Here is a 113,873-nt window from a genome sequence, read left to right as displayed (position 1 = left end):
TTTCCATTGCTGTCCGCGCGCGCGTGGTCTCCCGCGAGGGCGGGAGCTCAGTCTGGGTCCCCGCCTTCGCGGGGAAACAGGTAGTTCGGGGCCTAAGCGCCGAACTCTTCGGGCTCAGCCCTCGTCGGCGTCGCTTGCCGCGGGGCGCTCGAACCAGGCCTCGACTGGGCCGACCAGCTTGAGCGTGAGCGGGTTGCCGTTGCGATCGACCTTCTTGCCGAGCGCGACTCGGATCCAGCCTTCCGAGATGCAATATTCCTCGACGTCGTGGCGGATGCCGTCCTTGAAGCGGATGCCGATGCCGCGCTCGAGCAGCTCCTGCTTGAAGAACGGGCTGCGGTGATTGATCGACAGGCGGTCCGGGGGCGTGTCGCCCGCTGCGGTGGTCGGCGTGTCGGTCTCGGGCGTGTTGGGCGTGTCGGTCATGGTCGCGCGTCTAGCGGCAACCGGCGGGGACGCGCCACAAAAAAGCGGCGCCGGGATTGCTCCCGACGCCGGTCTTTCGCTCTGCAAGGGGTCAGCTGCAGACCTGTACCGCGACGCGATCGCCATAATAGGGATCGACCCGCCACTCGTTCCAGCACCGCGGACGATAATCCTCGCGGTAATAGGTCTGCACGGGTGGCGCGTAATAGTTCACCGCAGGCGGGGCGTAATAGCCGCCATTGTAATAGCCGCGATCATAATAGCGGTTGCGGTTGTTGCTGCTGGCGATCGCTGCGCCGACGCCGAGGCCAAGGATACCGCCCAGCACCGCGGCTCCGGCGGCGTTGCCGCCGCCACGATGGCCGTGCCAGCCGCCGCCATAGCCGCGCCCGTAACCGCCGCGACCCCAGCGCTGTGCGTCGGCGGGTGCTGCCGCCGTCAGCGCCGTTGCTGCGAGTGCAACGCCCAAGCCTGCCTTCTTCAAAAACCCGTTCATCTTTTCGAACTCCGTTACTAGTTACGCCCGGTCCGCTTGGGACAAACGCATAAGTGTCCGACCGTGTTTCAGGATTTAGGCGATTCGGCCTGAACCGGGTCGGAACGGCCTGTTAACCCACGGTATAGCTGCGACGCTGGGCTTCGTTTACGAATAAGGGATAGAAGGCGGGATGCGCAGGACCATGACGATGCGAGCGATCGCCTTTGCCGTGCTGGCGAGCAGTGCCGTGCTGATCGGCGGACTGGCCCTGTCGGGGTCGCCGGTGACGGTGCGTGCTGCGGAGGCGCCGGTACGCGCTGCCAGGGCGCAGGTCGCGGCGCCGGTGCGCGCGCTGCCGCCGAAGCCTGCGCCCGACGTCGTCGCGGCCGCCCCTGCTGACGGCTATGTCGTCAAGCGCGTGCTGGATGTGCCCGAGCCGCTACGCCACGGGGCCTATTACTGGGATACCGAAGGCGTCCCCGAGGGGCCGATCGTGATCACTGTCGACCTCGTCGCGCAGACGCTGTCGATCTTTCGCGCGGGCTATGAGATCGGGACGGCGGCGGTGATCTACGGCGCGGACGAGAAGCCGACGCCGCTCGGCGTGTTCACGATCACGCAGAAGGACGCGCATCACGTGTCGAACCTGTACGGCGCGCCGATGCCGTACATGCTGCGGCTGACCAACGACGGTGTCTCGATTCATGGCAGCGCGCTGATGGACGGCAAATATGCGACGCATGGCTGCGTCGGCGTGCCGACCGCGTTTGCCAAGCTGATCTTCGGGCAGGTGAAGCTTGGCGACCGGGTGATCGTGACGAGTGGTGAGATGCTGGAACGCGGCGGGCGGATTACTGCTGCTTGAAGGGATGGGGTATACGCGCTCGCCGTACCCTGCCCTCACCTTTTACCGCCTCTCTCCCGGTGGGAGACGATCTTGCCAGCGCAATCATATCCTTGAGGCAGCCCTTCCCCGGCGCAGGCCGGGGTCCAGTTGGGCGACGTCGCTGACGAAGGGCGGCGCGCCGTTACTGCGACCTTTCCACCTGGACCCCGGCCTTCGCCGGGGAGGGGCAGAGGGAGGTCATTATAACGGATCGGGTACTGACGCCTCGGAGGCTTCGGGCGTAGTGACGCGACCTTCGGGCTTTCGAGCCCAAACAAAAAGGCCGGAGGTTTCCCCCCCGGCCTTTCTGCATTTCTGACCCGGCGCGCCGCGGCGAAGCCGCGTCGTCGGACCTCGCTTTAGCGAGGCCGGCCGAGCTTGTAAGCCTGGCCGGCTTCGCCGTGCCAGGCTTACGCGCTCTGCTTAGCCCGGCTGGCCCGCTTGCGCTCGTTCGCGTCGAGGAAGCGCTTGCGCAGACGGATCGACTTCGGCGTGACTTCGACCATCTCGTCGTCGTCGATGTAGGCGATCGCCTGCTCCAGCGTCGCACGCTTCGGCGGCGACAGGCGGACCTGGTCGTCCTTGCCGCCCGAGGCGCGGAAGTTGGTCAGCGCCTTGGTCTTCATCGGGTTGACCTCGAGGTCATCCGGCTTGGCGTTCTCGCCGACGATCATGCCCTCATAGAGTGCCTCGCCATGGCCCACGAACAGGATGCCGCGCTCTTCGAGCGGACCCAGTGCGTAGTTGTTCGCTTCGCCCGACCCGTTCGAGATCAGCACGCCGTTCTTGCGGCCTTCGATCTGGCCCTTGTGCGGACCATACTTCTCGAACAGCCGGTTCATGATGCCCGTGCCGCGCGTGTCGGACAGGAATTCGCCATGATAGCCGATCATCCCGCGCGACGGCGCCGAGAAGGTGATGCGCGTCTTGCCGCCGGTCGACGGACGCATGTCGGTCATCTCGGCCTTACGGATGTTCATCTTCTCGACGACGGTGCCCGAATGCTCCTCGTCGACGTCGATGATGACGGTCTCGTACGGCTCGGTCTTCTTGCCGTCCTCGTCCTCGCCGAACAGCACGCGCGGACGCGAGATGCCGAGCTCGAAGCCCTCGCGGCGCATCGTCTCGATCAGCACGCCCAGCTGAAGCTCGCCACGACCGGCGACTTCGAAGCTGTCCTTGTCGGCTGCCTCGGTCACCTTCACGGCGACGTTCGACTCGGCTTCGCGGAACAGGCGCTCGCGGATCATGCGCGACGTCACCTTGGTGCCCTCGCGGCCCGCCATCGGCGAGTCGTTCACGGCAAAACGCATCGACAGCGTGGGGGGATCGATCGGCTGCGCGTGCAGCGGCTCGGTCACCGTGATGTCGGCGATCGTGTCGGCCACCGTGGCAACCGAAAGCCCTGCGAGCGAGATGATGTCGCCGGCCTTGGCTTCGTCGACCGGCACGCGGTCGAGGCCACGGAACGACATGATCTTCGACGCACGACCCGTCTCGATGATCTTGCCGTCGTTATCGAGCGCGTGAATGGCCTGGTTGGTCTTCACGGTACCCGAGTTGACGCGACCGGTGAGGACGCGGCCGAGGAACGGATCGCGGTCGAGCAGCGTGACGAGGAAGGTGAAGGGCACGCCAGCGACTTCGACCTTGGGCGGCGGCACATGCTTCACGATCGTCTCGAACATCGGGATCAGCGTGCCTTCGCGCGCGTCCATGTCGGTCGAGGCGTAGCCGTTGCGGCCAGATGCGTAGAGCACGGGGAAATCGAGTTGGTCGTCGTTCGCGTCGAGCGACACGAACAGATCGAACACTTCGTCGAGCACTTCCTGAATGCGCGCGTCGTTACGGTCGACCTTGTTGACGACGACGATCGGCTTGAGGCCGAGGGCCAGCGCCTTGCCGGTGACGAACTTGGTCTGCGGCATCGCGCCTTCCGACGAATCGACCAGCAGGACGACGCCGTCGACCATCGACAGGATGCGCTCGACTTCGCCGCCGAAATCGGCGTGGCCGGGCGTGTCGACGATGTTGATGCGGATGCTCTCGCTCTCGCCCGGGGGCGTCCAGTCGACCGAGGTCGGCTTGGCGAGAATGGTGATCCCACGCTCCTTTTCGAGGTCGTTCGAATCCATTGCGCGCTCTTCGACGCGCTGGTTGTCGCGGAAGGTGCCGGACTGGCGGAAGAGCTGGTCGACCAGCGTCGTCTTGCCGTGATCGACGTGCGCAATGATCGCCACGTTGCGGAGGCTCATGAATGTATTCTCTTGAAACGAGGAACGGGGTTGGCGCGCGCCATAGCGTAATTGTTGCGCCGCGGGAAGACCGGGCGGGTTCGGGGACTCACCACCCCTGCCGTCATCCTGACGAAAGTCAGGACCCAGAGGCATGGACGGCAGCGCTTGTTACCCTGGGTCCTGACTTTCGTCAGGATGACGGGGCTCGACGCTTATAGGCTCCGGCGGCGAGAATGACACGCGGATCGCGGACCGCCAGCATCGCCCTTAGCGCGGCGTGCTTGTCGGGCGCGGCGGCGTAGTAACGCTGCCAAATGCGCAGCCCCATCCAATAGCCGAGCTCGGGCGGCCAGCCGGCGGGGGGCGTGGAGTAATTGCCGATCCAGCGGGCATAGGCCTTGGCCTGGGGCGAGCCCTCGTCCGGGTTGTCCTTGTCGGTGAGGCTGCGGGTGAGCGCGATGTCGGCCTGCATCTGGCGCCAGAGTTCGGCTTCGCGCGGGGTCGCCCAGGCGGCGCGGGCGGTGTCGGGCTCCTCGCCGGTGACGAGTTGGGCGATGAAGTCGGCGGCGCCCTCGACGAGGATCGCGGTGAGCAGGGGGTCGCGGGCGAGCGTCATGCCGGCATCCTCCTGGATCGCGTGCACCGTCTCATGCGCGAAGAAATGGCGGAGCGTCTGGCGGAGTTTCTCGGGCGTCGGGGAGATGCGGCAGAGGACTTCGAGGCCGAGCACCTGTGCGCCGGGCTTGGCGGTGCCGCCCGAGGTGTTTGCGCCGAAGACGACATAGACTTGCGGGAGTTTCGCTTCGGGGAGCGCGCCGCGGAGGCCGAGATAGATCGATCGGAGATCGCCGGTGGCCGCCTTGGCGGCGGGGAGGCAGGTCTTGATCGCCTGCGCATAGCGGGTGGGGTTCGCGGCGATCGCGCGGGCGAGCGTGTCGGCGTCGCCGATCCGGCCGGGGGTGAAGACGCCGATCGCGACGCTGCCCTTGTCGAGATAGTCGCGCTTGAGTTGTGTGGCGGTCGGCTTGCCCTTGGTCCTGGCGAAGAGCGCGGCGAAGCGGTCGGCGTCTTCGGTGTGGATTGTCGCGGTGAGCGGGTCGGCGGGCGGCGGGCGATTCGTGGCGGCCGCGGGGAGGAGCGCGAGCGCGAGGATCAGCGGGCGGATCATGACGGGCAGCGTATAGCGTGCTGGCGAGAGCGCCAGAGCGGATATCACGGTCCTCCCCCGCAAGGGGGAGGTGTCGCCGAAGGTGACGGAGGGGGAGGACACGCAACAGGCGTAGTCGCTTACCGCCCCCTCCGTCAGGCTGCGCCTGCCACCTCCCCCTTGCGGGGGAGGATCGTGAGGTAGTGGCGATCGGCAAGCCCACTTACGCCCCACCCCGGCGGAGGCCGGGGCCCAGGTGGAAAGGTGGCAATGATGACGGGCTGCCATCCGTTGGCAGCGTCCCCCAACTGGACCCCGGCCTCCGCCGGGGTGGTGCGTGACAAGGGGGGCGTGCTCCGCGAGACCTCAGAACCCCTCGAGTACGATCTTCCCCTTGGCGGTATGGCTCTCGATCCGCGCATGCGCCTTGCGCAGGTTCGCCGCGTCGATCCGCCCGAAATTCTCGGCCAGCGTCGTCCGGATCGTCCCCGCATCCACCAGCCGCGCGACCTCGTCGAGGATGCGGCCCTGCTCGGCCATGTCCGCGGTCTGGAACAGCGAGCGCGTGTACATCAGCTCCCAATGGACCGAGATCGACTTCTGCTTGAGCGGGCTGATATCAAGCGTTGCGGGATCGTCGATCAGCGCGAGCCGGCCCTGCGGTGCGATCAGCGTCGCGATCTCGGCGACATGCTCGTCGGTATGCGTCGTCGAGAAGACGAAGCCCGGCGCGCCGAGCCCGAGCGCCTCGATCTGGTCGGCGAGCGGCTTGCGGTGATCGATCACGTGATGCGCGCCGAGATCCTCGACCCAGCCCCGCGTCTCGTCGCGCGACGCGGTGGCGATCACGGTCAGGTCGGTGAGTTGCCGCGCGAGCTGGATCGCGATCGAGCCGACTCCGCCCGCGCCGCCGATGATCAGGATCGCGTTCGCCGCACCGGGCACCGGCTTGCGTACATCGAGCCGATCTAACAGCGTTTCCCACGCGGTGATCGACGTCAGCGGCATAGCCGCCGCCTGCGCCCAGTCGAGCGACTGCGGCTTGTGGCCGACGATGCGGTCGTCGACGACGTGATATTCGGCGTTCGTGCCCGGCCGGTCGATCGCGCCTGCATAGAAGACGGCATCGCCGACCGCGAACCCCGTCACCGTATCGCCGACCGCGACGACGGTCCCGGCCGCGTCCCAGCCGAGCACTTGCGGCGTGCCGTCGGGATCGGCACGGCGCTGGCGGATCTTGGTGTCGACCGGGTTTACCGACACGGCCTTCACTTCGACGAGCAGGTCGCGGCCGGTCGCCTCGGGCTTGGGCAGGTCGAGATCGACGAGCGACTGCGGATCGTCGATCGGAAGCGATGTGGTGTAGCCGATGGCGCGCATGCTGTGTCTCCTGGAATATGGGGACAAAGCCGCCGACGCCCCTCCCTGGTTCCACGCCGCGGTTGGCAAGCGGAGTGTATTATCTATATACGCCACTTGAACGCGGCGCGGGTTGCAGCCACCATGCGCTACCGAACGGAGACACTTCATGGCCACGACCCCGGAAACGCTGACTGAGCCGAGCCTGGTACTGACGCCGCCCGATCCGGTGCCGACCGTCGCCGCGGCCAAGGCCGCCGGGCTGGTGCCCGTCGATGCCGGCGTGAAGTCGCAGCTCGACGAGCGCGTCGCGGGGTTCGTCACCGATCTGGTCGCGCAGGACGTGAACAGCCCCGAGTTCGGCAAGCGAGTCGATGCGATCACCGCGATGGGCGCGAAGGAAATCCGCGAGGCGGCGGGCCAGTCGAACCGGTTCCTCGATCGCCCGGTCAAGGCGATGGATCAGGAAACCGGCGTCGGCAAGGATCTGGCCGAGCTGCGCCGCGTCGTCGAGGATCTCGATCCGGGCAAGAAGGGCAATCTCACCGCGCCGCAGAAGCTGTTCGGGATCATCCCGTTCGGTGGCAAGATGCGCAATTATTTCGACGGCTATAAATCGTCGCAGACTCACATCGCGCAGATCCTGAAGAGCCTGGGCTCGGGCAAGGACGAGCTGCTGATGGACAATGCCGCGATCGACACCGAGCGCGCGAACCTGTGGGCCGCGATGGGGCGGCTCGAGCAGATGATCCATCTGTCGAAGACGATGGACACGAAGCTCGAGGACGTCGCGAACGAGCTCGATCACACCGATCCGGCCAAGGCGAAGGCGATCCGCGAAACCGCGCTGTTCTATACGCGCCAGCGCACGCAGGACCTGCTGACACAGATGGCGGTCACCGTGCAGGGCTATCTCGCGCTCGATCTGGTCAAGAAGAACAATGTCGAGCTGGTGAAGGGCGTCGATCGCGCCTCGACCACGACCGTGTCCGCGCTGCGCACCGCGGTGACGGTCGCGCAGGCGCTGACCAACCAGAAGCTGGTGTTGGAGCAGATCACCGCGCTCAACACGACGACCGCGAACATCATCGATTCGACCGGCAAGCTGCTCAAGTCGCAGACCGCGCAGATCCACGAACAGGCGGCGTCGGCGACGATCCCGCTCGAGACGCTGCAACGCGCGTTCCAGAACATCTACGATACAATGGATGCGATTGACGTGTTCAAGCTGAAGGCGCTGGACAGCATGAAGACGACGGTCGGCGCGCTGTCGAACGAGGTCGATAAGTCGCGTGGGTATATCGCGCGCGCTGAGGGCGCGACGCAGGGGCAGTTGGGCGGCCCGTCACCGAGCGCGTTCAAGCTGGAGGCAATGTAACTGCCGTGAGCGAAGTCGACGACGCCATCGCGAGCGCCCGCGCCTCCTGGTCGCGGATTTCGGACGACCGCACCGGCGCCGTCATTCCGCGCACGCCGTCCCGCGCCCGGTCGCGCCAGACTCAGGCGATCGGCAAGCGGCTGACGCGGATCGCGGTCGCGGACGTCGCGATCCTGATCGCGGCGATGGTGATCGGCTGGATCGTGCCGCTCGGGATCGGCGGCGCGATGCTGGTAATGGCGTTGCTGGTCGCCGCTACCGTGCTGTTCGCGGTGTGGCCGGCGGAGCGCGCGCCGACGCCCGAGCGGCTGGCCGCGGTCGACATCCGCGCGCTCCCGGCGCAGACCGAACGCTGGCTCGAGGCGCAGCGCCCTGCCCTCCCCGCGCCGGCGATGACGCTGGTCGACCGGATCGGCCTGCGCCTCGAAACGCTGACGCCGCAACTCGCGACGCTCGACGCGAACACGCAAGAGGCGGTCGACGTCCGGAAGCTGATCGGCGAGCAACTCCCCGCCTTCGTCAAGGATTACGAGAAAGTGCCGGCGTCGCTGCGCACCACCCCACGCAACGGCCGCACGCCCGATGCGGAACTGGTCGACGGGTTGAAGCTGATCGAACAGGAAATCGGCGAAATGACCGCGCGCCTGGCACAAAGCGACCTCGACAATTTGTCGACCCGCGGGCGGTTCCTGGAGATGAAGTACAAGGACTGACCGGTGACTCGCACCCGGCTCAGCGTCTGTCGCCGCAAGGCGCGCTTCGTGTCCGAAACCGATGCTCTGGTGGTGGCGGAAGCCGGTCGCGTCCCGTTGCGGGCGTATCGCTGCGACCGGTGCCTGCACTTTCACCTTACTAGCCGGACAAAAGGTAAGCGCGTCCAGCAACCCCGGTCATCGACCGCACCCGAAAAAGGCTAGCAAAACACGCTGGGCGGCCGCTCTGGTCCCGTTCCTACCCGCTGCCGCCCAGTTGTGGACTGCAATGCTCGCTGGCGCTATACTTGGACCGGACATTTGCAATACCTCGCGAGGTGATCTCATGCTTCGGCCGTTCATACCCGCCAAAAATCATGATCAGTCAAAGCGCTTCTACGAGGCACTCGGCTTTGCATCGGAATATGCAGACAGCAACATCGCGATAATGTCGCATGGCATCGATAGTTTCATCCTTCAAAATTTTTACGTGAAGGAACTCGCGGATAATTTCATGGTGCAACTCACGGTCGACGATGCGGGTGCGTGGTGGAAGGAACATGATCCGGTCGGCGTGGCCGACAAGCTTGGAATACCGGCACCGATCCCGCCAAGCATGCAGCCCTGGGGACTCGTAGTTGGATTCATCTATGATCCGTCTGGTGTACTCTGGCATGTTACACAGACGGCGAGATGAAGTTCGGTGGCCGCTATTCAACAAGCGCGCCCAAAAGCGGACCAGCCGTTTTCTACGAAGACCAGACCTTCACATCAGCAAGGTTCGCGCTCGGTCGGCCAGGCGCTCGACCGCCGCGGCGTGTATGCCGGGTGCTGAGGTCAGCACGCCGAATGCCTGTGGCCGGGGCTTGTTGAACACCAGCGGCGCGCCGAGTGCATCGCTGACCGCCGCGCCCGCTTCGCTCGCGACCAGAACCGCGGCGGCGATGTCCCATTCGTTGCCCCAGCGCAGCGTGGCGACGAGGTCGGCTTCGTCGGCGGCGACCATCGCAATGCGGAGCGCGATCGAGTTGGGTTTGTGGACCATGACGAGGTCTCGGTCGGCCTTGGGGAGCGCGTCGGTGGGTGTGCGGCTGCCGGGGAAGTCGGTGCGGGTGCCGGTCTGGAGGCGCACGCCGTTGCGGGTGGCGCCCTGCCCTGCCACCGCGTGCCAGCGTTCGTCGCGCGATGGCGCTTCGAGGATGCCGATCACCGGGCGGCCGCGGTCGACCAACGCGACGGAAACACACCAGCCGGGCCGTGCGCGGATATAGTCGCGCGTGCCGTCGATCGGGTCGACGACCCAGAGCAGGTCGTGCGCGAGGCGGTCGGCGTTGTCGGCGGTTTCCTCGGAGAGCCAGCCGGCTTCGGGGAGCAAGGTCGAGAGTCGCGCCTTGAGCATGCGGTCGATCGCGATGTCGAGTTCGCAGACCGGGCTGCCGGGCGTCTTCTCCCAGCGCTGGAAATCGGTGTCGAAGCGGTCGAGCGCCATCGCGCCCGCCTCCTGCGCGATCCCCGCGACCGCGTCGGCCATCGCGCGGAGCCATGCCGGAGACCGCGGCGGGCCGCGGTAGCGCTCAGCCACTCGCCACCGTCATGCCCTCCACGCGCAAGGTCGGTACGTTGACGCCGTAGCGGAATTCGAGGTCGTTGGCGGGCGTCATCGCTAGGAACATGTCCTTCACGTTGCCGGCGATCGTGAACTCAGCGACCGGCGTGGTGATCTCGCCGTTCTCGATCCGGAAGCCGGCCGCGCCGCGGCTATAGTCGCCGGTCACGCCGTTCGCGCCGCCGCCCATCAGTTCGGTGACGTAGACGCCCGATTCGATGTCGGCGATCAGCGTCTCGAGCGGAACGTGACCCGGTTCCATGAACACGTTGCTGGTCGACACGCCGGGGCCGCCGCCGATACCGCGCGCGGCATGGCCGGTCGGCTCGAGGCCGAGCTGGCGCGCCGAGGCCGAGTCGAGCAGCCAGCGTTCGAGCATGCCGTCCTCGATGATCTCGCTCGGCGAGACGGGCAGTCCCTCGCCATCGAACGGGCGCGAGCGCAGGCCGTGCGGGCGGTGCGGATCGTCGCGGATCGTGATGCCGTGCGCGAACACCTGGCTGCCAAGCGAATCGAGCAGGAAGCTGGTCTTGCGCGTGATCGCCTGGCCCGAGATCGCGCCGAGCATGTGACCGACCAGCGACCCGCCGACGCGGCGGTCGTAGACGATCGTGGCGGGACCGCTGACGAGGCGACCGGGGTTGAGGCGGGCGACGGCTTGCTCGCCCGCGCGGCGGCCGATCGCCGCGGGCGATTCGAGATGCGCGCGCAGCCGGGCGCTGCTGTGCGCGTAATCGCGTTGCATGGCGCTGCCTTCGCCGGCGAGCACGCTGGCCGACACGCCATAGCCGGTCGCGGCATAGGCGCCGGCGAACCCGTGGCTGGTGGCGAGCGCCCAGACGCTGCGCGATGCGCTCGCGCCGCCGCCTTCGCTGTTTGAGACGCCGGGGACGGCGCGGGCGGCGTCTTCGGCTTCGAGCGCCGCATCGCGGAGCTGCTCGGGGCTGACCTCGCCGCCGTCGTCGAGGCCGAGCATCGGGGTGATGCCGTGGAGCAGGCGGTCGGCGGGGGCGAGGCCGGCCCAGGGATCTTCGGGGGCCTCGCGCGCCATCGCGACCGCGCGCTCGACGAGCGCGTCCATCGCAGCGGTCGACAGGTCGGAGGTGGAGACGCTGGCGGAACGCTGGCCGACGAACACGCGCAGGCCGAGATCCTCGCTCTCGGACCGGCCGATATCCTCGAGCTTGCCGAGGCGGATCGAGACGTCGAGCGCGGCGTCGGCGGCGAAGACCGCATCCGCGGCGTCGGCGCCGGCGGCCTTGGCGCGCTGGACGATATCGTGGGCGCGGTCGCGGGCTTGGTCTGGAGTCAGCATATCAGCGACTTAAGGATGCAGCGTCGTGCCGACAACCACGCAGGCCAGGAACATGAGCAGTCCGGCGAACCGGTTCGCGCGGAAACGCGCGAGTGCGGCGGTGCCTGCCCCCTCCTGCGTATCGGGTTTGAGCGTGACGACCTGCCAGCCGAGGTGGAGCGCGACGGGGACGAGCGCGGCGATCGCGAGCGGATCGGGGCGGACGGTCCAGAACGCTGCGGCCCAGAACGCGACGGCGGCGATGTAGAAGATCCCGACGCCGGCCTTCACATGCGTCCCCATGCGGAGCGCCGACGAGCGGATGCCGATCATCGCATCGTCCTCGCGGTCCTGTAGCGCGTAGATCGTGTCATAGCCGATCACCCAGGCGATCGAGCCCGCGTAGAGCAGCCACATCGGTGTATCGAGCGACCCTGCGATATCGCTCCAGCCGACGAGCAATGCCCAGGAGAAGACAATCCCGAGCCACGCCTGCGGCCACCAGGTGATGCGCTTCATGAACGGATAGGCGGCGACGGGGGCGAGGCTGGCGAGCGCGACGATCGCGGCGAAGAAGGTGAGTTGCAGCAGGACGGCGAACCCGATCAGGCAGAGCAGGACGAGCCAGATCCAGGCGAGCTTGATCGAGACGAGCCCGCTGGGGATCGGCCGGGCCCGCGTGCGCGCGACCTGCGCGTCGAGGTCGCGATCGACGATGTCGTTGAACACGCAGCCCGCGCCGCGCATCGCGATGCTGCCGAGGAGGAGCCAGAGGATGAGGTCCCAACGCTGCACCGCGCCGCCGGCGAGCGCGACGCCCCAGGCGCCGGGCCAGAACAGCAGCCACCAGCCGATCGGCCGATCGAAGCGCGCGAGCAGTGCGAGGCCGCGGAGCGTCGGCGGGAGGCGGCCGACCAGCCCTCGGTGTTCGCTGTCGGGGACGATTTCCATGGGCGCGGGCTGGGTCTGCATGGCGGAGGCGTAGGAAGACGGCGTTTGGCGCGCAAGCCTTTGCCGGGTAGGGTCGAGGAAGTGGCGCGTTCGGACCCTCTCACATGATCGGCCTTTCGGTCGCGGTCGGCCGCTTCGTCGAGGCGTTGTTCTGGGGGATCTTCCGTGTCGCCGGGGCGGTTGCGGGGGTGCTGATCCTTGGCGTCGTCGCGGCGGTGCTGACGTGGGTGGTGGCGCGGAAGATGTGGATGCGCCGCAAAGGCTGAGGTGTCAGTCTCGGTGGATAAGGCCGTTGAGGGCCGATAATTACGCCCCGTTCGCCAAGTGGCTGATCTGAAGAACCATCGGCCTGAACCTCACTCGCCCGTCATCCTGACGAAAGTCAGGATCCAGAGTAACGGACGGCGCGCTCATGGCTCTGGATCCTGACTTTCGTCAGGATGACGGAGCTTGGGGGTGGACCGCGCTTGCCGGGAACCATGGGTTCGCGCGTTGGACGGTGACGACCAGCCATCGTCCCCTCCTCCATCTGCGCTGCCCACGCCTCGCGCCCGGCAAGTCCAGATAGCCGCCGTTCGTGATCCTCCCCCACCAGGGGGTAGGATTGAGACGCGAACTATTGCGGCACGAGCGTCACCATTGCGGCCCCTCCCCGTGCCAGTGCGGATTTGCTAGGGCACTCGCATGCCCGCAACCCCCGCCTGGCCGCCGCAGTCCACGCCGCGCCTCTTCGTCGATACGCCGCTCGCGATCGGTCCGCTTCCCGTCGATGGCCCCGCCGCGCATTATCTCGTCGGGGTGATGCGGATGAAGATCGGCGATCCGGTGAAGCTATTCGACGATCGGACGGGCGAGTGGCTTGGCGTCGCGTCGAGCGTCGGCAAGCGCGATCTGGTGCTCGACGTCACCGAACTGCTGCGACCGCGCGAGGACGTGCCCGATCTTTGGCTGTGCGCCGCGCCGCTGAAGAAGGGCCGCGTCGACTGGATGGCGGAGAAGGCGTGCGAGCTGGGCGTGGCGCGGCTGCAACCCGTCGTCACGCGGCGGACGATCGTTGACAAGCCCAATACCGAGCGGCTGCGCACGCAGATGATCGAGGCGGCCGAGCAATGCGGGCGCACCGCGCTGCCCGAGGTGACCGAGCCGGTGAAGCTTGCCGCGCTGCTCCGCGACTGGCCCGAGAATCGCGCGCTGTTCTTCGCCGACGAGACCGGCGGCGTGCCCGCGCTGGAGGCGATGCGCGCGCGACCGGGGCCGGCGGCGATCCTGATCGGGCCGGAGGGCGGCTTCGATACCGACGAACGCGAGGCGATCCGCGCGCACCCGCAGGCGGTCGGGATCGGGCTGGGCCCTCGCATCCTGCGGGCGGAAACCGCAGCGGGCGCGGCCATCGCGCTGTGGATGGCGGCGGCGGGCGATTGGCGCGGATAACTAGGCCGGGGCGCAATACCCTACCGATTGGTCCGAATCCCCCCTAGCGGGCTCGTTCATCGCCGCGTAAGGCGCGGCAATGACGACGATACCCGCTCCGAAAAAGACCAGCCCGATGATCGAGTCGCGCGACCAGTTGATCGCCAGCTTCGCAGCCGGCGAAAAGCCCAAGGACGCATGGCGGATCGGCACCGAGCACGAGAAGTTCGTCTATGCGAATAGCGACCATCACGCGCCGTCCTATGACGAGGCGGGCGGCATCCGCGCACTGCTCGGCGAGCTGGAGCAATATGGCTGGAAGCCGGTCATGGAGGGCGGCCCCGATGGTACGCAGAACGCGATCGCGATGTCGGGCGCGGACGGCAGCATCAGCCTGGAGCCCGCGGGTCAGTTCGAGCTGTCGGGCGCGCCGCTCGATAGCCTGCACGAGACCTGCGCCGAAACCGGGCGGCACCTCGAACAGGTGAAGGCGGCTGGCGAGAAGCTCGGCATCGGCTTCCTCGGGCTCGGCATGTGGCCGGACAAGACGCGCGCCGAACTGCCGACGATGCCCAAGGGGCGCTATGCGATCATGCTGCGGCACATGCCGCGTGTCGGCAGCATGGGCCTCGACATGATGCTGCGGACCTGCACGATCCAGGTGAACCTGGATTATGCGTCCGAGGCGGACATGGTGAAGAAATTCCGCGTCGGCTTGGCGCTGCAGCCGCTCGCGACCGCGCTGTTCGCGAACTCGCCGTTCACCGAGGGCAAGCCCAACGGCATGCTGTCGTATCGCAGCCATATCTGGTCCGACACCGATCCGCATCGCACCGGCATGCTGCCGTTCGTGTTCGAGGATGGCTTTGGCTATGAGCGCTATGCCGAGTACGCGCTCGATGTGCCGATGTACTTCGTCTACCGCGAGGGCAAGTATATAGACGCCGCCGGGCTGTCCTTCCGCGATTTCCTCAAGGGCGAATTGTCGGTGCTGCCGGGCGAGAAGCCGACGCTCGACGACTGGACCGATCACCTGTCGACCGCCTTCCCCGAGGTGCGGCTGAAGACCTTCCTCGAGATGCGTGGCGCCGATGGGGGTCCTTGGAACCGGATCTGTGCGCTGCCGGCCTTGTGGGTCGGGTTGCTGTACGATCAGGGTGCGCTCGATGCGGCATGGGATCTGGTCAAGGACTGGTCGATCGACGAGCGCCAGAGCCTGCGCGACGGCGTGCCGAAGCTCGGCCTGAACGCGCCGATCGCGGGCGGGGGCACGCTGCGCGATATCGCGGGGCAGGTGCTCGACATCGCCGGCGCAGGGCTGTCGGCGCGCGCGCGGTTCAACCGGGCGGGCGACAACGAGACCGGCTTCCTCGATCCGCTTCGCGAGATCGTCCGCAGCGGCAAGGTGCCGGCGGAAGTGCTGCTCGACAAGTATCGCGGCGTCTGGGGCGGCGACGTCTCGAAGGTGTACGACGAGTCCAGCTTCTAACGTCTCCCCTTCCGCTCGCGGGAGGGGTCGGGGGAGGGCTTGGCCGCAGGCGCTTCGGGCACGGCGTGGGTCAGCCCCTTCTCTAACCCCTCCCGCAAGCGTGAGGGGAATTAGCCGCGCAGTTTTGCGAACAGCCGCGGGACGAGGCCGTGGTGCGCCATCCACGCGTCATAGGCGCGATAGGCGGGGTCGAGCTTCAGATGGCGCTCCTCCGTCTTGGCGCGCCAGTAATAGACGCCGCTCACCGCACCCATCAGCAGTGTCGCGCGGGTCGCGTCGACCATGCTGCCGAGCGTCAGTACGGGGATGGTCGACAGCCACCAGAACAGGTTCTTCGACAGATACGCGGGATGGCGCGACACCGCATAGGGGCCGTGCGTGAGAATGCCGCGGTTGGTGAGGTTGGAGAACCGGAAGCCGAACGCCATCGTCGCCCAGGCATAGATCGCGGTCAGCCCGACGAGGATCGCGCCGATCAGCGCGAGCGCGATCGGATGCCCCTGGAACCAATAGGCCCAGTCCGACGTGCCGGGATGATAATCGAGCGGACCGCCGGGGGTCATCAGGATGAACGGCGGATAGCACATCAACGCAGGCAGCCACGCCGCCGCGAACGGGTTGGCGCTGCGGATGTGCGAATCGAGCGGGCGGAACGTCAGCAGATAGCCGACCGTCGCGAACGCCACGTCGATCAGGAACATCAACGTCACCAGCCAGCTCGACAACGCGACCGGGTCGTGGAGCACGGTCGCGACATCGCCGCGGACGAACTCGCCGAACCCCGGCGGCACGATCGCCAGCATGAACGCGAGGAAGAACGTCTTCACCCCCCAGGCGCGCAGATGGCCATAGATCGCCTCGGGCTCCACCCCCGCCTGCCCGGTCATCCAGGCCCCGAGATGCCAGGCGCCGTCGCGCGGATCGACGAGATAGCGGTCGATCCAGAGGACATAGGGGATTGATACGACGAACAGGATCGGCGCGGCGTTGGTGAAGCACCACATCGCAAATGCGAAATTGCCCTGCCAGTAGAACCGCCCGGCGCCATAGATCACCGCGATCGCCGCCCATGTCGCCCATAACCCGGCAAGCTTGGTGAGGCTCAGGTCGAGCGTCTCGCGCCATGGCTTGCCCGCCGACCAGTCGATCCCGGTGGTCGGGCTCCGATGGACCTTGTCGACGATCAGCGACCAGAGGATCATCGGCAGGCCGCACGCGGCGACGTTGGTCAGCGCCGAATAGGGCCCGTCCATCCCGTAATGCCGCGCAAGCCCGATCCAGGCCAGCACGCCGACCAGCCCCGACAGCCCCGCCCCATGGCTGACCGCGGATTTCGGCCGGGGATCGGGGGCGGTGGAAACGGCAATCGCGGGGTCGTGATCCATGCCCGGGGACTAGCGCATAATGGTAATGAAGCCATGAAGCATGTGCGCAAGCCGCCACACGGACGCTTGCGCCGGGCGCGCCGCGACGCTAGTTCCTGCGCTCGCTTCGACGCGTCGGGCGGGTATAGTACAATGGTAGTACAGCAGCCTTCCAAGCTGAATACACGGGTTCGATTCCCGTTACCCGCTCCAAGTCGCGCTTAGCGCGCCCCCGACCGCATCGCGCTTCGGGCCCCGGCCTTCATTCCGCGATCAACGGCCCCAACAGGCTTGCCATCCGCCGTCGGCCCAGCGTCGTCAGGCGGACGTGCGAGCGGCGTCCATCGCGTTCGTCGCGGGTCCGTTCGACCAGGTCGGCGTCCTGTAACATCGTCAGATAGCGTAGCGCGGTGGCCGAGGGCGCACGCGCGCCGATACAGACCGCCGACACGCTGAGCTGGCGATTCTCGTGCTCCGAAATGAACAGATCGAGCAGGATGTCCCAGGCGGGCTCGGAGAAGAGCGAGATACCGAGCAGGTCGTCGCGCATCTTGCGGACGGCATAGAGTCGCTTGGCAATCTCCACCAACGCCGTCGACGAGGCCGTACCGGACGCCGGATCGACGGCAGGCAGGCTCAGGACGGGAAGGTACGTCAGATGCTTGGTGGCAGGCACGGGCACAACGGCAATGGTGTAAGTCATAGACGTCTTCCGATTATGCGTCATCGCAGGGTCGGATCCTGGCGACTCCAGTCGAGATCCCAGCCACGGGCCCGGATCCTGCGCGAGTGCCTGACGGTCCCGATCACGAGAAGCAGGACGATGGGATAGCTCCAGGCGGCGGAGAGGACGGCATGGACGAGCCGGATCACGTCGGGGCTGATCGCACGGGTCAGGTGCGCGCCCGTCCCCAGCGCGTGGAGCGCGGTGGCCCAGGCCGGCCAGAACCGATCGGCCTTGAGCGTAATCGTGATCATCACCGCCAGCAAAATGAGGTCGACGATCATCACGCCGCCTTCCAGACCCACGAACAGGACCGGGATATTGCGCTGGACCAGTCCGGTCGACACCGCTGCAAGCAGCAGTGCCAGTCCCGTCAGGCGCTCCGGTGCGCCGCCTCGCAGCAGGGCATAGGCCGACGCTGCCGCCTGTATCGTGTAGAACAGCCAGACCCGATCCAACTCCACCCCCCAAAGCTGGACCGAAACCGGCCGTTCAGGCCACCGCTGCCAGGCGAACCGGACCGTCGGCACGCAGCGCGCCTTCGTTCGGCGGGCATTCGGCGGTATCGCCATAGCCGTAGAACTGGCCGAGACCGATCTCGGCGCGGACGTCGACCAGTGCGCGATGCGCCTCGACGAAGCGTTGGCGCGCGTTGATGATGTCGAGCGAGGCCTGAGACAGCATCTGCAGCGCCAGCACGCCGGTGCCGACGGGCAGGTTGGCGGCGACCCGCTGCTGCAACAGCGTCGAGACACAGGATGCGGCGAGCATCGCGGCATGATCGACCGCAGCCTCGGCTTTCAGGAAATCGGTCGTGACCTTGTCGGTCGCATCGCGTCGCTGCTTCAACATCGTCGTTCTCCCCGAAGGCACCATCGTCGCGGTACCGTGTACGGGAGCGCTGCGGTCTCGGTTCGATCGCAACAGGTTGGTCAACGTCATCGCCATGTTGATGAGCGCCATCGACGTGACGGCGATCAGGCCCATGAGCGCGATCAGTCGGACTATCCTGTCGCCAACCGAAAACCGATTGCGCGCCACCCCTGTCGATCCGCTAGCTCCGGACAGGCCAAAGAAGCGGCGAACAAGCCCCCACGGCTCGATCTGCCTCACGTCTGGCGTGTCGGCGGGGGGGCTGGGAACGTCGATTGGTTCGGATGGTAGCCGTTCGTACGTCGGCGCCTGACCGACCGTCGCGACGAAATCGCGGGGCGGCACGACGCCGTCGACCTCGCCGCGCTCGTGCTGCTGCAGCTGGCGGGCCGCCTCGAACCGGGTGGCGACACCCAGGATCTGGATCGCGCGCTCGATCCGCTTGTCGATCGCGGACGGCGACACGCCGACCAACGCCGCGATTTCCTTGGAATTATGGTGCGTCAGTACCAGCCGCAGGCAGGTGCGCTGGGCTTCGGTCAACTGATCGATGCGTCCTGCGGTCATGCCGTGATGGTAGCGTGATCACCGTCCGCTTGCACCTATTGTGTCACCGGCGGGAAATGGCGCCCGGTGGCTGGCGGCGCCGCGTGGCGGGGACAATCAAATCAATATGGTAGGAAGATTTCCGCGAACGCGGGGGTCGGGTCGGTGGTGATCGGCCGCGTGGGAGGCTTGCGGGGCATCTGCAAATTGTAAAAATCTGCGAAAAGAGGCTTTATTGCAGCGACTCGGTATCGGAGCGTCGCGATGCTTGGTGGGATACGCGCCGCTGACGCACGAAAGGCCGGGGGTTGCGCCCCGGCCCTTTGCTTTGGTCGTCTTGGTCGGAACGGAGGACCGGCAAAGCCGGCCCTTTTCGTCGGACGGGACTGGCGGCGAAGCCACCAGCCCGCCGGCCGTTCTGATTTCGTGGCGGGGCCAGCATGCTGGCCCCGTCCGAAATCAGAAGTCCATGCCGCCCATGCCGCCCATGCCGCCGCCGCCCATGGGCATGGCGGGCTTGTCTTCTGGCATCTCGCTCACGGCCGCTTCGGTCGTGATCAGGAGGCCTGCGACCGATGCTGCGTTCTGCAGCGCGGTGCGGACGACCTTGGTCGGATCGATCACGCCGGCTTCCACCAGGTTCTCGTAGGTGTCGGTCGCGGCGTTGAAGCCGATGTTCGAGTCGTTGCCGTCGAGCAGCTTGCCCGAAACCACCGCACCGTCATGACCCGCATTCTGCGCGATCTGGCGAACCAGAGCCGTCAGCGATTTCCGCACGATGTCGATACCGCGCGTCTGGTCTTCGTTCGCACCGGTCAGGCCGTCGAGGACCTTGGTCGCGTACAGCAGCGCCGTACCACCACCGGGGACGATGCCCTCTTCGACGGCTGCGCGGGTTGCGTGCAGTGCGTCGTCGACGCGATCCTTGCGCTCCTTGACTTCGACTTCCGACGAACCGCCGACCTTGATCACCGCAACGCCACCGGCGAGCTTGGCGAGACGCTCCTGGAGCTTCTCCTTGTCATAGTCGCTGGTCGTGTTCTCGATCTGCTGACGGATCGCTTCGGTGCGGCCCTTGATCGAGTCATGATCGCCGGCACCGTCGACGATGACGGTGTTGTCCTTGTCGATCGTGACGCGCTTGGCGGTGCCGAGCATGCCGAGCGTGACGGTCTCGAGCTTGATGCCGAGGTCTTCCGAGATCATCTCGCCCTTGGTCAGGATCGCGATGTCCTCGAGCATCGCCTTGCGACGATCGCCGAAGCCCGGTGCCTTGACCGCTGCGACCTTCAGGCCGCCGCGCAGCTTGTTGACGACGAGCGTGGCGAGTGCCTCACCCTCGATGTCCTCGGCGATGATCAGGAGCGGACGACCCGACTGAACGACGGCTTCCAGGATCGGGAGCATCGCCTGCAGGTTCGACAGCTTCTTCTCGTGGATCAGGATGTAGGGATCCTGAAGCTCGACGGTCATCTTCTCGGGGTTGGTGATGAAGTAGGGCGAGAGATAGCCGCGGTCGAACTGCATGCCTTCGACGACGTCGAGCTCGAATTCGAGACCCTTGGCCTCCTCGACGGTGATCACGCCTTCCTTGCCGACCTTCTCCATGGCTTCGGCGATCTTCTCGCCGACTTCACGGTCGCCATTGGCCGAGATGATGCCGACCTGCGCCACTTCCTTCGAACCCGAAACCGGCTTCGAACGCGCCTTGACGTCCTCGACGACCTTGACGACGGCGAGATCGATGCCTCGCTTCAGATCCATCGGGTTCATGCCCGCTGCGACCGACTTCATGCCCTCGCGGACGATGGCCTGCGCCAGGACCGTCGCGGTGGTCGTGCCGTCACCGGCGATGTCGTTGGTCTTCGAGGCCACTTCGCGCAGCATCTGCGCGCCCATGTTCTCGAACTTGTCCTTGAGCTCGATTTCCTTGGCGACGGTGACGCCGTCCTTGGTGATGCGCGGTGCGCCGAAGCTCTTGTCGATGACGACGTTGCGGCCCTTGGGGCCCAAGGTCACCTTGACCGCGTCGGCGAGGATGTCGACGCCGCGGAGGATGCGCTCACGCGCGTCACGACCGAATTTTACGTCCTTGGAAGCCATGTCAGCTGCCCTTTCGATGGAGTGAAGTATAGGAAGTGCAGACGCTGGCGCGGATCTCGCGGCCAGCCTTTCTCGGCCCGTTCACGTCAGCAAAAGCCGACGTTTCCGAGCCCGTCGGGGTCAGCCGACGATGCCGAGAATGTCCGATTCCTTCATGATGAGGAGATCCTCACCGTCGACCTTGACCTCGGTGCCCGACCACTTGCCGAACAGAACCTTGTCGCCGGCCTTGACGTCGAGCGGGGTGATCGTGCCGTTCTCGGCGCGGGTCCCGGTGCCGACGGCGACGACTTCGCCTTCCTGCGGCTTTTCCTTGGCGGTGTCGGGGATGATGATGCCGCCAGCCGTCTTCTCTTCGGCTTCGAGGCGCTTCACCAGCACGCGATCATGCAACGGACGAAAGTTCATGGGGTCCATGTCCTTTTGGGATTGTGACAGATTTCTGGCACTCAGGGAGCCCGAGTGCCAACACCCGGCATATGTGGACGCTCGCGACCCATGTCAAAGGTTCCCGTAGAGAAAATTTTTCCTACCGGCGTGGGTTTCGGGCATCGTGCCGAGGGGGCTGCCGCGCGGACGCGGCAGCTGGCCGAGGGCTGCCGGTCTCCTGCGTTCGTAGGCGAACAGTGGCGGATACGCCTTCCCCTTCCCCCCCTTCTCCTCTGCTCCCCTTCCGCTTGCGGGAGGGGTCGGGGGAGGGGCGTGTCCAGGCGGCGCGCTGGTGGAACGCCCCTCCCCTAACCCCTCCCGCAGGCGGGAGGGGGACTGGGTGGCGCTCGGGGGGAGCCAGGGACTTGAACCAGCCCTGTGTTGGCCTCGTAATACAGGCCATTTACGAAGGCCTGCGGTTGCTCTAGCTCTCGTGCCATGACCGATACCGCTGCGCCGTCCTACACCCCTGCCCCGTCCTACACCGATCCGGCCCGCCCCCCGCGGCGGAAATGGCGGCTGGTGCGCGGGGTGTGGAAGCTGCTCGTCGCGATCAAGGACGGCCTCGTCCTGCTCGCGATGCTGCTGTTCTTCGGGCTGATCTTCGCGGCGCTCAACGCGCGGCCGGGGACCAAGGCGATCAAGGACGGTGCGCTGGTGCTCGACCTGAACGGGTCGATCGTCGAGCAGCCCGAGGAGCAGGCCGCGTTCGCCGCGCTGTCGGGGCAGAGCACGACTCGCCAGTTCCGGTTGCGCGACGTGGTGCGCGCGATCGACACCGCGCGCACCGATGGCCGCGTGAAGGTCCTCGTGCTCGATCTCGACAGCTTTGGCGGGGCCTATCCCGCGGCACTGGGCGAGGTCGGCGACGCGCTCGCGCGGGTGCGGGCGAGCGGCAAGCCGGTGCTGGCCTATGCGACCGCGTACACCGATGGCGGCTATCGCCTCGCCGCGAATGCGAGCGAGGTCTGGGTCAACCCGATGGGCGGCACGATCTTCATGGGGCCGGGCGGCAACCAGCTTTACTACAAGGGCCTGATCGACAAGCTGGGCGTCAACGCGCACGTCTACCGCGTCGGCCGCTACAAGTCGTTCGTCGAGCCGTACACGCGCGCCGACCAGAGCGAGGACGCGAAGGCGGCGAGCACTGCGCTGTACGGGACCCTGTTCTCGCAGTGGCGCGAGGCCGTCGCGAAGGCACGTCCCAAGGCGCAGATCGCGCAGTTCATGACCGCGCCCGACAAGGTGATCATCGCCGCGAACGGCAACATCGCCGAGGCCAATCTGCGCGCCGGAATCGTCGACAAGCTCGGCGACCGGATCGCGTTCGGCCGGCGCGTGGCCGAGATCGCCGGGTCCGACGACAAGAAGCCCGCGGGCAACTATGCCAGCATCACCTACGACACCTGGGTGAAGGCGAACCCGCTGCCGACCGGCGGCGACTCGATCGGCGTGCTGACGATCGCCGGCGAGATCGTCGACGGCGAGAGCGGCCCCGGCAAGGCGGCGGGCAAGACGATCGAGAAGGCGGTGCTCGACGGGCTGGCCAAGAAAACGCTGAAGGCACTGGTCGTGCGCGTCGATTCGCCGGGTGGATCGGTGCTGGCGTCCGAGCAGATCCGGCTCGCGATCCTCGAGGCCAAGCGACAGAAGCTGCCCGTGGTCGTGTCGATGGGCGGTCTGGCAGCGAGCGGCGGTTACTGGGTGTCGACGCCGGCCGACGTGATCTTTGCCGAACCCGGCACGATCACCGGCTCGATCGGCATCTTCGGCGTGGTGCCGACGTTCGAGAACGCGCTCGCCAAGATCGGCGTGACCAGCGACGGCGTGAAGACCACGCCGCTATCGGGCCAGCCCGACATCACCGGCGGGACCACGCCGATGTTCGACGCGATCGCGCAGGCCGGCATCGAGAACGGGTATCGCGCGTTCGTGAGCCGGGTCGCCGCGTCGCGGAAAATGACCCCCGCACGGGTCGACGAGATCGGCCAGGGCCGCGTCTGGGATGGCGGCACCGCGCGGCAGATCGGGCTGGTCGACCGGTTCGGCACGCTCAAGGACGCGATCGACGAGGCCGCCAAGCGCGCCAAGCTCGATCCGGCCAAGGTGCATGCGGAATATCTCGAAAAGAAGCCGGGCTTCCTCGCGACGATCGCGCAGGATTTCGGCAATGACGGCAGCGATGACGACGCGGGCGGCGGCGATGCGTTCGCGCATGTCGCGGCGGACCGTCGCCAGATGCTCGCGCGTGCGGTCGGCGACATGAAGCGGCTCGCGACCTCGGGCTCGGTCCAGGCGCGCTGCCTCGAGTGCGGCGGGATGGGGCCGACGACCGCCGGCTTTAGCGACGCCAAGCTGCTCGACCTGCTGCTGGCACGGATCGGGTTCTGATGGTCGCCGCCTCTGCAAACGGGGGCGGCATCGTCATCCGCGCCGCGGTTCCCGAGGACGCGGCGTCGATTGCGGCGATCTACGCGCCGCACGTGCTGGTCGGGACGGTCTCGTTCGAGACCGACGCGCCCGATGCACGGCAGATGCGCGCGCGGATGGCGGCATCGGACGGGCTGTATCCGTGGCTGGTCGCGACGATCGGCGCCGAGGGCGGCGTGCTGGCGTTCGCCTATGCCGCGCCGTTCCACAAGCGCGAGGCGTACCGGTTCGCGTGCGAGACCACGGTCTATGTCGCGGACGCGGCGCAGCGCCAGGGCGCGGGGCGGCTGTTATACGAGGCGCTGATCGATACGCTGCGCGCGCAAGGCTTCACCCAGGCGATCGGCGCGATCGCGCTGCCCAATGATTCGTCGATCAAGCTGCACGAGGCGGTCGGGTTCCGGCGCGCGGGCGTGTACCGCGAGGTCGGGTACAAGAATGGCCGGTGGATCGATGTGGGGCATTGGCAGTGCCAGCTGAACGACCCCGCGGTGCCGCCGGTCGAGCCGCGGCGGTTTGCGGATGTCGGCGTGGTGCGGGGGTGATTCCTTCGCCCGTGCTTCAGGCGGTCGCAAACGCCTGCCCCACCCCGGCGAAGGCCGGGGCCCAACTGGAAAAGTTGGAGTAACGGATCGCTACGCACATCAGCTAGGTCTCCCATTTGGGCCCCGGCCTTCGCCGGGGTGGGGTGCAGGTCGGTAGCTTTACCACCGCTTAGAGATCAGGCTGATGAGCGGGGTCAGACACCTCTGCTCTCCTTGTTCTACACAACGGGTGCGGTTAGCGCCGCCCCCCGTATGCCGGGAGCGCGAGGTGGAAGCGGATTGCGGCGGCGCGGAGCGTGAAGCCCGCGCTGGCGGCGATCACCGCGGCCCAGGACAGGGGCGTGCCGAGCAGCACCAGACACACGTAACTCGCCGACGCGAGCGCCGCCGCGGTCACGTACAGTTCGGGCCGCATCAGGATCGAGGGTTCGCCCGCGAGCACGTCGCGGATGATGCCGCCGACGCACGCGGTCATCACGCCCATCAACGCCGCGGGCACGGGGGGTACGCCGTAACCGAGCGCCTTTGCCGCGCCATAGACCGCATAGGCGGCCAACCCGACCGCGTCGAACCAGCCCAGCGCCTCGCCCTTCCACCAGCGTTCGGGCGTCACCCAGATCAGCAGCGCCATGCTGAGGCACACGCTCGCCGCGCGCGCGTCGTGCACCCAGAAGACCGGCGCGCCGATCAGCAGGTCGCGCACGGTGCCGCCGCCGACGCCGGTGATGAGGCCGAAGAAGACGAGCGTCACGAAGGTCTGCCCGCGCTTGGCCGCCGCCAGCGCGCCCGACGCGGCGAACACCGCGAGGCCGGCAAGGTCGAACCAGGGCGCCGCGACCGGCAGGAGCTGGGCGGGCAGGATCTCGACGGGCAGCGGGACGGGCAACATCGGGCCGGCGTAACCGCCCGGACCTACAGCGTAAAGCACAAGGCCACGCGACGGCAGCCCGATGCTGTACGAAGATGAACGGGGTGTTGTTTTTGGTTCATGCAACCGCGGCTATGGTGTCCTCGTTACAGCATCAGATCAATTCACTAGGGAGTTCCAACATGCGTAAACTCATTCTCGCTCTCGGCTGCAGCGCCATGGTCCTGCCGACCGTCCTGATCCCGGTTTCGGCTGCGGATGCGCGCGATCGTCGCGAATGGCGTGGCCGCGACGGCCGCGTCTATTGCAAGAAGAGCAACGGCACGACCGGCACGATCATCGGCGGCGTCGGCGGCGCGCTCCTCGGCCGCACGGTCGACACGCGCGGCGACCGTACGGTCGGCACGCTGGGCGGCGCGGTCCTCGGTGGCCTTGCCGGTCGCGCGATCGACAAGGGCACGAGCAACAACAATCGTCGTTGCCGCTAACACGCATCACTGACTGTCAGCGGCAAATTCGATGCCGCTAATTCGGTCGTCATGCGTTGGGAAAGGGCGTCGCGGGAAACCGCGGCGCCTTTTTTCTTGTCCAGACGAAGGATCCCATGATGACCACACGCAGCGGTTCGGCAAAGTATGAAGGCCTTGGCAAGAGCGGCAAGGGTCATGTCTCGACGCAGTCGGGCGTGCTCTCGGACAGCCCCTACGGCTTCAACACGCGGTTCGAGAACGAGCCGGGCACCAACCCCGAGGAACTGATCGCGGCGGCGCATGCGAGCTGCTTCACGATGGCGCTGAGCTTCGCGCTCGCGGGCAAGGGCTATGAGGCGGGCACGCTCGAGACCTCGGCAAAGGTCACGCTCGACAAGGACGGCGACGGCTTCAAGATCACCAAGTCCGCCCTCACGCTGAACGCCAAGGTCGAGGGTATCTCGAAGGACGAGTTCGAGGCGATCGCCGCCGACGCCAAGGCGAACTGCCCGGTGTCGAAGGTGCTCAACGCCGAGATCACGCTCGAGCATAATCTCGCCTGATACCAACGTCGTAAGGCTTTCGGCCGGCTGAACGCGGTGTAGTTTGCGGTTCACGCAACTCCCGCTTTGGCCGGCCGTTCTTTGCGCATCGAGTCAGGAGACGAACAATGCGTATTGCCCTTCTTTCGGCAGCCCTTGCCGCCACGGCGTTCGGCGCGATCCCCGCGACCGCGCAATCGACGGTCCGGGGCGCCAACCGCGAATATAACGACCAGGTCCGCGACGCGCAGCGCGACTATCGCCGCGACGTGCGCAACGCCGATTCGCGCGGCGACGTGCGCGATGCGCGCCGCGAGTATCGCGAGGAGGTGCGCGACGCGCGCCAGGATCGCCGCGGCGACATTCGCGACATCCGCCGCGACAATGGGCGAAACGGCAATTGGCAGCAATATCGCGGCTATGACTATAACCGCTACGAGCGGGGCCAGCGCGGCTATTTCGCCGACCGCTATTATCGTGACGGGCGTTATTACCAGGAGCGCCGCCTGGGTCGCAACGACCGCATCTATCGCGGCGGCAACGGGCGCTATTATTGCCGTCGCAACGACGGCACGACGGGGCTGATCATCGGTGGCCTGGCGGGTGGTGCGCTGGGCAACGTGATCGCGGGCGGTGGCTCGCAGTTGCTCGGCACGCTGATCGGTGCGGGCGGCGGCGCGGTGCTCGGCCAGTCGATCGATCGCGGCAACGTGCGCTGCCGCTGATCCGGTATCGCTAGTCCGACGGAAGGGCCCGGTGGAAACGCCGGGCCCTTTTTACGTCAGATGATGCCGCCGCCAAGGCTGAGGCGGAGCGCGAAGATGATGATCAGGACGATGTTGAGGTTGCGTCCGCTGCTGCTCGACGAGAGCGCACCGACCGCCGCGCCGACGATCCCGATCGGGATGACGAGCCAGTTCATCCAGCCGAGCAGCGGAATGAAGGCGACGAGGCCGAGCACCAGGGTGACGAGGCCGATGAGGATGGAGACGAGGTTCAGCATGAGCGGAACATGGCGGTGGGCAGGCGCCGGAGCAAGATCATCCGCGCGCAAGCCGGGGCGGCGCGTAAAACGCTTTCTTCACCGTCGTTCGCGCATAGGATGGCGGTGATGAGACTTTCCTGCCGCCCCGCCCTGATCCTTTTGCCGCTCGCGCTGGCGTCGTGTGGACGGTCCTCGACCGACCAGCAGGATCTCAACAGCCTCGATGCCGAGCTGACCAACGGATCGGCGCGCGATCCGGCGCTGACATCGGCGCTTGGCGGGCAGATCATGGTCGATCCCCGGCTGGCGCAATCGTCCAACACCGATGCGGTGCGGCCGCCGACGCAGCCGGAAGGCGCCGCCGTGCCACCCGAGGGGCCGCTCAAGCCCGATCCGGTCGACCCGAAGACGTTGCAGCGCGCGCCGGCGGCGTCGAACGACTGCCCCGAATGCAGGACGGCGAACGGTGCGCTGACGCTAGGCGCGCTGGCCGAGCGGCAGAAGACCCCGGATGCGGGCGTGTGCGCGCAGAAGATCGGCTATTCGGCGGGATGGGCGAACCGCTTGCCCGCGGACCTGCCGCTCTATCCGAGCGCGCGGTTGACCGAGGCGGCGGGCGCGGATCGTGACGGCTGTCGCCTGCGCGTCGTGAGTTTCGCGAGCAGCGCGCCGATGCAGAAGATGCTCGATTATTATTACACGCGCGCGCGGGCGGCGGGGTATTCGGCCGGGCATAGCACTGACGGGCGGCAGCATGTGCTGGGCGGGGTTCGGGGGAACGACGCTTACGTGGTGTACGTGACCGCTCGGGCTGGCGGCGGGAGCGATGTGGATATGGTGTCCAACGCTGGTCGGTGAACCGCTGCTCTTGAAACGCACCGCCCCGGCGGAGGCCGGGGTCCAGTTGGGGGGACGACGCTAACGAAGCGCGGTCCTTCGTTACGGCGACTTTTCCACCTGGGCCCCGGCCTTCGCCGGGGTGGTCGCGTGGTGGTGCAGCGTCGCCCTCTCCTCTCCTTGTTCTCCCGCGAAGGCGGGAGCCCAGGCTGGGTCCCCGCCTTCGCGGGGAAACAGTTAGAGCGGACCGAAGCGTCACGCGCACCACCAAGCGCCCTCCCCTAACCCCCACCTTTCCGTTCGGCGCGATTCGCGCTAGGGCGCGGCGATGTTTCCCCTTCTTTATGTCATGGTCGGTGGCGCGGTCGGTTCCGGCGCGCGCTATCTGACCGGTCGCGCGATGACGGCGCTGCTCGGGCCCGACTATCCGTTCGGTACGCTGGCGGTGAACCTGATCGGCGGGCTGTTGATGGGCGTGCTGGTCGGCGTGCTCGCGCGGAACACCGCGTCGGAGGCCTGGCGCCTGCTACTCGCGGTCGGCGTCCTGGGCGGCTTCACGACGTTTTCGAGCTTCTCGCTCGACGTCGTCACGTTGATCGAGCGGGGCGCGATCGGCGTCGCGTTCGGCTATATTCTCCTTTCGGTGATCGGCTCGATCGTCGCAGTATTCGCGGGTCTCACCGCAGTAAGGGCCATCGCATGACCGCGGGCAAGAACGATAGCGACTCCGGCTTTCGGGAGTTCAACGTCGGGTTCGACGATGACGGCATCCGGCTCGACCGGTGGTTCAAGCGGCATTTGCCCGACACGAGCTTCACGACGGTGGCGATGTGGGCGCGCACCGGCCAGCTGCGCGTCGACGGCGCGCGTGCGACTCCGGGCGACCGGATCGCGGCGGGCCAGATGCTCCGCGTGCCGCCGCCCGAGGCCGACAAGGCTGCGGCCGACGTCGACAAGCCCAGGCGGGTGCGCGAGCGCGTGATCCTGTCGGACGAAGAGACCGAGCTTGCGCAGTCCATGGTCATCCACAAGGATTTCCAGGCGTTCGTGCTGAACAAGCCGCCGGGGCTCGCGACTCAGGGCGGCACCAAGACGACGCAGCATGTCGACGGGCTGCTCGACGGGCTCCAATATGACAATGAGGGCCGGCCCAAGCTGGTCCACCGGCTCGACAAGGATACGTCGGGCGCGCTGCTCGTCGCGCGCACGTCGCGTGCGGCGGCGTTCTTCGCAAAAGCGTTTTCGGGCCGCACCGCGCGGAAAGTGTATTGGGCGCTGGTGGTCGACGTGCCGTCGATCGAGGACGGCATGATCGAGCTGCCAATCGGCAAGCAGCCGGGTACCGGCGGCGAGAAGATGCATGTCGACGAGGCCGAGGGCGCGCCCGCGCGGACGCGCTACCGCGTGATCGAGCGCGCGGGCAACCGCGCGGCGTGGGTCGAGCTGCAGCCGTTTACCGGGCGCACGCACCAGCTGCGCGTGCACATGGCGGCGATCGGGCATCCGATCGTCGGCGACGGGAAATATGGCGGCGCGGCGGCGTTCCTGACCGGCGGGATCTCGCGGAAGATGCATCTGCATGCGCGGCGCATCAAGGTTGATCATCCCGATGGCGGATCGATCGACGTGACCGCCGGGCTGCCGACGCATTTCGAGGAAAGCCTGAAGCAGCTGGGCTTCGACGAGAAGCTCGGCGATGCGCTGCAGCTCGACGAGAAGACCGCGCCGACGCGCGAGCAGATGAAGTCGCGGGCGAAGGCGCATGCGAAGTCGGTTCGGAAAGAGCGTAAAGGTGAGCGGCGTGGGCGCGGGGTTGTCGAGGACAAGAAGCCGGCTGGCGGTAAGCCGGGGGCGCCCAAGACGGGCGGGCCTCGGACGGGGGCCGGGTCGACGTTCGGGGCGCCGCGGAGTGGGCCTCGGGTCGAGGGTGCCAAGCCCGGCGGCCGGGGGCGTTCGGGGGGGAAGCCGAGTGGGCCGCGTACCGGGCCGGGTTCGCGCTGATTCAGCGGAGCGATCGGGCCACCCTACTGACACCACCCCGGCGCAGGCCGGGGCCCAGTTGGAGAGGTTGCGGTAACGGAGCGATGCCCGCCGTTAGCACCGTCCCCCAATTGGGCCCCGGCCTTCGCCGGGGTGGGGTGGTTGTTGGGGCAGCGCCCCACTTGTTCCCCCGCGAAGGCGGGGGTCCAGGGCCGCGATCGTCGGCTCTGCTTGATTCCTGGGCCCCCGCCTTCGCGGGGGAACCAGATGGGCCGAGTACCGGCTTACCGCATCCACCCCCGCAGCAACCGCCGCACGCCTTCGGTCACCGTGCCGAACACGATATGCGACGCGACGCTGTACAGATGCGTCGACGGCGCGGTCTTCCAGGGGGCGTCGCCCAAGCCCACCGCGGGCACTGCCGCCTCGTCGAGCAGCGCGGTGTTCGCCAGCGCGAACGCGGTGCCGTAGCCTGCCGTCACCGCCGGGCGATATTCCGCCGCGACCGCGTAGACGACCCCCAGCCCTGCCCCGAGCGCGTAATGCACCGCCTGCCCGGCGAGCGGCTTGCGATCGTCGGGGACCTCGTGCCCGACCACCGCCTGAGATACCTTGTCCGCCGCCTTCTCGGTCGCGGGTTCCGCGTCGCTGTCCGACGACGACAGCGCGGCGACGCCCGCCTGGAAGCGATCCATCACGAACGAGGCGGCAAGCCCCGCGACCAAGCCTGCCGCAGCGGCGGCCCAGATGTTCGGGGCGGTGTCGGTCGGTGTTTGCGCCATCGTGTATCTCCAAAAGCCTGTGAGACGAACCGTCGAGGACGAGGCGCGTTCCGGTTTGGCGTTCCCTCGTTCGCCCGGCTGATCTACGAGGCGGGGATGCGTTGGAAAATCTCATGATCCGCCTTGCCGTGTTCGATTGCGACGGCACGCTCGTGGACAGCCAGGCGAATATCTGCGTCGCGTGCGAGCGGGCGTTCGAAAAGGCCGGGCTCGTCCCGCCGCCGCGTGGCGACATCCGCCGGATCGTCGGGCTCAGCCTCGTCGAGGCGATGCAGGTGCTGCTGCCACAGGCCGACGATGGCCTGCACCGCTCGCTCGCCGCCGACTACAAGGCCGCGTTCCATGCGATGCGGGCGAGCGGCGAACTGGCCGACGAGCCGTTGTTCGAGGGGATCGCCGACGTGCTGACGACGCTGGCCGACGACGGCTGGGTGCTCGGCGTCGCGACGGGCAAGTCCGACCGTGGGCTCGCGCATATCCTTGCCGCGCATGGGATCACCGATCGGTTCGTGACACTGCAGACCGCCGACCGCCATCCGTCGAAACCCGATCCGGCGATGCTGTTCGCGGCGATCGCCGAAGCGGGCGCGACTGCGGCGACCACCGCGATGATCGGCGATACGAGCTTCGACATGGCGATGGCGCGCGCGGCGCGGGTGCGCGCGGTCGGCGTCGCCTGGGGCTATCACGCGGTCCACGAATTGTCGGATGCGGGGGCGGACGTCGTCGCGACCGCGGTACCCGAGTTGCTGCACATGGTCGCGGATTCGAGGACGCGGCCATGACCGACGTCGAAAAACTGGCGCAGCGGCGCTGGTTCGTGCTGGTCGTCGTGCGGATGGCGGGGGTCGCAGGCGCGTTGCTCGGGCTGATCCTGATCGCGCGCGCGCATGATATGGGACCGAAGATCCTCGGGACGGCGATCGTGCTGTCGGCGATGGCGATGATCGCGACGGTGCCGCGCAGCCTGGCGCATCGCTGGCGGAGTCCACCCCAATGAAGCGGTTCTGGAAAGACGTTGCGATCGATGCGGATCGCGTGGTGACGCTCGACGGCAAGCCGGTGCGGACGCCCGGGCGGCGGCCGCTGGCGTTGCCGACCGCGGCGCTGGCCGAGGCGGTCGCCGACGAATGGCGCAGCGTCGGCGAGACGATCGATCCGCGGACGATGCCGCTGACGGGGCTCGCCAATGCGGCGACCGATCCGATCGCGAACGATCCGACGCAGTTTGCCGCGCGGCTTGCGGCCTATGGTGAGAGCGACCTGCTCTGCTACCGCGCCGACGGGCCGCCGTTGCTCGTCGAGCGGCAGGCGGCGGCATGGGATCCGCTGCTCGACTGGGCGCGCCGCCGGTACGACGTCACGTTCGCGGTGACCGCGGGGGTGATGCACGTCGCGCAACCCGACGCGACGATCGCGCGGCTGCACGAGGCGGTCGCGGCGTATGACGATTTCCGGCTGGCGGGACTGTCGCCGGTGGTGACGCTGACGGGATCGCTGGTGATCGGGCTGGCGCTGATCGAGGGCCGACTCGACGCGGATGCGGCCTGGGCGGCGGCGGGTCTCGACGAGGACTGGTCGATCGAGATGTGGGGCGAGGACTGGCAGGCGGCCGAATTGCGTGAACTCAAGCGCCAGGAGTTCGCGCGCGGCGTGGCGTTTCTGGGGATGCTCTGACGGCTACTCGCCCAAATCGCCGTTACCCCAGCGAACGCTGGGGTATCCTGCTTGGCGAGCGCTGCGGCCCGAACAGGGAGATCCCAGCTTTCGCTGGGATGACGGATGGGGCTGCTATTCGCCTCAGCGGGTCAGGCGGCGGATGAAGCCGATCAGGCCGGTCTGGCGCGAACGCTTCAAGCGCTCCGCGGCGAGGATCGTCTTCACACCGCGGATGCAGCTGTCGACGTCGTCGTTGACCAGGACGTAATCATAGCCGTCCCAGTGGCTGACCTCGTTCGCGGCGCGCGACATGCGCGCGTCGATCACCTCGGTCGAGTCGGTGCCGCGGCTGGTGAGGCGGCGGTGGAGTTCTTCCATCGATGGCGGGAAGATGAAGACGCGGACGACGTCGCCGCCGGCGATCTGGAACAGCTGCTGCGCGCCCTGCCAGTCGATGTCGAACAGCACGTCCTTGCCCGCGGCCAGCATCTCCTCGACCTGCGCGCGCGGGGTACCGTAGCGGTGGTTGAAGACGTGCGCCCATTCGAGGAACTCGTCCTTCGCGACCATGTCGCGAAAGCCCTCGAGATCGGTGAAATGGTAATCCTTGCCGTCGACTTCGCCCGGGCGCATCGCGCGGGTCGTTACCGAGACCGACATCTCCAGCTCATGCTCGTCTGCGAGCAATCTGCGTGCGATGGTCGACTTGCCGGCGCCGGAAGGCGAGGACAGCACGAACAGGACTCCGCGGCGACGGAAACCATGCGGGTCGGACGGAAGTGTGTGGGGCATGCGCGCCCTTGCCGCGGACAGCGCATGGGCGTCAACCCATGCGCGGCCCGCGCGTGTCATTCTGACGGCGGATCAGTAGCCCGCCTTGCGCGCCTTGTTGCGGTCATACGCCTTCTTGGCCGCATAGCCGCCGCCGAGGATCATGCCGAGCGGGCCCATGCGGCGCATCAGCCCCATCGCGACCACGCCCTTGACCGCGCCCGATGCGCCGCCCGAACCGTCGCGACGGCCCATTTCGCGGCCAACCAGTGCACTGATGATACGTCCGATCATGACTTAACCTCTCCGAAAACCTGGTCCTTGAGCTCCGCTGCACCGCGCAGCACCGCCCAGCCGATCGCGTAGGTCACGGCCAGCGGCACGACGATCTTGAGTACGTTGGCGGTGATCGCACCGATGATCGCGCCGTCCGCATTGCCGTCGTCGCCGCTCAGCGAATCGATGCCTGCGCCGATCAGCGCGCCTATGGTCGTTGCGCCCACGTAATTTCTCCTTCGCGTGTGGCGGGTTAGCGCGCGAAGGGCGTTTGGGTTCCCCGCCTCACCATCATCCGTCATCCTGACGAACGCCAGGACCCAGAGCCACGATCGTCTCGCTGAGTAATCCTGGATCCTGACTGTCGTCAGGATGACGGTGGGGAGGTTGTGCACAGCACCCGTCATCCTGGACTTGATCCAGGATCCAGAGTTACGACGCGCGACGCTTATGGCTGTGGGTCCTGACTTTCGTCAGGATGACGGGGTGGGGAGGTTAGCGGCCGAGCATCGACTCGGGTCGCACCACCCGGTCGAACGTTTCGGCGTCGACCAGCCCGAGCGCGAGGCCCGCCTCCTTCAGCGTCAGTCCTTCGGCATGCGCGTGCTTGGCGATCTTTGCCGCCGCGTCGTAGCCGATCTCGGGGGCGAGCGCGGTCACCAGCATCAGCGAGCGGTCGAGCAGATCGGCGATGCGGTCGCGATTGGGCTCGATGCCGTCGACGCAGCGTGTCGCGAATCCTTCCATCGCGGTCGCGAGCAGGTCGATCGAGCGCAGCACGTTAGCGCCGATCAGCGGCTTGAAGACGTTCAACTCGAGATGGCCCTGCATCCCGCCGACCGTTACTGCGACATGATTGCCCATCACCTGGCCTGCGACCATCGTCAGCATCTCGCACTGGGTGGGGTTGACCTTGCCGGGCATGATCGAGCTGCCGGGCTCGTTCGCGGGCAGGTCGATCTCGCCGAAGCCGCAACGCGGGCCGGAGCCGAGCAGGCGGATATCGTTGGCGATCTTGGTGAGTGCGACCGCCAGCGTGTTGAGCGTGCCCGAGAGGTGGACGAGCGGGTCGTTCGAAGCGAGCGCCTCGAACTTGTTGCGCGCGCTGACGAACGGCAGGCCGGTGATCGTCGCCATTTCGGCCGCGAACGCGTCGCCGAAACCGGCGGGCGCGTTCAGCCCGGTGCCGACCGCGGTGCCGCCCTGCGCGAGGATGACCATGCCGTGGCCGACCGCGGGCTCGATCCGGTGCCGGCAGCGATAGAGCTGGTTGGCATAACCGGAGAATTCCTGCCCCAGCGTCAGCGGCGTCGCGTCCTGAAGGTGCGTGCGGCCGATCTTGACGATGTCGTCCCAGGCCTTGGCCTTCGCGTCGAGCGCGGCGTGGAGCCGGTCGAGTGCAGGGATCAGCCGCTGCGTCGTGGCGATCGCGGCGGCGATGTGGAGCGCGGTCGGGAAGCTGTCGTTCGACGACTGGCTCATGTTGACGTGATCGTTGGGATGGACGGGCGACTTGCCGCCGCGCGTGCCGGTGAGGACCTCGTTGGCGCGGCCGGCGATGACCTCGTTGACGTTCATGTTCGACTGCGTGCCGCTGCCGGTCTGCCAGATGACCAGCGGGAACTGGTCGTCGAGCGTGCCGTCGATGACTTCCTGCGCGGCCGACTCGATCGCGTCGGCGATGGTGGCGTCGAGGCCGTGGGTGCGGTTCACGCGCGCCGCGGCCTGTTTGACGAGCGCGAGCGCATGGACGATCTCGATCGGCATGCGTTCGCGGGTGCCGAAGGGGAAATTCTCGACCGATCGCTCGGTCTGCGCGCCCCAATAGGCGTCGGCGGGGACTTCGATCGGGCCGATCGAGTCGGTTTCTGTGCGGGTGGTGGTCATACAAAGTCAACCTTCCGGGGCTTGCGCTGGATCCCTCGCCCCTACGGGGAGAGGGAGGGAGGAGCCGCAGGCGACGGAAGGGAGAGGGGCGTGAGGCTCGGGACGCGTGTCCCAACGCCCCTCTCCCTTCCCACGGCAAGGGCCGCGGGCCCCTTCCCTCTCCCCGGAGGGGCGAGGGAGTTTAGCGGGTTACTTCTTCCGCTTGAAATCCACGGCGACGACGTTCGAGCCGTCTTCGATCGGCACCGCGGTCGGGCCGTCATTCTCGGGTTCGTCATGCTCGCCGAGCGCCTCGTCGGCGCCCTCCTGCGCCTGGAAGCGCAGTTCGAAGCTGACCGCCGGATCCTGGAACGCGGTGATCGCCGAATAGGGGATCACCAGTTTCGACGGGACCTGGTTGAAGCTGAGCCCGATCGAGAAGCGCGTATCGTCGACGACGAGGTCCCAATAGCGGTTCTGCATGACGATCGTCATCTCGTCCGGAAAACGCTCGATCAGCCGCTTGGGAATGTCGACTCCCGGCGCCTGCGTCTTGAAGGTGATATAGAAATGATGCTCGCCGGGAAGCCCACCGGCCTCCGACACGGAGCCGAGCACACGGCCGACCACGGCACGCAGGGCTTCTTGCACGATCTCGTCGTACGGAATCAGGCTATCGGGCAGTCCATCGCTCATTCCCTCTGGGTAGCGGTATTCGGATGCCGGTCAAGATTGCATGCGTCGTGGCGCACGTTATGGGAGGTGGCATGCGCACCGCCACGATTTCCCGCTCCACCGCCGAGACGGCGATCGACGTCACCATAAACCTCGACGGGACCGGCGTTTACGACGTCGAGACCGGGGTCGGTTTCTTCGATCACATGCTCGAACAATTGTCGCGCCATTCGCTGATCGATCTCACCGTCCGCACCAAGGGCGACCTGCATATCGACGAGCATCACACGGTCGAGGATACCGGCATCGCGATCGGCCAGGCATTTGCGCAGGCGCTCGGCGACAAGCGCGGCATCACGCGGTACGGCGATGCGCTGTCGCCGATGGACGAGACTCTCACGCGGGTGGCGCTCGATATCTCCGGGCGGCCGTGGCTGGTGTGGAAGGACCTGTTCTCGCAGACGCGGCTCGGCACGATGGATACCGAGATGTTCGAGCATTTCTTCCACAGCTTTGCGCAGGCCGCTGGCATCACGCTGCATGTCGAGACGCTGTACGGCACCAACAATCATCACATCGCCGAGGCCGCGTTCAAGGGCGTCGCGCGCGCGCTGCGCACCGCGATCGAGATCGACCCGCGCAAGGCCGACGCGATCCCGTCGACCAAGGGGATACTGTGACGCTCGCGCTGATCGATTACGGCGCGGGCAATCTCCATTCTGTCGAGAACGCACTGCGCACCGCGGGCTGTAGCGACCTGATCGTCACCGCCGACGCGGACGTCGTCGCGAAGGCCGACCGGATCGTGCTGCCGGGCGTCGGGGCGTATGGCGCGTGCGCCGCGGCGTTGCGCGCAGTGCCTGGCATGGTCGAGGCGCTGAACCGGCGCGTGCGCGACGAGGGTACGCCGTTCCTCGGCATCTGCGTCGGGATGCAATTGATGGCCGAGGCGGGCGAGGAAATGGGGACGCATGCCGGGCTTGGCTGGGTCTCCGGGCGCGTGCGACGGCTCGAGCCGGGCAGCAGCGACGCGAAGGTGCCGCATATGGGCTGGAACGATGTCGTGCCGACCACCGCGCATCCGCTGATCGCGCCGGGCGAGGCGTATTTCCTGCACAGCTTTGCCTTTGAGGGCGCGGACGTGCTCGCAACCACCGAGCATGCTGGCGCGGTCACCGCGGCGATCGGCCGCGACACGATGATCGGCGTGCAATTTCATCCTGAGAAGAGCCAACGCTACGGCCTGGCCTTGCTCGAACGTTTTCTGGAGTGGCGGCCATGAGCCTCATCATCTTCCCCGCGATCGACCTCAAGGCCGGGCAGGTCGTCCGCCTCGCCGAGGGCGATATGGACCGCGCGACCGTCTATGGCGACGATCCCGCCGCGCAGGCGATGCTGTTCGCCGAGGCGGGGGCCGAGCATCTGCACGTCGTCGATCTCGATGGCGCGTTTGCGGGCGCGTCGGTCAATGGCGACGCGGTGCGCGCGATCGTTTCGCAGTTTCCGGGGCATGTGCAGCTTGGCGGCGGCATCCGCACGCGCGCCAATGTCGAGGGCTGGTTCGACCTGGGCGTGTCGCGAGTCGTGATCGGCACCGCAGCGCTCGAGGATCCCGACTTCGTGCGCGGCGTGGCGAAGGATTTCCCCGGCGGCATCGTCGTCGCGGTCGATGCGAAGGACGGCATGGTCGCGACCAAGGGCTGGGCCGACGTCTCGACCACGAGCGCGGTCGATCTCGCGCGGCGGTTCGAGGATGCAGGGGTGGCGTCGTTGCTGTTCACGGACGTGGGGCGCGACGGGATGCTCAAGGGTTGCAACGTCGAGGCGACGGTCGACCTGGCGCGGTCGGTCGACATTCCGGTGATCGCGAGCGGCGGGGTGAAGGGGATTGCCGAGATCCACGTGCTGGCGCTGCATGTCCGCGATGGGGTCGAGGGCGTGATTACGGGGCGGGCGTTGTACGATGGCCGGCTCGATCTCGCGGCGGCCTTGAGCGTGGCGAAGGCCGCATGAGGGGTCGCGCGGAGACGCGGAGACGCGGAGATAGTGAAAGTTTTTCGCGCAGAGGCGCAGAGAGCGCGGAGGTAGTGCGCGGCAGCATTCATCTTTTTGCTACCGGCGTCGGTATCCTGCGGGCTTCGCTGCTCCCCCTCTTCTCTGCGCCCTCTGCGCCTCTGCGCGAAATCCTCTTCTTAGCGGCTCCGCCGCGTCTTCGCGTCTCCGCGTCTCCGCGTGAACCATTTCTTCGGGCAGGCGCATGACCGTCCGCGCCAGAGTCATCCCGTGTCTCGACGTCGCCGATGGCCGCGTCGTGAAGGGCGTGAACTTCGTCGAACTGCGTGACGCCGGTGATCCGGTCGAGCAGGCGCGCGCCTATGACGCGGCCGGGGCGGACGAATTGTGCTTCCTGGATATCGGCGCAAGCCATGAAGGGCGCGGTACGATTCTCGACGTCGTGCGGCGGACCGCGGCGGTGTGCTTCATGCCGCTGACGGTCGGCGGCGGCGTGCGCACTGCGGACGATGCGCGCGCGCTGTTGCTGGCGGGTGCGGACAAGGTCGCGGTCAATTCCGCGGCGGTCGAACGGCCGGAGCTCGTCGCCGACATCGCCGAGCGCTTCGGCAGCCAGTGCTGCGTCGCGAGCGTCGACGCGCGACGCTCGGGCGAAGGCTGGGAGGTGTTCACGCATGGCGGCAGGCGGGCGACCGGGATCGACGCGATTGCGCATGCCTTGAAGCTCGCGGACCTAGGGGCTGGCGAGCTGCTCGTCACCTCGATGGACCGCGACGGGACTCGGAGCGGTTACGACCTCGACCTGATCCGGGCGATTTCGGACCGGGTCGGCGTGCCCGTGGTCGCGAGCGGCGGCGTGGGCGGGCTCGACGATCTGGTCGCGGGCATCCGTGACGGGCATGCGAGCGCGGTCCTCGCCGCGTCGATCTTTCATTTCGGGCAGGCGTCGATCGGCGATGCGCATGCGGCGCTGGCGGCGGCGGGTATCCCGGTTCGCACGCCGGTCCGTACGGCCTGACGCGCGTGCCGGTGCTCACCGTCCTTGCGGTCGAGTCCGGGCATAGCGGCACCGCGCATCCCCCCACCGGGCTCGCGCTGTCGGACGTCGCGTTGTTCGTGTTCGCGGCGACCGGGGTCTGGCTGGTCCGGCGCGCGTTGCGCAAGCGGTTCGCGAAGACCAGGCCGCCCGGGGGCACGCTCAAGAAGGATTGACCTGCCTGCCGCGCTGCGTCAGCACGCCGCGCATGGCAGACCCCGTATTCGACCGCCTCGAAGCGACCATCCGCGAACGCCGCGATGCGCCCGCCGACACCTCGTACACCGCGAGCCTGTTCGCCAAGGGCCGCCCCAAGATCGCGCAGAAGCTCGGCGAGGAAGCCGTCGAGACGGTGATCGCCGCGTGTTCGGGCGACGAGGCGAGCATCGTGCCCGAGGCGGCGGATCTGATGTTTCATCTGGCGGTGCTGCTCGCGGATGCGGGGCTCAGCCTCGACGATGTGCGCGTGGAGCTGGAACGGCGCGAGGGCGTCGGTGGGCTGGTCGAAAAGGCTGCTCGGGCGGGATGACCTGCTCCCCTTCCGCTTGCGGGAGGGGTCGGGGGAGGGCATGACGATCACGCTCCGCCGGGATCGGGAAGGCAAGCCCCTCCCCTAACCCCTCCCGCAAGCGGAAGGGGAATATATGCCGATCGACGCCACCCAGCCTTACGACGACCAGAACATCTTCGCCAAGATCCTGCGCGGCGAGATCCCGTCCAAGCGCGTCTACGAAGACGACTTCGCGATCGCCTTCCACGACATCAACCCGCAGGCGCCGACGCATCTGCTCGTGATTCCCAGGGGCGCCTACGTCTCGTGGGACGATTTTTCCGCGCGCGCGCCGGACACCGAGATCGCCGGTTTCATCCGGGCGGTGGGCGCGGTCGCGCGTGCTGCGGGGCTGGTCGAGCCGGGCTATCGCCTGCTCGCGAACATCGGCCAGGACGGTCACCAGGAAGTGCCGCATCTGCATGTTCATGTCTTTGCCGGACGCCCGCTCGGGCCGATGCTCGCGCGATAGGCCAGCTTGGCCGCACTAAAGCGTTGCACGTAATAAAATTGCCATTAGGCTCGCCGCTTTATTGAACGACCGCGCCGCCGGGGGGCGGCCAAGGGAGAATTGATGGCCACTCGACCCGCAATGGGTCTGCTGTCGCGTATGACGCTCCGCAAGACGGTGGAGCAGGTACAGCGTGAGACGCAGACCAGCGAACTCAAGCGCACGCTCGGTGCCTGGAACCTGGTGTTCCTCGGCATCGGCTGCATCATCGGCGCGGGCATCTTCGTGCGGACCGGCAATGCCGCCGCGCTGCATGCCGGCCCCGCGGTGCTCCTCTCGTTCCTCGTCGCAGGCATCGTCTGCGCGCTCGCCGGGCTTTGCTATGCCGAGCTGTCGTCGACGCTGCCCGTCTCCGGATCGGCCTATACCTATAGCTACACGACCATCGGCGAGTTCGCCGCGTGGATCATGGGCGCGCTGCTGCTGCTCGAATACGGGCTGGCGGCCTCGGTCGTCGCGGTCGGCTGGGCGGGCTATGTCGTCAGCCTGCTGGGCGATTACGGCGTCGTCATCCCGGTCGAGCTGACCGGCCCGACCGGCCATCACGTCCAGAAGGCCGGTGTCGACATCCTCGTCAACGGCGCCCCGGTCGAATATCTGTTCAACCTGCCCGCCTTCCTGATCTGCATCGCGCTGTCGTGCCTGCTGGTGGTCGGCGTGTCGGAGAGCGCGAAGGTCAACAACGTGATCGTCGCGATCAAGATGACCGTGATCATCGCGTTCATCCTGATCTGCGGCTGGTTCGTGATCCAGCATTACGACACGCTGAAGCAGAACTGGGACCCGTTCATCCCGCCCTCGACTGGCGACAAGGGCGAGTTCGGCTGGGGCGGCGTGTTCCGCGCGGCCTCGATCGTGTTCTTCGCCTATATCGGTTTCGAGGCGGTCTCGACCGCGGGCCAGGAGGCCAAGGATCCGAAGAAGGACATGCCGGTCGGCATCATCGGCAGCCTCGTCGTCTGCACGATCCTGTATATCCTCGTCTCGATCGTGATGACGCTGATCGTGAACTACAAGGAACTGAACGTTCCCGATCCGGTCGCGGTCGCGGTCGACGCGCTGGGCCCGCAATGGGCGTGGTTCGCGCAGATCATCAAGGCGGGCGCGATCATCGGCCTGACCTCGGTCGTGCTGGTGCTGATGTACGGCCAGACGCGCATCTTCTACACGATGGCGCGCGACGGCCTGCTGCCGCGCGTGTTCGCGACCGTCCACAAGAAGTTCAAGACGCCGTGGGTCAACACGCTGGCCGTCGGGATCATCACCGCGTTCGCGGCCGGGTTCTTCGACATCAACGTGCTCGGCGACATGACCTCGGTCGGTACGCTCGCCGCGTTCGCGATCGTCTGCCTGTCGGTGATCTGGCTGCGGCGCACGCATCCGGAGATCCCGCGCGGCTTCAAGGTGCCTCTCTACCCGGTGCTGCCGGCGCTCGGCATCGTCGCGTGCGGCGCGCTGATCCTGACGGTCGAGTGGCGCGTGCTGGTGTTCTTCTTCTGGTACACGCTGGCCGCGATCGCGATGTATTTCGCGTACGGGATGCGCAACAGCCGGCTCTATCACGGGCTGGACGACGAAGCGGGCCCCGAAATGGGCGAATATGTCGGACCGACCCACCACTGATCCTGGGTGATCCGGGACGCAAAAACGGCCGCGGGAGGAAACTCCCGCGGCCCTTTTTTTGTGTCCGGGCCTGCGCACCGTAACGGCGGCGGTCCCCCTCCCTGATCTTCCCCCGCCAAGGGGAGGATTGAGGGGGCCTTGGGCTCAGCCGATATGCTTGGCGGCGAGCGCCTTCATGTCGACCATCGGGCGCGCGCCGACATGGCTGATGATCTCGGCTGCGCAGACCGCACCCAGCTTCAGCGAGGCGTTCAGGTCGTAGCCCTGCGCCTGGCCGTGGAGGAAGCCAGCCGCGAACAGGTCGCCCGCGCCGGTCGTGTCGACGACCTTGGCGATCGGCTCGGCCTTGACCTCGGCGCGCGCGCCGTTCTGGATCGCGCACGCACCGTGCTCGCCGCGCGTGACGACCAGGGTCGGCACCTGCGCCGAGATCTTGGCGACCGCTGCGTCGAAATCCTCGGTCTCGGCGAGTGCTGCCAGTTCGCTCTCGTTGGCGAACAGGATGTCGATCAGGCCGTCCGACAGCAGCTGGCGGAAATCGCCGCCGTGACGCGAGATGCAGAACACGTCGCTGAGCGTGAAGGCGACCTTGCGGCCTGCCCCGCGGGCGCAATCGATCGCGGCGCGCATCGCGGCGCGCGGCTCTTCGGGATCCCAGAGATAGCCCTCGAGATACAGGATCGCGCTGTCGGCGATCATCGCCGTGTCGATCGCCGCGGCGGGGAGGAACTGGCCTGCACCGAGGAAGGTGTTCATCGTCCGCTGGCCATCGGGCGTCACGAAGATGAGGCAGCGGCCGGTGGTCGGGTCGCCCGCGCGGACCGGCGTGGCGAACTCGATACCAATGCTGCGGACGTCATGCGCGAAGACCTGGCCGAGCTGGTCGTCGGCGACCTGGCCGATGAACCCGCACTTGCCGCCGAGCGCGGCGACGCCGGCGACCGTGTTGGCCGCCGAGCCGCCCGAAATCTCCATGCCGGGGCCCATCTTGGCGTAGAGCGCGTCGGCCTCCTCCGACGAGAACATCAGCTGCATCGAGCCCTTGGCGACGCCGATCTCGGCGATGAACGCATCGTCGGCGGAGGCAAGGATGTCGACGATGGCATTGCCGATCGCGACCACGTCGTAGGTGGGGGTGCTCAAGGGGAGTCTCCGGGCGGTATGGGAAAGCCTATGCCGTAAATGGCGGGGGGGATTGGTGCAACTGGTGTGGGGGGATGGGGGGCCGTGCTCTCCGCCGACACGCGATGCCACGCAATCGGATCTGCACCACCCCGGCGAAGGCCGGGGCCCAATTGGGGAACGATCATGGCGACGGGCATCGCTGCGTCACGACGACCTTTCCAATTGGGCCCCGGCCTTCGCCGGGGTGGTGGCCCTGAGGGGATTTCCGTAATTTCGTGAGCTTCGCTGGCAGGTAGTGACGATGCAGCAGCATCCTGCTTTCTCTTCTGTTCCGTCGCGAACGCGGGGGGCCAGGGTCTCGGGCGGTGTGCGTGGTTTAGCTGGCCCCCCGCGTCCGCGGGGGAACTATAAGGTGTCGGACGCCCGGAGCCCCATGCCACCAAAGCCGCGTTGACCTTCCCACCACCGCGCGCCATCCCCGCATCATGATCCGCGCCCTCCTCCTCTCGCTCGGCCAGCTCACCGATCCGCCGGTCCTGCGCGTGTTCGTGAAGTCGATGCTCGTCACGCTGCTCGTCTTCGCGTTGCTCGGAATTGCGACATGGTGGGGAACGCAGGCGGCGTTGGCGGCGTGGCTTGGCTGGCATACCGACGGCCTCGCCGCGGTGTTTGCCTTGTTCGTCACGATCCTCGCGCTGTGGCTGTTGTTTCGCGCGGTCGCGATCGCGGTCGTCGGGGTCTTCGCGGACGAGGTCGTCGAGGCGGTCGAGGCGCGGCATTATCCCGAGGCGTTGCGGACCGCGCGCCCCGTCGCCTTCGCGCGCAGCCTGGCGATGGGCCTCCGCTCCGCGGCGCGCGTCGTGCTGGTCAACCTGCTGATGTTGCCCGTCTATATCGCGTTGCTCGTCACCGGGGTGGGCACCGCCGCGGCGTTCTTCCTCGTCAATGGCTGGCTGCTCGGGCGCGACTTGGGGGACATGGTGGCGGCGCGGCACATGGATGCGGCGGCGATGCGGGGCTGGCGTGCGACGACGAGGGGCGGGCGGTTCGTGCTGGGGCTTGCGAACACCGGGCTGTTCGTGGTTCCGATCCTCAACATCGCCGCCCCGGTTCTGGGCGCGGCGATGGCGACGCATTATTTCCACACCCGAAATTTCCGTAAGGGCCGACCATGACGCGATTGACGACGACGGGACTGGCGCTCGCACTCGGCGCCGGGCTGGCGGGGTGCGCCGCACCGGTGGCCAAGCCCGCGGTCGGACGGCCCGCAATCCCCTATACGAGCGTCGGGCTGGAGCGCGTGCTGGGCCAGGACGCCGCCGGTCTGACCCGGCTGTTCGGCCAGCCCGATGCCGACGTCCGCGAAGGCAGCGCGCGCAAACTCCAGTTCCAGAGCGGGATCTGCGTGCTCGACGCGTATCTCTATCCCAAGGGATCCGACGCCCCCCGCGTCACCTATCTCGACGCCCGCGAACTCGACGGCAGCACGATCGATCGCGCCAGCTGCGTCGCCGCGCTCACCCGGCGCGAGGGCGGGAAGTAGGCGTCGGCTCCAACGATTCCGTAGCAGCGAAGGTTAGGACGGCGCGCCGAGGCGGGACAGCGCCCAGTCCGCGGCGTCGCGCACCACCGGGTTTTCGTCTGCCAGCAGATCCTGCACGAGCGGGGCGAGGCGTAGATCGCCGCTGTTGCCCGCGGCGATCAGCGCGTTGCGGATCATGCGGTCGCGGCCGATGCGTTTGATCGGGGAGCCGGCGAAGACCTGACGGAAGCCGGCGTCGTCGAGCGCGAGGATGTCCGCCAGCTCCGGCGCAACGAGTTCGGCGCGAGGGTGGAAGGCTAGGTTCGCGTTGGCGGCTGCGGCGAACTTGTTCCAGGGGCACACGGCCAGACAGTCGTCGCAGCCATAGATGCGGTTGCCGATCGCGGCGCGGAATTCGTGCGGGATCGGGCCGGCATGCTCGATCGTGAGATAGGAGATGCAGCGGCGGGCATCGAGCTGGAACGGCGCGGGGAACGCGTCGGTCGGGCATGCGCCGAGGCAGGCGGTGCAGGTGCCGCAGGTGTCGACGCCGCCCTTGTCCGGTTCCAGATCGAGCGTGGTGTAGATCGCGCCGAGGAACAGCCAGCTGCCATGATCGCGGCTGACGAGGTTGGTGTGCTTGCCCTGCCAGCCGAGCCCGGCGGCTTCGGCGAGCGGCTTTTCCATCACCGGCGCGGTGTCGACGAACACTTTCAGGTCGAAGGGGGGCAAGTCGCGCCCCGCCTCCGCCGCCAGCCAGCGCCCGAGCGCCTTCAACTGGCGTTTCACGACGTCGTGATAGTCGGGGCCCTGCGCGTAGACCGAGATGCGCCCTACCCCGCCCTCGTCCGCAAAGCGCAGCGGGTCGTCCTTGGGCGCGTAGCTCATGCCGAGCGCGATGACGCTGCGCACCTCGGGCCAGAGGCCGGCGGGGCTTTCGCGGTGGTGCTTGCGCTCCTCCATCCAGATCATGTCGCCGTGGCGGCCGTCGGCGAGCCATTGGTGGAGCCGTTCGCCCGCGCGCGGCGCGGCATCCGCGCGCGCGATTCCGCAGGCGGCAAAGCCCAATTCGGCCGCTTTGGCCTTAAGGCGGTGTTCCAGCTTGTCTTGCGCCACGTCCGCCCGCTACCACGAGGCCAGCCTCGAGAGGAAGATTGCGCGTGAACGATGAATGGGCGGTCACCGCCAGCGGAATCGTGAAGCGGTTCGGCGACCGGCGCGTGGTCGACGGCGTCGACATGATGGTGCCGCGCGGCTCGGTGTACGGCGTGCTTGGGCCCAACGGCGCGGGCAAGACGACGACGCTGCGGATGCTGCTGGGGATCATCGAGCCCGACGCCGGATCGCGCACATTGCTCGGCTACGACAATCCGCGGGATGCGAGCGACCGGGTCGGCTATCTGCCCGAGGAACGCGGGCTGTATCCGGCGATGAAGGCGCGCGAGGCGATCGCATTTCTGGGGGCGCTGCGCGGGCTCGACTGGAAGACCGGCCGCGAGCGCGCGGTCGTGCTGATGGAGGCTGCCGGGCTCGGCCATGCGGTCGACGAGAAGATCCGCAAGCTGTCGAAGGGCATGGCGCAGCTGGTGCAGCTGCTCGGCTCGGTCGTGCATCAGCCCGATTTACTGGTGCTCGACGAGCCGTTTTCGGGGCTCGATCCGGTCAATCAGGAGCGGCTCGAGGCGCTGATCCTGGCCGAGCGCGACCGCGGCGCGACGATCCTGTTCTCGACGCATATCATGAGCCATGCCGAGCGGCTGTGCGACCGGCTCGCGATCATCGCGGGCGGCAAGCGCCGGTTCGAGGGGACGGTGGCGGACGCACGCGGGATCCTGCCGCAGCGGGTTCACTATACGCCACACCGCCCCGACCCCGCGATCCGCGGCGTGTTGCCGGCGGATGCGGCGGCGGACGGGGATAGCTGGCGGTTCGAGCTGCCCAATGAGGGGATCGAGAGCTTGCTCGTGCGGTTGATCGACGCGGGGTACGGGATTTCGGGGCTGTCGATCGAGCGGCCCGGCCTGCACGAGGCATTCGTCCGGATCGTCGGCCAGCATGGCGACGTGGCGAAGGAGGACGCGGCATGACGCGGTTTCGCCGGACTCTCCGCCAGACCTTCACGATCGCGCGGCGCGATTTTATCGCCACCGTCTTCACGCCGATCTTCCTGCTGTTCCTGTTCGCGCCGGTGATCATGGGATCGTTCGGCGCGATCGGCGGGATGGGTGCGGCCAGCGTCAGCGGCGGCGCGCAGGACAAGACTCGGATCATCGCGATCGTCCCCGCCGGGACCGCGCGGCCGATCACGCAGGCCGACGCGGGCTTGCGCGCGCTGTTCCGCGACGAAGAGGCACCCCCGGCACTGACCACGGTCGCGCCCGCCGCCGATCCGGCCGCGCAGGCGCGCGCCGCGTTCGAGACGAAGGACGTCGATGCGTCGGCGGTGCTCTACGGCCCGCTCGACGCGCCGCAGATCCTGTACGGTCCGCGCGGACGGCGCTCGGCGGATTATCTGGGCGTGCTCGCGCAGACGACGCTGGCGGCGCAGAATCTGGGCGGCGCGCTGCCGGCGATCGCCGCGACCAAGACGCCGGTCACGCGCTCGACGACGTCGGTCGGGGGCCAGCACCAGTCCGCCTTCTTCGCAGTGTTCGGGATCTTCTTCCTGACGCTGTTCCTGTCGGGCCAGGTCGTCGGCACGATGGCCGAGGAGCGCAACAACAAGGTGATCGAGGTGCTCGCCGCCGCGGTGCCGCTCGAATCGGTGTTCTTCGGCAAACTGATCGGGATGTTCGGCGTCGCGGTGCTGTTCGTCGCGTTCTGGGGGACGGTGGTCAGCCAGATCACGACGCTGATGCCGGCGGGCGCGGCGGCGGCACTGGGCGACCTGACGCCGGCGGTCGGCGGACCGACGTTCGCGCTGCTGTTTGCGGCCTATTTCAGCATGGCGTACCTGCTGCTCGGCTCGGTGTTCCTGGGCGTCGGCGCGCAGGCCTCGACGATGCGCGAGATCCAGATGCTGTCGCTGCCGATCACGATCCTGCAGGTCGCGATGTTCGGGCTGTCGTCGGCCGCGGTCTCGCGTCCCGGCAGCTGGATCGCGACCGCCGCCGAGCTGTTCCCGCTGTCGTCGCCGTTCGCGATGGCCGGGCGCGCGGCGAATTCCCCCGAGCTGTGGCCGCATGTCGCGGCGCTCGCGTGGCAGGCGCTGTGGGTGACGATCTTCATCACGGTGGGCGCGCGGCTGTTCCGGCGCGGCGTGCTGCAATCGGGGAGCGCGCGGCCGTTCTGGCGGCGTAAGGCCAAGGCGACCGCGTAGGGCCGCTCGATCCTCCCCGGCCGGGGGGAGGATCCTGGGCCTTCGGATCAACCCTATTGACATAGGTGTCAGCAAAGCTTCTCCTGTGCCAAAATATAGGAGGGTGACGATGGCGACTCTGGCGCGGGACGTGGACGTAGCGGTCGATCCGCTCGATGTGAGTCGCGCCGAACTCTACCGCGACGACCTTTGGCAGGCGCCGTTCGCCCGGCTGCGCGCCGAGTCGCCGGTGCATTATGTCGAGCACTCCGACTACGGTCCGTACTGGTCGGTCTCGAACTACAAGGGCATCGTCGAAGTCGAGTCGCTCCCCGAGCTCTATTCGTCCGAGGCGGGCGGCATCACGATCGCCGATTTCGTCGCCGAGCGCGACGTCCAGATGCCGATGTTCATCGCGCGCGACCGGCCGGTCCATACCGGCCAGCGCCGGACCGTCGCCCCCGCCTTCACGCCCAGCGAGATGACGCGGATGTCGGGCGATATCCGCAGCCGGACCGCGGCGATGCTCGACAGCCTGCCGTGGAACACGCGGTTCGACTGGGTCGACACGGTCGCGATCGAACTCACCACGCAGATGCTCGCGATCCTGTTCGATTTCCCCTGGGCCGACCGCCGGAAGCTCACCTTCTGGTCCGACTGGGCGGGCGATATCGAGCTGGTGAAGAGCGAGGAGCTTCGCCAGCAACGCCTTGTCCACATGTTCGAATGCGGGTCGTATTTCAAAACCTTGTGGGATGCGAAGATCGACAAGGAGCCGACCCCCGACCTGATCTCGATGATGATCCATTCGGACGCGATGTCGCACATGGATCACAATGAATTCATCGGGAACCTCATCCTGCTGATCGTCGGCGGCAACGACACGACTCGCAATTCGATGTCCGCGCTCGCCTATGGGCTCGACAAGTTTCCCGACGCGCGCGCCAAGCTCGAGGCGGATCCGGCGCTGATCCCCAATGCGGTGAGCGAGATCCTGCGCTGGCAGACCCCGCTCGCGCATATGCGCCGCACCGCGACCGCGGATACCGAGCTGATGGGGCAATCGATCAAGGCGGGCGACAAGCTGGTCCTCTGGTACATCTCGGCGAACCGCGACGAGAGCGTGTTCGGCGACGATGCGGATGCGATCCAGGTGGATCGCGCCAATGCGCGGCGGCATCTGGCGTTCGGGCATGGCATCCACCGCTGCGTCGGCGCGCGGCTGGCCGAGATGCAGATCGCGATCCTGCTGGAGGAGATGGCGAAACGCCGGATGCGCGTAAACGTGCTGGAGGAGCCGACTCGCGTGAACGCGTGCTTCGTCCACGGCTATCGCACGCTGCCGGTGGAAATCAGCAAATACTGAGCGTTGGCGTCACCTTATCGGTCGGTTCGCGCGTACCTATATCCGAACCATGGAGACGAACATGACCCAGGACCGCCGCGCTTTTCTTACGCTTGCCGGAGCGGGTGTCGCCGGCTTTGCGCTCTGGGGGTGCACGTCGCAGCCCGCACAGGCCGCCGAGCGGTTCGAGGTCACGCTGACCGACGCGCAGTGGCGCAAGAAGCTGTCGCCCGATGCGTATACTACGCTGCGCAAGGAGGGCACCGAGCGACCCTATTCGAGCCCGCTGAACGGCGAACACCGCGCGGGGATCTTCGCGTGCGGCGGATGTGGCCTGCCGAATTTCTCGTCGAAGACCAAGTTCGAGAGCGGGACGGGCTGGCCGAGCTTCTGGCAGCCGATGCCGAACGCGGTGCGGACCCGGGTCGATTCGACGATGGGGATGGCGCGGACAGAGGTGCATTGCCGGCGATGCGGCGGGCATCTTGGGCATGTGTTCGACGATGGCCCAAAGCCGACGGGGAAGCGCTATTGCATGAACGGCGATGCGCTGACGTTTAAGGCTGCTTGAGGAAATTCAGCCCGTGATGGGCGTCGCTTATCGTTGCCGAGCTAAGAGTGTTTCCCCGCGAAGGCGGGGATCCAGACTGGGCTCCCGCCTTCGCGGGAGAACAAGGGGGTAGGGCGGATCGGCCCTTTTTGCGCTTTTAGAGATGTGCGTCGCCGTCGCAGCACATTGACCAATGCACCTCCCCGGCGAAGGCCGGGGTCCAATTGGGAAACGTCGCTGATCGGCGTTGCGCGCCGTTACCGAAACCTCGCCAATTGGGCCCCGGCCTTCGCCGGGGGGGGGCTTCTTTAGGGTAGCGTTTGGGCGTCAAACTGTCCGGGGGGGATCAGTGCGAGACGTTGGGGCGGTAGCGGGTGCCGGACCAGCCTGGCACCACATCGCCCAGCAGAACCTCAGTTCGCCTCGTTCACCAGCGTGAAGATGCCGCGGGGGTCGGTCGGGCCGTGCTGGACGCTTGCGAGCTGCGCGGCGTTGGCGCGCTGCGTTGCGGTGACGGTGCGCGTGGCGCTGGCCATCTGGAACGAGGGCTGCGCAGGCGCGTCGAGCGTGCCGCCGGCCGGGGCATGGCCCGAATAGATGAAGCCCTTGGTCGGATAGGCCGAGGTGCCGAGACCGCCCTGCGGACCGTACCAGACCTTGACCATGCTCCAGTCGCCAGCGTCGGAGACGTCGACCGCACGGACGTTGGTCTCGACCGCGCCGGGGCGCGACCAGTTGGCGTGGGTGAGGAGGACTTCGCGGTCGCTGACGACCTTCGAGACCATCGCCACATGGCCGACGCGCATCCGCGAGGTCGGCGAGAAGGCGAGGACCGAACCGGCCTTCGGGGTGTGGCCACGCTCGTAGCGACCCTCGGCCTGGCTCCACCAGGTGTTTGCGTTGCCGCGGATCTCGATGCCCGACACCGAGCGGGCGAACGTCACGCACTGCCAGAACTGGGCTGCTGCCGGTGTGGCCGTCATCAGGCCGCACGATACCACCAGCGCAAAACGCGCTGCTAACGCCTTGAAATTCATCGAGACCCCCCGGCCAAAACCCGTTTGTCGCAGTCTGGCTACGGGAGGTTCGATTTAATTGAAAGCGCGCCGGGAACCATATCCGACGAAGCGTGTTGCCGCACCGACCAACGCCCATATTCGTCAGCCAGACTGGCTCAGTTCATGAGTTTCCAGCCGGTTATGCGGTCCACGGTGACCTGCGTGACCGCGTGATAGCCCGCCCGCGCCTTGCCGTAGATGTCCATCGCGAGCGTGTGGCCCCAGTCCCCTGAGTCCATCAGCTGCTGGAACAGTGGCGCGACGAATTTCCGCCGCCCCTGCGATGTCAGGAACTGCTCGGCCGAGGCGTCTGCAGGCGCATAGTGATTGGCGAGCGCGAGTTGCAGCCAGGCGAAGCGGATCTCGGCATTGCCCGTCATGTTCCAGCCGAATGCGGCGTCGAGCGCCTTCAGCCGCTCGGCCGGGAGTGTGCGCGGGAGCTGCGACAGGAAGCGCGTGATCTCCTGCGTGGTCGCCTTCCCCGGAACGCCGGACAAGGGGCCGCCTGCCGCATAGGCCTTCGCCGCGGCATCGACCGCTGGGAACGCGGCGGACGTGACATGCACCGCATTCGCCGGAATGCCGGGGCTGTAGACCCAGGTGTCGACGCCGATCGTCTTGGCCTCGGCGGGGGTGAGCAGCTTCGATTTGAGATCGGCGAGGAAGCCTGCGCTGGTCTGTGGCTGGAAGGCGTGGCGGTCGAAATAGCTGCGCAGATACGCATCCCAGCGCGCGCGGCCGACCTGCTTTTCGATCGTGCGGAGGAACGATGCGCCCTTGTCATAGGCGATCTGAGTCATGCCGTCGTCGGGATCGCGCGCGGCGTCGAGATCGAGGTGGAGCTGCGTGTCCTTCGCGGCCGGGCCGCCGGCCTCCTTCACCGCGGCCATCATGTCGGTCCAGGCGAGGTCGGCCTCCATGTCGGCGCGGCGCTTGCCGTACAGCGCCTCCATGATCCGGTTCTCGAAATAGCTGGTGAAGCCCTCGTTGAGCCAGAAATCGTCCCAGGTCGCGTTGGTGACGAGGTTGCCCGACCAGCTGTGCGCGAGTTCGTGCGCGATCAACGAGACGAGGCTGCGGTCGCCCGCGATCGCGGTCGGCGTGGCGAAGGTCAGCGTCGGGTTCTCCATGCCGCCGAACGGGAACGACGGCGGCAGAACCAGCACGTCGTAGCGGCCCCAGCGATACGGGCCGTACAGCCCCTCGGCCGCCGCGACGAACTTCTCGAGCTCGCCGAATTCATACGCCGCCTTGGGAAGCGTGGCGGGCTCGGCCCAGATGCCGGTGCGCGGGCCGGTCGACTTGAACGCGATATCGCCGACCGCGAGCGCGATCAGGTACGGTGCGACGGGCTTGTCCATCTTGTACTGGAAGGTGCAGCGATCGGCGACGCAGGTCGGCTTGGCCGTGGCGAGCCCGCTCATCACCGCGGTGAGCTGCTTGGGGACGGCGATCTTCGCCTCCCAGGTCTGGCGGATGCCGGGGGAGTCCTGCGTCGGGATCCAGCTGCGGTTGAGGATGGCCTCGCCCTGGCTGAACAGGAACGGCTGCTTCTTGCCCGCGGTCTGCGCCGGGGTGAGCCATTGGAGCGCCTTGGCGTCGGGCGACGAGGCGTAGGCGATGCGGATCTTATCGGCGCCGTTCAGCGTGACGGTCAGCGGGGCGCCGTGGATCTTGTCGACCGCGCCGACTTCGTAGGCAAGCGGCTTGCCGTTGCCGTTGGCGTCGGTGATGGTGACGATCTTGAGGCCATTGTCGTCGAGCACGAGCTTCGCGCCCGGTTTGGCCAGGATGTCGAGTGTCGCGATGCCGCGGATGACGTGCGTGTCGAAATCGGCGGCGAGATCGAGCGCGACATGCGTGACGCGGGCTTCTGCGGGGCGGGCGTAGCTGTGCGGATCGCGCGCGTCGGGGGTGGTGAGGATCGGCGCGATCGTCTGCGCGACGGCGGGGGATGCGAGGACGAGCGTCAGGGCGGTGGCTAGTGCGGGGATACGCATGGAAACTCCGATGTCGCCGTTCCCCGAGGGCGGGAAGGCCAGGCGTCGGTCCTAACGTGCAGTTCCTCCTGCTGGAAGGGAGGGACGCGCAGCGCCTGCCGCGAGCCCCGTCATCCTGACGAAAGTCAGGATCCAGAGCCGTAAAGGACAATCCTCCGTCACCCTGGATCCTGACTTTCGTCAGGATGACGAAGGTGCTTAGGTCGGTTTCGTTGCCAGCCGCGCCAGCCGTGCCTCATGCTCCACGCGCGCGAACGGAAACCGCGCGAAGAAATACGCCGAGACGCAGGCGAGCGCGACGTACAGCCCGGCATAGATCAGCGTCAACCGGTCGATCGTCGCGACCGGCACCGTCCCCGGCGTCGCCTTGGCGGGGAAGCCCGCGACCGCCAGGATCATCCCGGCGAAGAAGATGCCGATCCCGCTCGTGCATTTCTGGACGAAGAACGAGCCGGCGAAGAACACGCCTTCGGAGCGTCGCCCGGTCTTCGCCTCCGAATCCTCGACCACATCGGCCATCATCGACGCGCCGAGGATGAACCCGGTGACGTTCGACGCGGTGCCGAGGATGAACAGCCCGAACAGCATCGGCAGCAGCGCGCGGTCGCCGACCTCAGGGAACATGCCGAGCATCCGCAACCAATAGGGCGCGGTGTTGAGCGCCGCGCCGAGCAGCACCGCGGCGAGCGCGACCTTGGGCTTGCTCCCCGTCCTGCCGAGCCGGGGCGCGGCGAGGAAGGCGAGGAACACGCCCGAGAACAGCGCGATCGTCAGGTAGACGAACACCGGCCCCTTGAAGCCCCAGACATAGGTGTAGAGATAGTTCGACATCGCATAGCTGATGCCCTGGATCGTGTACGCGCAGACGCCCGCCGCCATCAGGATGACGAACGCGCGGTTCTTCACGGTCTGGCGGAGTTCGGCGAAGGACTCGCGCAGAGTCTGCCGGGCGATCGGCGGGTTGGGGAGATGCCTGATCTCGTGGTGCGTGCCGAGCGCGGAGACGAGGATCGCGACGCCGATCGCGACCGCCCCCGCCAGCGCGAACCCGGCATAGCCCGCGCGGTTGAGCAGGCCGTTCGGGAACGCCGCCGTGGGGCTGAGGAAATACTGGTAGGCCGACAGCAGCATCAGCAACCCACCGACCCAGCCGAACAGATAGCGATAGGCCATGATCCGCGTCCGCTCGTCATAGCCCGACGTAAGCTCGGGGGTCAGCGCGACCGACGGCACCTCGTAGCAACTCACCGCGCTGCGCACGAGCACCGCCATCGCGAACAGCCAGACGAGCGTCTGCGGCTGCGACAGCATCGCCGGCGGATTCCACAGCAACAGCCAGCCGATCATGATCGGCAGCGCCGACGCGTACATCCACGGATGCCGCCGCCCCCACCGAGTCCGCGTCCGATCGGAGAAGAAACCGACCGCGGGATCGACGAACGCATCGATCAGCAGCGCCATCATGATGACGAGACCGACCGTTGCGGACGGCAGCCCGACGACCTGATTGTAGAACAGCAGCAGGAACGTCCCGAACCCGGAATCCTTCACCCCGTACGCCACCGCGCCGAAGCCATAGCTCGCCATCGTCGCGGTCGACAGCCGCCGGGCCGGGGCGGTCATAAAGAGGCGGTCATTTCAGGCTGTCGAGGATCGAGAACAGCGACGGTTGCGCGGGGTCCCAGCTCGGCCGCGTGCCGATCGTCATGCCGCCGTCGACCAGGATGTGCGTGCCGGTGATGAAGCTCGCATCGTCGCTGGCGAGGAACGCAACCGCGGCGGCGATGTCGTCACCGGTCCCGGGGCGGCGGATCGGCTGCGCGTCGGCGGCGATATGCGCGATCATCGCGTCCGCCTTGCTCGTCTTCGCCGCGTCGAGATCGAGCATCCGCGTGAAGATGTTGGTGACGATGAAGCCGGGGACGACCGCGTTGACGCGGATCGCGTGGCGCGCGAGATCGGCGGCGGCCTGCTTGGTCAGGTGCAGCACCCCGGCCTTGGCGGTGGAATAGGCGGTCGGCGCATAGCCGGTGCCGAGCGCGGACACCGACGAGGTGTTGACGATCGCGCCGCCGCCGCGCTTCGCCATCAGCGGCGCCGCGTAACGGATGCCGAGCGCGACCGAGCGGAGGAGGAGCGCCTGCGTGCGGTCCCAGTCCTCGGGCGAAATCTCGCCGATCGGGTCGCGCGATCCGCCCGCGCCGGCATTGTTGAACACGATGTCGAGCCCGCCTGCATCGTCGGCGGCCTGCATCAGCGCCTCGATATCGCCCGCCTGCAGCACGTCGGTACGCTGGAACTGGATGCGGCTACCAGACGCGTCGGCGAGCGCCTGCCCGCCGGCCTCATCGATGTCGCCGATCAGCACGCTCGCGCCCTCATCGGCGAGCCGCAGCGCAGTCGCCCGGCCGATCCCCGATGCGCCGCCCGTCACGACCGCCCGCTTGCCTGAAAACCGCACCCGCTCTCTCCCGTTTTGGCGAGCATAGTACGGCTCCCACCCTCGTCAATATGGGCGGCTTCGAATAACGGGTTTGCAGGAACGCCGCCGCGGCGATACCAAGCGGGCAAACATTCGGAGGATGCGCCATGGATACCACCACCCTGTTCCGGCTCGACGGCCGCGTCGCGCTGATCACCGGCGGCAGCCGCGGGATCGGCAAGATGATCGCTGCGGGCTTCATCGCGCAAGGGGCCAAGGTCTATATCTCGTCGCGCAAGGCCGCGGCGTGCGAGGAGACCGCGGCCGAGCTCGGGCCGAATTGCATCGCGCTGCCGCAGGACGTGTCGACGGTGGCGGGGTGCAAGGCACTGGCCGAGCAGTTCGCCGAGCATGAGTCAAAGCTCGACATATTGGTGAACAACGCCGGCGCGGCCTGGGGCGTGCCGTTCGAGGATTTCTCGGAGGCCGGCTGGGACAAGGTCATGGACCTCAACGTCAAGTCACCGTTCTTCCTGACGCAGGCGCTGCACGCGGCGCTGAAGGCGTCGGGGTCACGCGAGCGGCCGGCCAAGGTGATCAACATCACGTCGATCGACGGGCAGCGGCTCAACCCTTGGGAGACGTACAGCTATCACGCGTCGAAATCGGCGCTGATCTATCTGACCAAGCGGATGGCGGCGCGGCTGGTGACGGACTCGATCAACGTCACCTCGATCGCGCCGGGGGCGTTTGCGAGCGACATGAACAAGGCGGCGCGGGACCATGGGGATGCGGTGGCGGAGGGGATTCCGGCGAAGCGCGTCGGGGTGGACGAGGATATGGCGGGCGCGGCGATCTACCTCGCCAGCCGCGCCGGGGACTATGTGATCGGCGAGACGATCACGGTCGACGGTGGCCTCGTCCACGCTTCGCTCGGCACCAGCATCGACGCGTGAGCTAATTCCCTCGCCCCTCCGGGGAGAGGGAGGGAGCAGCCGCTTGGCTGCGGAAGGGAGAGGGGCTTTGGCGGATACGTCCCGAGCCTCACGCCCCTCTCCCTTCCCACGGCAAGCGCCGCGGGCCCCTTCCCTCTCCCCGTAGGGGCGAGGGAGATTAGCGGGCGATGCCGCCTGCCGCGAGGACGGCCAGCGTCACCAGTTCACTCGCTGTGCTGGTCATTGGCGCGACCTGGACCGGCTTTTCCATGCCGATCAGCATCGGGCCGATGACCGAGTCTCCACCCAGCTCGCGCAGCAACTTCGCCGAGATATGCGCCGACTGGAGCCCCGGCATGATCAGCACGTTCGCCGGCCCCGACAGCCGCGCGAACGGATAGTTCGCCAGCTGCTTCGGGTTGAGTGCGACATCCGGCGCCATCTCGCCCTCATATTCGAACCCGACCTTGCGGCCGTCGAGCACGGTCACCGCATCGCGGATATTGTCGAGCCATTCGCCCTTCGGATTGCCGAAGTTCGAATAGCTGAGGAACGCCACGCGCGGCTCATGCCCCATCCGGCGTGCGACCGCGGCGGTCTGTTCGGCGAAGTCGGCGAGCTGCTCGGCGGTCGGGCGCTCGTTGACCGTCGTGTCGGCGATGAACACCGTGTGGCTCTGGCCGACGAGCAGGTGGATGCCGAACGGCGTCTTGCCCGTGACGGGATCGATCACGCGACGGATCTGCCGCATCGTCTCGCTATAGGTGCGCGTGATGCCGGTGATCATCGCATCGCCTTCGCCGAGCTGGAGCAGCAACGCGCCGAAGATGTTGCGGTCCTGGTTGACCATCCGCTCGCAATCGCGGCGCAGATAGCCGCGCCGCTGAAGCCGCTCGTAGAGGAAGTCGACCATCTTGGGGACCAGCGGCGAGACGCGGCTGTTGTGCAACTCGAAGCTCTCCGGGTCGGTGACGCCCAACGCGCGCAACCGGTCGGGCACGTCGTCGCGACCGACCAGCACCGGCGTGCCATAGCCGCCCTCCTTGAACGCGATCGCCGCGCGCAGCACGACTTCCTCTTCGCCCTCGGCGAAGATCACGCGCTTGGGATGCGCGCGCGCACCCTCGTATGCCATCGACAGCACCGACGTCGTCGGGTTGAGGCGCGCTCTCAACGAATGCCGATACGCCTCGATGTCGAGGATCGGCTTGGTCGCGACGCCCGACGCCATCGCCGCCTTGGCGACCGCGACGGGGACGACTTCCATCAGCCGCGGATCGAACGGCGCGGGGATGATGTAGGTCGGGCCGAAGCTGTGACGGACGCCGTACGCCGCCGCGACCTCCTCGGGGACGCGCTCGCGCGCGAGTTCAGCGATCGCGTTGGCGGCGGCGATCTTCATCGCGTCGTTGATCCCCGTCGCGCGGACGTCGAGCGCACCGCGGAAGATGAACGGGAAGCCGAGCACGTTGTTGACCTGGTTCGGGTAATCCGAACGGCCGGTGGCGACGATCGCATCGGGACGCGCGGCCATCGCCAGCTCGGGGCGGATCTCCGGCTCGGGATTGGCCATCGCGAAGATGATCGGCGCGGGCGCCATGTCCTTGACCATCTCGGGCGTCAGCGAGCCTGCCGCCGACAGGCCGAGGAACACGTCGGCGCCGACCAAGGCCTCGGTCAGCGTGCGTGTCTCGGTGATCGCGGCGTGCGCCGACTTCCACTGGTCGACGCCCTCGCGGCCCTGGTAGATCACGCCCTTGCGATCGCACAGGATGACGTTGTCGCCGCGCACGCCCATCGCCTTGACCAGCTCGGTGCAGGCGATCGCCGCCGCCCCCGCGCCGTTGACGACGATCTTGACCTCGGAAAGCTTGCGGCCCGTCAGCAGGCACGCGTTGATCAGCCCCGCGGCGGTGATGATCGCGGTGCCGTGCTGGTCGTCATGGAAGACCGGGATGTTCATCCGCTCGCGCAACGCCTGCTCGATGATGAAGCATTCGGGCGCCTTGATATCCTCGAGATTGATCCCGCCGAAGGTCGGCTCCATCAGCTCGACCGCGTCGATGAAGCGGTTCACGTCCTCGGTCTTCAGTTCGATATCGATCGCGTCGACGTCGGCGAAGCGCTTGAACAGCACCGCCTTGCCTTCCATCACCGGCTTCGACGCGAGCGGGCCGAGATTGCCCATGCCGAGGATGGCGGTGCCGTTCGAGATCACCGCGACGAGGTTTCCCTTGGCGGTGTAATCATAGACGGTCGCGGGATCGTCGTAGATCGCCTGCACCGGCACCGCGACGCCGGGCGAATAGGCAAGCGCCAGGTCGCGCTGCGTCGCCATCGGCTTCGATGCGATGATCTCGATCTTCCCCGGCCGGCCTTCCGAATGGAACAGCAGCGCTTCGCGTTCGGAGAATTGGAGCGTTTCGTCGGACATGGCGGGGCCTCGCGGGGGGATCGTTAGGTTTGGAGGACCTTCTAGGCAGGTGGCCGGCGTTCGTCACCCCGGACACTTCGCCCAAGGGGTTGGCGCTAACCACCACCCCGGCGAAGGCCGGGGCCCAAGTGGGAAGGCCGAAGTAAGGACGGACCGCCGTTCGTTACCGTCGTCCCCCAATTGGGCCCCGGCCTTCGCCGGGGTGGTTTTGATAAGCGGGGGTGGTGTGAATGAGGGAGAACAACACGGCCCGATCGAAACGTCCTTCTCCCCCTCGGGGAGAAGGTGGCGCGGAGGCGCCGGATGAGGGGCGGTTGGGGTGCGCACCCGAGCCTCACGCCCCCTCACCCTCCCACGCTGCGCGCGGGCCCCTCCCTCTCCCCGAGGGGAGAGGGGTTTTACGGGGCGCGGCTTTTCGCTACCCGCACCGTGATGTCGCACCCCGCCCCTACCCCCATGATGTCGCAGTATCTCGGCCTGAAGGCAGAGGCGCAGGACTGCCTGCTGTTTTACCGCATGGGCGATTTCTTCGAGCTGTTCATGGACGATGCGCGGACGGCCGCCGCAGTGCTCGACATCGCGCTGACCGCGCGCGGCGAGCATGAGGGCAAGCCGATCCCGATGTGCGGCGTCCCCGTCCATGCCGCAACCGTCTATCTGCAACGCCTGATCAAGGCGGGACACCGCGTCGCGATCGCCGAGCAGGTCGAGAGCCCGGCGGAGGCCAAGGCGCGCGGCGGCTCCAAGGCGCTCGTTGCGCGCGCGATCGTCCGCGTCGTCACCGCCGGCACGCTGACCGAAGAGGCGCTGCTCGACGCGCGCGCGGACAATTGGTGCATCGCGATCGGTGAGGTCGGCGGATCGGTGGCGATCGCCGCGGCCGACGTCTCGACCGGCCGGTTCGAGATCGTCGAGGTCGCACCCGACGCGGTCGACGCCGAACTCGCGCGGCTCGGCGCGGCGGAAGTCGTCGCCTCGGAGGCGAGCGCCTTCGAAGAGGCCGCCACCACGCTCCGGCCCAAGCTCGATTTCGACAGCGCCGCGGGCGAGGCGCGGCTGAAGCGGCTCTACGGCGTCGCGACGCTCGACGGGTTCGGCCAGTTCGGCCGCGCCTCGCTCGCCGCAGCGGGCGGGCTGGTCGCGTATCTCGAGCATAACGCCAAGGGCACGATGCCCTTCCTGCGCCCGCCGCGGATCGGCCGCGCCGCCGAGACGATGGCGATCGACGCCGCGACGCGCGAGAGCCTGGAGCTCACCTGCACCACCGGCGGCGTCCGCAAGGGCAGCCTGCTCGACGCGGTCGATCGCACCGTCACGGGGGCAGGTGCGCGCTTGCTCGGTGCCGATCTCGGCGCGCCGCTGATGGATGCGGCGGCGATCGATGCGCGGCTCGATCTCGTCCGGCTGTTCCATGACGACCAGGCGGCGCGCGAGCGGCTGCGGTCGACGCTGCGTGCGCTCCCCGATATCGGTCGCGCGCTCGGCCGGCTCGCGGCAGGGCGCGGGGGCCCGCGCGATCTCGGCCAGTTGCGCGACGGGCTCGACGGCGCGTGGAGCCTGGGCGAGCGGCTCGACGGGATCGACTCGCCGCCGCCGCTGCTGCGCGAGATCGCGCCGCGGCTGCGCGGGCATGGCGCGCTGATCGACCTGCTCAAGCGCGCGCTGGTGCCGTCGCCGCCGATCGAATCGTCCGATGGCGGCTATATCGCGGCAGGCTATGACGCCGCGCTCGACGACCTGCGCGATGCGGGCGCGGGCGGCAGGCGCGCGATCGCCGCGTTGGAGGCCGAGTTCCGCACCACCACCGGTGTCACCGCGTTGAAAATCCGCCATAACGGCGTGCTCGGCTATCATGTCGAGGTGCCCGCGCGCGCCGCCGACCCGCTGATGAAGCCCGAGAGCGGCTTCACGCATCGCCAGACGCTGGCGGGTGTCGTGCGTTTCAACACGCCTGCGCTGCACGAGGTCGCCGCCAAGGTGTCGCAGTCGGGCGCGCACGCGCTGGCGGCCGAAGCCGCGCATCTCGAGGAACTCACCGCGCAGGCGCTGGCGGGGCGCGAGGCGATCGCCGCGACCGCCGACGCGCTCGCGCGGCTCGACGTTGCGGCGGGCCTCGCCGAGCGCGCCGCGGAAGGCGCCTGGGCGCGGCCGTCGCTGGTCGATCACGCGTGCTTCGAGATCGAGGGCGGGCGGCACCCGGTTGTCGAGGCCGCGGTCGCGAAGTCGGGCGACCGGTTCGTCGCGAACGACTGCAACCTGTCCGAAAGCTCGCGGTTGTGGCTCGTCACCGGCCCCAACATGGGCGGTAAATCGACCTTCCTGCGCCAGAACGCGCTGATCGCGGTGCTGGCACAAGCGGGCTCCTACGTGCCCGCGACCAAGGCGACGCTCGGCCTCGTCGATCGCCTCTTCAGCCGCGTCGGCGCGTCGGACAATCTCGCGCGCGGCCGATCGACCTTCATGGTCGAGATGGTCGAGACCGCGGCGATCCTCGCGCAGGCGACGCCGCGCTCGTTCGTGATCCTCGACGAGGTCGGGCGCGGCACCTCGACCTATGACGGGCTCGCGATCGCCTGGGCGGTGGTCGAGGCGATCCATGAGGACAACCGGTGCAGGTGTCTGTTCGCGACGCATTATCACGAGCTGACCCGGCTCGCCGAACGCTGCGAGGCGCTGTCGCTGCACCATGTCCGCGCGCGCGAGTGGAAGGGCGAGCTGGTGCTGCTCCACGAACTCGCCGACGGCCCGGCGGATCGCAGCTACGGGCTCGCGGTCGCGCGGCTCGCGGGGATGTCGCCGGCGACGGTGGCGCGCGCGAAGGCGGTGCTGGCCAAGCTCGAGGCGGGGCGCGCGAAGACCGGCGGGATCGCCGCGGGGCTCGACGACCTGCCGCTGTTCGCCGCGGCCGCGCAGATCGAGGAGGTCGCGTGCGACGTGCTCCGCGAGGATCTGGCGAAGCTCGACATCGACGCGATGAGCCCGCGCGATGCGCTCGACGCGCTGTACCGGTTGAAAGCGCTCGCCAGCGAGGGGTGATTCCCCCCTGCCCCCGACACGCCGTCATCCTGGGCTCGACCCAGGATCCAGCGTAACGGACCGCAGCATCCGCCGCTCTGGATCCCAGCTTTCGCTGGGATGACGGACAGGGGTTGGGGAATGCATAGCGCGTTGATCTCGCGTCCTAGTATCTCATGATACGACGATGCTACGCGGCAGCCGAATCAGTGGAGCGCGGGCGTTGGGCGGACATCATCACGAGCATTCTCAAGGCCATGACCAAAGTCATGCCGGGCACAGTCATGGCGGCCATAGCCACGCGCCAGCCTCGTTCGACCGCGCGTTCGCGATCGGCATCGGCCTCAATATCGTCTTCGTCGCGGTGGAGGCCATTGTCGGCCTGCGGATCGACTCGGTCGCGCTGCTCGCCGACGCGGGGCATAATTTGTCCGACGTGCTCGGCCTCGTCGTCGCCTGGGGCGGGACGATGCTCGCGCGGACCGCGCCGACCAAGCGCTTCACCTATGGGCTGAAGGGCTCGACGATCCTCGCCGCGCTGGCCAACGCGCTGCTGTTGATGGTCGCGCTCGGCGCGATCGTGCTCGAGGCGTCGCAGCGCTTCTCCGATCCGGCCCCCACCGCCGGGCTGACCGTGTCAATGGTTGCGGGCGTCGGCATCGCGGTCAACGCGATCACCGCCTGGATGTTCGCGCGCGGGCGCAAGGGCGACGTCAACATCCGCGGCGCGTATCTGCACATGGCGGCCGACGCGCTCGTCTCCGCAGGCGTGGTGATCGCGGGGATAGTGATCTGGAGCACCGGGCTCAGCTGGATCGATCCGGCGGTGAGCATCGTGATCGCGATCCTCATCTTCTGGCAGACCTGGGGCCTGCTGCGCGAAACGGTCGAGATGTCGCTGTCCGCCGTCCCGCGCGGGATCGCGTATGACGATGTCGATGCGGCGCTGTGCGGGCTGCCCGGCGTGGAGAAGATCCACGATCTCCACATCTGGCCGATGAGCACCACCGAACCCGTGCTGACCGCGCACCTGGTCATGCCAGGCGGCCACCCCGGCGATCAGTTCCTGAGCGATGCCAGGACGATGCTGCACGACAGGTTCGGGATCGGGCATGCGACGTTGCAGGTCGAGACCGGCGGCGACCATGACTGCTCGATGGCGGACGCGTCGACGGTTTGAACTTTTCCGGCTCGGTGCGGGTTACCCTGACACAGATCAGGAGAGTATCTCATGAAGAAGCATCTTATCGCCGCGTTGATGTCGGTCGCAGTTGCCGCCCCGGCGATGCTGCCGACCGCGGCGACCGCCCAGCGTCACGACGACCGACGCGACCGCGATCACCGGGATCGTGACGACCGTCGTGGTGGCGATCGCAACTGGCGTGGCGACGACCGCAACTGGGATCCGTCGCGCAGCTACCAGAACGGCAACTACCGCGAGCGTCGTCTCGGCCGCAACGACCGCATCTATCGCGGCAATGACGGTCGCGCTTATTGCAAGCGCAACGATGGCACGACCGGCCTGGTGATCGGTGCGCTCGGCGGCGGCGCGCTGGCGAACCTGATCGGTGGCGGGACGCTCGGTACGCTGGCGGGTGCTGGCGGCGGCGCACTGCTCGGCCGCTCGGTCGATCGCGGCAACGTGAAGTGCCGCTGAGCCGTAACCGGTTCTAGAAACGACGACGGCGGCCGAGCGATCGGCCGCCGTTTTTGTATCTGCGCTTGATCCTCCCCCGCCAGGGCTAGGATTTACCTTAGTACGCGCGGGCGACCGCGAATTCGACCGCCTCGATCATTGCGTCCTTGGCGGGGCCGTTGGCGAAGCCGCCGATCGAATCGATCGCGCGCTGGCCGTAATGGCGGGCCCGCGCGAACGTGTCGTCGATCGCACGCGTCGAGCGGATCAGGCGAATCGCGTGTTGCAGGTCGGCGTCGCTGTCGCGGCGGCCTTCGACAGCGTCCTTCCAGAAGGCGCGATCCTCGGCCGAGCCGCGCGCATAAGCGAGGATGACCGGAAGCGTCATCTTGCCCTCGCGGAAATCGTCGCCGGCATCCTTGCCCATCGTGTCCGCATCCGAGACATAGTCGATCGCATCGTCGACCAGCTGAAACGCGATGCCGAGGTTGCGGCCATAGGCGTCGAGCGCGGCCTCCTCGGCATCGGGGCGATCGGCGACGACCGCGGAGATCCGGCAGGCAGCCGCGAACAAGGCGGCGGTCTTCGCGCCGATGATGTCGAGATAGCGCTCCTCGCCAAGATCGACGCGGCGTGCGGCGGACAGCTGGTTCACCTCGCCCTCGGCGATGACCGCGCTGGTCGAGGACAGGATCTTGAGCGCCTTCAGGCTGCCCGCCTCGACCATCAGCTCGAAGCTGCGGCTGAACAGGAAATCACCGACCAGCACGCTGGCGGGGTTGCCCCAGATGATGTTGGCGGTGCGCTTGCCCCGGCGCAGGTCCGACCCGTCGACGACGTCGTCATGGAGCAACGTCGCGGTGTGGATGAACTCGACCGCAGCGGCGAGCAGGTGATGCTGCGTGCCGGCATAACCGATCAGCTGCGCGCTCGCGAGCGTCAGCATCGGCCGCATCCGCTTGCCCCCGCCAGCGATCAGATGACCGGCGAGTTCGGGGATCAACGGAATTTCCGACTCCATCCGGCCGCGGATCACGGCATTGACCTGATCCATATCGCCGGTGACGAGCTTGACCATCGGGTCCAGCGACGGCTGGGACTCGGGATTGGGACGTACGGCTTCGAGGCGGTGGACGGTGGCGCTCATCTCCCCGAGCCTCTGACGCCTATGCCCCGGCAAAGCAACCCTTGGCGCCGATCGCGGCCCCCTTCTGCGCTTGCCCAAGAGGGCGCGCGCCCGCAAAAGGCGCTCCGAACCAACGAAAGGGTGCGCGGGTGGCCGACGAACTGCTGAACGGATATCGCCAGAGCATCGACAATATCGATGCGGCGCTGATCCACATGCTCGCCGAGCGTTTCAAGGTGACGCAGGCGGTTGGCCGCCACAAGGCGCTGCACGACCTGCCGCCCGCCGACCCCGGCCGCGAGGAACGCCAGATCGCGCGGCTGCGGCAGCTGGCGGCGCAGGCGCAGCTCGATCCCGAGTTTTCGGAGAAATTCCTGCGCTTCATCATCGACGAGGTGATCCGCCACCACGAACGGCTCGCGCACAAGCCGGACTAACGCGCGGTTGAACGACAGCGCCCCGGTCGAATGACGAACGGAGCGGGTGAAAAAAACGTCATTCCGGCTCCATTTGTCGATCATCCGGACGCGTGCAATCGGTTGCGGATGACATGGTTGCGCCGATCCTTGCTCGCTCTGGTCGTGGTCGTGCTCGGCGCGACGGCCTTCATGGGCTGGCTCGGCTATTTCGGCGGACCGGTCTTCACCGATGTTCCCGCGCTCGAGTCTGCGACCACGCCGCGGCGCGCGTTCGCCGTCGTGCTGCTGACCGGCGATCTCGGCTACAAGATCGGCATGGCACCGCAGATCGCGCATCGGTTCGCCGCCGACGGTGTCCCCGTGGTGGCGGTCAACACGCTCACCTATCTGCGCACGACACGGACGCCCGCGGAGATCGCGAGGCTGATCGCCCGCGCCGAACAGCGCGCGCTTCGGTTCGGCCATGCCGACCGGGTCGTGCTGATCGGCCAGTCGTTCGGCGCGGACATGCTCCATGTCGGGCTCATCGGACTGCCCGCCGACCTGCGCGCGAAGATCGCCAGGGTCGCGCTGGTCGTCCCCGAGACCACCGTCCAGTTTCGCGCCTCGCCGAGCGAAGTGTTCGATTATTGGACACCGACCACCGATGCGATGCCGACGGCGCGCAGGCTCACCTGGGCACCTCTGCTCTGCGTGCAGGGCGTCGACGAGGTGGAAAGCCTGTGCCCGCGGCTGACGCAAGCCAATGCGCGGCGGATCGCGCTGCCCGGCGGACACCCGCTTCACCGCGACACGGATGCGCTCTACGACGTGCTCTCGCGGTTCGTATTCGCGGATTGAGGATCGACCGATGATTCCTGCAGTGTTGGCGCTCGCGATGATCGCGGGGGGGGCCGTTCCAGCGTCGCCGGTGGAAGGCGTCTGGCATAATCCGAAGAACAGCGTGGCGGTGAAGACCGGTGCGTGCGGCGACAAGCTGTGCGGCTGGGTCGTGCGCGCCGACGACGAGGCGCAGGCCGATGCGCGCGACGGCGGCACCCCGAAGCTGATCGGTACCGCGCTGCTCCGCGAATACCGTCCCCATGGGCGCAACACATGGTCGGGCCAGATCTTCGTCCCCGACATGGGCCGCACCTTCGGCTCGACGCTGACCTTGCTCGACGCGAACACGATCGCGGTGAAGGGGTGCCTGATCGGCGGCTTCCTGTGCAAGACACAGACGTGGCGCCGCGGTTGACCCACGTGGCGCGGATTCGCGACTGGGTCGCGCACCGGCGCGGGACGCTGATCGCGCTGGCGGTGCTGGTCGTCGCGGTGCTCGGCTTCGCGGCGATCCACAAGCTGACCGCGGAGATCCGCCTGTCGGAGGTTCGCGCCGCCTTCTCGGCGCTCGGCTGGCCCGAATTGTCCGCGTCGATCGCACTGACGATCGTCAGCTATATCGCGCTCACCTTCTACGACACGATCGCGCTCAAGGTGATCGGTCATCCGCTGCCGTGGCGCACCGCGGCGGTCGCGTCGTTCACGAGCTATACGATCAGCCACAATCTCGGCCTCGCGATGCTGACCGGCGGCTCCGCACGCTACCGCGTCTATAGCCGCGCCGGGCTCGACGAGGCCGCCGTCGCACGCGTCGTCCTGATTGCGGGGGTGACGTTCTGGGCGGGCGTGATCACCGTCGCCTGCCTGTCGATGGCGCTGCATCCGGGGATGCTGCCGATCGTCAAATGGACGATGCCGCCGCTGCTCGAGCGGACGATCGGCATCGCGATCCCGCTGGCGATGCTGGCGATCGTCCTGCGCTATCGCCGCGGCGGGGCGCTCGCGCTGTTCGGCTGGCGACTGCCGCTGCCCGATGCGCGGCAGGCGCTGGCGCTCGTGCTGGTGTCGACGGTCGACCTTGCGGCGGCGAGTGCCGCGCTGTTCGTGCTGCTGCCGAACGCCTCGCCCGAGCTCTATCCGGTGCTGTTCCTCGGCTATGCGGTCGCGATCGTCGTCGCGCTGATCAGCCATGTGCCCGGCGGGCTCGGCGTGTTCGAGGCGGTGATCATCGCGACGATGCCGCAGGACAATGCGACGATCCTCGCGGCGCTGCTCGCCTATCGCATCATCTATTATGTCGCGCCGCTGGTGCTGGCCGCGGTGTTGATCGCGGTCCACGAGGGGCGGCAATGGAGAAACCGGGGGCGCAACCGGGAGCCCGGCCGCGGTCCCGATCCGCTGGCGATCGCGCTGCCGCTGGCGCCGCTGCTGCTCGGCGTGCTGGTGTTCCTGAGCGGGGCCATGCTGCTGGTATCGGGCGCGCTGCCCGCCGCGCCTGGACGCATGGATACGCTGGCGACGATCCTGCCGCTGCCGATCAGCGAGATGGCGCATGTCGCCGCGAGCCTCGTCGGCGTCATGCTGCTGTTCGTGGCGCTCGGGCTCTACCGCCGGCTCGACGGCGCGTTCTGGGCGGCGCGGATGCTGCTGATCGCCGGCGCGCTGCTGTCGATCGCCAAGGGCCTCGATTACGAGGAGGCGACGATCCTGCTGCTCACCGCCGCGGCGCTGCAATGGACTCGCGCGGCGTTCTACCGGCGCACGCGGCTGACGGCCGAGCCCTTGTCGCCCGAATGGCTGGTCGGCGTCGGCGCGGCGATCGGCTTGTCGGTGCTGATCGGGTTCTTCGCCTATCGCCGGGTCGGCTATTCGAGCGACCTGTGGTGGCAGTTCGAGACCAACGGCAACGCCTCGCGCTTCCTGCGGACGAGCCTGGCGGTCGGGTTGCTGCTGATCGGGGCGGCGATCTGGCGGCTGTTCGCGGCGGCGCCCATCCCCGTCCTCCACGACACGCTGCCCGACGACGTCGCGACCGCCGCGCTGGCGCATGCCGACCGGACCGATGCGATGCTCGCCTTTACCGGCGACAAGCGCTTCCTGGTGTCGGACAGCGGCGACGCGTTCCTGATGTACCAGGTCAAGGGCGCGAGCTGGATCGTGCTGGGCGACCCGGTCGGGCCGAGCGAGGCCTGGTCCGAGCTGCTCTGGGCGATCCGCGCGCGCGCGGATGCCGCGCAGGGCCGCCTGCTGCTCTACCAGATCGGCCTCAGGATCGTGCCGATCGCGATCGAGATGGGGCTGAAGCTCGTCAAATATGGCGAGGAGGCGACCGTCGAGCTCGACGGCTTCACGCTCGACACGCCCGACATGCGCAGCGTCCGCAAGGCGAGCCGGGTCGCCGAACGCGCGGGCGCGGCGTTCGCGGTCGTGCCCGCCGCCGACATGCCCGCGATCATTCCCGAATTGCAGGCGATCTCCGACTGGTGGCTGGCGGACAAACATCACGCCGAGAAGAGCTTCAGCGTCGGCCGGTTCGAGCCGGGCTATCTCGCGCAGTTCGACTGCGCGGTGGTGCGGATCGAGGGGCGCATCGTCGCGTTCGCCAATGTCTGGGGGACGCCCAACAAGCAGGAGCTGTCGGTCGATCTGATGCGCCATGCCGAGGACATGCCGCAGGGGGGCATGGACTTCCTGTTCACGCGGCTAATGCTGTGGGGGCATGAGCATGGCTATCGCCACTTCTCGCTCGGCATGGCGCCGCTGTCGGGGATCGAGGCACGGCGGCTGTCGCCGACCTGGTCCAAGGTGGCGGCGTTCCTGTTCCGTCACGGCGAGCGATTCTACGGCTTTGCGGGGCTGCGCGCGTACAAGGAGAAGTTCCGGCCGAACTGGACGCCGCGCTACATCGCGTCGCCCGGCGGCACGTCGCTGCTGCGCGGGCTGATCGATTTGCAGGCTTTGGTGAGCCGGTAAGGCTTGCTAGGGCAGCATGATGAGCTTTCTCCTGGCAATCGAAGGCGCCGACGGCGCGGGCAAGGCCACCGCCTCGGCGCTGGTGGTCGAGCAGCTGCGTGCCACCGGCCGCACCGCCGAGGTCGTGTCGTTCCCACGCTATACCGAGACGGTCGGCGGCTGGGCGCTCGGCGCGATGCTGGCGGGCACGCTGCCGCGCGGCACGTCGCCCAGGGCGGCGGCGGTGCTGTACGCGCTCGACCGGATGGAATCGCGCGATCACCTGCTCGCGACGATGGCGGCGAACGATGTCGTGGTGTTCGATCGCTACATCGCGTCGAACATGGCGTATCAGGCGGCGCAGGTCGCGGCCGACGAAGCCGACGCGATGATGGCGTGGATCGCCGACCTGGAGACCGGGTCGTTCGCGCTGCCCAGGCCGGACCTGTCCGTCTATCTCGACACCCCCGCCGCGATCGCGCGCGGGCTGATCCTGAAGAAGCGCAAACGATCGTACACCGACGATGCGTTCGATGCGTATGAGGCGGATACCGGGCTGCAGGACCGAGTCCGGACCAATTATGCGGCGATGGCAAAGGCAGGGTTGCTCGGGCAGTGGGCGACCGTGTCGACGGTGAGCGACGGCGCATCGCGCCTGCCCGCCGAGATCGCCGCGGAGATCGTCGCGCTTCTCGACTGAGCTGGCCCCGGCGACCCGCGTATGATCGGGCTTAGCGTCCACATCTTCCAATGCGTATGAGGGCGGCCATGACGGACCCCGCCCTTCACGCCACGATCATGCTCGCCAAGGACCAGACCGGTCGAGTCGGTGCCGAGCGGATCGCGCTGCTCCGTGCGATCCGGGCGAGCGGCTCGATCAGCGCTGCGGCCAGGGTCGTCGGGCTCAGCTACAAGGCGGCATGGGACGCGGTGCAGGTGATGAACAACCTGTTCGACCGCCCGCTCGTGCTGCCCGCGGCGGGCGGCAAGGACGGTGGCGCGAGCCCGATCACCGACGCCGGCATCGCGGTGCTCGACGGCTATGCGGTGGCCGAAGCCGAGCTGGCCAGCGCGATGGCGCGGATCGAGGCGAGCGTGTCGAACGGGCTGTCGCTGAAGCCTTTGCTATGGGGAATCGGGATGAAGACGAGCGCACGCAACGTCCTGCGCGGCACGGTATCGCGGGTTACACCGGGGACGATCGATGCCGAGGTGACGCTGGCCGTCGCCGAGGGGATCGAGATCGTCGCGACGATCACGCGCGGCAGTGTGGAGGATCTCGGCCTGGTCCCCGGCGCGACCGCACTCGCGCTGATCAAGTCGAGCTTCGTCATCCTCGCGCGGGGCGACGACGGCCTCCGCACATCGGCGCGCAACACGCTCGCGGGCACCGTGATCGCCCGCGACGATGGTGCGATCGCCAGCGAGGTGACGCTGGAACTGACGCCCGGCAAGACGCTGACCGCGACCGTGACCAAGGAGAGTGCCGACGCGCTCGACCTGCAGATCGGCACACGCGCGCTCGCGTTGATCAAGGCGAGCCATGTGATCCTGGCGGTCGAGTAACGCCTGTTCGCGACGGGGGTCCGCACCCTCCCTTCTCCCGTCATCCTGACGAAAGTCAGGATCCAGGGTAACGCGCCCCTGCCCTGCTTGGCTCTGGATCCTGACTTTCGTCAGGATGACGGACGGTTGCGAGCGTAACGCGCCCCTGCGCTGCTTGGCTCTGGGTCCTGACTTTCGTCAGGATGACGGGGGGAGCGCCGGCACTGTTCATGACGGCACGCGGGCGGCATGGCCGGGCCCAGCTGGAACCGATCCTAACTTTTCTGTCATGATCCGATTCCGCATTGCAGCATAAGTAAACGCCATTACTTAGCACGCTAATGACTTCCCCCCGCCGTTCGCTCGAATCCTCCTATGCGCGGACGCTCCTGCCGCTCGCCAAGATGTGGCGGCGGGCGGCGGATCGCGCGCTCAGCGACATGAACGTGTCCGCGTCGATCGGGTGGGCGCTGGTGCAGGTCAGCCGGCTGGGCGACGACATCCGCCAGACCGACCTGGCGAGCGAGCTCGACGTGACGCAGGCGTCGCTGGTCCGGTCGATCGACCAGATGACCGCAGCCGGCCTCGTCGAGCGTCACCGCGACCCGGCGGATGCCCGCGTCAGCCGCATTCGCCTCACCGCGCATGGCCGCACGCTGGTGACGACGATCGAGGCGAAGTTCGGCACGTTGCGGCACGAGATGCTCGAGGGTGTGTCCGACGAGGATCTCGGCGTCGCGCTGCGCGTCGCGCAGCAGCTCGCGGCGCGGTTCGTGGCGGATCGCGCACGATGATCCTTGCCCGGTTCGGCGCGAAGGAAGCGCTCTTCTCCGTCAAATGCCTGATCGCGGCGATGCTGGCTTATTATATCGCGCTGCGGATCGGGCTGACCCGGCCCTATTGGGCGGTGACGACGTCGTACATCGTCGCGCAGCCGCTGGCGGGTGCGGTGCTGTCGAAGGCGGTGTTCCGCGTCGCGGGAACGGTGCTCGGCGCAGTCGCCGCGGTGGTGCTGGTGCCCAACCTGGTCAACGCGCCCGAACTCCTGTCGCTCGGCCTCGCGCTATGGCTCGGCGTGTGCCTCTATATCTCGCTGCTCGACCGGACCCCGCGCGCCTATGTCTTCCTGCTGGCCGGCTATACCGCGAGCATCATCGGGTTTCCCTCGGTCGCGGCGCCGGGCGCGGTGTTCACGACGGCGGCGTTGCGCGTGCAGGAGATCACGATCGGCATCCTGTGCGGCAGCCTGATCCACGGGTTCGTCTTTCCGCAGACCGTGACCGCCGTGTTGCTCGGGCGGATCGACGCGATCCTCGCGGACGCCGAACGCTGGTCGCGCGATTCGCTCGCCGGGGCGTCCGATACCAAGCTCGACCGCGACCGCCGCCGGCTGGCGCTCGACATCAACGAGCTGCACCAGCTCTCCATCCATCTGCCGTTCGACACCGCGCGGTTGCTGCCGCGCGTCCGGACGCTGCGTGCGCTCCAGGCCGAGCTGTCGATGCTGTTGCCGCTGGCCAGCGCGGTCGACGACCGGATCGTCGAGCTGACCCGCGGCGCCGACGCGCCCCGCCCCGAGGCGCTCGCGCTGATCGAGGACGTCCGCGAATGGCTGCGCGACCCGCCGCAGACCGAACGGCGCGGCGCGAGTGCGGAGGCGTTGATTGCCCGCGCGCGCGCGCTGGAGCCGCCTGTCGGCGACGGCCTGATCTGGCGCGACGCGTTGCGGCTCAGCCTGCTCGCGCGGCTCGCCGAGCTGATCGACGCGCATCGCAACGCGCGCGATCTGCGCGACCAGATGCGATCGCCATCGCGCTCCCCCGTCACCCCCGCCGTCGCGCGCCTGCTCGCGCGCACCGCCAAGCGCCCGCTTCACCGCGATCGCGGCATCGCGCTCCGGGCCGCGGCAGGCACGATCATGACGATCCTGCTGGGCTGCGCGTTCTGGATCGGCACGGGCTGGGCGGATGGTGCCGGCGCGGTGCTGATCGCGGGCGTGTGCTGCGCGCTGTTCGGCAACAGCGACGACCCTGCGCCGGCGATCATGGCATTCTTCTACGGCACGATCATCGGCCTCGTCGTCTCGGCGGTCTATGCGTTCGCGATCCTGCCGCGCGTGACCGATTTCGTGACGCTGGCAGCGGTGCTGGCGCCACCGATGCTGATCGGCGGCATGTTCCTCGCGCGGCCGGCGACGCTGCTGATGACGCTGGGCGCGTTGCTCGGCGGGCTCAACACGGTCGGACTGAACGACCGGTTCGGCGGCGGCTTCGACAGCTTCGTTAATGGCGGCATCTCGCAGTTGATCGGGACGCTGTTCGCGGTCGTCACCGTCGGCCTGTTCCAGACGATCGGCGCGGATACCAGCGCGCGGCGACTGATCCGCGCGGGCTGGCGCGAACTGGCGACGCGCAGCGACTCGCCCGGACGACCCGATGCCGCGGGCTGGGTTGCACGGATGCTCGACCGGATCGGCCTGCTCGCGCCGCGCCTGGCGCTGCAGGGCGAGGATCCGGGCAAGCCGCTGCTCGATGCGCTGACCGACCTGCGCGTCGGCGTCTCGGTCGGCGAGCTGCGCCAGCTCCGGCTCGACGGTACGCCGGACGAGGCCGCGATGATCACGCCGGTGCTGCGCGGTATCGGCGCGCATTACCGGGCGCTGCGCCCCAACGAGCCTGCGCCGCCCGAACACGAGCTGCTCGCCGGGATCGACACCGCGATGGCCGGGTTCGCAACCTCTGCGCCCGATCGCCACCGGACCGGCATCCTCGCGCTCACCTCGCTGCGGCGTAACCTCTTCCCCTCGGCCCACGCCTATGGACGCCCTGCATGACCGGTGAAATCTCGATCGGCGGCGTCTACCTGCCGAGCATCCTCCTGCTCGCGATCGCCGCGGTGCTGCTGACCGCGATCGCCACCCGGCTGCTAGCCTTTGCCGGGTTCTACCGCGCGGTGACGTATCGACCGCTCGTCGATCTCGCGCTCTTCTTCCTCATCCTCGGGCTGCTTGCCCTGCTGACCGGACCTTCTGCATGACCGCCCGCCTGAAATCGCTGCTCGCCCCGCTTGGCCGTTCCGCCGTCACGATTCTGATCGTCGCGCTCGCGGTGCTGGTCGCCCTCTGGCTGTGGAAGCGGTACGAGACCGATCCCTGGACGCGCGACGGGCATATCCGCGCCGATATCGTCCGCGTGACCCCCGATGTCGCCGGCCTCGTCACGCGCGTCGCGGTGCACGACAACCAGGCGGTGAAGCCCGGTGACGTGCTGTTCGTCGTCGATCGCCCGCGGTTCGAACTGACGCTGGCGCAGTCGGACGCGTCGATCGCGAGCGCGCGGGCGACTCTGCTCCAGGCGCGGCGCGAGGCACAGCGCGACCTGGCGCTGGGCGATCTGGTCGCCAAGGAAACGCACGAGCAGAACGTCGCGCGCGTCGCCACCGCGTCCGCCGCGCTTGCGCAGGCGCAGAGCGCGCGCTCGACCGCCGCGCTCAACCTTGCGCGGACGACGGTGCGCGCGACGGTGCACGGGATCGTCACCAACCTCGATCTCCACCCCGGCGACTATATCGCGACGGGCGCGCAGGCGATGGCGCTGGTCGACACCGATTCGCTGCGCGTCGAGGGCTATTTCGAGGAAACCAAGCTCGGCAGCATCCATCTCGGCGACCCGGTCCTGGTGCATTTGATGGGTGAACCGCAGGCGCTGCAGGGTCGGGTCGACAGCATCGCCGCGGGGATCAACGACAGCGAGCGGACGAACACGACGAACCTTCTGCCCAACGTGAACCCGACGTTCAACTGGGTCCGCCTCGCGCAACGCATCCCGGTGCGCGTGAAGCTGACGCGGGTTCCCAAGGGCACGCAGCTGATCGTCGGCCGGACGGCGACGGTCACGGTGCAGCCCAAGGTCCAGCCGGGGGCGCCGGCATGATGCGCACGCGTTCCGCCTCTCCCTTGCTAGTCCGTCATCCTGACGAAAGTCAGGATCCAGGGTTACGGGCGATGCCCTTCGTGGCTCTGGGTCCTGACGTTCGTCAGGATGACGGACGAGGTGGGGTTGCCCCCGCCCTCACGCGCCGCGGCCTCTCCGCGAGCATCCTCGCGCTCGGCCTGGCCGCCTGCACCACCGCCGGCCCCAACTATGCGCGCCCCGACACCGCCGTCGTCAACCGGCCGGCCGCGCAGGGCAAATTCGACAGCGGCACCGAAAAGGTCTTCGTCGATACGCCGCTCCCCGATCATTGGTGGCAACTCTACGGCAACCCCCGCCTCGACGGGTTCGTGACCGAAGCGCTGGCCGCCAACACCGACCTGCGCGCCGCCGATGCGAACCTGCGCCGCGCCGATGCGGTCGTCGCCGAGGTCGCCGCGGGGCGTACGCTGTCGACCGTGCTCGGCGGTGGCACGTCGCTCGACCGACCCTATACGAGCGGCGGCAATTTGCCCGGTACGCTCGATTACAATCTCGGCATCACGCTCGCCTACCCGCTCGACCTCTCCGGCCGTATCCGCCGCGGGATCGAGGCGGCGCAAGGCGATGCCGAGGCAGTCGCTGCCGCGCGCGACACGGTCCGCGTGACCGTCGCCGCCGAGACCGCGCGCAGCTATGCCGCGGCGTGCACCGCGAACATGGTGCTCGCCGCGAACAACCGCGTGCTCGCGCTGCAACGCCAGACGCTGGGGGTGACGCAACGCCTGCAACGCGGCGGCCGCGGCACCGCGTTCGACGTGACTCGTGCACGCACCGCGGTCGACCAGAGCGAGGCGCTGATCCCCGCGCAGATCGCCACGCGCACCGCCGCGCTGTACCGGCTCGCCACGCTGATGGGCCGCACCCCCGCGGACTATCCGAAGGACGTCGCGACGTGCGCCAGGCCGCCCGCTCTCACCCGTCCGCTGCCGATCGGTGACGGCAGCGCGCTGATCCGCCGCCGCCCCGACATCCGCGGCGCCGAGCGTACGCTGGCCGCCGCCACCGCGCGGATCGGCGTTGCGACCGCCAACCTGTATCCACAGGTCAGCCTGGGCGGCTCGGCAGGGTTCACCGGCCCCGTGTCGTCGCTCGGCTCGGGTAACGCGTTCCATGTCGGGCTCGGGCCGCTGATCAGCTGGAGCTTCCCCAATCGACCGGTCGTCCGCGCGCAGATCGCGCAGGCGGGCGCCAGTGCCGACCAGGCGCTCGCGCAGTTCGATTCGACCACGCTCGAGGCGCTGCGCCAGACCGAGACCGCGCTGTCCGCCTATGCACGCGAGGGCGACCGCAACGCCGCGCTGCGCCGCGCGCAGTCCAGCGCCGCGCGTGCCGCGGATCAGGCGGGGACGCTCTACCGGTTCGGCCGCACCGACTTCCTTTCGCTGCTGACCGCGCAGGCTGCGCTGACCACCGCGCAGGCCAATCTCGCCGCGTCCGATGCGCTGCTCGTCGATCGCCAGGTCGACGTGTTCAAGGCGCTCGGCGGGGGGTGGCAGGCATGAGGCTGCGTCGGCGCGGGCTGGCGTCGATCAACAGCGAGATCCGCGACGGCATCATGCCCGCCGCCGACACCATCGCGCGCGTCGCCAAGGACCCGGACGCGCGGCCGCATACGCCCAGCAACTACCGGATCACCGCGCTGATCATCGCCTGCGCGCTGTTCATGGAGCAGATGGATTCGACCGTGCTCGCCACCGCGCTGCCGACGATGGCACGCGATTTCGGCGTCCCCGCGACCAGCATGAGTTCGGCGCTGACCTCGTATCTGCTGGCGCTCGCGATCTTCATCCCGGCGAGCGGACGCCTGGCGGACCGGTTCGGCTCGCGCACCATCTTCCGCGCGGCGATCCTGATCTTCGTGGGCGGATCGATGCTGTGCGGCCAGGCGACCAGCCTGCCGTTCATGATGGGCGCGCGCTTCCTGCAAGGCCTGGGCGGCGCGATGATGATCCCGATCGGCCGCCTCGTCCTGCTGCGCAGCGTCGCCAAGGAAGACATGGTCCAGGCGATGTCGTGGCTGATCATGCCCGCGCTGATCGGCCCGATCCTGGGGCCCCCGGTCGGCGGCGCGATCGTCACCTATCTCGACTGGCGCTGGATATTCTATCTGAACGTGCCCATCGGGCTGCTCGGCGTCGTGCTGGTGACGCGCTTCATCGGCGAGGTCCGCGAGGACAAACCGGCGCGGTTCGACGTACCCGGGTTTATCCTGTCCGGCGTGTCGCTCGGCTGCCTGTTGTTCGGGTTCGAGATGACCAGCCGGACCGGCGAGCTGTCGCGCGCCGTCATGCTGATCGCGGTCGGGCTCGTCGCCGGCGTCGCCTATATCCGTCACGCCAAGCGCCGCAGCGACCCGATCCTCGACCTGTCGCTGATGCGGATTCCTACCTTCCGGCTGTCGGTAATCGGGGGCTCGCTGACCCGCATCACGCAGGGCGCGCAGCCGTTCCTGCTGCCGATGATGCTCCAATTGGGCTTCGGCATGACCGCGGCGGCGAGCGGCGCGATCACGATCGCCGGCGCGATCGGCTCGCTCGCGATGAAGAGCCTGGCGCCGCGCGTGCTGCGCCGCTTCGGGTTCCGCAACAGCCTGATCGTCGGCGGCCTGTGCGCCAGCTCGGGCTATGCCGTCGCCGGGCTGTTCCGCCCCGACTGGCCAGTCCCTGCGATCTTCGGCGTGCTGATGCTCTCGGGCTTCTTCATGTCGTTCCAGTTCTCGGCGTACAACACGATCGCCTATGACGAGATCCCGTCGTCGCGGATGAGCAGCGCGACCAGCTTCTACGCGACGTTCCAGCAACTCATGCTGTCGCTCGGCATCTGCGTCGGCGCGGCGTCGCTGCATGTCGGGATGCTCGGCACGGGCGCGACACGGCCAGCACTGACCGACTTCACGCTGGCGTTCCTGGTGGTGACCGCCGTGTCGGCGTCGGCAACGATCTGGAACCGCCGGTTCGCGAAAGATGCGGGGGCGGAGCTGAGCGGGCACAAGGCCTGACACCCCCTCCGTCATCCTGACGAAAGTCAGGATGACGTGGGGCGTTAGAGTGCCGTGGGGGCCGGCAGAGACGGCCGCGACAACACCGAGACATGCTCGCCGGGCTCGACGAACATCCCGTGCGACAGCGCCCAGCGCCCCGCCTTCTCGCTCGCGGTCAGCATCGTCAGGAACGGGCTGAGCAACAGCCCCAGCGTCACCGGCGCGAGCCAGGCCGCGGTGACCGGCGCGAACGGCGTCACCAGCAACAGCGCCACGCCCACCCCGACATGCCAGCGATAGCGCGGCATCACGTCGCTAAGCGACAGCTCGTGCGCATCGCGGTTCTGCGGCGCCCAGCCGGACTTGCGCCCCATCAGGATCCCGACCAGATCGATCGTCTGCGTCAGCGCGATCACCGGCGCGGACAGCATCGAGAACGGCACGTCGATCAGCACCGACCGGACGATCCCGCGCCGCCCGCCGAACCCTGCACGCCGCTCGGCATTCGAGAACGCCCAGATCACGCTCAACAGCTTGGGCCCGAACAGCAGCAGCAAAGTCACCGCCAGCACCTGCAGCGAGGTCTGCGCCTCGACGATGTTGCGCTCGCCGATCAGCGCCTGCACGACGCTCGTCGCGATCATCAGCAGCCACACCGGCGAGGTGATGAACGCCGACGCGCCCATCAGCAGTTGCAGCCGGCTGACCCAGTGGAACCCCGACGCGCCGAGCAAGCTCAGATGCTGGATATTGCCCTGCGCCCAGCGCCGGTCGCGCACCGCCGCGTCGATCAGAGTCGGCGGATATTCCTCGAACGTCTCTTCGGTCATCAGCATGTGGACGCGCCAGCCGCGCCGACGCAGCAGCGCCGCCTCGACCATGTCGTGGCTCATGATCACGCCGCCGAACGGCGCGCGGCCGGGCAGGTCGGGCAACCCGCAGCTGCTCGCGAACGCCTCGATCCGGATCAGCGCGTTATGCCCCCAGAAGGTCGCCTCCGACCCAGACCACCAGACGAGGCCCGCGGTCGAGATCGGACCGTACAACCGGCTCGCGAACTGCATCCACCGCTGGAAGAACGTCACGCCGTTGATCACCGCGGGCACGGTCTGGAGCAACGCCACCGCAGGCCGGCGTTCGAGCACCTGCGCCATGCCAATGATCGTGTTGCCGCCCATCAGGCTGTCCGCATCGAGCATCAGCATATAGCGATAGCCGCCGCCGAACCGCCGGATCCACTCCGCGACGTTGCCCGGCTTGCGCCCGACGTTCACCGTGCGGCGCCGGTAATAAAGCGCGCAATCGATCGTCGGTGCGAGCGCCTGCCACGCGGCGACCTCGGACGCTTCCGCCGCTTCGCCCGAGTCGCTCAGGATGAAGATGTCGAACCGATCGGCGACACCACCCGCCGCGATAGCGCGCGCCATCCACGCGATCCGCTCGAACACCGCCGCGATATCTTCGTTGTGGACCGGCATCAGGATCGCGGTGCGGCCTTCGAGCGGTTCGGACTGGCGTGGCGTGGGCACGAACCCCGGATGCCCGCCCGTCATCAACAGCACGAAACCGATCGCGGCGTTCATGAAGCCGAACGCGATCCACGCGAACAGCGGGAAGAACAGCGCGAGCAGCGCGCCGTCCCACAGGCTGAGCCCGTCGGCGAGCAGCGATTCCTGCACCGCGGACGAGGCCGCGGTCGCGAGCAGCCCGGTCATCAGCACGAGGATGATCCGGCGCGCCAGCATGTCGTCCGACGACACGACCATCCCCGGCCCCGATTCAGGCGCGGTCCAGGGCGGTGGCGGCCCGTCGAACCGCTGCGGCGGCATCTCGATCGGCGATTCGCCGGGCATCATGGCCGAGGTCGCCTGCATCAGAAGATCGGGGTCAGGACGGTTTCGCTGAGCGCGCGACCACCGCGCGTGAGGAACAGCCGGACGTCGGCAGGGCCCTGCGCATCGGGCGCGATGTCCGCGGTAATCCGCCAGCGGTTCTTCTGGCCGACGACCGGATACGCGGCGCTTGCGAGCACCTTGCCGCGCACAACGTCGATCTTGGGCGTGACTCCGCTCTGCCGATCGAGGCCGGCAAGCCCGTCGCCGAGGAAATCCACCACGAGCTTCCTTGCGCCCTTCACCGGCTCAGCGCCCGGTCGGCCCGCGACGCCCTGCCAGCAATCGACGACATGCGCCGCACTCGCGACCGCGGTCGGATCAGTCGATCGCCACGACAAAGTATAGTCGAACTGCAGCCGCTGGCCCGCCCTGGCAGGCACCGCCGGCGTCCAGAACGAGACGATGTTGTCGACCGTCTCGCTGTTGGTCGGGAACGCATAGAGCATAACCGCACCCTTGCCCCAGTCGCCCTGCGGCTGGACCCAGAGATTGGGCCGGCGATCGTAGAACGCGCCGTCATCCTGGTAATGATCGAAATTGCGGTCGCGCTGGATAAGCCCGAAGCCCTTGGGCGCTTGGTCGGCGAAGCTGTCGAGCGTCTCGTGCGGCGGGTTGTTGAGCGGCCGCCAGATGCGTTCGCCCGCGCCGGTGAGCAGCGCGAGACCGTCCGAATCATGGATCTCGGGACGCCAGTCGACCGCGGCGGCGCGGTTGCCCTCGCCGTACCAGAACATGCTGGTGGCGGGCGCGATGCCGAGCCGTTCGATATCGCGGCGAACGTTGAGGACGCTGGACACGCGCTGCTCGACGCCGGCCCCCGCGACGTGGCGCGATTCGAACCGGTACGCGCCGGTGACGCTCGCGCCGTCCATCAGCGCGAAGATCGTGTAGGCATCGGCGCCGGTGCGCTCGATCCAGAATTCGGTGAAGTCCGGGAATTCCTCGCGACCGGGAAGCCCCGTGTTGATCGCAAGGCCACGCGCGGACAGGCCGTACTGGTCCTGCGCGCCGGCGGTGCGGAAATAGGAGGCGCCCTGGAACGCCATCCAGTCGCTGGTCCCGCCCGGCGCCATCGCGCGGAAGCCGGCGATGCCCAGCGCGGCGGCATGGCCTTCTTCCGCCTCGAACAGATCGCGCGCGAAGTCGATGCGGCGCGCCTGCCCGCCCTCGACGACGTTGATCGCGACGGGCGTGGGGGCGTAGCGACCGAGCGGGAACAGGCGGATACCGCCGGCCAGCGTCTTGTCGGCACGGAAGCGGATGCTGCCCACCTTGTCGTAATCGATCGCAGCGGCCGCGGCGACCTTGGCGGGCGCGCTGTACGGCTTTGTGGCCAGCGTCGCGGCGCGCTGCTGGAGCGCCTCCCACGAGAACGGGGTCGCCTTGCCGGGCGCTGTCCGCATCGCCGCGGCGGCCTGCGGGAGGACACCCAACAGACCCAGCGCGGTCATCACTTCGCGTCGACCGATCATGCGGAACGCTCCCTTGTCGTCATTATGCTGCAACGCGGTAGCATAAGGCCATCGCGCGCGCGCGTCGACAGGTCCCGCCCCGGGCGCGCCCTATCGCTCGACGCGGCGCCAGCGCGCGCTGATCGCGACCCGGTCGTGGATATGCCCGCCGACGATCACCAACATCGCGCCGGCACTCGTACAGAGAAACCCGATCATCGCGAGCAGCAACGCCAGCACGCCGTTCGCCGCATGGAGACGAGCGAGCGCGTGGATCGCGGTGACGGCGATCGCCAGCGACAGGACGCCGCCCGCGCGCAGGCTGAGATCGGTACGGAGGCGGGAAGCGTCGGTCATGCGACACCCCAGCTATCGCCACGCGCATATGCGTTCGAGATCGATATCGCGGGGGAGCCATAGTCTTCGCATAGTGCGCCTGCGCCGGCGAACGGCTGCCTCTCCGCCAACGCCCGTCATCCCCGCGGAGGCGGGGATCCAGATGCTCAACGGGGTGAGAGTCGATCGTGCGTTCAGCCAGTATGGATCCCCGCCTGCGCGGGGATGACGAATATGGAGGGATGTGAACTGGCCAAAAAACTACCAACGCGCTCAACCGTCGACGAGCAGCCGGTAGCCGACGCCGAGTTCGTTCGCGATCACGCTGCCGACACCGCCTGCGCCTTCCAGCTTCTGCCGCAGATTGCGCACGACGATGCGGAGATATTCGATCCGGCGGTCATGGTCCGTCGGCCACGCCGCCTCGAGGATCCGCTGGTGAGTCACGACCCGGCCGGGATGCGCCGCGAGTGCCGACAGCACGTCATACTCCTTGCGGGTCAGGTGCGCCTCCTCATCCCCGCGCCGCACGAGCCGGTGCTCGAAATCGATCTCCACCCCGTGCGCGCGCAGGATCGTCGGTCGCGCGGTCGCCTCGCCGCGCCCGCGCAACGCCACGCGCAGCCGCGCGAGCAGCTCCTCGGTATCGAACGGCTTGGTGACGTAATCCTCGGCGCCGAGATCGAGTGCGGCGACCTTCTGGTCGGTCGCCTCGCGCGCCGACACGACCAGCACGATCGGATCGCCAAGCTTCTTCAACAGCGGCACCAGCTCCAGGCCGTCGCGATCGGGCAGCCCGAGATCGAGCAGCACCGCAGTCAGCGGCCGGCTGCCTGCGACCCGCAACGCCTCGCGCGCGTCGACCGCCTCCTCGACGCCGTACCCTGCCCGCTCCAGCGTGTTGCGCAGCAGCCGCCGGATATGCAGCTCGTCGTCGACGATCAAAATGGTCTGTCCGCTCACACATTCGCTCCATCGGTCTCGCGGACGAGCAGGTCCTTGGGAAAGCACAGCGAGAACCGCGCGCCGGTCCGGTCTTCGCGGTTGCCCGCCTCGACACTCATCCCCATCGCTTCGGCGAACGCCTTGACGATCGCAAGCCCCAGTCCGGTCCCGCCGATCGCGCGGTCGGAGCCTTCGAGGCGGCGGAACGTCTCGAACACCTCCTTCTCGCGGCCCGGCGGCAGACCAGGCCCCTGGTCGATCACCGACAGCCGGAGCATCCCGAAGCGGTGCTCCGCGCGCACCACGACCGGCGTGCCCGGGTCGGCATAGCGCCCGGCATTATCGAGCAGGTTGAGCAGGCAGTGGTGGAGCAGCTGCGGATCGATCCGGACCAGCGGCAGGTTCGGCGCGACGTCGAGGTCGATCGCATGCCCCTCGAGCACGCGCTTGGTATCGTGGACCGCGCCTGCGACCGCATCGGTCAGGTCGGTCGGCTCGAGCCGCAGCCGGAGCGCACCCGCCTCGACCCGCGCCATGTCGAGCAGATTGCCGACGAACCGGTTGAGCCGCGCCGCCTCGCTCTCGATCGTGGCGATCAGTTCGGGGGTGACGCCGCGGTGCAGTTCCGCCGCCGCCGCCATCACCGAGGTCAGCGGCGTGCGCAGGTCGTGGCTGACCGACGACAGCAGAGCCTGCCGCAGCCGATCGCGCTCGCGCACCGCATCCACGTCGCGCATCTCGACCTCCAGCCGCGCACGTTCGAGCACCAGCGACGCCTGATCGACCAGGCTCATCAGTAGCGGCAGCTGGTCCGAGCGCACCGGATCGCCGCCGACGTCGCGCGCGAGGCCGAGCACCGCCAGCGTGCGCTCGCCCGATCGCAGCGGCTGGAAGAACCATTCCGATGCCGCCAGCGTCCCCGACCCGCGCCCCGCCGGCGCGCCATTGTCATACGCCCATTGCGCGGCGGCCATCTCCATCGTCTCGAGCCGATAGTCCGCGCCGTTCGCCGCCTGCACCGCAAGGCCCGGGTCTTCGGCGACGAGGATCACCGCGCGCACGTCGAACAGCCGCCCGATCTCCTCGCAGATCGCGCGGGCGAGTGCGACGGGCTCGTTCAGCGAGGTCATCTGCCGCAGGAACCCGGCAAGCGCGGCGTTGGTGCGCGCGCTGGCAGCGGCGATATCGGCCTGCGCGCGGACCCGCGAGGTGAGCTGGCTCGTCACAAACGCGATGCCGAGCAGCACGAGGATCGAGATCACGTTTTCCGGGTTGCTGATCGTCAGCGTGCCGGTCGGCGGCAGGAAGAAGAAATTGTACGCGACCGACGAGGCGATCCCTGCGAACAGCCCCGTGCGCAGGCCGAACAGGCTGGCCGCCGCCATCACCGGCAGCAGGTACAGCAGCGCGACGTTGCCGAGGTTGAGGATGTGGAACAGCGCGCTGGCCACGCCGGTGACGCCCGCCACCATCGCCGTCGTCCAGGCGTAACCCGCCTTGCTGCCCCAGCCGCCGACATGTCTCCGCCGGCCCCGCGTGGTGCCCCCCTCCATCGGCAGGACATGCACCGCGATCCCCGGCGTCTCGCGGACCATCTGGTCGACGACCGAGCCGTGGCGCATCTCGAACCAGCGCGACCGGGTCGACTTGCCGACCACCAGCTGCGTCGCGCGCGCCTCGGTCGTGAAGGTCTTGAGGCCGTCGACCACCGAGGCCGCGGGGACGGTGGCGACGTCGCCGCCGAGCTGCGTCGCCAGGTTGAACACGCCGGCGAGCTGGCGATGCTCGGCCTCGCCGAAACCCTGCGCGCGCGGGGTCTCGATATACACTGCGGTCCAGGGCGCGTGCATCGCATCGGCGATCCGTTTGGTCGCGCGGACGAGGCCGAGCGCACCGGGCAGTTCGCTGATCGCGACGACGATCCGCTCGCCGCCAGCCCAGGTGCCGCCGACGCCGAGCGCGCGGACATGTTCGAGCATCTGCGCATCGACCGCCTGCGCCGCACGCCGCAACGCGAGTTCGCGCAGTGCAGACAGGTTCGACTTGGAGAAGAAATGCGCCAGCGCGCGAGTCGCCTCCTGCGGCAGATAGACCTTGCCCGCCTTCAGCCGCTCGATCAGCTCGTCGGGCGGGATGTCGACGACCTCGATCTCGGCCGCCTCGACGATGCTGTCGGGGACGGTCTCGCGGACGCGCACCCGCGTGAACGACGCGACGACGTCGTTGAGGCTCTCGATATGCTGGATGTTGATCGTCGAATAGACGTCGATGCCCGCGGCCAGCAGCTCCTCGACATCCTGATAGCGCTTGGGGTGGCGGCTGCCGGGCGCGTTGGTATGCGCGAGTTCGTCGACCAGGACGAGCGTCGGCGCGCGCGCGAGGATCGCGTCGAGATCCATCTCGTCGAGCGTCCGCCCCTCATAGGGGATCGGCTTGCGCGGCACGATCTCATGCCCGCGGGTGAGCGCCGCGGTTTCGACCCGGCCATGCGTCTCGACCACGCCGATGACGATGTCGACGCCCGCACGACGGCGTTCGGCACCTTCGGAGAGCATCTCGAACGTCTTGCCGACCCCGGGCGCGGCGCCGAGGAAGATCTTCAGACGGCCGCGACCCTCCTGCGACGCCTGTCGCAGAAGGGCCTCGGGCGATGGTCGCGTGTCGTCGTTCAACGCGCGCCCGTTGCGTGCGGCCCGGTTGCGTCGAGGGCGCGGTTGAGCGCCAGGACATTGACGCGCGGTTCGCCGAGGATGCCGAACAGCGCGCCATCGACATTGGCGGCCACCAGCGCGCGGACCCGGTCTGCGGGAAGACTGCGGATGCGGGCGACGCGCGCGACCTGCGCATAGGCCGAGGCGGGCGACAGATCCGGGTCGAGCCCCGAGCCCGACGCGGTGGCGAGATCGGCGGGCAGCGGCCCGGTCACCCCTTCCGCGCGACGCTTGGCGACATCGGCCCTGGTCCGGTCGACGAGCGCCTGGCTGGTCGGCCCGAGGTTCGACCCCGACGAGGCGAGCCCGTCATAGCCCTTGCCCGCCGCCGAGGGGCGAGTCTGAAAATAGCGATCGGTGGTGAACGCCTGCCCGACCACGGTCGAGCCGATCGCCTTGCCGTCGGCGACGACGAGGCTGCCGTTCGCCTGGGTCGGGAAGATAGCCTGTCCGATACCGGTCATGGCGAGGGGATAGACGATCCCGAGCAGCAGCGCGAACAGGATCGTCATGACGAACGCAGGGCGAAGGGCGGAGGTAAGATCGGATGTCATTCTGTCGTCTCCATGTGTCCCCGCGAAGGCGGGGACACAGTCTGGGCTCCCGCCTTCGCGGGAGAACAATTCCTTGAGGTCGGGGCAGTGGAGGTTGCTCCATACGACCCTACCCTCGGCACCTCCCCGGCGAAGGCCGGGGTCCAGTTGGGGAACGTCGCCAACGGCGCGAGCGCTTCGTTACGGCGACCTTTCCACCTGGACCCCGGCCTGCGCCGGGGAGGTGGCAGTGGGCGGTGAACCGGCTCGCGAGCCGACATCAGATCAGGCTCGATCATCAGGCCAGGCCCAGCGCACCGACGAGCACGTCGATGAGCTTGATCCCGACGAACGGCGCGATCAAGCCGCCAAGGCCGTAGACCGCCAGATTGCGCGCGAGCAGCGGGCCCGCCGCCATCGGCTTGTACGCGACACCCCTGAGCGCGAGCGGCACCAGCATCGGGATGATGATCGCGTTGAAGATGATCGCCGACAGGATCGCGCTTTCGGGCGAGCCCAGCCGCATCACGTTGAGCACGCCGAGCCCCGGATAGAGCGCGACGAACATCGCCGGGATGATCGCGAAATACTTCGCGACGTCGTTCGCCACCGAGAAGGTCGTCAGCGCGCCGCGGGTCATCAACAGCTGTTTGCCCAGCCCGACGATCTCGATCAGCTTGGTCGGATCGCTGTCGAGATCGACCATGTTGCCCGCCTCGCGCGCGGCCTGCGTGCCGGTGTTCATCGCGACGCCGACATCCGCCTGTGCCAGCGCGGGCGCATCGTTGGTGCCGTCGCCGCACATCGCGACCAGCCGCCCGCCCTGCTGTTCCTTGCGGATCAGCGCGAGCTTGTCCTCAGGGGTAGCCTGCGCGAGGAAATCGTCAACGCCGGCCTCCGCCGCGATCGCCGCCGCGGTCAGCGGGTTGTCGCCGGTGATCATCACCGTGCGGATGCCCATCGTCCTGAGCTCGCCGAAGCGTTCGCGGATGCCCGCCTTGACGACGTCCTTCAGGAAGATCGCGCCGAGCAGCCGGCCGTCCATCGCCACCGCCAGCGGCGTGCCGCCGGCGCGCGCGATCTCGTCGGTGATCCGGCGCAGCTCGGTCGCAGCCGCGGTCGCCCCTGCCCCCGGATTGGCCTTCAGGATCGAATCGACCGCACCCTTCTGGATCAGCGCGCCGTTCACCTTCACGCCCGAGATGCGGGTCTGCGCGGTGAAGGGAATGACTTCCGCATCATCCGGAAGCGCACTCGTCGTCACGCCGAACTTTTCGCGCGCAAGCACCACAATCGATCGGCCCTCGGGCGTCTCGTCGGCGAGGCTCGCGAGCAACGCCGCCTCGGCCAGTTCCTCGTCGCGCGTGCCGCCGACGCTGCGGAACTCGCTCGCCTGGCGGTCGCCGATCGTGATCGTGCCGGTCTTGTCGAGCAGCAGCACGTCGATATCGCCCGCCGCCTCGACCGCGCGGCCCGATTTCGCCAGCACGTTGAAGCGCACCAGCCGGTCCATCCCGGCGATGCCGATCGCCGACAGCAACGCGGCGATCGTCGTCGGGATTAGCGTGATCAGCAGCGCGGCGAGGATCGCGACGGGCACGCGGCCGCCCGCATAGCTCGCAAAGCCCGGGATCGTGCTGACCGCGATCAGGAAGATGATCGTCAGCCCGACGAGCAGCAGCGTGAGCGCGATCTCGTTCGGCGTCTTCTGCCGCTCGGCGCCCTCGACCAGCGCGATCATCCGGTCGAGAAAGCCCTCGCCCGGATTGGCGGTGACCTTCACGCGGATCTCGTCGGAGATGACTCGCGTGCCCGCCGTCACCGCGGACCGATCGCCGCCCGCCTCGCGGATCACCGGCGCGCTCTCGCCGGTGATCGCGGCCTCGTTGACCGAGGCGACGCCCCAGACGACTTCGCCGTCCGCGGGGATCAGGTCGCCCCCCCCAGCGCCACCGGCACTGACGAGGACGATATCGCCCGCACGCAGCGCGCTGGCGGGGACGGACTCGACCTGGTCGCCCTTCATGCGACGCGCGGTCAGCTCCGCCTTGGTCGCGCGGAGCGACGCGGCCTGCGCCTTGCCGCGGCCTTCGGCGAGCGCCTCGGCGAAGGTGCCGAACAGTACCGTCAGCCACAGCCAGATGACGAGCTGGATCTTGAAGCCGATCGAGAGCCCGTCGCCGCCGACATTGACGAGGATCGTCAACAGCGTGGCGACGACGGCGGTGACGAACATCACCGGGTTGCGGATCAACTGCCGCGGATCGAGTTTCCGGAAAGCGTCGCCGATCGCCGGTACGATCAAGTCGGCCGTGAACAGCGACTTGGTAGGGGTGCGTGCCATTTTGGCTTGTCCCGTCAGAAGGTTTTGCCGCTGATCATCGCGAGATGATCGGCGATGGGACCGAGCGCGAGGCTCGGCAGGAAGGTCAGGCCGCCGACGATCAGGATGATCCCGACCAGCAGGCCGATCCACAGCGCCCCCGTCGTCGGGAACGAGCCTGCGCTTTCGGGCGTGTACTTCTTCGCGGCGAGCGACCCTGCGATGGCGAGCATCGGCACGATGATGAAGAAGCGGCCAAGCCACATCGCGACGCCGAGCAGGCCGTTGTAGAACGGCGTGTTGGCGGTCAGTCCGGCAAAGGCCGACCCGTTGTTACCGACCGCGCTGGTATAGGCGTACAGGATCTCGGTGAACCCGTGCGGCCCCTTGTTCAGCGGCCCCGCCAGCCCGTCGGGCAGCACCGCGCTGAGCGCCGTGAAGCCGAGGATGACGAGCGGCAGGATCGCGATCGCGAGCACCGCGAGCTTCACCTCCCGCGCCTCGATCTTCTTGCCGACATATTCGGGCGTGCGACCGACCATCAGCCCGGCGACGAACACCGCGAGGATGGCGAACAGCAGGAAGCCGTAGATGCCCGCACCGACGCCGCCGATCACGACTTCGCCGAGCTGCATGTTGAGCAGCGGGATCATCCCGCCCAGCGCGGTGAAGCTGTCGAGCATCGCGTTGACCGCGCCGCACGAGGCCGCGGTGGTGACGACCGAGAACAGGGCGGACGCGGCGATCCCGAAGCGGACCTCCTTGCCTTCCATGTTGCCGCCTGCGACGCCGATGCCGTGCAGGATCGGGTTGCCCGCGGCTTCCTGCGCATAGGTGATGGTGACGCCGGCGAGGAACAGCACGAGCATCGCCGAGAGGATCGCCCAGCCCTGTTTGGTGTTGCCGACCGCCTTGCCGAACGTCCAGGTCAGCCCGAAGCCGATGACGAAGATCGACAGCATCTGCACCAGGTTGGTCAGCGCGGTCGGGTTCTCGAACGGATGCGCCGAGTTCGCGTTGAAGAAGCCGCCACCATTGGTGCCGAGCATCTTGATCGCTTCCTGGCTCGCCACCGGGCCGAGCGTCAGCGTCTGCTTGAGCCCTTCCAGCGTGGTGATGTCGACCGTGCCGGCCAGCGTCTGCGGCACGCCACTGGCGATGTAGAACAGCGTCACGACAACGCAGACCGGCACCAGCAGGTAGAGCGTGACGCGCGTCACGTCGGCCCAGAAATTGCCGATCGTCGCACTGGAGCGCCTGGCGAACCCGCGGAACAGCGCGAACGCCAGCGCGATGCCGGTCGCCGCCGACAGGAAGTTGTGGATCGTCAGGCCGAACATTTGGGCAAAGTTCGACATCGTCGATTCGCCCGCATAGCTCTGCCAGTTGGTGTTCGCGGTGAAACTGATCGCGGTGTTGAACGCGAGATGCGGGCTGAGCCCGGCGAGCCCCTGCGGATTGCCCGGCAGCACGCCCTGTAGCCGCAGCACCGCATAGGTCAGCGCCATCAGCACCGCGTTGAACGCGATCATGTGCAGCGCATAGCGGCGCCAGCCCTGCTCCTGTTTCGGGTCGATCCCGCTGAGCCTGTAGAAGCCGGTCTCGACGGGGCCGAGAATGACGTGGAACGGCGTGCGGCGGCCTTCGTACAGCGCGAACAGCCACAGCCCGACGGGCTTGGTCAACGCCAGCAGGATGCCGACGAAGCCCAGGATGAGGATCCATCCTTCGAATGTCATGCGGACGCGCTCCTAAAAGCGTTCGGGACGGATCAGCACCGCCACGAGATAGAAAAGCAGCCCGAGCGCGACGATCGCGGCGAGCCAGAGGTCGAGGGTCATGGCTGCGTCCTCACGCGTGGTCGCACAGCCGGACATAGGCGAGCGTTGCCGCCACCAGCCCGAGCATGAACGCTATCCAGAGTAGATCCTGCATCGATCGATCCTTCAGAAGGCGGCGGTGAGCGAGGCGACGATCGTGCCGTCGGCGATCGATCCGGTGCCGTCCTGCCCGCGCGAGAAGCTCGGCTGGAGATAGGCGGCACGGCGACGCGTGATGTCGGTGTCGACATAGCTGACGTTGAGAGTCAGGGTCTTGTACGTCGCGTCCGCCCCCAGCGACCAATCCCAATAGTCGCCGGTCGGCGCCGCGCTGGTCGCGTTGGGGCCGAGGCCGTCATTGCCCCAGCTATGGCCGATATGCGCCTTGGCGGTCAGCGGGGTGCCGGCAATCGCGAACGCGCCGTCGCCGGTGAGGTAGAGGTTGTCCTGCTTGTCGCCCGCATCGGTATAGACGCCCGCCGCGGCATCGGCGCCGGTGCGGTACCATTTGCCGAGCGCCTGCTGCCTGGGCGCGTAGAAGGCGCTCGCGGTCAGCGTCGCCGGGCCGGTCGTGCCGCTCAGCTTCACATAGGGTTCGGCATAGTCGGTCTTCGACGCGCCGCCCGGATACATGTACCAGGTCAGCCCGACGTCGAGCGTCGCGTTATCGGCCAGCTTGTGCTTGTAGCCGCCGATCAGGTCGAGCTCCATGTTCGAGCCGCCGAACGTCCCCCAGCCCGACAGGTTCGAGCCCCAGGCGCCGACATAGAAGCCGCTGTCGTGCGCGATCGTCAGCCCGCCCTGGATCGCGCCGTCCTTGTCCGACTGCGACACGCCGCGCAGGCGGTAATCGGTCGCGAGCGTGACCGAACCGCTGACGGTCACGGGCGACGGCGGGGCGGTGTCCTGCGCGACGGCGGGCGTGGCGAGACCGGTCAACAAAACGGCGGCGGCGGCGAAACGAAGACTGTGCATTGCTATCCCCATGCGCGGGCGGCCGAAAGACTGGCGCACCGCGAGGACTGGCAATTAGGCCTTGGCGACGTAGCAATTCGAGATCGATTGCCCGCGTCGCGCGTATGTTTCGCGTAATATTGTCGGAATTATCGCGCGCTGCGGCGCAGGAGTATCCACCCCGCGATACCCGACAGGATCGACCCCGCGAACACGCCGATCTTCACCGAATCCATAGCGGGCGGCGCGCCCGCGAACGCCAGCCCGCCGATGAACAGGCTCATCGTGAAGCCGATCCCGCACAGCACCGCCATGCCGTAGACCTGTGCCCAGCTCGCACCCTTCGGCGCCGCGGCAAGCCCGACCGTCACGAGTCCGCGGATCGTCGCGAAGATGCCGATCTGCTTGCCGAGGAACAGCCCGAGCATGATCCCGACCGGCAGCGGCGCGATCACGTCCGCCGCCGCCATCCCGCCGAACGCGATGCCCGCATTGGCGAAGCCGAACGCCGGCACGATCAGGAAGCTCGACCAGGGCTGGAGGGCATGCTCGAGACGTTTGAGCGGCGGCTGGCCACCGCCCGTCCGCAGCGGGATCGTCAGCGCAACCGCCACGCCCGCCAGCGTCGCATGCACGCCCGACAGCAGGACACCGTACCAGATGCCGACGCCGATCAGCAGATACGGCAGCAGCGACCGCACCCCCGACAGGTTCAAGATGATGAGCACGCCGAGCCCTGCACCCGCCGCGAGCAACGGCAGCAGCGCGATATGGCCGGTATAGAACAGCGCGATGACGAGGATCGCGAGCAGGTCGTCGATCACCGCGATCGCGGTCAGCAACACCTTGAGCGAGGTCGGCACGCGCGCCCCGAGCAAGGCCAGGATGCCGAGCGCAAACGCGATGTCGGTCGCCGCCGGGATCGCCCAGCCGCGCAGATTGGCGGGCGTGCCCATGTTGACGAGCAGATAGAGGCACGCCGGCACGATCATGCCTGCAAGCGCGGCCGTACCGGGCAGGATGCGCTCCCCCCATGTCGAGAGATGCCCCGAGACGAACTCGCTCTTCACCTCGAGCCCGATCAGCAGGAAGAACAGCGCCATCGCGCCGTCGTTGATCCAGTGCTCGACGCTCATCCCGCCGACCGCATGGTGCAGCGTCGCGACATAGGCCGGCGCGAGCGGCGAATTGGCGACCAGCAGCGCGGCGATCGTCGCGGCGAGCAGCACGATCGCACCCGCCGCATCGCCCGCGAAGAAACGCCGGATCGCGGTCAAAGCCCTTCGCCGCCCACCCATTGCGCGTTCGACAGGCGGCGCGCGAGGTCCCAGCTCTGGACCCGGATGTCGGGGACCGCGACGACCTCCCACAGCCCGCCGCGGGTCATCGGGCCGATGCAGTGGATGCGGTCGTCGGGCGTGCCGTCGGCCCGGATCGCGCGCGACTGCGCATCGACGTCGACGCCCAGATGCAACGGATCGGGCCGGATCGCCCCCGCCGCGAGCAAGTGCTTCACGAGGGGCTCTTCGGAGCGCAGCAGATCGCCCTGTGGCCCGGTGCAGTTGACGATCCGCGCGGCGCGCGTGACGACCGGATCGGTCTCACCGCGTGGTCGCCAGCGCAGCGTGGCGTGGGTTCCGTCCGCTTCGGCGGACACGATCTTGCCCGCTGCTACCGTCAGCCGCCCGGACTCGACGAGCGCCTCGACCCGCTCGGCGACGCGCGGTGCGAGGCGATGGCGATGGACGTCCCAATAGGGCCGCAGATGCCGGAGGAAGCGGCCGCGCACCTCCTGCGACGCGGCCGCCCACAGCATCTGCGTGACCGGCCGAAGCTCGTCCACCGCGCACCGCCAGCCTTCGACCGCGGCCCTTGCGCGAACGTGGCGGACGAGGTCGGTCAGCCCGCCCTGCGGTTTGTCCGCGACACCGCGATGCGCGGGCGCACCGTCGACGTGGCGGCGCGGCGACAATCCGCGCCGCGAGGTGGCAAGGATATGGCCCTTGAAACCCTGCGCATCGAGCAACAGCGCCGCGTCGATCGCGGTCAGCCCGGTGCCGACCAGCACGACGGTGTCGTCCGCGCCAAGCCCTTCGGCGAGATCGGCCGCCCACGGATCCGCGCAATACACCCCCGGCGGCAGCGCGTCGGGCTTCAGACCCGGCGGCGTATGCGGCGGCAAATTGCCGAGCGCGAGCACCGCGGTGTCGGCGGCGATCGTCCGCCCGTCCGCCATCGTCAGCATAATGCCGTCACCGGCCACCGGATCGATCGCGCAGACCTCGCCCTCGACATGGACCAGCCGTCCGTCCGAGTCCGCGATCGCCGCATCGAGCAGTTCGCGCAGATACGCGCCGTAGGTGGTGCGCGGGACGAAGGTCGTGCGGTCGCCCTTGCCATGCGCCTCCAGCCAGCGGACGAAGTGACCGGGGTCGTCGGGCAGCGCGCTCATGTTGCCCGCGCGGACGTTGAGCAGGTGATCGGGATGCGCCGCGCTGTACGCGACGCCGCGCGCGAGCTGGCGGTCGCGCCGCTCGATCAGCGTGACGCGCGGGCCCTCGTGTCGCATCAGGTTGACCGCGAACAGCGCGCCGGAGAACCCGCCCCCGACGACGACGACATGATCCTCGGGGCCCGCAATCCGCGGCATCGTCGCTCGGTCGTCCATCTGTTCGCTCACCCGTTCTGTCGGGGCACTCCATGCCCGATCAACAGCGGCGAGCCCAGCCCATGGCGCCAAGAACTCAGTCACCCCCCTCCGTCATCCTGACGAAAGTCAGGATCCAGGGTTACAAGCGCGTCGCCCCATTACTCTGGGTCCTGACTTTCGTCAGGACGACGGCGGGACTGGGGATGACGGACAGCTTACGGGCGGAACGCACCGATCCCGGCGATCGCCATCTTCGGCTGCGCGGTCGCGACGCTGGTGAAGCCCAGCATCAGGTACCGCGCCTGGCGCGGCTTCGCGAAGGTGATGCGCTGCGTCGCACGGGCATAGGCGATGTTGCCGAACTCCCCCTCGCCCGCGGGCGTCCAGGTCTTGCCGTCCTCGCTCGTCTCGACACGGTAGCGCCCCGGCGGGCCCGCATCGGGCAACGCCTGACGCGTCGGCGTCAGGCTGAACCCTGCGACCTGATCGGCCTTCCCCATGTCGATCATCAGCATGACCACGCTCGTGGGCGTCGGCGCAGGCGTCGTCCAGACGGTCGCGAGATCGTCGTCGAGCACCGCCTCGGCCCCCGCCAAGGCAGGCTTGAGCGCACTCGCAAGCGATGTCTCGCCCGCGAAGTCCGGCTTGCCTGACTTCGAAGCCAGCGTGTGCTGCGTCGCCCCGGCGATCGTCCAACCGGTCTTGGCGATGATCTTGTTACCCGTCGCCTGCGACGCCGCGACCGCGACCGGCGCGACGCTCAAAAACAGCGACAGCTCGGTGATCGCCGGGCACGCCGGCGCCTCGACGATCCGCAACCGCACGCGGCGCGCGGTGACCGGCGCGGGCAGGCGTACGATCCGCTGCGCGCCGATGCACTCGTGCACCGCGACCTCGCGCCACGCGCCGTTCGCGTCCGCCACGTCGATCGCGAACTTCGTCACGCGCACGCCGAGCGCCAGCGCCTCGCGGATCCGGATCAGATCGAACCGGCGCCCCGGCGGCAGATCGAGCACCAGCGACGGCGTCTTCACCGCATCCGGCGTGCTCCAATAGGTGTCGGGATTGCCGTCGAGCACATTGGCCGCCGCGAACCGGGGACCGCGCACCGCCGAGGCGGTCGCCACCGCGCCCTTCGCCAGATCGGTCCTGAAGCTCGCACGCAACGCATCGCCGAACGACTTCAACGACGCGAGATCGGGCTCGGCGATCAGACCGCGGCGATCGGGCGGCAGGTTGAGCATCATGTTGGTGCCGCGCCCGACCGACTCGTCGTGGAACTGCATCAGCCGCTGCGGCGACTTCACCTGCAGATCCTCGTCGGCATGATAGAACCAGCCGGGCCGGATCGACGTGTTCGTCTCCGCCGGCCACCAGAGCGGCGCACCGCGCACGCCCGAATTGCCCTCGGCCTGCACATAGGGATGGTTCGGCATCGTCGGCCAGCACGGATCGCCCGCATGCCCGTCCTCGTTGCCGACCCACCGGATATCCGCACCGAGCGGATCGAACGTGCACGCCATCGGCTGGAGCTTGTGGACCAGCGCGATGATCGACGGCCAGTTATAATATTTCGGCGCATCGATCTTCCGCGCCTCGCGCGCGCCGCCATAATAGCCGTCGCCGCCGTTCGCGCCGTCGAACCACACCTCGAACAGCTCGCCGTAATTGGTGCAAAGATCGGTGAGCTGCGCGCGGAAATACGCGACATAAGCGGGCGTGCCGTAATCGGCGCGGTTGCGATCCCACGGCGAGAGATACAGCCCGTAGGAGATCCCGCCGCGCCGGCACGCATCGCCCAGTTCGCGGACGATATCGCCCTTGCCACCCTTGTACGGGCTGTTGCGGATGCAATGCTCGGTGAGCTTCGTCGGCCAGAGGCAGAAGCCGTCATGATGCTTGGCGGTGAGGACGAGGCCGGTCAGCCCTGCGCTCTTGGCCGCCGCGACGATCTGGTCGGGATCGAACGCGGTCGGATCGAACAGCTTGGGGTCCTCGTCGCCATAGCCCCATTCCTTGTCGGTCCAGGTGTTCAGCGTGAAGTGGACGAAGCCGTAACGCTCGCGCTTGTGCCAGGCGAGCTGACGCACGCTAGGCGTCGCACCCCACGGAGCGGGCGCACCGACGGGAGCGGCGGCATTCGCACGACCAGCGGCAGCGGTGGCGAGCGTACCGGCGATCAACGCGCGGCGATTGAGATCCAAGGTCATCGCGAAACTCCGGTTGTTGCTGGCGGCCGATCGGCAGGCGCGCGGCCAAAATCACGGTTGGGCGTCGCGTCCATCTCAAACACGAGCCGGCCGCCGCGAACGATATCGGCATGCGCGATCCAGCTCTTCGTCCAGGGACGGCCGTTCCACGTCACCGCCTGCACATAGGGCCGGTCTGGGCCATTACCGCGCGCCTCGACGACCAGCGTCTTGCCCGCACCGACGCGCATCTCGGCGCGATCGAACAGCGGACCGCCCAGCACATAGTTCGCGCTCACCGGATCGACCGGATACAGCCCGAGTGCGCTCAGCACGAACCACGCGCTCATCTGCCCGCAATCGTCGTTGCCGATGATGCCGTCGGGATCGTCCTTGTACATCTCGGTCAGCAGCCGCCGGACCATGGCTTGCGTCTTCCACGCCGCGCCGCAGTACGCGTACATATAGGCGACGTGGTGGCTCGGCTCGTTGCCATGCGCATATTGGCCGACCAGCCCGCTGATGTCGGGCGGCGCATCCTTGGGCAGCGTCGACGGCGCGTTGAACAGGCCGTCGAGCTTCGCCTCGAACTTGGCATCGCCGCCCATCGCCGCGATCAGGCCATAGACGTCGTGCTGGTTGAGGAACGTCGCCTGCCATCCATTGCTCTCGGTATAATCGCGCCACTTCGACGCATGGCCGAGCGCGATCGGATCGTACGGCGTCGTCCACGTCCCGTCCGCGAGCCTGGGTCGCGCGAACCCGATCGACGCATCGAACACGTTGCGCCAGTTGCCGCTCCGCTTGCGCAACCGCGCCGCCTCGGCGGTCGCACCCGCGGCATCGGCCAAGTGCGCCGACGCGTAATCGTCATACGCATATTCGAGCGTGCGCGAGACCGACTCGAACACCGTGTCGGCGGGGATGTAGCCCATCGTGTCGTACGGCTTGATCCCCAGGCTGTTGTCGAGATTGGGCATCGCGAAATCGAACGAGCGGCGGCGGACGTTCGGCCACGCCGCGGCATAGTTCGCCGGCACGCCCTTCGCACGCGCCTCCGCCATCACCGACACCGAATGCCAGCCGATCATGCAGCCCGTCTCGACGCCTTGGAGCGGCCAGACCGGCGGGCCGTAAGGGCTCTGCTGCGTCTGGCGGATCAGGTCGCCGACGAGCTCCGCGGTGCGCTGCGGCTCGATCAGCGTGAGCAAAGGATGCAGCGCGCGATACGTGTCCCACATCGAGTAGCTGCTGTACGCGCGGTCCTTGCCCGTAACGCTGTGCACCTGCCGATCGAGCCCGACATAGCGCCCGTCGACATCCGAGAAGAGCGTCGGTGCGAGCTGCGCATGATACAGCGCGCTCGCCATGATCGTGCGCTGCGCAGGCGTCCCCCCCTCGACGCGGACCGCCTCGAGCGCGGGCGCCCAGCTCTTGGTCGCATCGGCGCGGTAGCGATCGAAATCCCAATGCCGCGCCTCGGCGGCCAGGTTCGCGCGTGCGCCGGCGACGTCGACCGCCGAGATGCCGGTGCGGATCACGATCGGCGCGGCGCCGGCGTCATCATAATGCAGCACCGCCTTGACGCGCTTGCCCGCGACGCCCTTCGCGCCCGCTGGCTGCGGGGCATCGCCATCGCCGTAGAACACGATCCGGTCGGGTTTGCGCGACAGCTGCATCGCGAAGTGGATCCGCCGCCCCTTCGCCCAGCGGAACACGCGGCGGCTGCCGGTCAGCATCCCGGTCGTGTCGAGGTTGAGCGACGCGTCGTCGATCAGCACGCCGTGATCCCATTTGTCGAGGATCAGGTGCGACAGATCGACCAGGATGTGCCCCGCCCCCGCCGGGAAGACGTGGCGCTGGATCCCGGTCCGCTCGGTCGCGGTCAGCTCCGCACGCACGCCCGATTCGAGCGTCACGCGGTAATAGCCCGGCTCGGCATGCTCGGCGGTGAAGCGCTGGCGATACCCCGCATCGGGATCGGCGAGCGTCCCGGGCACCAGCTGCACTTTCCCACGCGTCGGCACGACCAGCACGTCGAGCATATCGCCGATCCCGGTGCCCGACAGATGCGTGTGGCTGAACCCCATGATCGACGTATCGGTGCGGTGATAGCCCGAGCATGCATCCCAGCGCTCGACATCGGTATCTGGGCTGAGCTGCACCATCCCGAACGGCAAAGTCGCACCCGGATAGGTGTGGCCATGCCCGCCTGTGCCGACGAACAGATCGGGCGCGGTCGTCTTGGTCGGCGTGGCGGCGAACGTCGCGCGCGCGGTCAGCGCGAGCGCGCCGCTCCCGGCGAGCAGCGAACGGCGGGTAATCTTCATGCGTGGACTCCGAGAAGCGCGGGGCGTTTGGCGGCGATGTCGACGATCAGCTCGCCGAACAGCCCGTTCGCCCAGGCGAACCACGACCGCGTGAACTTCGCGCCGTCGTCCTGGTTGAAGGATTCATGCATGAACCCGGTGCCGCCATGCGTCGTCTTGAGCGCGGCGAGGCTGCGCGCGACGGTCGCATCGTCGCCCGTCTCGAGCGCGTTGAGGCCGTGCATCACGATCGCCATCGGCCAGATCTCGCGCAAGCCGGTATGCGGGCTGCCGATCCCTTCGGCCGCCTTGCCGCTGAAGAAATAGGCGTTGTCCTTGCTCCACGCGCGCGCGGCGGTGCGCCGCCAGAGCGGATCGTCGGGCTTCACCGCGCCGAGATAGGCGAGCCCCGACAGGCTCGGCACGTTGGCGTCGTCCATGAAGATCGCGTTGCCATAGCCGTCGGTCTCGTACGCCCAGACCGGCTGGCCGTCCGCGCCTTTGGTCATCCCGTGCAGCTGCAACGCCGCTTCGACCTCGTCGGCCAGCGCGATCGCATCCGCCGCCAGCGCCGCGTCGGGCCGCGCGCGCGTCGCCAGTTCCGCGACCTGACGCAGCGCGCGCACCGCGAAGATGTTCGACGGGATCAGGAACGGCAGCACGCACGCATCGTCCGACGGGCGGAACCCGCAATGGATCAGCCCGACCGGCCGCGACGGCGGGCCATAGCCGTCGAGCGGCATGCTCTCGCCGACGATCGGCGACGACCGGCGGAAGCGATACGGCCCCGGCCCGTCCTTGCGCTGCTGCTCGCGGAACGTGCGGATCGACGCGCGCGCACCGTCCGCCCACAGCGCGTCGAACGGCACGGTGTCGCCGGTCGCCTGCCAATAGGCGTGCGCGATCCACATCGGGTAGCAGAGCGAATCTATCTCCCACTTCCGCTCGCCGACGCCGGGCTTCATCACCGTGTCGTCGGTCAGCGACCAGCTGAGATTGGTCTTCGCCGACGGGTCGTGCATGAACGCATTGGCATAGGGATCGATCAGGATGCACCGCGCCTGCCGCGCGATCAGCCCGCGGAACAGCGTCCGCAACGCCGGATCGCGCTTCGCGAGCGGCAAATACGGATGCACCTGCGCCGAGCTGTCGCGCAGCCACATGCAGTCGATGTCGCCGGTGATGACGAACGCATCGGGCTTGCCGTCGACGCTCCCCATGAACACCGTCGTGTCGAGCGTGTTCGGGTAGCAATTGCCGAACATCCAGGCGAGCTCGGGATCGCCGATCTTCGCCGTGACGCGCGCGATTTCGGCCTCGACCGCGCGGCTGGTGTAGCGGCGATCGCCGAGCTTCGGGCGCTTGCTGACGAACGACGGCGCGGCCGAGCGCAGCGGTCCGGCGAGGCTAAGCGCCGCGGCGCCGGCGATGAGCATCCGACGATCGATCATTTCGGCAAATCCTTGGTTCCCGTCACGGTGAAGACGGTATCGACACCCGGCCCGTCACCGGGCTGGCCGCCACCGATATGCAGCCGGTATTCGCCCGGCACGACGCGGCGATTGCCCGCCGCATCGACGCTGCTCATCCCCCGTGGATCGATCGTGAAGGCCACCCGCGCCGTCTGCCCCGGCTTCACTGTCTGCCGCCTGAACCCGACGAGCTGGCGTTGCAGGACGGGATCGTTGAAGCGCGGCTTCACCGCCGGCTCGGGCGGCACCAGATACGCCTGCACCACTTCGTCGCCGCCAACCTTGCCCGTGTTCTTCACCGGGACCTCGACCGTAAAGCTCTCACCCGCCGCGATAGTGCTGCGCAGCAATTTGGGTGCAGCATAGGCGAACTGCGTATAGCTCAGCCCGTGGCCGAAGCCCCAGAGCGGCGTGCCCGTGAAGTAGCGATAGGTCCGCTCGCGCATGTTGTAGTCGATGAACGCGGGCAGATCGCGCGTCTTCGCGTAGAAGGTCAGCGGCAGTCGCCCGCCCGGATTGTTCGCGCCCGTCAGCGTATCGGCGATCGCCTGACCGCCCGCCTGCCCCGGATACCAGCCGACCAGGATCGCATCGGCGTGCGCCTTGGCCCAGGTGAGCGCGACCGCGCTTCCCGTCATCAGCACGACGACCAGCGGCTTGCCCGTCGCCTTGGCGGCTTCGAGCAGCTTCACCTGCGCGGCGGGCAGCCCGATATCGGTCCGGTCGCCACCCGAGAAGCCGGCCACCTCGATCTGCAACGCCTCGCCCTCGACCGCGGGCGACAGCCCGACGAACGCGACGATCGCATCGGCCTCCTTCGCCGCGGCGGTTGCCTCGGCGATCTGCGCCTCGGCAGGCGCGGTCCAGGTCAGCCGCAACCCCTGATCCTCACCGCTATGCGCCAGCTCGACGCGGATCGAATGCGCGCCCGCGGTCAGCGTCACCGGCGCCTCGACAGCCTTGCCGCTGCCATCGTCGTCGGCGACCAGCTTGTCGTCGATCCACAGTCGCGCAGGATCATGTCCCTTGCAGTCGAAGCAGCGCGGCACGTCGAGCCGGAACACATAGTCGCCCGCCGCCGGCGCAGTGACCGTACCCGTCCAGCGCACCGAGAACGCCGCCGGATCGATCCCCGGCGCAGGCGCGGTGCGGTCCCAATCGAAGTCGATCAGCCGGTCCGCGCGCACCACCGGCGTCCCCGTGAAATCGCTCCCCCGGAAATACTCGGCCCGCAGCGACAGCGCGGTATCGGGCACCGGCACCGGCACGCCCTCGGCGATGCTCGACCCTTGCGCATAGTGGACACCGCCAAACGCCGTCCGCAGCGCCGCGAGCGGCGTGACGGGGGCCGCCGCAGTACCGTGGTAATTCGCCTCCAGCACATCGACGCTGTCGGCATTCGGCCCGATCACCGCGATCTTCGCCGAGGGTTTCAGCGGGAGGACGCCGTTATTCTGGACCAGCACCATCGCTTTGCGCGCCGCCTCCAGCGCCAGCGCACGGTGCGCGGGCGTGTCGAACTCGGTCGGCTTGATCCTGTCCCAAGGACTCGTCGCGCCGAACGCGCCACCCAGCATCCGCCGCACCGCGAACGTCCGCGTCAAACTCGTGTCGATCGTCGTCTCGGGCACCAGCCCGCGCCGCACGGCATCGCCGAGCGCCGCGTAGGTCTTGCCGCAGTTGAAATCCATTCCCGCGGCAATCGCCGCCGCCGACCCGCTCGCGGAATCGGGCCGGTAATTATGGTAATTGGCGATATTTCCGACCGCGTCGCAGTCGGACACGATCAGCCCCTTGAAGCCCCACTGGTTGCGCAGCGTCTGCGTCAACAAGGGCTCCGAAGCGCACACCGGGACCCCGTGGATCGAATTATACGCGCACATCGTCGAGAGCGCCCGCCCCTCGGTCAGCGCCATCCGGAACGCCGGCAGATACGTCGCCTCACGATCATGCGGCGAGATATCGACATCGAACCCGTCGCGCCCCGCCTCGGGACCGCTATGCGCCGCCAGATGCTTCGGCGTGGCGATGACCTTCGGATGCGCCAGATCCGGCCCCTGCAACCCGCCAATGAACGCAACGCCCAAGCGCCCCGTCAGGTACGGATCCTCGCCATAGGTCTCCTGCCCGCGGCCCCAGCGCGGATCGCGGAAGATATTGATGTTGGGCGACCAGATCGTCAGCCCCTGATAGCGTTCGCGGTCACCCGCCGGCAGCGCGTTGGACTTCGCGCGCGCCTCGGTCGACACGACGTCGCCGACGCGCCTGAGCAGCGCCTCGTCCCACGTCGCGGCAAGCCCGATCGCCTGCGGAAACACCGTCGCCACGCCGTTGCGCGCGAGCCCGTGCAGCCCCTCGTTCCAGTAATCATAGGCGGGCAGGTTCAGCCGCGGAATCGCCGGCGCGACACTCTGCAACTGCGCCGCCTTCTCGTCGAGCGTCATGCTGCGCACCGCTGGATCCGTCTGCGCGAGCGCGGACGAGGCGAGCAAAAGGCCGATCGGGGCAAGCGCTAGCCGCCCAACAGCCGTCATCCTGGGCTCGACCCAGGATCCAGGGCAACGGGCGGCGCGGTTCGTGGCTCTGGATCCCAGCTTTCGCTGGGATGACGAGGTGGTGATGAGCCTCACGACTTCACCGCCGCAACGCCCGCCAGTGTGCGGACCGTCAGCGCGCGCCGCAGCGCCGCCTCGGACTCCTTCGACGCGATCGTCACCGTGATGCTCTCCCCCGGCAGCAGATCGAACGCATTGTCCGACGGCGTCGCCTCGAGCTTGCCGAAATCGATCCACACCGCGCGCGCCAGCTTGCTCGCGGTCAACGTCAGGCGATCGCCCGCCCACTTGGCGGTCAGCCCCGGATCGGGCAGCGTCATCGTCTTGGGCGCCGCCGACACGAGCGCGCGCGAGGTCACGCGGCCCTCCACGACCAACTCCGCCACCGCGATCGTCCGCGCCGGATCGCCGCCCGCGAACAGCGTCGCATCGGGCAAGGTCGCCACCGCGGTTGCGGACAAGGGCGCAAGCGTCGCCGGCGTCTCGGTCGTCGCGAGAGCCTTCCCGTCGACGTCGAGCGTCCGCACGCGCCACACCGCCGCAGTCGGTACCGTCGCGTCGGAGATCAGGCTGATCTTGGTCGCCCCATCCTTGCGCGCCGCGGCGATCGCAAGCGGCGCATAGAAATGCCGCGCGCGGAATTGCAGGGCCTTCCAGCGACCGTAATAATCGATGCTCGCCCACGACGCGCCCGGCCAGACATCGTTGATCTGCCAGAACAGCGACCCCATCGTCACCGGCCGGCACGCACGGTGATGCAGCGCGGCGAGTTCGATCCCCTCGGCCTGCATCATTTGGCTGAGATACACGAACTCGGCGAAATCGCGCGGCTCGCGGTATTTTTCGCGGATGTAGAACAGCAGCCGGTCGTTGCCCTCGCCCTTCAGGAACTTCTGGTGCGCCTTCATCACCGGCGAGGTCGGCGAGAAGTCCGCGTCGGTTGCAAAGCTCCGGATCGTCTTCATCTCGGGCATCGACTGCAGGCCATATTCGGACATGAAGCGCGGGCAGCTGTCGAGATACGCCTCGACGGGTTTCTTGCCGCCCCACACGTCCCAATAATGCCGGTCGCCATCGCCATCGATGTCGGGCTTGTCCTCGTAATTGCTGCTCGGCGAGCCCGGCCAGTACACCGCATCGGGATCGCGGCGCTCGGCGGCATCGCGCAGCACGCGGTCGAAGATCACCGCCATGCCGACGCCGATCCGCTCCTGCTCGTCCGCGCCGACCGCCTTCTTGTACGCGATCCGGTCGGACCAGTTCGCCCAGCCGCTCAGCACTTCGTTATTGCCCGCCCACATCACGATCGACGGGTGCGCCTGGAGCCGGTCGACCTGTTCCTCCGCCTCGATCCGCACGGTCTCGCGGAAGTCGCGGTCGGGGGGCGTCACCGCGCCGCCGAACATGAAGTCCTGCCACACCATCAACCCCATCTGGTCGGCGATGTCGTAGAACGCGTCGTCGAGATAATAGCCGCCGCCCCATACGCGGATCATGTTCATGTTGGCGTCGCGCGCGCCGGCCATGACGGTGCGGATCTGGCTCTCGGGCACACGCGCCGGGAACATGTCGAACGGGATCAGGTTCGCGCCCTTGGCGAACACGGGAATGCCGTTGACGACGAACGCGAACCCGCGCCCCTGCGCATCCTTCTCGCGGCGCAGTTCGACGGTGCGCAGGCCAGTGCGGCGCTGCGCGGAATCGATCGCCCCCGTACCGTCGCTCAGCGTCGCCTTCACCGTGTAGAGCGGCTGCGCGCCATAGCCCGCGGGGAACCAGCGCTGCGGGTTGGCGATGCTCACCGGCACCGCGACATGGCTCGCGCCCGCCGCGACGGTGACGGTCCGCGCCGCCTGCGTGACCTGACCATCGGGCCCGGTTACCGCAACCTGCACCGTGACCGGACGCTCCGCGCCCGCGACGACGTCGAGCTCGGCCGACAGCCGCGCCTCGGTCCTGGTCAGCGCTTCCTGCGTCACGCGAAACGCCTCGATCCGCGCGTCGTCCCACGCCTCGATCCGCGCCGGGCGCCAGATCCCCTGCGTGACGATCCGGGGGCCCCAGTCCCAGCCATATTGATATTTGGGTTTACGGATATAGGGCGAGGTCTGCTTGCCCATCGGCTCGTCGCCGAACATCGAATCATACTCACCGGGCAGCGGATTGGCGGCCTTGAGCACCATCGGCTGCAACGTGCGGATCGGCGAACGGAAGGTGACGAGCAGCTCGTTCGCACCGGGCTTGAGCACCGCCTTGACCGGCACGCGCCAGCGCCGATGCGCATTGTCCGCCGCGAGCAGCTTCGTGCCGTTCAGCCGCACCTCGGCAAAGGTATCGAGCCCGTCGAACACCAGGTCGACATGATCGCGCGCCAGCTGTTCGGACGTCATCTTCAAGGTGGTGCGATACTGCCAGTCGGTCAGCCCGACCCACTGGATCTTCGCCTCGTTCAGCCCCTTATACGGATCGGGCACGATCTTGGCCGCCATCAGGTCGGTCTGCGCGCTGCCCGGCACGGTCGCGCGGAGCCAGCGCGCCGCCTTCGGACGCGCCCTCGCCGCCGCCGTATCGGCCGGATCGATCCGCATCGACCAGCCGCTGTCGAGCACGACGCTGGTCCGCGGTGCCGACCAGGCCGGGGTCGCAGCGACAGCGGCGAGCAACATAAGAGCCGTGCGCCGCATCACTTCTTCTCCAACAACTGCATCGATTCGACCGCGTAGAACGGCGACTCCATCGACGCCGTGAACGTCAGGCAGATATCCGCATCGCCCTTCCCCTGCGGCAACGTGCCGCGGAAGGTCATGCGGTTGGGGCTGGTCGCCGGGTTCGGCAGCGGGAAGGTTCCCGCGACGGGGCCGGTACAGCCACCGGTGCGCACCACGAGTTCGCCGTACGTCGTCACCGCGTAATGCCGCCGCAGCGCCTTCTCGTCATGCGCCAAGCCGTAATGCCTTGGCAGCCGCGCGACATCGACGGTGAACCCGCGCGCCACGTCGAGCGGCGCGGCCGGGTACATCGTGCACGTGTCGAAGATGTTGACGTTGAACACCGGCGTGTTCGCGGTCGCCTCCGACGTCAGCGGCACGCGCAGCCCGATCGCGCCATCGGGGCAGGCGACCAGCTCCGAACTCGACCGACGCAGCAACGCGGCACGGCTCGTCTCGAACAGCCGCGGTTCCGCGGTCGGACGACCATCGGTGGTGAAGGCCGCGGCACGGATGGTCACGCCCGGCTTGACCGACAGCGGTGCGGCATACGCCTTCGACCGCGCCGTCGGCAGCTTGCCATCGAGCGTATAGCGGATCGTCCCATAGCCCGTCTGCGTCGCCAGCGTCACGGGCACCTTGCCGCGACGCAACGCATCGCCGCGCGTGCCGGCAATCGTGAAATCGACTGCGAACGCACTGTCCGCCGCCGCAATCCCGGCGCGCGCATAGCGCCCCATCTGCGGCTCGAGGCGCGAGACGAAATTGTCGAAATCGCGCGTCGACCCCGGCGACCAGGTCCGCTCGGCAAGCGCCGACAGCCGCGGGAAGGTCGCATGCTCGAGCTGCTGCGGCGTCACCAGATATTCGCTGAACGCATTGATCTGCGCGCCGAGCACATGCTTCGCCTTGTCGGGCGCGAGACCCGCGGGCGCAGGCTCATACGCATAGAGCCGAGCCAGCGGCACGATCGCATCGCCGTTCGAGATACGGCCCGGCGGCTCGTCGCGCCGCCCGCTCTGCAGGCTGTCGAGATACAGGATCGGCGCAGGGCTCAGCACCACGTCATGCCCCTGGTTCGCCGCCTCCACGGCCCCCTTCTCGCCACGCCACGACATCACCGACGCCGACGGCGGCAGTCCGCCTTCGAGGATCTCGTCCCAGCCGATCAGGCGGCGACCATGCTTGGCGAGATACTCGCCGAGCTGATCGATCATCCAGCTCTGCATCTGCATCTCGGTCTTGAGGCCGAGCGCCTTCATCTTCGCCTGCACCGCGGGCGAGCGCTCCCACTGGTCCTTGACCGCCTCGTCACCGCCGAGATGGATGAACTGCGACGGGAACACCTCCATCAGTTCGTCGAGGACATGCTTGATGAACGTCATGCTGCGATCTTCCGGGCTGAACAGCCACGGGTTCACGCCCCAGTCGTGACCGACCGCGGGCCGATCGCCGAGCACACCGACTTCGGCGGGATAGGACGCGACCGCCGCCTGCGCATGGCCGGGCAGGTCGATCTCGGGCACCACCGTGATCGCGCGGTCCTTGGCATAGGCGACCAGCGCCTTGAGCTCGGCCTGCGTATAGAATCCGCCGACCTTCTCGCCGGGCGCACCACCCGCCGACGGCGGCGTGCGCCACGCGCCGATCCGGGTCAGCTCGGGATAGCGCTTGATCTCGACGCGCCAGCCCTGATCGTCGGTCAGGTGGAGATGCAGCACGTTCATCTTCTGCGCGGCGAGTTGATCGACCATCGCGCAGAGCGTCGGCATCGGCACGAAATGCCGCGCCGGATCGATCATCAGCCCGCGCCACTTGAAACGCGGCGCATCGCGGATCGTCATCGCCGCGAGTACGACCGGCTTGCCGACCTCCGCATCGGGGCTGAGCAATTGCGCCAGCGTCATCGCGCCGTGGACAAGGCCCGCGTCACCACTCGCTGCGATCGTCACGCCCTTCGCGTCGACGCTCAGCACATAGGCCTCGTCGCCGGTCACGCTCGCGTCGCGCACAAACCGGATCGGCCCCGTGCTGGCGTCGCTAGCGAGCGACAGCCCGCGGACAACCTTGACCTGCTGCGCGAGCAGCTTGGCCGCGGTCTTCGCGCCGGCATCGCCCGCGACGATCCCCGCCCCCTCGCCGATCGTCAACGTCCCCGCCTTCGCCTCGATCGAGGCGGGCATCGGAATGAGCTTCGGCCCCTCGGCCACCGCCGCGGTCGAGGTCATCAGCAGCGCGAGCACCAGGGGGCGGAGACGGATCATGATGGGTCCTTCGGTAATTGCGCCGGGTCGGGCGGGAAGGCGGCGGAGCCTGCCTTGAATGGTTCATACTCACGGACGACGCCGCCTGCGCGTGCCCCCTCCGCGGTCAGGATATCGACGGTGACGGTGACGGGCGTGAGACGGCCCGACCAGCTGACGGACACCGTCGCGGTGGCACCCGGCGCGATGACCGGCAGCGCCTGTTCGCCCTCGCCGAGCACCACGCGATCGCCGCCCATCGCGCGCCAGTGCAACCGCGCACCAACCAGCGGATAGGAGGGCAAGCCCCCCTTCGCGGCGCCTAGGACGGTGGCGGTGAAGCCGGTCGGTGTCTCGCCCGCCATGGTGAGATCGACCTTCGCGGAGACCGCACGGTTGGCGGCTTCCCATGCGAAATAGCTCGGGCGCCGCTGGCGGTCGGGATCGACCAGCCCGTGATCGACATACCCGTCCGCGAGCCCTGCGAAGAGGTTCTTGTTCGAGCGATAATCCGCATAGCTCCAGAAGATCGCGCCGCCGACCCAGGGCCGCGTCGCGAACGCCGCGAGCTGGTCCTTGAGATTGTCGGTGCGCGCCACGTCGGCGCTCGCGCTGTCCTTCGAGAACGGCCCCGGCCAGCCGAATTCGGAGATCACCAGCATCCGGTCCGGATACGCCTTGTCGAACGCATCGAGCCACGGCCCCACTTTGTCCGCGCCGCCGCTCCAGGTTCCGAAATAGGCGTTGGCCATGACGAAGTCCGCCTCGACCAGCGCGGGCACGCGGACCGCACGCTCCGCGATCTGCGAGTCCGCGAAGGTCACGAACCGGCCCGGATCGATCGCGTTGATATGCGCCTTCATCGCCTTGACGAACGCGAGTCCCTGCGGCGTGGCCGCCTCGCTCTCGTTCATCACGCTCCACGCGAGCACGCTCGGATGATTGCCGCTTTCGGCGATCATCTCGGCCATCATCGCCTTGGCGCGCACCAGCAGCCGCGGATCGCCCAGTTGCGCCGCGGTCATCTGCCAGATCGGGATTTCGGGGATCAGCAGCATGCCAGCGCGGTCCGCCGCATCGAACACGCTCTGCGGCTGCGGATAATGCACCGGCCGCGTCAGCGTGACGTGCAGCGCGGCCAGATCGCGCATGTCGTGCAGGATCGTCCCGCGCGTCTCTGCGGCGCCCTCCCACGGCGAATCCTCGTGCCGAGTCACGCCCGTCAGCCGCACCGCGACGTCGTTGACGTAGAGCCGACGATCGCGGATCGCGAGCGTGCGCAGACCGACCGTGTCCTCGCGCCGGTCGAGCACCACGCCCTTCTCGTCGCGCAGCTCGGCAACGATCCGGTACAGCTTCCCCGCGCCGATCTGCCACCGCTGCGGCTTGGCGATGACCAGCTCGGCATCGGACGTCCCCGCCGACGACGCCGCAACCGTCAAACCCGCAAAGGCCCGCGCGACCATGCGGCCGTCCGGATCGATCGCGACCGTCGTCAGCGAATAGTTATGCGGCGTGACGTCGACATTCTCGATTGCGATGCCACTCGTGACGGTCGCGCTGTCGGCCTTCAGAACCTGCCGGATACGCTGGCGGCGGATCAGCCCGCGCTCGGCGATCCGCAGCGACACGTCGCGCGTGATCCCGCCGCTATGCCACCAGTCGTACCAGACGTTGCCCGAGCCCGCCAAGCGCATCGCGTAGCCCGGGATCGTCGCGAACCCCGGCCGGTCGTCGGCCGCAACGACGATCCGGTTCGCGCCCGCTTTCAACACCTTGGAAACGTCGAGATCGAACGCAGTGTGCCCGCCCTCGTGGCTCCCGACGAGCGTCCCGTTCACCCACACCCGCGCGGCGTAGAACACCGCGTCGAAGTGCAGTTCGAGATGCTTGCCGATAATCGCGTCGGGCACGACCAGCGTCCGCGCATACCAGCCGACGCCCTCGGCCCCCGCACCGCGGGTCAGCGGCCAGCTATGCGGGACGACGACGCTCTCGGCCCCCGCCGGGTTGGCCTTCAGCCAGGCCGGATCGGCGGGCGCATCCTTCGCCAGCCAGAAGCTCCACCCCGTATCGAGGTCGAGCTGCTCTGCGGTGGCGGGCACCGGCGCCAGCATCAGGACGGCCGAGGCGAACCCGGCACTCCCGTGCCAGATCCGCCGCAACCCTGCCCTGATACATCCCGATATCATGCGTGCCGTCGTACTTCCGTAGAGGAGGGTGGCGCGCCGGTCCCGACGCGCCCTAGACGTCACATCCGGAACGATACCGATGCCGCGAACGTGCGACCGTTCTTGTAGAACGCAGTCGGACGATCGCGCGTGCCGCTATACTGGGTGTAGGTCGAATCCAGCAGGTTCTGCGCGTTGACCGTCAGCGTGACGGCCTTGGTCAGGTTGAACCCGGCCGAGAAGTCGAGCTGGCTGTACGGCGCGACCATGTCGATCGAGTTCAGGCGACCGATCTGGCGGAAATAGGCCGAGCGGTAGTTGTAGCTCAGACGCGCCTGGAACGGCCCGTTCTCGTAATAGGGGATCACGTTGACGGTGTGCTTCGACAGATAGGGCAGGTTCAGCCCCTCGTCGGTCGAGCTCTCGGCGTAGGAATAGTTCGCCTGCAGGCCAAAGCCGTGCCAGATCTCGCCCTGCGCCGAGACGAGTGCGCCGTTGACGTTCGCCTTGCCGCCGTTGAGCGGCTGCGACACGAGATAGGACGCGTTGGTCTGCGTCAGTTCGTTGAAGAACGTCTGGCGGCTCAGCCCGTTGAGGATGTAATCCTTCACCTCGCGACGGAACAGTTCGAGCGACAGCAACGCACCTGCGCGCGGATAATATTCCGCCGACAGCTCGTAGTTGGTCGACTGATACGGCTTCAGGTTCGGGTTGCCGCCGCTGGCATCGAGCGTGATGTCGTTGCGACCGACCGAACCGCCGAGCTGCTCGTAGCGCGGCCGTGCGATCACCTTGGCAACGCTGCCGCGGAAGATCAGCTGCGCGCCGGCTTCATACGCGACGTTCAGGCTCGGCAGGAACTTCAGATAGTCGTTCTGCACGCGCTGCGGCACGATCGTCGGCAGGGTGCCATCGGTGCCGGACACCTGGTCGGCATAGTTCGACACGTTCTTGGTATAGACCAGCCGGCCGCCGACATTCCCGCGAAAGCCGCTCTGCTCGAAGTTCAGCTGGACGTAGTTCGCCGCGACCGTCTCGTCGACGATGTACGACGCGGTCGGCTTGGCGACCGGGATGTTGATCGAGTTCGCCAGGATATCGATCACGGCCTGCTGCGACAGGTTGATGTACTTGGTCGCGTTGCCCGTGCCGCCGGTGCCGTCGAACGTGCCGTTCGGCGTGGTCGACGTATCGACGCCGAGGCTCGCCAGCGTGTAGTTCGAGGTCGAGTAATTGTTGAAGCCGCTCGCGTTCAGGCGGTTGCGGTGATCGGTGAACTTGCCGCCGATCCGGATCTCCTTGAACGGCCCGGCTTCGAACGGGATGACCGCATCATAGCCCGCGTAGTAATCGCGATCGATCGTCTTGGAGAAATCGATCCCGCCCGCGCGCGCCGCGGTCAGCTGCGTGCCGTTGACGATCACCGGCGCACCGTCGATCGTCTGCGCCTGCGGACTGTTGCTGCGACGGTAATTCGCAGGATTGGTCAGGTCGCCGCCATACTCGACGTTCGCGCTGTCGGAGGTGAAGCCGTAGCTGTACGGAAGGTCGGTCCGCACATCGAACAGATATTCGGGATTGCGCCCGCCGATCGCCTTGCTCCAGCCGCCCGTCGCCGACAGCGTCGCGCCGCCGGGGCCTTCCCATGCCGCTTCGAAGTTGAGGTTGTCGGTGGTCAGCTTGGTCTTACGGATCAGCAGGTCGAGCTGCGCGCTCTGACTGCCCGCCGATGCCGCGCCGAAGCTCGCATTGGTGACGACGCCGTTCGCGACCGTCGCCGACTGGAGAACGTCGCCGCTCCACGCGCCGGGGATGACGTACATCGACTGGCTGCTATTGTTGTAGTTGCCGTCGATGTGCAGGCCGTTGAGCGTCAGCGTGATGTCGTCGGTCGGCTTGGCCTGGACCGTGCCGACATAGCTGATGCGCTTCCGCTCCTGCGTGAAATACGCGTAGTTGATGCCGAACGGCGACACCGCATTGGCGAGATCCTGACGCGTACCGCCGGTGACGGTCGCATTCGGGTTCTTCAGGACCGGCTGGCCGCTCGCGTCGCGCACGAGCGCGCCGTTCGTATCCTTCTGGAAGAAGCGGTCCCCGGCGTTCTCGAACCCGAAGAATTCGACGCCCGATCGCGTCAGGCTCTGCTTGTCGTAGGTGACCGCGCCGAGCACGCCGAACGTCCCGGCATCGTTGTGCCAGCTGTACAGGCCCGAAGCGCGGACGTTGCCCTTGTCGGCGCGGTCGTTGTACGAATAGCCGCCCGAGGCGAAGATCGAATTGGCGGGCGTGTCGAGCGGACGGCGCGTGCGGACGATGACCGTGCCGCCGATGCTGCCTTCCTCGATCCGCGGCTCGGGCGACTTGTAGACTTCGAGGCGCTCGACGAGCTCGGGTGCGAGCAGCGAATAGTTGAACGTGCGGCTGGTCGGATCATTGTCGTTGCCGCCCCAGTCGGCCGACGCCACCGCGTGGCCATCGAGCAGCATCCGGTTGAGCGCGGGATCGGTGCCGTGGATCGCGACCTTCTCGCCCTCGCCGAAGCGACGATCGATGCTGACGCCGGGAACGTGCGAAAGCGACTCGGCGACGTTGCGATCCGGGAACTTGCCGATCGCCTCGGCGCTGATGACGTCGACGATGGCGTTGGCCTGGCGCTTCACCGCGATCGCGCTGCGCAGGCTGCCGCGGATACCGGTGACGACGATGTCCTGGCCGGTATCCTCGGCGGCGGCAGGCGCAGCGGCCTGCGCGTCGGCGGCTTCGGTGGGCGTCGTGGTCGGGGCGGTCGTGGGCGCGACCTGGGCTGTCGCTGACGGGGCGGAGAGGAAGCCTGCAAAACCGAACGCGATCGCGCTCGACGTCAACAAAACCTGCTTACGGAAAACCATCGTCAAAACCCCTTCCCAATCGACGCCGCAGCGTCATTCCGACCCGGACTATCGCCGCGTCACCGCTATCCAACCGCTGGTACTGTTTTGGTTACTATCTGAGCAGCTTGGTATGAATATCGTATAACCAATTTGATTGGGAAATCCATCGGAAATTACAGTTTGGTTACCTGCCGAGGGAACTTTTGCGACGGTCGGGCAACCCGTTGTTTTTGGACAGTTTAGTCTCGACCTACCGGCTGCTGGAGCACCTGGTCGTGTCAGGATACCGCCGTGGCGATAATACCTTTTCTTGCTCTTTGTTGGCGATTTTGTCGTTGAACGCGCCGACTCCATCGGCCAGACGTAATATAATTACGACCAACTGAAAGCCTGCGAATGACCCTCGAAATCTGCGTCGACGATATCGCGGGCGTGGACTCGGCGGTCCTGGGCGGTGCCGACCGTCTCGAGCTGTGTTCGGCGCTGTCGCTCGGCGGATTGACCCCGGCGCCCTCGCTGATCGCGACCGCGCGCGGACTGCCCGTCCCCATCCATATGCTCGTGCGCCCGCGCGAGGGCGGGTTCCGCTATACGCCCCCGGAGGCCGCGATGATCGCCGCGGACATCGCCGCCGCCGCCCAGGCCGGGCTGGCCGGAGTCGTGATCGGCGCGAGCGCCGCGGATCACACGCTGGACGCACCGCTTCTGGCACATCTCGTCGACCACGCACGGACCTGCGGGACGGCACGCGGCACACCGCTGTCACTGACGCTGCATCGCGCGTTCGATCTCTGCCCCGATCTTCCCGCCGCGCTCGAGACCGCTATTGCGCTCGGCTTCGACCGGATCCTGACCTCGGGCGGCGCGATCAAGGCGATCGATGCGCTGCCGATGCTCGCGACGCTCCACCGCGCGGCCGCCGGGCGGATCGTCATCCTGCCTGGCAGCGGGATCGATGCGGGCAACGCGACTCGGTTCCTCGATGCCGGCCTGCGCGAACTCCACGCGTCGTGCGGCGCCGCGCTTCCGCTGGCGGCCGACGATGCGCTCGAACGCGAATTCGGGTTCGCCGCGACCGGCAGGCGGGCCACCGATGTCGACCGCGTTCGTGACCTGAAGTTGGTCCTTGATCGCTTCGCTCGCCAAGCCGCTTGAACAATACCAATATATAACGTATCCACCCTCTGCTGCCTGTCGCGATGCTCTCGGCATCCATACCGGCACCATCGAAAGTTGCCTTCATGTCCATTTCAACGAGCATTGGCAGGTTCCGGGATGGTAATCCTGCGCCGTTGTACGTCCAGCTCCAGCAGCTGATCCGCGATGCGATCAACCGCAACGTGCTGGCCAAGGACGACGCGCTCCCCGCCGAACGCGATCTTGCGGTCGAATATGACGTGTCGCGCATCACCGTTCGCAAGGCGATCGGCGGGCTGGTCGAAGAGGGCCTGCTGACCCGCCGTCGCGGCGCGGGAACCTTCGTCGCGACGCGCGTCGAAAAGAGCTTTTCGAAATTGTCGTCCTTCTCGGAGGACATGCAGTCGCGCGGCCGCACGCCGAGCAGCGCATGGGTCAGCCGCACGATCGGCATGGTGACGCCGGAGGAATCGCTGTCGCTCGGGCTGTCGCCGGGCTCGGCGGTGTACCGGTTCCAGCGGATCCGCTACGCCGACGACACGCCGATGGCGCTCGAATATTCGACGATCGCGGGCTATTGCCTGCCGACGATCGATGCCGTCCAGGACTCGTTGTACGAGGCGCTCGAAGCCGCGGGCAACCGTCCGGTGCGCGCGCTCCAACGCCTGCGCGCGGTTCATTTCAGCCCCGAGCATGCCAAGATGCTCGGCGTCGACGCGGGCCATGCAGGCCTGTTCATCGAGCGCCGCGGCTTCCTGCGCGACGGACGGGCCGCCGAATTCACCCAATCCTATTACCGTGGCGACGCGTACGACCTCGTCGCCGAACTGAACGACATCTGACGCCGGCGCACGGGCGCCGGCCGGGGGGCTTACCGTGACCGAGACTATCGATACCGCCGGCAATGCGGCGTTGCCGCAGACACTGATGTTCAGCGAGGCCGCCGAGGCCGCCGATGCGGTCGCCAGGCTGCTCGCCGCCAACCGCGACGCGCTGGCCGCACTCGGCGAGCGGCTGCGCGCCGCGCCGCCCGCGGTCGTCGTCACCTGCGCGCGCGGGTCGTCCGACCATGCCGCGACCTATGGCAAATATCTGATCGAGACTCTGCTCGGCGTCCCCGTCGCCTCCGCCGCGCCGTCGGTATCGTCGGTCTATGCAGCGCCAATGGCGCCCGGCACCGCGCTGGTGATCGCCGTGTCGCAGAGCGGCCGCAGCCCCGATCTGCTCGCGACCGTTTCGGCCTATCAGGCCGCCGGCGCGCACGTCGTCGCGTTCGTCAACGACGAGGAGTCGCCGCTCGCCGCGATGGCCGACACGATGATCGCGCTCAAGGCCGGCCCCGAGCGCTCGGTCGCGGCGACCAAATCCTATATCTGTGCGCTCGCCGCCTTCGCCGCGCTGACCGCGGCCTGGTCGCAGAACGAGCTGCTGGTCAAGGCGATCGACACGCTGCCCGACATGCTCGCGCTCGCGTTCGGCGCGAACTGGACGTCGGTGGTCGACGCGCTGGCCGATGCCAACAACCTGTTCGTGATCGGCCGCGGCTATGGCTACGGGATCGCGCAGGAAGCCGCCTTGAAGCTCAAGGAAACCTGCGCGCTCCACGCGGAGGCGTTCAGCGCCGCCGAA

The 113,873-nt window shown here is 67.9% G+C and carries 101 protein-coding genes and 1 tRNA gene (1 of these 102 only partly in view); 52 read left to right on the top strand and 50 right to left on the bottom strand.

Features of this window, described 5'->3' with window-relative positions:
• Positions 1 to 114: 114 nt before the first annotated feature.
• Both C8J26_RS10005 and C8J26_RS10000 read right to left on the bottom strand, forming a co-directional pair.
• Positions 115 to 426: a DUF3297 family protein gene (locus C8J26_RS10005; RefSeq protein WP_056416404.1), complete on the bottom strand. Its 312-nt coding sequence runs from the start codon at positions 424 to 426 to the stop codon at positions 115 to 117.
• Positions 427 to 517: 91 nt separating this feature from the next.
• Positions 518 to 922 (bottom strand): hypothetical protein, encoded by a 405-nt coding sequence (locus C8J26_RS10000; RefSeq protein ID WP_056416400.1) that lies wholly within the window; start codon positions 920 to 922, stop codon positions 518 to 520.
• Positions 923 to 1,112: 190 nt separating this feature from the next.
• On the opposite strand from C8J26_RS10000, the gene C8J26_RS09995 reads away from it, so the two are divergent.
• Positions 1,113 to 1,769, top strand: a complete 657-nt coding sequence (locus C8J26_RS09995) for a L,D-transpeptidase family protein (RefSeq protein WP_107958139.1) — start codon at positions 1,113 to 1,115, stop codon at positions 1,767 to 1,769.
• A gap of 431 nt (positions 1,770 to 2,200) precedes the next feature.
• Here the strand turns inward: C8J26_RS09995 and typA are convergent, their stop codons facing one another.
• From typA to C8J26_RS09980, 3 genes are all read right to left on the bottom strand, one after another.
• Positions 2,201 to 4,045 (bottom strand): translational GTPase TypA, encoded by a 1,845-nt coding sequence (gene typA, locus C8J26_RS09990; protein ID WP_107957788.1) that lies wholly within the window; start codon positions 4,043 to 4,045, stop codon positions 2,201 to 2,203.
• Between the two features lie 172 nt (positions 4,046 to 4,217).
• Positions 4,218 to 5,243 carry a DUF2268 domain-containing protein gene (locus C8J26_RS09985; protein ID WP_244185246.1) on the bottom strand — a complete coding sequence of 342 codons (1,026 nt, stop codon included), beginning with the start codon at positions 5,241 to 5,243 and terminating at the stop codon, positions 4,218 to 4,220.
• A gap of 297 nt (positions 5,244 to 5,540) precedes the next feature.
• Positions 5,541 to 6,554, bottom strand: a complete 1,014-nt coding sequence (locus C8J26_RS09980; protein ID WP_107957786.1) for a zinc-binding alcohol dehydrogenase family protein — start codon at positions 6,552 to 6,554, stop codon at positions 5,541 to 5,543.
• A gap of 148 nt (positions 6,555 to 6,702) precedes the next feature.
• Between C8J26_RS09980 and C8J26_RS09975 the strand changes: the two genes are divergently transcribed.
• The 3 genes from C8J26_RS09975 to C8J26_RS09960 all read left to right on the top strand — a co-directional run bounded on the left by C8J26_RS09975 (position 6,703) and on the right by C8J26_RS09960 (position 9,300).
• Complete coding sequence (locus C8J26_RS09975; protein ID WP_107957785.1) at positions 6,703 to 7,911, top strand: toxic anion resistance protein; 1,209 nt, start codon at positions 6,703 to 6,705, stop codon at positions 7,909 to 7,911.
• A 5-nt stretch (positions 7,912 to 7,916) separates the two neighbouring features.
• The gene (locus C8J26_RS09970; RefSeq protein ID WP_107957784.1) at positions 7,917 to 8,624 is read left to right on the top strand and encodes a hypothetical protein; all 708 of its coding nucleotides are present in this window, start codon (positions 7,917 to 7,919) and stop codon (positions 8,622 to 8,624) included.
• Between the two features lie 325 nt (positions 8,625 to 8,949).
• On the top strand, positions 8,950 to 9,300 hold the full coding sequence (locus tag C8J26_RS09960) for a VOC family protein (protein WP_208631368.1): 351 nt from the start codon (positions 8,950 to 8,952) through the stop codon (positions 9,298 to 9,300).
• A 69-nt stretch (positions 9,301 to 9,369) separates the two neighbouring features.
• Here C8J26_RS09960 and C8J26_RS09955 read toward each other — a convergent pair whose 3' ends face one another.
• Genes C8J26_RS09955 through ubiA form a run of 3 tightly spaced genes read right to left on the bottom strand, consistent with a single transcriptional unit; the run spans position 9,370 to position 12,475 of the window.
• Positions 9,370 to 10,134: a 3'(2'),5'-bisphosphate nucleotidase CysQ gene (locus tag C8J26_RS09955; protein WP_107957781.1), complete on the bottom strand. Its 765-nt coding sequence runs from the start codon at positions 10,132 to 10,134 to the stop codon at positions 9,370 to 9,372.
• A 43-nt stretch (positions 10,135 to 10,177) separates the two neighbouring features.
• Positions 10,178 to 11,524, bottom strand: a complete 1,347-nt coding sequence (locus C8J26_RS09950) for a TldD/PmbA family protein (RefSeq protein WP_107957780.1) — start codon at positions 11,522 to 11,524, stop codon at positions 10,178 to 10,180.
• 9 nt (positions 11,525 to 11,533) lie between these two features.
• A complete protein-coding gene (ubiA, locus tag C8J26_RS09945; protein ID WP_107957779.1) occupies positions 11,534 to 12,475 on the bottom strand; it encodes a 4-hydroxybenzoate octaprenyltransferase in 942 nt (313 codons plus the stop codon).
• Positions 12,476 to 12,558: 83 nt separating this feature from the next.
• Between ubiA and C8J26_RS20440 the strand changes: the two genes are divergently transcribed.
• The 3 genes from C8J26_RS20440 (at position 12,559) to C8J26_RS09935 (ending at position 15,353) form a co-directional block, all read left to right on the top strand.
• Positions 12,559 to 12,720 (top strand): hypothetical protein, encoded by a 162-nt coding sequence (locus C8J26_RS20440; protein ID WP_167398814.1) that lies wholly within the window; start codon positions 12,559 to 12,561, stop codon positions 12,718 to 12,720.
• A gap of 418 nt (positions 12,721 to 13,138) precedes the next feature.
• The gene (locus tag C8J26_RS09940) at positions 13,139 to 13,885 is read left to right on the top strand and encodes a 16S rRNA (uracil(1498)-N(3))-methyltransferase (protein WP_107957778.1); all 747 of its coding nucleotides are present in this window, start codon (positions 13,139 to 13,141) and stop codon (positions 13,883 to 13,885) included.
• Between the two features lie 79 nt (positions 13,886 to 13,964).
• Positions 13,965 to 15,353 (top strand): glutamate--cysteine ligase, encoded by a 1,389-nt coding sequence (locus C8J26_RS09935; RefSeq protein WP_107957777.1) that lies wholly within the window; start codon positions 13,965 to 13,967, stop codon positions 15,351 to 15,353.
• Between the two features lie 110 nt (positions 15,354 to 15,463).
• Here C8J26_RS09935 and C8J26_RS09930 read toward each other — a convergent pair whose 3' ends face one another.
• Positions 15,464 to 16,738: a methyltransferase family protein gene (locus C8J26_RS09930; RefSeq protein ID WP_107957776.1), complete on the bottom strand. Its 1,275-nt coding sequence runs from the start codon at positions 16,736 to 16,738 to the stop codon at positions 15,464 to 15,466.
• 118 nt (positions 16,739 to 16,856) lie between these two features.
• Between C8J26_RS09930 and C8J26_RS09925 the strand changes: the two genes are divergently transcribed.
• Positions 16,857 to 16,930: transfer RNA gene (locus tag C8J26_RS09925), tRNA-Gly, on the top strand.
• A 49-nt stretch (positions 16,931 to 16,979) separates the two neighbouring features.
• On the opposite strand, the gene C8J26_RS09920 is transcribed toward C8J26_RS09925, so the two are convergent.
• The 5 genes from C8J26_RS09920 to groES all read right to left on the bottom strand — a co-directional run bounded on the left by C8J26_RS09920 (position 16,980) and on the right by groES (position 21,371).
• Positions 16,980 to 17,420 (bottom strand): helix-turn-helix domain-containing protein, encoded by a 441-nt coding sequence (locus C8J26_RS09920; RefSeq protein ID WP_167398813.1) that lies wholly within the window; start codon positions 17,418 to 17,420, stop codon positions 16,980 to 16,982.
• Positions 17,421 to 17,440: 20 nt separating this feature from the next.
• On the bottom strand, positions 17,441 to 17,971 hold the full coding sequence (locus tag C8J26_RS09915; RefSeq protein ID WP_167398812.1) for a hypothetical protein: 531 nt from the start codon (positions 17,969 to 17,971) through the stop codon (positions 17,441 to 17,443).
• The gene (locus C8J26_RS09910; RefSeq protein WP_107957773.1) at positions 17,934 to 18,881 is read right to left on the bottom strand and encodes a sigma factor-like helix-turn-helix DNA-binding protein; all 948 of its coding nucleotides are present in this window, start codon (positions 18,879 to 18,881) and stop codon (positions 17,934 to 17,936) included. Before C8J26_RS09910 ends, C8J26_RS09915 begins: the two co-directional genes overlap by 38 nt.
• A gap of 438 nt (positions 18,882 to 19,319) precedes the next feature.
• Complete coding sequence (gene groL / locus C8J26_RS09905; RefSeq protein ID WP_056416355.1) at positions 19,320 to 20,963, bottom strand: chaperonin GroEL; 1,644 nt, start codon at positions 20,961 to 20,963, stop codon at positions 19,320 to 19,322.
• Positions 20,964 to 21,083: 120 nt separating this feature from the next.
• A complete protein-coding gene (gene groES, locus C8J26_RS09900; protein WP_055873868.1) occupies positions 21,084 to 21,371 on the bottom strand; it encodes a co-chaperone GroES in 288 nt (95 codons plus the stop codon).
• Between the two features lie 459 nt (positions 21,372 to 21,830).
• Here groES and sppA point away from each other — a divergent pair, with 459 nt between their 5' ends.
• Positions 21,831 to 23,783 (top strand): signal peptide peptidase SppA, encoded by a 1,953-nt coding sequence (gene sppA, locus C8J26_RS09895; RefSeq protein ID WP_107957772.1) that lies wholly within the window; start codon positions 21,831 to 21,833, stop codon positions 23,781 to 23,783.
• On the top strand, positions 23,783 to 24,367 hold the full coding sequence (locus C8J26_RS09890; protein WP_056416349.1) for a GNAT family N-acetyltransferase: 585 nt from the start codon (positions 23,783 to 23,785) through the stop codon (positions 24,365 to 24,367). Before sppA ends, C8J26_RS09890 begins: the two co-directional genes overlap by 1 nt.
• A gap of 235 nt (positions 24,368 to 24,602) precedes the next feature.
• Here C8J26_RS09890 and C8J26_RS09885 read toward each other — a convergent pair whose 3' ends face one another.
• The gene (locus C8J26_RS09885) at positions 24,603 to 25,256 is read right to left on the bottom strand and encodes a trimeric intracellular cation channel family protein (protein ID WP_107957771.1); all 654 of its coding nucleotides are present in this window, start codon (positions 25,254 to 25,256) and stop codon (positions 24,603 to 24,605) included.
• 161 nt (positions 25,257 to 25,417) lie between these two features.
• On the opposite strand from C8J26_RS09885, the gene C8J26_RS09880 reads away from it, so the two are divergent.
• The 3 genes from C8J26_RS09880 to C8J26_RS09870 all read left to right on the top strand — a co-directional run bounded on the left by C8J26_RS09880 (position 25,418) and on the right by C8J26_RS09870 (position 26,972).
• The gene (locus C8J26_RS09880; protein WP_055873880.1) at positions 25,418 to 25,723 is read left to right on the top strand and encodes a glycine zipper 2TM domain-containing protein; all 306 of its coding nucleotides are present in this window, start codon (positions 25,418 to 25,420) and stop codon (positions 25,721 to 25,723) included.
• Positions 25,724 to 25,842: 119 nt separating this feature from the next.
• Positions 25,843 to 26,268 carry an OsmC family protein gene (locus tag C8J26_RS09875; protein WP_056417236.1) on the top strand — a complete coding sequence of 142 codons (426 nt, stop codon included), beginning with the start codon at positions 25,843 to 25,845 and terminating at the stop codon, positions 26,266 to 26,268.
• Between the two features lie 107 nt (positions 26,269 to 26,375).
• A complete protein-coding gene (locus tag C8J26_RS09870; RefSeq protein WP_056416343.1) occupies positions 26,376 to 26,972 on the top strand; it encodes a glycine zipper 2TM domain-containing protein in 597 nt (198 codons plus the stop codon).
• Between the two features lie 56 nt (positions 26,973 to 27,028).
• Here the strand turns inward: C8J26_RS09870 and C8J26_RS09865 are convergent, their stop codons facing one another.
• Positions 27,029 to 27,250 (bottom strand): hypothetical protein, encoded by a 222-nt coding sequence (locus tag C8J26_RS09865; RefSeq protein WP_107957770.1) that lies wholly within the window; start codon positions 27,248 to 27,250, stop codon positions 27,029 to 27,031.
• Between the two features lie 108 nt (positions 27,251 to 27,358).
• Between C8J26_RS09865 and C8J26_RS09860 the strand changes: the two genes are divergently transcribed.
• The 3 genes from C8J26_RS09860 (at position 27,359) to C8J26_RS09850 (ending at position 30,070) form a co-directional block, all read left to right on the top strand.
• Complete coding sequence (locus tag C8J26_RS09860; protein ID WP_244185245.1) at positions 27,359 to 28,090, top strand: hypothetical protein; 732 nt, start codon at positions 27,359 to 27,361, stop codon at positions 28,088 to 28,090.
• Positions 28,091 to 28,397: 307 nt separating this feature from the next.
• A complete protein-coding gene (gene crcB, locus C8J26_RS09855; RefSeq protein WP_055873893.1) occupies positions 28,398 to 28,772 on the top strand; it encodes a fluoride efflux transporter CrcB in 375 nt (124 codons plus the stop codon).
• On the top strand, positions 28,769 to 30,070 hold the full coding sequence (locus tag C8J26_RS09850) for an RluA family pseudouridine synthase (protein ID WP_107957768.1): 1,302 nt from the start codon (positions 28,769 to 28,771) through the stop codon (positions 30,068 to 30,070). The genes crcB and C8J26_RS09850 overlap by 4 nt, the downstream gene beginning before the upstream one ends.
• 263 nt (positions 30,071 to 30,333) lie before the next feature.
• Here C8J26_RS09850 and C8J26_RS09845 read toward each other — a convergent pair whose 3' ends face one another.
• Positions 30,334 to 30,831 (bottom strand): DUF1440 domain-containing protein, encoded by a 498-nt coding sequence (locus tag C8J26_RS09845; RefSeq protein WP_107957767.1) that lies wholly within the window; start codon positions 30,829 to 30,831, stop codon positions 30,334 to 30,336.
• A 113-nt stretch (positions 30,832 to 30,944) separates the two neighbouring features.
• Here C8J26_RS09845 and C8J26_RS09840 point away from each other — a divergent pair, with 113 nt between their 5' ends.
• The 3 genes from C8J26_RS09840 to C8J26_RS09830 are packed head-to-tail and all read left to right on the top strand — an operon-like array spanning position 30,945 to position 32,508.
• Positions 30,945 to 31,616 (top strand): HAD-IA family hydrolase, encoded by a 672-nt coding sequence (locus C8J26_RS09840; RefSeq protein WP_107957766.1) that lies wholly within the window; start codon positions 30,945 to 30,947, stop codon positions 31,614 to 31,616.
• Positions 31,613 to 31,831, top strand: a complete 219-nt coding sequence (locus tag C8J26_RS09835; RefSeq protein WP_107957765.1) for a hypothetical protein — start codon at positions 31,613 to 31,615, stop codon at positions 31,829 to 31,831. The genes C8J26_RS09840 and C8J26_RS09835 overlap by 4 nt, the downstream gene beginning before the upstream one ends.
• Entirely contained in the window at positions 31,828 to 32,508 is a 681-nt protein-coding gene (locus C8J26_RS09830; protein WP_107957764.1) for an ATP12 family chaperone protein, read from the top strand. The genes C8J26_RS09835 and C8J26_RS09830 overlap by 4 nt, the downstream gene beginning before the upstream one ends.
• A 123-nt stretch (positions 32,509 to 32,631) precedes the next feature.
• Here the strand turns inward: C8J26_RS09830 and gmk are convergent, their stop codons facing one another.
• The 5 genes from gmk to C8J26_RS09805 form a co-directional block, all read right to left on the bottom strand.
• The gene (gene gmk, locus C8J26_RS09825) at positions 32,632 to 33,282 is read right to left on the bottom strand and encodes a guanylate kinase (RefSeq protein WP_031394372.1); all 651 of its coding nucleotides are present in this window, start codon (positions 33,280 to 33,282) and stop codon (positions 32,632 to 32,634) included.
• 72 nt (positions 33,283 to 33,354) lie between these two features.
• Positions 33,355 to 33,555 carry a hypothetical protein gene (locus tag C8J26_RS09820; protein WP_056052077.1) on the bottom strand — a complete coding sequence of 67 codons (201 nt, stop codon included), beginning with the start codon at positions 33,553 to 33,555 and terminating at the stop codon, positions 33,355 to 33,357.
• A complete protein-coding gene (locus tag C8J26_RS09815) occupies positions 33,552 to 33,764 on the bottom strand; it encodes a hypothetical protein (RefSeq protein ID WP_056019850.1) in 213 nt (70 codons plus the stop codon). Before C8J26_RS09815 ends, C8J26_RS09820 begins: the two co-directional genes overlap by 4 nt.
• 268 nt (positions 33,765 to 34,032) lie before the next feature.
• The gene (fumC, locus tag C8J26_RS09810; protein WP_107957763.1) at positions 34,033 to 35,424 is read right to left on the bottom strand and encodes a class II fumarate hydratase; all 1,392 of its coding nucleotides are present in this window, start codon (positions 35,422 to 35,424) and stop codon (positions 34,033 to 34,035) included.
• A 189-nt stretch (positions 35,425 to 35,613) separates the two neighbouring features.
• Positions 35,614 to 36,099, bottom strand: a complete 486-nt coding sequence (locus tag C8J26_RS09805; RefSeq protein ID WP_055873918.1) for an SspB family protein — start codon at positions 36,097 to 36,099, stop codon at positions 35,614 to 35,616.
• A 71-nt stretch (positions 36,100 to 36,170) separates the two neighbouring features.
• Between C8J26_RS09805 and hisB the strand changes: the two genes are divergently transcribed.
• The 8 genes from hisB (at position 36,171) to C8J26_RS09765 (ending at position 41,811) form a co-directional block, all read left to right on the top strand.
• Positions 36,171 to 36,758 carry an imidazoleglycerol-phosphate dehydratase HisB gene (gene hisB / locus C8J26_RS09800; RefSeq protein WP_056416315.1) on the top strand — a complete coding sequence of 196 codons (588 nt, stop codon included), beginning with the start codon at positions 36,171 to 36,173 and terminating at the stop codon, positions 36,756 to 36,758.
• On the top strand, positions 36,755 to 37,360 hold the full coding sequence (hisH, locus tag C8J26_RS09795; RefSeq protein WP_107957762.1) for an imidazole glycerol phosphate synthase subunit HisH: 606 nt from the start codon (positions 36,755 to 36,757) through the stop codon (positions 37,358 to 37,360). Before hisB ends, hisH begins: the two co-directional genes overlap by 4 nt.
• Positions 37,357 to 38,091 (top strand): 1-(5-phosphoribosyl)-5-[(5-phosphoribosylamino)methylideneamino]imidazole-4-carboxamide isomerase, encoded by a 735-nt coding sequence (hisA, locus tag C8J26_RS09790; RefSeq protein ID WP_107957761.1) that lies wholly within the window; start codon positions 37,357 to 37,359, stop codon positions 38,089 to 38,091. The genes hisH and hisA overlap by 4 nt, the downstream gene beginning before the upstream one ends.
• Positions 38,092 to 38,335: 244 nt before the next feature.
• Positions 38,336 to 39,109: an imidazole glycerol phosphate synthase subunit HisF gene (gene hisF / locus C8J26_RS09785; protein ID WP_107957760.1), complete on the top strand. Its 774-nt coding sequence runs from the start codon at positions 38,336 to 38,338 to the stop codon at positions 39,107 to 39,109.
• Positions 39,110 to 39,120: 11 nt separating this feature from the next.
• On the top strand, positions 39,121 to 39,303 hold the full coding sequence (locus C8J26_RS09780) for a hypothetical protein (RefSeq protein WP_244185244.1): 183 nt from the start codon (positions 39,121 to 39,123) through the stop codon (positions 39,301 to 39,303).
• A 32-nt stretch (positions 39,304 to 39,335) separates the two neighbouring features.
• Positions 39,336 to 39,656 (top strand): phosphoribosyl-ATP diphosphatase, encoded by a 321-nt coding sequence (locus C8J26_RS09775; protein WP_107957758.1) that lies wholly within the window; start codon positions 39,336 to 39,338, stop codon positions 39,654 to 39,656.
• 115 nt (positions 39,657 to 39,771) lie between these two features.
• Entirely contained in the window at positions 39,772 to 40,149 is a 378-nt protein-coding gene (locus C8J26_RS09770) for an HIT domain-containing protein (protein ID WP_107957757.1), read from the top strand.
• Positions 40,150 to 40,251: 102 nt separating this feature from the next.
• On the top strand, positions 40,252 to 41,811 hold the full coding sequence (locus C8J26_RS09765; protein ID WP_056416299.1) for an amino acid permease: 1,560 nt from the start codon (positions 40,252 to 40,254) through the stop codon (positions 41,809 to 41,811).
• Between the two features lie 144 nt (positions 41,812 to 41,955).
• Here the strand turns inward: C8J26_RS09765 and C8J26_RS09760 are convergent, their stop codons facing one another.
• A complete protein-coding gene (locus tag C8J26_RS09760) occupies positions 41,956 to 42,954 on the bottom strand; it encodes an adenosine kinase (RefSeq protein WP_107957756.1) in 999 nt (332 codons plus the stop codon).
• A gap of 467 nt (positions 42,955 to 43,421) precedes the next feature.
• Here C8J26_RS09760 and C8J26_RS09755 point away from each other — a divergent pair, with 467 nt between their 5' ends.
• Positions 43,422 to 44,111 (top strand): EI24 domain-containing protein, encoded by a 690-nt coding sequence (locus tag C8J26_RS09755; RefSeq protein WP_107957755.1) that lies wholly within the window; start codon positions 43,422 to 43,424, stop codon positions 44,109 to 44,111.
• Positions 44,108 to 44,479, top strand: coding sequence for a hypothetical protein (locus tag C8J26_RS09750; RefSeq protein WP_107957754.1), 372 nt, complete (start codon positions 44,108 to 44,110; stop codon positions 44,477 to 44,479). The genes C8J26_RS09755 and C8J26_RS09750 overlap by 4 nt, the downstream gene beginning before the upstream one ends.
• A 33-nt stretch (positions 44,480 to 44,512) precedes the next feature.
• Here C8J26_RS09750 and queG read toward each other — a convergent pair whose 3' ends face one another.
• On the bottom strand, positions 44,513 to 45,574 hold the full coding sequence (queG, locus tag C8J26_RS09745) for a tRNA epoxyqueuosine(34) reductase QueG (RefSeq protein ID WP_107957753.1): 1,062 nt from the start codon (positions 45,572 to 45,574) through the stop codon (positions 44,513 to 44,515).
• A 44-nt stretch (positions 45,575 to 45,618) separates the two neighbouring features.
• Between queG and C8J26_RS09740 the strand changes: the two genes are divergently transcribed.
• The 4 genes from C8J26_RS09740 (at position 45,619) to msrB (ending at position 49,672) form a co-directional block, all read left to right on the top strand.
• A complete protein-coding gene (locus tag C8J26_RS09740; protein ID WP_107957752.1) occupies positions 45,619 to 46,545 on the top strand; it encodes an ABC transporter ATP-binding protein in 927 nt (308 codons plus the stop codon).
• Entirely contained in the window at positions 46,542 to 47,777 is a 1,236-nt protein-coding gene (locus C8J26_RS09735; protein WP_107957751.1) for an ABC transporter permease, read from the top strand. Before C8J26_RS09740 ends, C8J26_RS09735 begins: the two co-directional genes overlap by 4 nt.
• Before the next feature lie 109 nt (positions 47,778 to 47,886).
• The gene (locus C8J26_RS09730) at positions 47,887 to 49,122 is read left to right on the top strand and encodes a cytochrome P450 (protein ID WP_107957750.1); all 1,236 of its coding nucleotides are present in this window, start codon (positions 47,887 to 47,889) and stop codon (positions 49,120 to 49,122) included.
• Positions 49,123 to 49,183: 61 nt separating this feature from the next.
• On the top strand, positions 49,184 to 49,672 hold the full coding sequence (gene msrB, locus C8J26_RS09725; RefSeq protein ID WP_107958138.1) for a peptide-methionine (R)-S-oxide reductase MsrB: 489 nt from the start codon (positions 49,184 to 49,186) through the stop codon (positions 49,670 to 49,672).
• Between the two features lie 392 nt (positions 49,673 to 50,064).
• Here the strand turns inward: msrB and C8J26_RS09720 are convergent, their stop codons facing one another.
• The 4 genes from C8J26_RS09720 to C8J26_RS09705 all read right to left on the bottom strand — a co-directional run bounded on the left by C8J26_RS09720 (position 50,065) and on the right by C8J26_RS09705 (position 55,170).
• Complete coding sequence (locus C8J26_RS09720) at positions 50,065 to 50,688, bottom strand: CHAP domain-containing protein (RefSeq protein ID WP_107957749.1); 624 nt, start codon at positions 50,686 to 50,688, stop codon at positions 50,065 to 50,067.
• 137 nt (positions 50,689 to 50,825) lie between these two features.
• Positions 50,826 to 52,709, bottom strand: a complete 1,884-nt coding sequence (locus C8J26_RS09715; protein ID WP_107957748.1) for a M1 family metallopeptidase — start codon at positions 52,707 to 52,709, stop codon at positions 50,826 to 50,828.
• Positions 52,710 to 52,907: 198 nt separating this feature from the next.
• On the bottom strand, positions 52,908 to 54,332 hold the full coding sequence (locus tag C8J26_RS09710; RefSeq protein ID WP_244185243.1) for an MFS transporter: 1,425 nt from the start codon (positions 54,330 to 54,332) through the stop codon (positions 52,908 to 52,910).
• Between the two features lie 10 nt (positions 54,333 to 54,342).
• The gene (locus C8J26_RS09705) at positions 54,343 to 55,170 is read right to left on the bottom strand and encodes an SDR family NAD(P)-dependent oxidoreductase (protein WP_107957747.1); all 828 of its coding nucleotides are present in this window, start codon (positions 55,168 to 55,170) and stop codon (positions 54,343 to 54,345) included.
• Positions 55,171 to 55,298: 128 nt separating this feature from the next.
• On the opposite strand from C8J26_RS09705, the gene C8J26_RS09700 reads away from it, so the two are divergent.
• On the top strand, positions 55,299 to 56,087 hold the full coding sequence (locus tag C8J26_RS09700) for an SDR family oxidoreductase (RefSeq protein WP_107957746.1): 789 nt from the start codon (positions 55,299 to 55,301) through the stop codon (positions 56,085 to 56,087).
• 157 nt (positions 56,088 to 56,244) lie between these two features.
• On the opposite strand, the gene C8J26_RS09695 is transcribed toward C8J26_RS09700, so the two are convergent.
• Positions 56,245 to 58,500, bottom strand: coding sequence for an NADP-dependent malic enzyme (locus tag C8J26_RS09695; RefSeq protein ID WP_107957745.1), 2,256 nt, complete (start codon positions 58,498 to 58,500; stop codon positions 56,245 to 56,247).
• Positions 58,501 to 58,956: 456 nt separating this feature from the next.
• Here C8J26_RS09695 and mutS point away from each other — a divergent pair, with 456 nt between their 5' ends.
• The 3 genes from mutS to C8J26_RS09680 all read left to right on the top strand — a co-directional run bounded on the left by mutS (position 58,957) and on the right by C8J26_RS09680 (position 63,172).
• Complete coding sequence (gene mutS / locus C8J26_RS09690) at positions 58,957 to 61,536, top strand: DNA mismatch repair protein MutS (RefSeq protein WP_107957744.1); 2,580 nt, start codon at positions 58,957 to 58,959, stop codon at positions 61,534 to 61,536.
• A 202-nt stretch (positions 61,537 to 61,738) separates the two neighbouring features.
• Complete coding sequence (locus tag C8J26_RS09685; RefSeq protein WP_107957743.1) at positions 61,739 to 62,695, top strand: cation diffusion facilitator family transporter; 957 nt, start codon at positions 61,739 to 61,741, stop codon at positions 62,693 to 62,695.
• 51 nt (positions 62,696 to 62,746) lie between these two features.
• Entirely contained in the window at positions 62,747 to 63,172 is a 426-nt protein-coding gene (locus C8J26_RS09680; RefSeq protein WP_056416257.1) for a glycine zipper 2TM domain-containing protein, read from the top strand.
• A gap of 97 nt (positions 63,173 to 63,269) precedes the next feature.
• On the opposite strand, the gene C8J26_RS09675 is transcribed toward C8J26_RS09680, so the two are convergent.
• Positions 63,270 to 64,298, bottom strand: a complete 1,029-nt coding sequence (locus C8J26_RS09675) for a polyprenyl synthetase family protein (RefSeq protein WP_107957742.1) — start codon at positions 64,296 to 64,298, stop codon at positions 63,270 to 63,272.
• Positions 64,299 to 64,426: 128 nt separating this feature from the next.
• Between C8J26_RS09675 and C8J26_RS09670 the strand changes: the two genes are divergently transcribed.
• The 12 genes from C8J26_RS09670 to C8J26_RS09615 all read left to right on the top strand — a co-directional run bounded on the left by C8J26_RS09670 (position 64,427) and on the right by C8J26_RS09615 (position 76,987).
• Positions 64,427 to 64,714, top strand: coding sequence for a chorismate mutase (locus C8J26_RS09670; protein ID WP_056416252.1), 288 nt, complete (start codon positions 64,427 to 64,429; stop codon positions 64,712 to 64,714).
• Between the two features lie 108 nt (positions 64,715 to 64,822).
• Positions 64,823 to 65,536: an AcvB/VirJ family lysyl-phosphatidylglycerol hydrolase gene (locus C8J26_RS09665; RefSeq protein WP_107957741.1), complete on the top strand. Its 714-nt coding sequence runs from the start codon at positions 64,823 to 64,825 to the stop codon at positions 65,534 to 65,536.
• Positions 65,537 to 65,546: 10 nt separating this feature from the next.
• A complete protein-coding gene (locus C8J26_RS09660) occupies positions 65,547 to 65,933 on the top strand; it encodes a DUF2147 domain-containing protein (RefSeq protein ID WP_056416250.1) in 387 nt (128 codons plus the stop codon).
• Entirely contained in the window at positions 65,918 to 68,491 is a 2,574-nt protein-coding gene (gene mprF / locus C8J26_RS09655) for a bifunctional lysylphosphatidylglycerol flippase/synthetase MprF (protein WP_244185241.1), read from the top strand. The genes C8J26_RS09660 and mprF overlap by 16 nt, the downstream gene beginning before the upstream one ends.
• Before the next feature lie 16 nt (positions 68,492 to 68,507).
• Positions 68,508 to 69,170: a dTMP kinase gene (locus C8J26_RS09650; protein WP_244185240.1), complete on the top strand. Its 663-nt coding sequence runs from the start codon at positions 68,508 to 68,510 to the stop codon at positions 69,168 to 69,170.
• A gap of 68 nt (positions 69,171 to 69,238) precedes the next feature.
• Entirely contained in the window at positions 69,239 to 70,036 is a 798-nt protein-coding gene (locus tag C8J26_RS09645) for a TOBE domain-containing protein (protein ID WP_107957740.1), read from the top strand.
• Between the two features lie 320 nt (positions 70,037 to 70,356).
• Positions 70,357 to 70,809, top strand: a complete 453-nt coding sequence (locus C8J26_RS09640; RefSeq protein ID WP_107957739.1) for a MarR family winged helix-turn-helix transcriptional regulator — start codon at positions 70,357 to 70,359, stop codon at positions 70,807 to 70,809.
• Positions 70,806 to 72,848 carry an FUSC family protein gene (locus C8J26_RS09635; RefSeq protein ID WP_107957738.1) on the top strand — a complete coding sequence of 681 codons (2,043 nt, stop codon included), beginning with the start codon at positions 70,806 to 70,808 and terminating at the stop codon, positions 72,846 to 72,848. The genes C8J26_RS09640 and C8J26_RS09635 overlap by 4 nt, the downstream gene beginning before the upstream one ends.
• On the top strand, positions 72,845 to 73,051 hold the full coding sequence (locus C8J26_RS09630; RefSeq protein ID WP_107957737.1) for a DUF1656 domain-containing protein: 207 nt from the start codon (positions 72,845 to 72,847) through the stop codon (positions 73,049 to 73,051). Before C8J26_RS09635 ends, C8J26_RS09630 begins: the two co-directional genes overlap by 4 nt.
• A complete protein-coding gene (locus C8J26_RS09625) occupies positions 73,048 to 73,947 on the top strand; it encodes an efflux RND transporter periplasmic adaptor subunit (RefSeq protein WP_107957736.1) in 900 nt (299 codons plus the stop codon). Before C8J26_RS09630 ends, C8J26_RS09625 begins: the two co-directional genes overlap by 4 nt.
• 164 nt (positions 73,948 to 74,111) lie before the next feature.
• Entirely contained in the window at positions 74,112 to 75,491 is a 1,380-nt protein-coding gene (locus C8J26_RS09620; RefSeq protein WP_244185266.1) for an efflux transporter outer membrane subunit, read from the top strand.
• Positions 75,488 to 76,987, top strand: a complete 1,500-nt coding sequence (locus tag C8J26_RS09615; protein WP_107957734.1) for a DHA2 family efflux MFS transporter permease subunit — start codon at positions 75,488 to 75,490, stop codon at positions 76,985 to 76,987. The genes C8J26_RS09620 and C8J26_RS09615 overlap by 4 nt, the downstream gene beginning before the upstream one ends.
• A 44-nt stretch (positions 76,988 to 77,031) precedes the next feature.
• Here C8J26_RS09615 and mdoH read toward each other — a convergent pair whose 3' ends face one another.
• The 20 genes from mdoH to C8J26_RS09515 form a co-directional block, all read right to left on the bottom strand.
• Complete coding sequence (gene mdoH, locus C8J26_RS09610) at positions 77,032 to 78,843, bottom strand: glucans biosynthesis glucosyltransferase MdoH (RefSeq protein ID WP_244185239.1); 1,812 nt, start codon at positions 78,841 to 78,843, stop codon at positions 77,032 to 77,034.
• Positions 78,843 to 80,336, bottom strand: a complete 1,494-nt coding sequence (locus tag C8J26_RS09605; RefSeq protein ID WP_107958128.1) for an OpgD/OpgG family glucan biosynthesis protein — start codon at positions 80,334 to 80,336, stop codon at positions 78,843 to 78,845. Before C8J26_RS09605 ends, mdoH begins: the two co-directional genes overlap by 1 nt.
• A 90-nt stretch (positions 80,337 to 80,426) precedes the next feature.
• On the bottom strand, positions 80,427 to 80,672 hold the full coding sequence (locus C8J26_RS09600; RefSeq protein WP_107957733.1) for a hypothetical protein: 246 nt from the start codon (positions 80,670 to 80,672) through the stop codon (positions 80,427 to 80,429).
• A gap of 252 nt (positions 80,673 to 80,924) precedes the next feature.
• Positions 80,925 to 81,614, bottom strand: coding sequence for a response regulator transcription factor (locus C8J26_RS09595; RefSeq protein WP_107957732.1), 690 nt, complete (start codon positions 81,612 to 81,614; stop codon positions 80,925 to 80,927).
• Entirely contained in the window at positions 81,611 to 84,268 is a 2,658-nt protein-coding gene (locus tag C8J26_RS09590) for a sensor histidine kinase (protein WP_107957731.1), read from the bottom strand. The genes C8J26_RS09595 and C8J26_RS09590 overlap by 4 nt, the downstream gene beginning before the upstream one ends.
• Positions 84,265 to 84,861 (bottom strand): potassium-transporting ATPase subunit KdpC, encoded by a 597-nt coding sequence (gene kdpC / locus C8J26_RS09585; protein ID WP_107957730.1) that lies wholly within the window; start codon positions 84,859 to 84,861, stop codon positions 84,265 to 84,267. The genes C8J26_RS09590 and kdpC overlap by 4 nt, the downstream gene beginning before the upstream one ends.
• A gap of 277 nt (positions 84,862 to 85,138) precedes the next feature.
• On the bottom strand, positions 85,139 to 87,184 hold the full coding sequence (gene kdpB / locus C8J26_RS09580; RefSeq protein ID WP_107957729.1) for a potassium-transporting ATPase subunit KdpB: 2,046 nt from the start codon (positions 87,182 to 87,184) through the stop codon (positions 85,139 to 85,141).
• Between the two features lie 14 nt (positions 87,185 to 87,198).
• Positions 87,199 to 88,902 carry a potassium-transporting ATPase subunit KdpA gene (kdpA, locus tag C8J26_RS09575; protein ID WP_107957728.1) on the bottom strand — a complete coding sequence of 568 codons (1,704 nt, stop codon included), beginning with the start codon at positions 88,900 to 88,902 and terminating at the stop codon, positions 87,199 to 87,201.
• Between the two features lie 12 nt (positions 88,903 to 88,914).
• A complete protein-coding gene (gene kdpF / locus C8J26_RS09570) occupies positions 88,915 to 89,004 on the bottom strand; it encodes a K(+)-transporting ATPase subunit F (protein ID WP_055875324.1) in 90 nt (29 codons plus the stop codon).
• A 105-nt stretch (positions 89,005 to 89,109) separates the two neighbouring features.
• Positions 89,110 to 89,958, bottom strand: coding sequence for a TorF family putative porin (locus tag C8J26_RS09565; RefSeq protein ID WP_107957727.1), 849 nt, complete (start codon positions 89,956 to 89,958; stop codon positions 89,110 to 89,112).
• Positions 89,959 to 90,086: 128 nt separating this feature from the next.
• Positions 90,087 to 91,214: a Na+/H+ antiporter NhaA gene (gene nhaA, locus C8J26_RS09560; RefSeq protein WP_425275405.1), complete on the bottom strand. Its 1,128-nt coding sequence runs from the start codon at positions 91,212 to 91,214 to the stop codon at positions 90,087 to 90,089.
• Positions 91,211 to 92,605 carry an FAD/NAD(P)-binding protein gene (locus C8J26_RS09555; RefSeq protein WP_107957725.1) on the bottom strand — a complete coding sequence of 465 codons (1,395 nt, stop codon included), beginning with the start codon at positions 92,603 to 92,605 and terminating at the stop codon, positions 91,211 to 91,213. Before C8J26_RS09555 ends, nhaA begins: the two co-directional genes overlap by 4 nt.
• 197 nt (positions 92,606 to 92,802) lie before the next feature.
• Positions 92,803 to 94,797, bottom strand: a complete 1,995-nt coding sequence (locus tag C8J26_RS09550) for an alpha-L-fucosidase (protein ID WP_107957724.1) — start codon at positions 94,795 to 94,797, stop codon at positions 92,803 to 92,805.
• Positions 94,794 to 97,106 (bottom strand): GH92 family glycosyl hydrolase, encoded by a 2,313-nt coding sequence (locus C8J26_RS09545; protein WP_107957723.1) that lies wholly within the window; start codon positions 97,104 to 97,106, stop codon positions 94,794 to 94,796. The genes C8J26_RS09550 and C8J26_RS09545 overlap by 4 nt, the downstream gene beginning before the upstream one ends.
• On the bottom strand, positions 97,103 to 98,536 hold the full coding sequence (locus C8J26_RS09540) for a glycoside hydrolase family 125 protein (protein ID WP_107957722.1): 1,434 nt from the start codon (positions 98,534 to 98,536) through the stop codon (positions 97,103 to 97,105). Before C8J26_RS09540 ends, C8J26_RS09545 begins: the two co-directional genes overlap by 4 nt.
• A complete protein-coding gene (locus C8J26_RS09535; RefSeq protein ID WP_107957721.1) occupies positions 98,533 to 101,091 on the bottom strand; it encodes a glycoside hydrolase family 3 protein in 2,559 nt (852 codons plus the stop codon). The genes C8J26_RS09540 and C8J26_RS09535 overlap by 4 nt, the downstream gene beginning before the upstream one ends.
• A 92-nt stretch (positions 101,092 to 101,183) precedes the next feature.
• Positions 101,184 to 103,796 carry a beta-mannosidase gene (locus C8J26_RS09530; protein ID WP_107957720.1) on the bottom strand — a complete coding sequence of 871 codons (2,613 nt, stop codon included), beginning with the start codon at positions 103,794 to 103,796 and terminating at the stop codon, positions 101,184 to 101,186.
• Entirely contained in the window at positions 103,796 to 106,084 is a 2,289-nt protein-coding gene (locus tag C8J26_RS09525; RefSeq protein WP_107957719.1) for a beta-N-acetylhexosaminidase, read from the bottom strand. Before C8J26_RS09525 ends, C8J26_RS09530 begins: the two co-directional genes overlap by 1 nt.
• A complete protein-coding gene (locus C8J26_RS09520) occupies positions 106,081 to 108,255 on the bottom strand; it encodes a glycoside hydrolase family 2 protein (RefSeq protein ID WP_107957718.1) in 2,175 nt (724 codons plus the stop codon). Before C8J26_RS09520 ends, C8J26_RS09525 begins: the two co-directional genes overlap by 4 nt.
• Positions 108,256 to 108,314: 59 nt before the next feature.
• Entirely contained in the window at positions 108,315 to 111,125 is a 2,811-nt protein-coding gene (locus C8J26_RS09515; protein ID WP_107957717.1) for a TonB-dependent receptor, read from the bottom strand.
• A 378-nt stretch (positions 111,126 to 111,503) separates the two neighbouring features.
• Here C8J26_RS09515 and C8J26_RS09510 point away from each other — a divergent pair, with 378 nt between their 5' ends.
• The 3 genes from C8J26_RS09510 to C8J26_RS09500 form a co-directional block, all read left to right on the top strand.
• Positions 111,504 to 112,262 carry a copper homeostasis protein CutC gene (locus tag C8J26_RS09510; RefSeq protein ID WP_107957716.1) on the top strand — a complete coding sequence of 253 codons (759 nt, stop codon included), beginning with the start codon at positions 111,504 to 111,506 and terminating at the stop codon, positions 112,260 to 112,262.
• A gap of 86 nt (positions 112,263 to 112,348) precedes the next feature.
• Positions 112,349 to 113,086 carry a GntR family transcriptional regulator gene (locus tag C8J26_RS09505; protein ID WP_056416171.1) on the top strand — a complete coding sequence of 246 codons (738 nt, stop codon included), beginning with the start codon at positions 112,349 to 112,351 and terminating at the stop codon, positions 113,084 to 113,086.
• A gap of 85 nt (positions 113,087 to 113,171) precedes the next feature.
• Positions 113,172 to 113,873 carry the 5' portion of an SIS domain-containing protein gene (locus C8J26_RS09500; protein ID WP_107958126.1) on the top strand. It continues 306 nt past the right edge of the window, so only the first 702 of its 1,008 coding nucleotides appear in the window; the start codon lies at positions 113,172 to 113,174; its stop codon lies off the right edge, out of view.

This window comes from Sphingomonas aurantiaca (assembly GCF_003050705.1).
GTDB classification, from domain to species: Bacteria; Pseudomonadota; Alphaproteobacteria; order Sphingomonadales; family Sphingomonadaceae; genus Sphingomonas; species Sphingomonas aurantiaca.
The sequence above is the reverse complement of the archived record's forward strand: the minus strand, read 5'-3'. Positions and strand labels throughout refer to the sequence as shown.

Excerpts from the sequence above, each read along its gene's own strand:
- C8J26_RS10005 (WP_056416404.1), bottom strand. The coding sequence starts at position 426 with ATGACCGACACGCCCAACACGCCCGAGACCGACACGCCGACCACCGCA.
- C8J26_RS10000 (WP_056416400.1), bottom strand. The coding sequence starts at position 922 with ATGAACGGGTTTTTGAAGAAGGCAGGCTTGGGCGTTGCACTCGCAGCA.
- C8J26_RS09995 (WP_107958139.1), top strand. The coding sequence starts at position 1,113 with ATGCGAGCGATCGCCTTTGCCGTGCTGGCGAGCAGTGCCGTGCTGATC.
- typA (WP_107957788.1), bottom strand. The coding sequence starts at position 4,045 with ATGAGCCTCCGCAACGTGGCGATCATTGCGCACGTCGATCACGGCAAG.
- C8J26_RS09980 (WP_107957786.1), bottom strand. The coding sequence starts at position 6,554 with ATGCGCGCCATCGGCTACACCACATCGCTTCCGATCGACGATCCGCAG.
- C8J26_RS09975 (WP_107957785.1), top strand. The coding sequence starts at position 6,703 with ATGGCCACGACCCCGGAAACGCTGACTGAGCCGAGCCTGGTACTGACG.
- C8J26_RS09960 (WP_208631368.1), top strand. The coding sequence starts at position 8,950 with ATGCTTCGGCCGTTCATACCCGCCAAAAATCATGATCAGTCAAAGCGC.
- C8J26_RS09955 (WP_107957781.1), bottom strand. The coding sequence starts at position 10,134 with ATGGCCGACGCGGTCGCGGGGATCGCGCAGGAGGCGGGCGCGATGGCG.
- C8J26_RS09950 (WP_107957780.1), bottom strand. The coding sequence starts at position 11,524 with ATGCTGACTCCAGACCAAGCCCGCGACCGCGCCCACGATATCGTCCAG.
- ubiA (WP_107957779.1), bottom strand. The coding sequence starts at position 12,475 with ATGCAGACCCAGCCCGCGCCCATGGAAATCGTCCCCGACAGCGAACAC.
- C8J26_RS20440 (WP_167398814.1), top strand. The coding sequence starts at position 12,559 with ATGATCGGCCTTTCGGTCGCGGTCGGCCGCTTCGTCGAGGCGTTGTTC.
- C8J26_RS09940 (WP_107957778.1), top strand. The coding sequence starts at position 13,139 with ATGCCCGCAACCCCCGCCTGGCCGCCGCAGTCCACGCCGCGCCTCTTC.
- C8J26_RS09935 (WP_107957777.1), top strand. The coding sequence starts at position 13,965 with ATGACGACGATACCCGCTCCGAAAAAGACCAGCCCGATGATCGAGTCG.
- C8J26_RS09930 (WP_107957776.1), bottom strand. The coding sequence starts at position 16,738 with ATGGATCACGACCCCGCGATTGCCGTTTCCACCGCCCCCGATCCCCGG.
- C8J26_RS09920 (WP_167398813.1), bottom strand. The coding sequence starts at position 17,420 with ATGACTTACACCATTGCCGTTGTGCCCGTGCCTGCCACCAAGCATCTG.
- C8J26_RS09910 (WP_107957773.1), bottom strand. The coding sequence starts at position 18,881 with ATGACCGCAGGACGCATCGATCAGTTGACCGAAGCCCAGCGCACCTGC.
- groL (WP_056416355.1), bottom strand. The coding sequence starts at position 20,963 with ATGGCTTCCAAGGACGTAAAATTCGGTCGTGACGCGCGTGAGCGCATC.
- groES (WP_055873868.1), bottom strand. The coding sequence starts at position 21,371 with ATGAACTTTCGTCCGTTGCATGATCGCGTGCTGGTGAAGCGCCTCGAA.
- sppA (WP_107957772.1), top strand. The coding sequence starts at position 21,831 with ATGACCGATACCGCTGCGCCGTCCTACACCCCTGCCCCGTCCTACACC.
- C8J26_RS09890 (WP_056416349.1), top strand. The coding sequence starts at position 23,783 with ATGGTCGCCGCCTCTGCAAACGGGGGCGGCATCGTCATCCGCGCCGCG.
- C8J26_RS09885 (WP_107957771.1), bottom strand. The coding sequence starts at position 25,256 with ATGTTGCCCGTCCCGCTGCCCGTCGAGATCCTGCCCGCCCAGCTCCTG.
- C8J26_RS09880 (WP_055873880.1), top strand. The coding sequence starts at position 25,418 with ATGCGTAAACTCATTCTCGCTCTCGGCTGCAGCGCCATGGTCCTGCCG.
- C8J26_RS09875 (WP_056417236.1), top strand. The coding sequence starts at position 25,843 with ATGACCACACGCAGCGGTTCGGCAAAGTATGAAGGCCTTGGCAAGAGC.
- C8J26_RS09870 (WP_056416343.1), top strand. The coding sequence starts at position 26,376 with ATGCGTATTGCCCTTCTTTCGGCAGCCCTTGCCGCCACGGCGTTCGGC.
- C8J26_RS09865 (WP_107957770.1), bottom strand. The coding sequence starts at position 27,250 with ATGCTGAACCTCGTCTCCATCCTCATCGGCCTCGTCACCCTGGTGCTC.
- C8J26_RS09860 (WP_244185245.1), top strand. The coding sequence starts at position 27,359 with ATGAGACTTTCCTGCCGCCCCGCCCTGATCCTTTTGCCGCTCGCGCTG.
- crcB (WP_055873893.1), top strand. The coding sequence starts at position 28,398 with ATGTTTCCCCTTCTTTATGTCATGGTCGGTGGCGCGGTCGGTTCCGGC.
- C8J26_RS09850 (WP_107957768.1), top strand. The coding sequence starts at position 28,769 with ATGACCGCGGGCAAGAACGATAGCGACTCCGGCTTTCGGGAGTTCAAC.
- C8J26_RS09845 (WP_107957767.1), bottom strand. The coding sequence starts at position 30,831 with ATGGCGCAAACACCGACCGACACCGCCCCGAACATCTGGGCCGCCGCT.
- C8J26_RS09840 (WP_107957766.1), top strand. The coding sequence starts at position 30,945 with ATGATCCGCCTTGCCGTGTTCGATTGCGACGGCACGCTCGTGGACAGC.
- C8J26_RS09835 (WP_107957765.1), top strand. The coding sequence starts at position 31,613 with ATGACCGACGTCGAAAAACTGGCGCAGCGGCGCTGGTTCGTGCTGGTC.
- C8J26_RS09830 (WP_107957764.1), top strand. The coding sequence starts at position 31,828 with ATGAAGCGGTTCTGGAAAGACGTTGCGATCGATGCGGATCGCGTGGTG.
- gmk (WP_031394372.1), bottom strand. The coding sequence starts at position 33,282 with ATGCCCCACACACTTCCGTCCGACCCGCATGGTTTCCGTCGCCGCGGA.
- C8J26_RS09820 (WP_056052077.1), bottom strand. The coding sequence starts at position 33,555 with ATGATCGGACGTATCATCAGTGCACTGGTTGGCCGCGAAATGGGCCGT.
- fumC (WP_107957763.1), bottom strand. The coding sequence starts at position 35,424 with ATGACCACCACCCGCACAGAAACCGACTCGATCGGCCCGATCGAAGTC.
- C8J26_RS09805 (WP_055873918.1), bottom strand. The coding sequence starts at position 36,099 with ATGAGCGATGGACTGCCCGATAGCCTGATTCCGTACGACGAGATCGTG.
- hisB (WP_056416315.1), top strand. The coding sequence starts at position 36,171 with ATGCGCACCGCCACGATTTCCCGCTCCACCGCCGAGACGGCGATCGAC.
- hisA (WP_107957761.1), top strand. The coding sequence starts at position 37,357 with ATGAGCCTCATCATCTTCCCCGCGATCGACCTCAAGGCCGGGCAGGTC.
- hisF (WP_107957760.1), top strand. The coding sequence starts at position 38,336 with ATGACCGTCCGCGCCAGAGTCATCCCGTGTCTCGACGTCGCCGATGGC.
- C8J26_RS09775 (WP_107957758.1), top strand. The coding sequence starts at position 39,336 with ATGGCAGACCCCGTATTCGACCGCCTCGAAGCGACCATCCGCGAACGC.
- C8J26_RS09770 (WP_107957757.1), top strand. The coding sequence starts at position 39,772 with ATGCCGATCGACGCCACCCAGCCTTACGACGACCAGAACATCTTCGCC.
- C8J26_RS09765 (WP_056416299.1), top strand. The coding sequence starts at position 40,252 with ATGGCCACTCGACCCGCAATGGGTCTGCTGTCGCGTATGACGCTCCGC.
- C8J26_RS09755 (WP_107957755.1), top strand. The coding sequence starts at position 43,422 with ATGATCCGCGCCCTCCTCCTCTCGCTCGGCCAGCTCACCGATCCGCCG.
- C8J26_RS09750 (WP_107957754.1), top strand. The coding sequence starts at position 44,108 with ATGACGCGATTGACGACGACGGGACTGGCGCTCGCACTCGGCGCCGGG.
- C8J26_RS09735 (WP_107957751.1), top strand. The coding sequence starts at position 46,542 with ATGACGCGGTTTCGCCGGACTCTCCGCCAGACCTTCACGATCGCGCGG.
- C8J26_RS09730 (WP_107957750.1), top strand. The coding sequence starts at position 47,887 with ATGGCGACTCTGGCGCGGGACGTGGACGTAGCGGTCGATCCGCTCGAT.
- msrB (WP_107958138.1), top strand. The coding sequence starts at position 49,184 with ATGACCCAGGACCGCCGCGCTTTTCTTACGCTTGCCGGAGCGGGTGTC.
- C8J26_RS09720 (WP_107957749.1), bottom strand. The coding sequence starts at position 50,688 with ATGAATTTCAAGGCGTTAGCAGCGCGTTTTGCGCTGGTGGTATCGTGC.
- C8J26_RS09715 (WP_107957748.1), bottom strand. The coding sequence starts at position 52,709 with ATGCGTATCCCCGCACTAGCCACCGCCCTGACGCTCGTCCTCGCATCC.
- C8J26_RS09710 (WP_244185243.1), bottom strand. The coding sequence starts at position 54,332 with ATGACCGCCCCGGCCCGGCGGCTGTCGACCGCGACGATGGCGAGCTAT.
- C8J26_RS09700 (WP_107957746.1), top strand. The coding sequence starts at position 55,299 with ATGGATACCACCACCCTGTTCCGGCTCGACGGCCGCGTCGCGCTGATC.
- C8J26_RS09695 (WP_107957745.1), bottom strand. The coding sequence starts at position 58,500 with ATGTCCGACGAAACGCTCCAATTCTCCGAACGCGAAGCGCTGCTGTTC.
- mutS (WP_107957744.1), top strand. The coding sequence starts at position 58,957 with ATGATGTCGCAGTATCTCGGCCTGAAGGCAGAGGCGCAGGACTGCCTG.
- C8J26_RS09680 (WP_056416257.1), top strand. The coding sequence starts at position 62,747 with ATGAAGAAGCATCTTATCGCCGCGTTGATGTCGGTCGCAGTTGCCGCC.
- C8J26_RS09675 (WP_107957742.1), bottom strand. The coding sequence starts at position 64,298 with ATGAGCGCCACCGTCCACCGCCTCGAAGCCGTACGTCCCAATCCCGAG.
- C8J26_RS09665 (WP_107957741.1), top strand. The coding sequence starts at position 64,823 with ATGACATGGTTGCGCCGATCCTTGCTCGCTCTGGTCGTGGTCGTGCTC.
- C8J26_RS09660 (WP_056416250.1), top strand. The coding sequence starts at position 65,547 with ATGATTCCTGCAGTGTTGGCGCTCGCGATGATCGCGGGGGGGGCCGTT.
- C8J26_RS09650 (WP_244185240.1), top strand. The coding sequence starts at position 68,508 with ATGATGAGCTTTCTCCTGGCAATCGAAGGCGCCGACGGCGCGGGCAAG.
- C8J26_RS09645 (WP_107957740.1), top strand. The coding sequence starts at position 69,239 with ATGACGGACCCCGCCCTTCACGCCACGATCATGCTCGCCAAGGACCAG.
- C8J26_RS09640 (WP_107957739.1), top strand. The coding sequence starts at position 70,357 with ATGACTTCCCCCCGCCGTTCGCTCGAATCCTCCTATGCGCGGACGCTC.
- C8J26_RS09635 (WP_107957738.1), top strand. The coding sequence starts at position 70,806 with ATGATCCTTGCCCGGTTCGGCGCGAAGGAAGCGCTCTTCTCCGTCAAA.
- C8J26_RS09630 (WP_107957737.1), top strand. The coding sequence starts at position 72,845 with ATGACCGGTGAAATCTCGATCGGCGGCGTCTACCTGCCGAGCATCCTC.
- C8J26_RS09625 (WP_107957736.1), top strand. The coding sequence starts at position 73,048 with ATGACCGCCCGCCTGAAATCGCTGCTCGCCCCGCTTGGCCGTTCCGCC.
- C8J26_RS09615 (WP_107957734.1), top strand. The coding sequence starts at position 75,488 with ATGAGGCTGCGTCGGCGCGGGCTGGCGTCGATCAACAGCGAGATCCGC.
- mdoH (WP_244185239.1), bottom strand. The coding sequence starts at position 78,843 with ATGCAGGCGACCTCGGCCATGATGCCCGGCGAATCGCCGATCGAGATG.
- C8J26_RS09605 (WP_107958128.1), bottom strand. The coding sequence starts at position 80,336 with ATGATCGGTCGACGCGAAGTGATGACCGCGCTGGGTCTGTTGGGTGTC.
- C8J26_RS09600 (WP_107957733.1), bottom strand. The coding sequence starts at position 80,672 with ATGACCGACGCTTCCCGCCTCCGTACCGATCTCAGCCTGCGCGCGGGC.
- kdpC (WP_107957730.1), bottom strand. The coding sequence starts at position 84,861 with ATGACATCCGATCTTACCTCCGCCCTTCGCCCTGCGTTCGTCATGACG.
- kdpB (WP_107957729.1), bottom strand. The coding sequence starts at position 87,184 with ATGGCACGCACCCCTACCAAGTCGCTGTTCACGGCCGACTTGATCGTA.
- kdpA (WP_107957728.1), bottom strand. The coding sequence starts at position 88,902 with ATGACATTCGAAGGATGGATCCTCATCCTGGGCTTCGTCGGCATCCTG.
- kdpF (WP_055875324.1), bottom strand. The coding sequence starts at position 89,004 with ATGACCCTCGACCTCTGGCTCGCCGCGATCGTCGCGCTCGGGCTGCTT.
- C8J26_RS09565 (WP_107957727.1), bottom strand. The coding sequence starts at position 89,958 with ATGCACAGTCTTCGTTTCGCCGCCGCCGCCGTTTTGTTGACCGGTCTC.
- C8J26_RS09555 (WP_107957725.1), bottom strand. The coding sequence starts at position 92,605 with ATGGACGACCGAGCGACGATGCCGCGGATTGCGGGCCCCGAGGATCAT.
- C8J26_RS09550 (WP_107957724.1), bottom strand. The coding sequence starts at position 94,797 with ATGACCTTGGATCTCAATCGCCGCGCGTTGATCGCCGGTACGCTCGCC.
- C8J26_RS09545 (WP_107957723.1), bottom strand. The coding sequence starts at position 97,106 with ATGAAGATTACCCGCCGTTCGCTGCTCGCCGGGAGCGGCGCGCTCGCG.
- C8J26_RS09540 (WP_107957722.1), bottom strand. The coding sequence starts at position 98,536 with ATGATCGATCGTCGGATGCTCATCGCCGGCGCCGCGGCGCTTAGCCTC.
- C8J26_RS09535 (WP_107957721.1), bottom strand. The coding sequence starts at position 101,091 with ATGACGGCTGTTGGGCGGCTAGCGCTTGCCCCGATCGGCCTTTTGCTC.
- C8J26_RS09530 (WP_107957720.1), bottom strand. The coding sequence starts at position 103,796 with ATGCGGCGCACGGCTCTTATGTTGCTCGCCGCTGTCGCTGCGACCCCG.
- C8J26_RS09525 (WP_107957719.1), bottom strand. The coding sequence starts at position 106,084 with ATGATCCGTCTCCGCCCCCTGGTGCTCGCGCTGCTGATGACCTCGACC.
- C8J26_RS09520 (WP_107957718.1), bottom strand. The coding sequence starts at position 108,255 with ATGATATCGGGATGTATCAGGGCAGGGTTGCGGCGGATCTGGCACGGG.
- C8J26_RS09515 (WP_107957717.1), bottom strand. The coding sequence starts at position 111,125 with ATGGTTTTCCGTAAGCAGGTTTTGTTGACGTCGAGCGCGATCGCGTTC.
- C8J26_RS09510 (WP_107957716.1), top strand. The coding sequence starts at position 111,504 with ATGACCCTCGAAATCTGCGTCGACGATATCGCGGGCGTGGACTCGGCG.
- C8J26_RS09505 (WP_056416171.1), top strand. The coding sequence starts at position 112,349 with ATGTCCATTTCAACGAGCATTGGCAGGTTCCGGGATGGTAATCCTGCG.